The following is a 115,343-nucleotide window of genomic DNA, read 5'->3' on the forward strand; positions in this document are numbered from 1 at the left end:
ACGCTTCCCCTGATCCTTGAGGACATCGAGAATAATCGGCCCGCTGGCACAAAAGAGTTCTAGCCCCACCTTCCAAAATTGCACTTGGGGCAGCGTATGAATAGTGGCGATCGCGACCTCCAAATTGGGCACATCCAAGGCCACAATAATTTTGCTGGCAACAGCCTCTTGAGAATTAAACAAGTCTCTTGGATCTCCTCAGACGATTCACAGGGGACGGCGCACACAGCGCAACAACCACAGCGCCACAATAATACCCGTCAACTGAGCGGCAATCGTATTCACCTTCGCCTGAATCACAAAAATCTCCAACGGCTCAATCAAGACATTAGTGGCATAGACCGCCGCCCCTTGGGGAATTGACAGCACCTTGAGCAACAACATGCCCACATTCCACTCTGCGGCAGCCACCGTAAAAATCATGCCCGCAATATTTACCCAGAGACCAATATTCAAACTGCGGATCACGTGCTCCTTGGTCGGGCGTTTTTCTGGGCGATCCAAGCGTCGTCCCAGTTGCGGATAGCGATAGCAGCAGTAAATACTCACGCCCAAAAACACTAGACCAATAATCGCCAGCACTAAGCCCAGTGTGGGACTATTCATGCCATTTTGCGGACGATTGATATTGAATTGGCGACTAAAGATAACAATGATAATAATCAACAGCGAGACAAAGCCAAGGACGACCTGTGTCCAAAAGCCAATCCAGCCAAAGCGTTGCAGTTCACGGCCAAGACGGTGGAGAGGCTGGGTCGTACTTCGATGGGATGGTGGGGGGGCATTACTGGGAAGACGTTCCATGGTCGGGTGAGGAAGAGGGCTTAGGCTTGATCATAGCGAACGGTCATGAGGTGCCGCCAAGTAGGAACACCAATCGCTCCAACTGCCCGCATAGAGCTTGGTTTGATGCAGGCCAGCGATCGCCAGCCCCAAAATATCCACACAGGCCGTTACCCCCGATCCGCAATAGACAATAATTTGCTCAGCCTCAGCCAAAGGCTGCCAGTGGGCTTGCAGTTCCGCCACAGATTTCAAGCGCCCCTGTGCATCGGAGATGGCCTGCCACGGATAATTCACTGCTCCGGGAATATGACCCGCGATCGGATCAATGGGTTCAATTTCACCGCGATAGCGACGGGGTTCGCGGGCATCCACAATCACTGTCTGGGGGTCAGCTTGAGCAGCCATCACGCCAGTCCGATCCACCACCCACTGCGAATGAGGATGGGGCTGGAAATTGCCCGGTCGAGGCGAGGGAACCTCAGGGGTTGTCGGATACCCGGCTTCGACATAGGCGCGATAGCCACCATCAAGCACCGCTGCGCGATCGTGTCCCAGCCAACGTAAGAGCCACCAGCAGCGAGCGGCATAGGCAAACCGCGAATCATCGTAGGCCACCACCAAGGTGTCTGGGGTAATCCCCATTTGATTGAGCCGTGCTGCCAACTTCTCTGGATCGGGTAGGGGATGACGCCCGCCACGCTCTTGCCGAGGGCTGGAGAGATCCTGCTCTAGGTCGAGATAGTAGGCTCTTGGAATGTGCCCCTGATCATACTCCCGTTGCCCGCGGGTGATGTCCATGAGGTCAAAGCGGCAATCCACAATCACCACTGTGGGATCGGCCAAATGCTCAGCCAACCAAGACGCCGTTACGGCATAGGGGGTCATAGCGGCCGTGGGTTTAGGCGCGCCATTTCACTTTGGGCAGAATGTGATTAACATCCACCCGGTCTTTGTACTTGATGGCAAAGTTCAGCAGGGAGTCGAGGAGCGAATCCGACAGGTAGTGGGGTTGCAGTCCCAAATCCAGCAGTTTGGTGTTTTTGGCGTTGAAGTAGTGCTCTTCTTTTTCAACACGGGGGTTTTCGAGGTGCTGGATTTCCACCTTGAGGCCGAGGGCTTTACCCGCTTCTTGGACTTTGTGGGCAAGGTCACCGACACTAAATTGTTCTGTGAATTGGTTGAGGACGCGGAATTCACCCGGTGCGGCGGGGTTGTTAACGGCCAATTCGATACAACGCACGGTATCGCGAATATCCAAGAAACCGCGAGTTTGCCCGCCCTTGCCATAGACCGTCAGGGGATGACCAATGGCAGCTTGAATACAGAAGCGATTGAGGGCGGTGCCAAAGATACCGTCGTAGTCAAGGCGGTTGATCAACAGTTCGTCCATGCCCGTTTCTTCGGTGAGCACGCCATAGACTACCCCTTGGTTCAAATCGGTGGCGCGCAGTCCCCAAATGCGGCAGGCAAAGTGAATGTTGTGGCTATCGTGAACTTTACTGAGGTGATAGAAGCTACCGGGCTGCTTGGGATAGGGCAATGTATCCTTGCGACCATTGTGCTCAATGGTGATGTAGCCCTCTTCAATATCAATGTTGGGGGTGCCGTATTCACCCATCGTGCCTAGTTTGACAAGGTGGCAGTCAGGGTTGTGGGTATGGATGGCGTACAGCAGGTTGAGGGTGCCGACAACATTATTGACTTGGGTAAAGACGGCGTGCTCCCGGTCAATCATGGAGTAGGGGGCGGAGCGTTGTTCGCCAAAGTGGACGATCGCCTCGGGCTGAAACTCCAGCATGGCACGCTCAAGGAAGTGATAGTTACAAATATCGCCAATATAAAGGCCAATTTTCTTGCCAGTGAGATCCTGCCAGCGTTGCAGACGGTGCTGAATGGGGGCGATCGGTGTGAGGGTCTCGACACAGAGTTCGGCATCCCAGTGGCGCCGAATCAGGCTATCCAAAATCGCCACATCATGGCCACGATTTGAAAGGTAGAGGGCTGTCGCCCAGCCGCAATAACCATCACCGCCAATTACGAGGACTCTCATGCTAACCGTGCTGAAATCGATAATTACTCCGCCAGCCATTGAATGGCTTCCATACCACGTTACCAGTAATGGGGACATCGGTGATCCATTGGGTTAGAATTCGGGGGCGCGAGTTTGACTCTCAGAAAAGATATGTAATTTAATGGTTTGTCCCGCTAAGTCAATTTGCACAATATCGCCAGAAAGAAAATCCAAGGCTTCTAATAGGGCTTGTAATTGCGGTGTGCTGGCACCCGATTCTTGGTAGAGGCGATCGCTCAAATGGCTGAGGCGCTGCCACGTGGTATAAAGCCGAGCAATAGTGCTTTCCAGTTGGGCGGCCTGCTGCAGGAGATCGGCAACGGTTTGCAGTTGCTCAAGGCGCTGGGCTTCGATCAGGACTTGTTCCAGATCCACAGGGTGGGTCTTGAGGGCTTGAATTTGGGGAGCGGCCTCAAGATAGCGGCTGAGTTGGCGAGCCGTCGCCGTGATTTCCTTAACCGTTTCCACACTGGGATCGCTGGCCAGTTCTTGGGAGAGTTCCTGCTGCTGTTGGGGGGGGAGCTTTTCTAATTCTTTGACTAAGGGGGCAACGTAGCGGGGGGCAAGGGTGCGATCGCTGGCCTTTTGGCGCACCACTGGCGGTAGGAGATCAGAGTGCAGAGCCGTCCATTCCGCTTGGAGTTGGCGCACTTCACGGTGGGTAATGCGATCGCCCGCTGCTGCGGCTTGGGTAATCAGGGCTTGCACCTCAGGATCCGCTGCGGCGGTCTCCAAAAAGGCGCGTTTACTAAAGCGAGAAATGGCTTCGGGGGGCAGGGGACGTTCCTTGAGCAATTCATCGGCGCGATCGGCCAACTGAATCAAATCATCGGCACGGCGTTTACTAATTTCGTGTTCCTGGAGCCACTGCTGAAAGCCAATACCCCGCTCATCCCCTTGATGGCGATAGCGATCGCGCACCGCCCGTAGAATTTGCCCCCGCCAGATCTCTGTTTGTAGATCAAAGCGCTCACACACCTGCCACGCTTGGCGCACCTGTTGAAGAAATTCCTCCTCAGAGAGGGGAGTATCCGCAGCCGGAATGGGCAAAACAAAGTCAGGCGTTGGCTCCATTGGTCGGCGAAAACCACAGCTTCAGCAGTATAGCCTATCCCAAACAATAGAGATAACCATCCCGTGCGGCAATATAGGCAATATAGACCTTGCCGTCCCAAACAACAGGTGAAATTCGCTGTCATCGGGAACCCGCGTTTGGGCTTCACACCATTAGCGGAGGGTCAAACTGGCTACCAAGCCTGCATTTCCCCAGAGGAGTAAGCGGTTGATTTGGCGACGTTTCACTGACAGACTCTGTCCCAAGAATTGACCACGCTCAAAACCCTAGTAGAAGAACATTTCACCGTGTACCCCATATGTTAGAAAGGGGCGTTGAATTGCTTAGGATTGAACTATCGCGTTGACGGGAACTCTGATGACCACAGTATTGGAGCCAGCGGTCACGTACCTCACTCCGGAAGCTTACTTAGCTCAAGAAGTGGTGGCAACGGAGCGCCATGAGTATCGCCAAGGAGAACTTTACACTATGCCCGGGGGCAGCGTTAATCATAATGAGTTGGTTCGTTCCTTAACTGTTCTGTTGAGTTTGGCACTCAAGGGACAGCCCTACCGCGTCTTTGTCACAGATCAACGCCTCTGGATTCCGGAAACGCAGTCGTACTACTATCCTGATGTCATGGTGACGCCGAAGCCGGTGCCCCTAGTGGCGGGACGCAACGATGTGGTGATGCAGCCGATTTTCATTGCTGAGGTTTTATCGCCTTCGACAGCGGATCGCGATCGCGGGACAAAATTTTTCGACTATCGTCAGATTCCAACCCTGCAAGAATATCTCCTGATTAGCCAAGATCGCCCCTGTGTTGAACAATATTTGCGGCAGGCTGAATATCAATGGCTGCTCACGATTTGGCAAGATATTACGCAGGAACTACTACTGCCCTCGTTACAGACTTCCTTAAAACTCAGTGATCTCTATGCAGACGTTGAGTTAGGTGAGTCCTAAAAAGAATTCCTTAATTGTCATGGCAAATTGTCATGGCGCGGCTTGTCAGTCAATATCTGAATAGTCCCAACCCCAACTAAGTCTTGCGCAAATGTCGATGTCCCCTATCACTGCTGATGCCTCCCCCAACTTTGGTCTCATCATTGTCGAGGGAGAGGATGTGGTGCGCCTTGGCCTTTGGACAGGAATTCAGCAGCAGTTGGGGATTGAGCCGCTGGTCTTTCACGATGGCCATGGTCTGATCACCTATCTGGAAAACACGCCCCTCGATCAAGAACGCACGCCTTGGATTGTTCTCTGTGATGCCCAACTCACAGTGAATGATGCCACTACCCCTTGGCTGTGGCAGTGGTTGAAGCAGCACTATCCTGCCCTGCGGATAATTCTCACTGTCCGACCCGCTGCCCTTGAGTTAGTTTCCCTTGCCCAACAGGCGGGTGTCGAAGGCATTTACCATCGCAATACGGCGCTGAGTGATCTCTTGGCGGCAATTCTGGCCATTGCCCAAGGGGAAATCGTTCACACCGTCACGCCCCCAAAACCCCCCTTGAGTGTGCTCTTTCCCAATCCGTGGGATCGTTGGCGGTATCAGGTTCTGCAGCAGGGATTGGGGGAAATGGAAGCGTGGTTACAGGCTTTGGATCAGTACTTGGGGCGATCGCGCCTCTCTGCCCTCGAACGGCTGGTGTGTGAAGGTCGCCATCGGGAAATTCGTGCCGCCCGCTGGTTAGTCTCCCGTTTCTTGCCACAGCCAACTCAAGCCCCTCCTGCGCCAGTAGTGTCCCCCGTGCGTCCGCAGATTGAGATCATTTCCCAATTGGTGGATCGCTGCTTACAACGGATGCAGTCGGATCTCTTGAACCTAACGTCGCGGCCTTTGGAGTTAGAGGTGCTCACCCTACAACAGCGGCGGGAACTGCTCTATACCATCCTGCGGCAGTGGGATCTCCTCGTGCGCACTTTACAAGCAACACCACCCAGTATTGAATTTCTGCACCAGCGGGGTAGCTCCCTACTGCAAGACCTGTGGGAACAGAGCCTGCGGGAGTTTTTTCGTCCCTATCGTTTTGCCCTCGGCAGTGACGCCGACCTGATTGAGCAATTGCTCACAGAAAGAGAAACTGTGGCCAGCGTCTATCTGAAGCCAATCCCCTTTGTGGCGGAGATGCTGGCTCATTTACTGGTGCAACAGCCCCTCACCCTCCATCAGCAGACCTATCGCTACGGCACCGCTGCCGCCTTGGAGATCCTCGATGCCCTCCTCGATCACTGGTTGCTCACTGTCGCCAATGGCATTGTTTATCCGCTGCTGAATCGGTGTTGCTATAGTGCAGTGATTCAACAGACATTTTTTCAGCCGCAATACACCTCAACGCGGGAAATGGAACGCTTTCGCAACGCTCTCTCTTGGCATTACCGCTGGCGGCGCTGGGTCAAGGAACCCCAAGATATCTTTGAAAGTCGGCTGGTAGTGTTGCGGCTAACGGAGCGAGGAATTCAGGAACTAGCGCTGACCGTCCCCCGTCAACAGGAACTGATGCAACTCGAGGGGATTCCCTACGCTCTAACCTTGGCGCTGGAGGCGCGTGATGCTTTAGCCCCCCCAGTACGGGCAGTGGTGGCTTGGGTCGGCAAGGGAGTGGTGTATCTGCTGACGCAGGTGATTGGTCGCGGTTTGGGGCTGATTGGCCGCGGCATTTTGCAGGGAATTGGTCAATCCGTTAGCAGTGGCTGGAGTCGTTCTGAAGCCCAAAAAACCTCATCCAAACCTTGAGCCGGCCTAATTCTTAAACGACTCCTAACCTTGAGATAACCTTAAGCCAACGAACACGGTGTTAGAATCTGGCTGGTAAGTAACTATCTCTGCCCCTTGGGGGATAGTTTCTATGAGATGTGCTAAAGCCTCTGTAAGAAAGCCTGATAGCTCAGCTTGCTGGCAGATGAATAACTTTAGCGAGCATCTCAGTAGGATCAATAATTGAAGGAGAATTCTGTCTTAGGGACTCGTTCTTTAGGACAAGTTCATTGAGGAGTGAAGGAGTAAGACGTTATGTCCCGCATTTTTCCGGGGTTGGTTTTGACCTCGCCTGTTTTATTGTTGGGTGTGCTGGCAGGTGCAGCGACAGCCGCTGATACCTCTTTGACCAACTTCAGTAGCACTCAGTTTCAAACCCCTACTGCTGGTACTGAATCCCTAACCACACTGCCCACCAGCACGACACTTGTTGCCCAAAATCGCCGCAGCAACCTCTCTGTGCCCTCAGTGGCTGAACTAGAAGCGGGGCGTGTCCCTACGACATCGAGCATGGGTCAAGTGACCTCCGTTAGCCAACTCTCGGATGTGCGCCCTACAGACTGGGCCTATCAAGCCTTAGCCTCCCTTGTCGAGAAATACGGCTGTATTGCCGGTTATCCCGATGGCACCTTCCGTGGCAATCGTGCCGCTACTCGTTATGAAATGGCAGCCGCTTTGAATGCCTGCCTCGATGTAATTAGCGATCGCTTTGCCACCAAGGAAGACCTTGAAACCCTGCGCCGCCTGATGCAGGAATTTGCCAATGAACTCGCCGTCATCAAAGGCCGCGTCACCAACCTTGAAGGCCGCGTTGCCAACCTCGAAGCCACTCAATTTGCCACCCTCACTAAGCTCAACGCTACGGTTATCTTCAACGTCTCCGATATATTGACGAACGAGCGGGCACTACGTCCTGGTCTAGGTGGTGTGCAACCCCCAATTGATGACAACACTGTTGTTAACAACCGCGTTCGTCTCAACCTCGATACCAGCTTCTATGGCAAGGATCGCCTACGGTTGCGCTTGCAAGCAGCTAATATTACTAGTTATGCCGGATTGATGGGCACCAATATGGGGCGCCTTGGCTATGATGGCAATAATAATAACCAATTTGAACTGCAAAAAGCCTTCTACAGCTTTCCAGTGACCCGTCGCGGTCAAATGATCCTAGATTTTGTGGGGGGTGAGTTCAACGACAATGTCAACAATTTCAACCCCTTCCTCCAATCCAGTGATACGGGTGCCCTCTCTCGCTTTGGGCGTTACCATCCCATCTACCGTGCAGGAAGTGCTGCCAATGCTGCGGGTGTGACCTTTAAGTACGACCTCATCCAAAATAAAGAACGGGGCACCGGCGTCACCCTCAATGTGGGCTACCTTGCACCCTTTGCCAACGACCCTGATCGAGTCGCGAACAATGGCCTCAATGGCTTCTTTGATGGTGCCTATGCTGCTTTGGCTCAGGTGGATGTGCGCCCCATTAAAAACCTCGCCTTGGGGGTGACCTACACCCACTCCTATGGCCTTGATCCCTTTGGGGGAACAGGTAGCTCTGGTTTCCGCTCAGCGGCAAACCCTTTGGGGGCTCCACCACCACCTAGTGTAGCTAACAACGTGCCTAACCAAGCAGCGGATGCGGTGGGCTTCCAGTTTACCTATCGCCCGATCAAGCAGTTGAATGTTGCGGGCTGGGCAGGGTATGCCAATGTTTATGGTGTTCGACCGAATGCTTTTGTGCCATTTGGCCGCCGTGAGGCTGAAATTGTCAACTGGGCCATTACCTTTGCTTCCCCTGACCTCTGGCGGAAGGGAGATCTGCTGGGTCTTGTTTTTGGCCAGCCCCCGCAGCTCATTAGCATCACAAACGTCCCTCCTACTTTTGGCGATGGAAGTTACACGCGCTTCAACTCCTATCACTTAGAGGGCTTCTACCGCTTTGCCGTGAGTCGCAATATCTCGATTACCCCTGGGGTGATTGCCATCTTCAACCCCAACAGCAACTCAAACAACGACCCCATTGTTGTTGGCGCTGTGCGGACAACCTTTAGCTTCTAAATCCGCACTGACCTGTTTCCCCCTCCCTGTGAGGGGGATTTTTTTATGTGGGAACGATAGAATAGGGGCGAGGCGTTGTCAATGGATTTGTGGGGTGAAATACTGGGCAATTCTCGGCGTCGGTGTTGCACTATTGGGAATGCCGTCAGCACTGGGGGGCACCAGTACGCTCAAGGATGCTCCCAAGGCCTTGGTCGATGAGGCGTGGCAAATTATCTACAGAAGCTATCTGGATCGCAGTTTCAATCGTCTGGATTGGCAGGCCATTCGTCAGGAGTTGCTCTCCCAATCCTATGGCGATCGCGAGGCCGCCTATCGGGTGATTCAACAAACCCTTGTCCGCCTCAATGATCCCTATACCCGCTTTCTGCCGCCCCAAGCGTACCGTCAACTGCTCCTGCAAACCCAAGGCCAGCAGGTGGATGTGGGTCTCACCCTCGTGGAGTCGGGGGAACTCTTTCGCATTCAGGCAATCCAAGCGGGGTCAGTGGCTGCCAAGGCGAATTTGAAAGTGGGAGATGAAATTCTGGCCATTAACGGTCGGGGGAGCGATCGCCTGACCTTGGAGCGAGCCAATCTGGCGTTGCGAGGGCCAGCGGGGAGTCAGTTGCGCCTACTGGTGCGCCGTGAGGGTAAACCCCAACCCTTTAGTGTCGAACTCACCCGCGCCGGTGAAATTCCGCGTACAGTGAATTTTCAGGTTCTGAATCATCCTCGGGTGGGTTACATTCGCCTCAGTGGTTTTAATAGCCGCTCCCAACAAGAGATGCAAGCGGCGATCCAAATCCTGCAACGGGAGAAAGTTCAAGGCTTCATTCTGGATTTGCGCCACAATCCGGGGGGACTCCTAGAAGCCGGCATTGAAATTAGCCGCCAATGGCTCGATTCTGGGGTGATTGTGCGCATTCAGCAAAACCAGCGAGAAGAGACGATTCGTGCCCGCCAACGCGCCTTGAGTCAGTTGCCCCTCGTGGTCTTGGTAAATCAGGCCTCCGCCAGTGCCAGTGAAATTTTAGCCGCTGCTTTGCAGGATCAGGGGCGCGCAACCGTGGTGGGGACACCAACTTTTGGCAAGGTGCGGGTTCAAGCAGTTCATGAACTGGGGGATGGCTCTGCCCTCGTGGTAACAGTAGCTCGTTATCTGACGCCAAAGGGGCGCGATATTGCCGCAGGGGGGATCACCCCCGATGTACTGGTGACGGTCGATCCCAGTAGTGATCTGGAATTGCGGCTCAATCCCAACTTGGTGGCACGACCCACGGATCCAATGGTGGCCAAGGCCTTAGAATTATTGAGCACTAAAATCAGTAACACCCGTCATGTCCAGTGAGGCTCTTGTTGTCCCTTCTGCTCCAGCGATCGCGCCCGCGCCCCATCCCCTGCGGTTAGGCGTTTTAGCTTCTGGCAATGGCTCCAACTTTGCTGCTCTCGCCGAAGCGATCGCCCAAGGGGAATTGGCTGCCCAAATTCAAGTTCTGATCTACAACAATCCCGATGCCTTGGTGGCAGAGCGCGCCAAACAGTGGCAGATTCCCAGTGTGCTGCTCAACCATCGCCACTACCCCAGCCGTGAAAGTCTGGATGCGGCCATTGTCGAAACCCTCAAAGCCTATGGGGTCGAGTGGGTAGTGATGGCGGGCTGGATGCGGATTGTGACGCCTGTCCTCCTCAATGCCTACCCCCAGCGGGTAATTAACCTGCATCCCAGTTTGCTCCCCAGTTTTCGGGGATTGCATGCCGTTGAGCAGGCCTTGGCAGCAGGTGTGAAAATTACTGGGTGTACCGTCCATCTGGTGGAAGAGGAAGTGGATAGTGGCCCAATTTTAGTCCAAGCAGCAGTGCCCGTTCTCCCCGATGATACGCCTGCCACCCTCCACGCCCGCATTCAAGTCCAAGAACACCGCATTCTCAAGCAGGCGATCGCCGACATTGCCGCGCGGCAATCACAAGCTTCCTGCTGATCCTTGGCTAATAGAAGGATCTCTCAGGGCGAGGGTCCACCCGCTTTTCTGATTGGCTTGGGAATTGCGTCAGCATCCTTTTCTCGGTGGGGAGCATTGATTCGGATTAGGATTGGGGATGTATCCGTGAGCAATTGTTAATCCAGTCATGACGCAGGCATACACCCCTGAAGATGTTTGGCGGTTATTGGGGGAACTATTAGAGGCTCAGAAGGAAACCGAACGCCGCTTTCAAGAAACAGAGCGCCGCTTCCAAGAAACGGATCGGCGATTTCAAGAGACTGACCGACGGTTCCAAGAAACGGAACGCTTGCTGCGCGAAGAAGCGCGCCAACTCAACCAGCAACTGGGGAAACTGGGCAATCGCCTTGGGGAATTTGTGGAATGGCAGGTGCGCCCCGCCGTGCTGCGCTTATTTCAGAGTTGGGGAATTGCCGTCTCTCAACTTTACAGCGATGTCATTCTCCAAGATGGCAACGAGAGTTTAGAAATTGATCTGCTAGTCGTCAATACTGATGAAGCCGTCCTCGTCGAGGTGAAAACGAAACTGAGCCAAGGGGATGTGGATGAGCACTTAGAGCGGATCGCGAAATTTCGTCGTTTGGCACACCAGTATCGGGACACCCAGCTCTTGGGCGCCGTAGCAGGAATGATCGTACCCCCTGAAGTAGCTCGCTATGCCTATCGGCAAGGTTTGTTTGTGTTGGCGCAATCAGGAGATGGGGTGGCGATTCTCAACGATGTGCAGTTTCAGCCCCGTACATGGTAGGTGACTCTAATCGCTCTAATTCAATTCTCAAGCGTCCTAAGGATGATTCTGGAGCCAGTGTTTGAGGGTAGCAACAAAGCGATCGCACTCCTGCGGCAGCGTAAAGTAATGCACACAGGCTCGCACCGAGGCAGGATAGAGCAATTCCCGCACCAAGATATTCTCTGCCTCAAGGTCTTGCACCAATTGGCGATGCTGACCATTAGCTAACTGAAAGGCCACCAAGCCCGACGGCGGCGGCACGGGACTCAAGCAGGTCAAACCCACCATGCCCTGTAACTGTTGCCAAAGATAATGACTCAGCTCACAAATGCGCTCATATCGCGCTTGGGCAGTCCCCCATTGATCATGCACCCGCAGGGCAGTGGTTAACCCCGGTACCAAGGAAAAGGCGGTTGTGGCCACTTCAAAGCGACTGGCATCCTCCTTCCAGCCGGCGGGTTGGGCATCACGGGTTTGGTGAATGCCGCGCCAGCCAATAAAGGTGGGTTCCAATGTGGCCAAGCGATCGCGCCGAATGTACAGCCCGCCAAGACCCGCAGGGCCACAGCACCACTTGTGTCCTGTAAAGGCATAGTAGTCCACCCCCAAGGCGGGTAAATTGAGGGGCACCATACCCACACTTTGGGCACCATCCGCTAAGACTTGGATGCCGCGACGGTGGCAAAGGTCAACAATTTTCTCCAACGGCAAAAGTTTCCCGGTATTCCACAGCAAATGACTGAGGACGACCAAGCGTGTGCGGGGATGGAGTTGGGCTTCAATGGCGGCCACCTCATCGTCACACCAAGGCCAAAAGGCCACTCGATCCACCACCACCCCCAACCGCCGCGCCAATTGTTCGGTAATCGCCACTACCCCCGGATGCTCACAGTTAGAAATCAGCAGGCGATCGCCCGCTTGCCAGTTGATCCCCCAGAGAACGATATTGCAGCCAGTGGTTACAGAATCCGTGAGGGCAATGGTCTCGGCGCTCGTCCCCAAAAGCTGTGCCAGTTCTTGCCGCAGGGTTTGCAGTTGTTGGCTCAGCCACGGAAAGACGCGATTGGCAAAGGGGCCTTCCTCTTGAATGTGGCGATCGCTCTGGATGATGGCCTGCCATGTGTCTTGGTGCAGCGGCCCTTGTCCCCCATAGTTGAGGTAGATCTTATTCAGTAGGGCGGGGTAGGTGTCGTGGTAGGTGCGCAGTGTCTCTAGGTTCATCGATAGTGATTGCAGAGCGATAGATAGATGCTACCGCAAAGGATTTAAGATAAAGATCTGTAGCAAGTCCCCTTTTCATTCCCCCACTCAAGGGGCGGCACTTGCAAGCACGGCTCGGTAAATTAATCCTGTCAATTAAGTCATGACAAAGGCATACACTCCTGACGATGTTTGGCGATTACTAGGGGAGCTGTTAGAAGCTCAAAAGGAAACCGAACGCCATTTCCAAGAAACAGAGCGCCGCTTCCAAGAAACAGAGCGCCGCTTTCAAGAAACAGAGCGCCGCTTTCAAGAAACAGAGCGCCGCTTCCAAGAAACGGATCGGCGATTTCAAGAGACAGATCGGCGATTTCAGGAGACGGATCGGCGATTTCAAGAGACGGATCGGCGATTTCAAGAAACGGATCGGCGATTTCAAGAAACGGAACGCTTGTTGCGGGAAGAAGCGCGCCAACTCAATCAGCAACTGGGGAAACTGGGCAATCGCCTTGGGGAATTTGTGGAATGGCAGGTGCGCCCCGCCGTGCTGCGCCTATTTCAGAGTCGCGGCATTGCCGTCTCTCAGCTTTACAGCGATGTCATTCTCCAAGATGGCAATGAGAGTTTAGAAATTGATCTGCTAGTCGTCAATACCAATCAAGCGGTTCTCGTCGAGGTGAAAACCAAACTGAGCCAAGGGGATGTGGATGAGCATTTAGAGCGGATCGCGAAATTTCGTCGTTTGGCACACCAGTATCGAGACACCCAGCTCTTGGGAGCGGTAGCAGGGATGATCGTGCCCCCTGAGGTGGCTCGCTATGCCTATCGGCAAGGGTTATTTGTGTTGGCGCAGTCGGGAGATGGGGTAGCGATTCTCAACGATGCGCAGTTTCAGCCCCGCACATGGTAGCCCGTGCCCAAGAATTTGAGCAGACAACTTTTCAGCCTCCGTTATAGCTGCGGATCAGCGGGTGCCAGTGTTGCTTTTGCGGCTTGAGAACGGGCATCGAGCCATTGTTGCAAAATGAGGGCAGCAGCAATTTGATCCACTAAGTCCTTGTGGTGACGGGGCGATCGCCGCCGTTGTTTGAGGATTTCCTCCGCTTGAAAGGAGGTTAGCCGCTCATCCATATATTCCACGGGCAAGTTCAAGGCCGCGCCAATTTTTTCCGCTAGATGTTGCACTTGCCGGGCTTGGGAACCCAGTTGACCATCGAGGGTGTAGGGCAAGCCCACAATTAACTTCTCCACCCCTCGCTCTTGGCAAATCTGGCGAAGCTGCGCCACATCACTGGCAAAATTGCGCCGCTGGATGGTTGTAATGCCTGTGGCCAACTGCCCCAAGCGATCGCACCCTGCCACACCAATGCGCTTGCGCCCCAGATCCAAACCTAGAACGGAAATCATCCTTGAGTGAATAAGAACAGTTCTCCTACAATTGAATCCATTCCCGATTTTTTCTTGCCCTCCAACGATCATACCCCGCTGTACCCACCCATGACTGACGCGACCCCCGACTACAAAGACACCGTCAACCTGCCCCAAACCACCTTTGAAATGCGGGCAAATGCAGCCACACGGGAACCCCAATTACAGGCCTTTTGGGCACAGCATCAAATTTATGAAACGCTGCAGCAAACCAATCCGGGTGAGGTCTTTATTCTCCACGATGGCCCCCCCTACGCCAATGGCGCTCTCCACATTGGCCATGCCCTGAATAAAATCCTCAAGGACATCATCAATAAGTACCAACTGCTGCGGGGACGTAAGGTACACTACCGCCCCGGTTGGGATTGCCATGGCCTGCCCATTGAACTCAAGGTACTGCAAAACCTGAAACCCGAACAGCGTGCGCAGCTAACCCCCCTGACCCTCCGCCAACAGGCCAAGGCCTTTGCCCTCAAAACCGTGGCCGAGCAAAAGCAGAGTTTTCAACGCTATGGGGTTTGGGGCGACTGGGAGCACCCCTATTTGACCCTCACTCCCGACTATGAAGCGGCACAAATCGGTGTCTTTGGCGAAATGGTGCTGCGGGGCTACATCTATCGCGGTCTCAAGCCCGTCCACTGGAGTCCTAGTTCTAAAACCGCCCTCGCCGAAGCCGAACTAGAATATCCCGAAGGCCACACCTCCCGCAGTCTCTATGCCGCCTTTGAAGTGATCGAACTGCCGCAAGGGCTAGCCAAATCGTGGTACAAAGCCCTCGGCCAATTAGGCGTTGCCATTTGGACGACAACCCCTTGGACCATTCCGGCCAACTTGGCGGTGAGTGTCAATCCGGATCTCACCTATGCCCTTGTTGAAGTCAAACCCAGTGCCCGCTACAAATATTTGATTGTGGCCAAGGATCTGGTGGAGCGCCTTAGCCAAACCCTTGCTTGTACCCTCAAGGTGGTGGCCACCGCCAAAGGGGCTGACTTGGAAAATGGGCGCTATCGACATCCCCTCTTTGAGCGCGAGAGCAAAATTGTCATTGGCGGCGATTATGTCACGACTGAATCGGGGACGGGTCTGGTTCACACGGCCCCTGGCCATGGCTTAGAGGACTATGCGGTGGGTCAGCGCTATGGCTTGCCAATCCTGTCGCCCGTGGATGAAAATGGCTGCTTTACAGCAGAAGCGGGACAATTTGCCGGTCTCAATGTCCTCAAGGAAGGGAATGAGGCGGTGATTGCGGCACTGCAAGCGTGTGGCGCCCTCCTCAAGGAAGAACCCTATGTCCACAAGTACCCCTACGACTGGCGCACGAAAAAACCAACCATCTTCCGCGCCACGGAGCAGTGGTTTGCTTCCGTTGAAGGCTTTCGCGATGCCGCCCTCAGGGCGATCGCCGAGGTGAAGTGGATTCCTGCCCAAGGGGAAAACCGCATTACGGCAATGGTGGCGGAGCGTTCCGATTGGTGTATTTCGCGGCAGCGCAGTTGGGGCGTGCCCATTCCCGTCTTTTATGACAAAGCCACGGGGGAACCCCTGCTGACGGCAGAAACCATTGCCCATGTGCAAGCCATTATTCGCGATCGCGGGTCTGATGCTTGGTGGCAACTCTCCGTTGCGGAATTGCTGCCTGAATCCCTACGAGATCAAGCCGATCGCTACGAAAAGGGCACCGATACGATGGATGTCTGGTTTGATTCTGGCTCTTCCTGGGCGGCGGTTCTCGGCGATCAACAGGCGGATCTCTACCTCGAAGGCTCTGACCAACACCGCGGCTGGTTTCAATCCTCATTGTTAACACGGGTTGCCGTTAAAGGCCAAGCCCCCTACAAAGCAGTCCTCACCCACGGCTTTGTCCTCGATGAGCAGGGACGGAAAATGAGCAAGTCCCTCGGCAATGTCACGGATCCCCGCGAAGTGATTGAGGGGGGCAAAAACCAAAAGCAAGACCCTGCCTATGGTGCCGATGTATTGCGCCTGTGGGTGTCCTCCGTGGACTATGCCAATGATGTCCCCATTGGTAAAAATATCCTCAAGCAGTTGGCGGATGTCTATCGCAAGATTCGCAATACGGCTCGCTTTCTTTTGGGGAATCTTCACGACTTTGACCCCGATCAAGATGCCATTCCCTATGCCCAACTGCCCGCCTTGGATCGCTATATGCTACATCGGCTGCATGAAGTCTTCAGCGAAGTAACGGCGGCCTTTGATAGCTTTCAGTTCTATCGCTTTTTCCAAACGATTCAAAATCTTTGTGTTGTTGATCTGTCGAACTTTTATCTCGATATTGCCAAGGATCGGTTGTACATCAGTGCTGCCGCGAGCGATCGCCGGCGCAGTTGTCAAACGGTTCTGGCCGTTGCCGTTCAAAACCTCGCCCGTGCTATTGCCCCAGTGCTTCCCCATTTAGCCGAAGATATTTGGCAGCATTTGCCCTTCAAAACCCCCTATCTTTCGGTTTTTCAAAGCGGCTGGGTACAGCTTCCTGCCCAGTGGCAGGATCAGGAGCTAGCCAGTGAGTGGCAACGCCTGCGGCAACTACGCCTAGAGGTGAATAAGGTGCTCGAACAGGCCCGTGCCGAAAAGCTCATTGGCTCCTCTTTGGAAGCCAAAGTGTGGCTCTATGTTGCCGATCCACAGTGGCGCGATCGCCTTCAGGACATGAATCCCAGCGATGCCCTCAGTGGCAATGGGGTGGATGAACTGCGCTATCTCTTTTTGGTTTCCCAAGTGGCGATCATGGCACAACCCCATGCCGTTGACGTGCCCTATGTCCTAGAAGAGGAAGGGCTGTGGATTGGCGTCGATCATGCCAAGGGTGAGAAATGCGTCCGCTGCTGGAATTATGCTGAAAGTGTGGGACAATCGGCCTTGCATCCCCAGTTGTGCGATCGCTGTCAAGCCGCCTTAGAAGGGATGTTTTAGATCATTGAGCGAAAGCATGCTAGAGATTGATCGTATCTACCAAGCTGATGCTTTTACCCTCTTGCCCCAGATTGAAAGTGCGAGCATTGATCTCATTATTTGCGACGGCCCCTACGGTGTAACCACCAATCCATGGGATCGCATCTCTAACATCCAAGAGTTTAACCTCAAACTCATCACTATCTTTGCTGAAAAATTGAAAGAGGGAGGAGCACTCTACCTTTTTGGTAAACCTGATTGTATTGACTTTATTGACTACCGTCCATTTCTTAACTTACAGGCAAAAATTGTCTGGTATCAGCCCAGTCGCCTAGCTCAAGGACGGATCAACTACACAAATAACTATGATCTTATTTGTTACTTTATTAAGGGCCAGCGTCCCAAAACCTTTAACTTAGATGCTATTCGGGTACCACAGCTAGTAGAGCTAGAGCACCGTCGTCGTTGTGAGCGGGTACCATCAGTGATTAATGGTAAGTATGGCAAAACTAAATTCAATGAAGAAGGTAAAAACCCAGGAGATGTCTGGGGAGATATTAAACAGCTCACGTATAAATCAAAAGAACTAGTAGCTCGCGAAGCACTCAATACCATTCAAAAGCCAGAGCAGCTGATTGAACGCTTAGTCAAGGCAAGCTCTAATAAGGGTGACTTAGTGCTTGATCCATTTGCCGGTGTCGGTACAGCCCCTGTAGTTTGTAAACGCTTGGGAAGGCATTTCATTGCTATTGAGCAAGATCAAAAGTTTGTCCAAGCAGCAAACGAGAGATTACGTGAGGCAGAGTATGAAATCGCGGGGAGGCTTTTTGATTGGTGAAACAGCAAGTTTATCGTCAAATTGTTGATCTGATCCGTCAAGCGTCTCAACTTGCTCAAACAATTGGTATTCGCAACCTACTGCAGCCGGGGTTAGTTAAGGAAATGATTATTGCTGACCTGCTAGGTCACGAACTATAGCCATTTCGAAAGGAGATGAGATATTTTCAAGAGGGATAGGCTATACTCAAAGCGTCATGAATGTTACTCAAGAATATGAGCTATAGCTTGGACTGACGAGAGCGGGTTGTCTCCTACATCAAGCAAGGTGGCAAAATCAGTGAAGCCACTCAAATTTTTCAGGTGAGCCGCGCCACTATCCATCGCTGGCTGAAGCGAGAGGACTTAGCCCCCACAGTTGTCCCCCGTCGTCCTTGGAAGCTGGATTGGGCGGCCTTAGCAGCCGATGTTGCTGCCCATCCCGATGACCGTTTAATCGACCGTGCCCAGCGATTTGGCGTCCAAACTGTGATCTGCGGGGCGCGAACCTAATGGATGCCAATTTGTTTAAGGCGAATTTAGCAGGTGCCAATTTGGAGGGCGCTTATCTGGCGGGTGCGAATCTCTTTGGCGCCAATTTGGAAAGGGCAAACTTGAACCGTGCCAGTCTCTATCTAGCGATTTTGGTCAATGCCAATTTGGCAGGGGCACAACTGGTGGGAACACGCCTCACCCTTAGCAACCTTGTCAATGCCAACCTTAGCGGTGCCAATTTGGAGAATGCGGTCATGAAGGGGGCAAACATGATTGATGTGAATTTGACGGCTGCAAACCTGAAGGGGGCAGATCTCGATCGCGCAAATTTGAGTGGGGCTAATTTAAGCCAAACGATCTTCGATCGCCCCCCAGCCCCTAGGAAGTAACCTGTGCCTGTTTCAATGCTGCCGCAAGTCGCGGTTGATCCCAGCCCCGTTGGTGGAGAATTTGCCACGTGGCCATTAAATCGGGACCGTGGACAGCACCCGTGAGGGCAGCGCGCAGCGATCGCATCGTTGCTCCCTTTTTCACCCCTGCGGCTTTGCTGGCCTGTTGAATCAGGTGTTGTCCCATCTCCACCGTCAGCTTTGGCTCTGTCGGCAAGTGTGCTAGTAGGTACGCCAAAATCGTCGCACTCTGGGGTTGACTCAGTTGAGCCATTGCTTCAGCATCAAGGGTGATGGTGGGTACAAAGAAAACTGCCCCTTGATCAATGGCCTCCTTGAGGGTGTTGAGACCCGGTTGAAGGAGTTGGGCAAGGTCAAGCAACCAAGGGCGATCGCCCCCCTCATCAAAGGCATAGCCTGCCCCCTGCCATAAGGGAATCAGTTCCGCCAAAAGTTCTGCTGGCTCTAGTTGCTGAATGTACTGACGATTGAGCCAATTGAGCTTATCCCAATCAAAGCGGGCACCTGCCTTGTTAATTCGTTCAAAACTAAAGTGCTTCGCCGCCAGATCAAGGGTAAAGAGTTCCCCTATCCCTTCAGGGGGCGACCAACCCAAGAGTGTCATGTAGTTGGCCAAGGCGGGGGCTAAATACCCCATGGCTCGGAAGTCAGAAATGGAGGTCACCCCATCTCGTTTCGAGAGTTTTTGCCCCGCTGAGTTGAGAATCAAGGGAGTATGGGCAAAGTTGGGGGGAGTGGCGCCAAGGGCTTCATAGAGCAAAATTTGTTTGGGTGTGTTGCCAATGTGGTCTTCACCGCGAATGACATCGGTAATGCCCATGGCAATGTCATCGACGACCACCACCAAGTTGTAGAGGGGGTAGCCAATTTCGCCGCGGGGGGCAGCTCGCGCAATCACCATATCGCCCCCCAGATCAGCCCCCTGCCAACTCACTCGACCGCGCACCAGATCCTGCCATTCAATCTGGCGATCGTCCTCAATTTTGAAGCGAATGACGGGGGTGCGTCCTGCGGCATCAAAGGCGGCTTGCTCCTCTGGGGTCAAATGGCGGTGACGGTTGTCGTAGCGCGGGGCTTGTCCCTTGGCTTTTTGTGCGGCTCGCAGGGCATCGAGTTCTTCGGGGGTGCAGTAGCAGTAGTAGGCAAGTCCCTTGTCCAAGAGGGTTTGAATCGCTTGGCGGTACAGATCAAGGCGATCGCTCTGGAAATAGGGGCCTTCATCCCACGTCAGCCCCAGCCATTGCAAGCCCTCAAGGATATTCTCGGTATATTCAGGTCGAGACCGCTCGCGATCGGTATCCTCAATCCGCAGAATGAATTTCCCTCCCCGATGGCGGGCGTAAAGCCAGTTGAACACAGCGGTACGGGCAGTCCCAATGTGCAGATTTCCTGTCGGACTCGGTGCTAAACGAACACGAACTGTCACTGCTGACCTCGAATACAAAAATTGCCCTTTCGATCCTACCCCATTGGCTGAAAAGCTTCTAGGCAAGGGTATAGGGACGATTCAGCCGCTCCAACTGCTGCACCATCAGGCTGAGGAACAGTCCCACATCGGTGACCACGCCCACGGATTCCACAGAACCCCGATCCGCTAGTTTAGTGACGACCGCTGGGTTAATATCCACACAGACGAGCTTCACCCCGGCGGGGGTCATATTGCCGACACCAATGGAGTGCAGCATTGACGAGAGCATCAAAATCATGTTTGCGCCCTGAATCAGGCGGGCATACTCCCGCTGCGCCTCAATTAAATCCATGAGGGTATCGGGCAGTGGGCCATCATCACGGATTGACCCCGCTAGGACAAAGGGCACATTATTCTTCACACACTCATACATCACGCCACTGGTGAGGATGCCCTGAGCCACGGCGTTGGCAATGCTGCCACAGCGACGAATGGTATTGATCACTTTCAGGTGGTGACGGTGACCGCCCCGCACAGGAACGCCCCGCTGCATATCCACCCCCAAGGAGGTGCCCATGATGGCTTGCTCCATATCGTGCACCGCGATCGCGTTACCGCCGAGGAGTCCTTGGACATAGCCTTCACGGATCAGCTTGGCTAAATGCTCACCACCGCCGGTGTGGATAACCACTGGGCCGGCCACCACAATCACTTTGCCCCCCTGATCGCGGATGCGCCGCAGTTCCCAAGCAATTTGTTCCACCACCAGTTCGACGCGGCGTTCACTGGAGACCCCTGATCCCATGAAGGTGAACTCTTGGGTGCTGCGCTGGCTTTCCGTTTTCCGAATCGTGCGGATGCCTTCGACGCCCACGACCACGCGATCGCCCACCTCTAAATCCCGCAGAATGCGACACTCCGCCACCGTGCCTTCCGGGGTTGAGCGCACCACAATCGCCCCATCCATGCGTTGGTTTTGAACCCGAACCCACTCGCCGGCAACTCGTACCTCTGTGGGATAAATCGTGGTTACATAGAAGTCATCCGGGGCAACCCCCGCTTGGGTGACGGTTTCGAGGGTCGCATCACACACCTCTGAGGGCGGTAAAATCGCACCGAGGGTGATCAACTGCGCCATGATCGCATCCATGACCTCGGCATCGGGCGCCATGACCCGAATATCCGCTTGGGAGGGACTTTGCCGTTGTTCGCCAAGATTAAATTGCAGGACTTGGAAACTGCCGCCACTTTCCACAATTGTGTCTAGGACACGGTTCACAAGGCCAGAGTCGAGGAGGTGTCCCTCCAGATGAATGACCCGACTGGGAATTGTCGCCGTGGCATGGAGTTCTTGGCGCACGGGTTCGGTCACCCGCAAGGTCAAGCATTTAGCTGCACCCCCCGCTTTGAGAAATTCTGTCAGGGGCGTTTCCACCACCTCAAAGCCCACTTGGGCAAGGGCAGACTTCAATTCTTGGCTGGCACAGTTGAGAATCACCGTGCGATCGATATTGACGGCATTGCAAGCAAAGTTGACTGCATCAGCCTCTTTAACGGCAATTCGTTTATCCGCTGGTACCCGCAGTTCAATCAGGCGGTTGGAGTAGGCATCAAAGGCGGGAGGATAGTAAAGTAAGTAGCCATCCGTGAGCGGACAAAAACATGTGTCAAGGTGGTAGAAACGCTCATCCATGAGCCGCAGGGAGAGGACTTCAATATCCAGCCACTTCGCCAAATAGGCATGGGAATCCAATTCTGAACGGAAGCCATACCCTGCCCACAGCCAGCGACCCTCACGATCCAAGAGGGCATCTCCGGCTCCCTCAAAGGGCAGTTGCTTCGGTAGCTCAAAAACTTGATACCCCTGAGATTCAAACCACGCTTTGAAATAGGGTTCTTCCCCTTGACGTTCTGGATGATAAAAGCGACTGAGCACCACGCGATCGCCGAGCACCAAGCCCGCATTCGCCGTAAACACCATATCCGGCCAGCCCGGCTGCGGCTCAATCAGGTCAACCGTGGCTCGAGCATGGATAATTTCGTAGAGTTTTTGCCACTGCTCCTGTGCCCGATCGCGGGAGGACTTGTGGATATTTCCCTCCATCCAAGGATTGATCACATAGTCCACCTCATAATGGGTGGGAGGGCACATGAGGAATCGCAGGGTTGAACTCATAGGGGTTGTTTAGAAATCGTTGCAATTTGTGAAAATAGTTAGGTGTGGGCTACACGGCACCCATGACAAACTTTTATTCTATAGGCAGTGGGGATCTTGACGATTGGTTTTGTCATCAAACCTTGACATTACACCCATTGTCCTGTGTCTTTAAGCGCAACTCCATTTGCAAAGAGCAGGGGAAATCTGCGCTAAAATTATAATTTGTGCGATCGCGCACAGCCAACTGACACCATTTGCGAAGGGGAATGACCTTGACTGACGTGACTGACATCATTTCCATGACGACTGAACCCCGTGCCAATAGCCAACTCCTCGCCACGATTGAGGTTTCGGGGGCACACTCTCAACAGGTCTATAACCAAGTGGTCAATGATCTCCTTCGCCATACACAGGTACCCGGATTTCGCAAGGGCAAAGCCCCCCGGCAGCTTGTCTTGCAGCAAATTGGCAAAGAGCGGCTGCGCTATGTGGCCATAGAAAAACTGATTGAGGATACCGTCAAAGCCGCCGTCGAAAAGAACAACATCCCCTATCTAGGCAACCTCGAACTCCAAGGGGATATTACAGAGCTACTGAACCAATTTCAGCCGGGCGACAACTTTTCTTTCAGCGTCACGTTTGATGTCGAACCAGAAGTGACAGTCACAGCCTATAAAGGGCTAACCATTGAGTACAATCCCGTCACCTACAATCCCGAAACTGTCGAGAAGCTCTTGCAGCGGCACCAACGGGAGCACGCCACCCTCATTCCTGTCGAAGACCGACCCGCTCAGTGGGGCGATGATGTCACCCTAAAACTGGTGACCAAAGATGAAAATGGCGAGGTGGTGAAGGAACTCTCAGCAGATGAACTGCCCCTGTCCCTCGATGAAGAGCAACCCTTTTTGATTAAAGAAATTCCTGCTGCTGTTGTCGGCATGAGTGTCGGTGAAGCCAAAACGGTGACGGTGTCTGTTGCCGAGGAAGTCAAGGAAGGGAAAGCAGACATCCCCAAACAATTGACTGCTGAGATTGAACTTTTAGGGATTAAAGCACCGGAACTGCCCCCCCTAGACGATGCCTTTGCCGCTGAGCACAGTGAATTCAGTACGATGGCAGAATTGCGGGCCTATCTAGAACAAAACCATCAGGAGCGAGCTGAAAATCAAGACAAGAAAGCGAAAGAAGCTGCCCTCATTGATACCCTCATTGCCCAAAATCCAGTTGAATTGCCAAAAACCCTGATCCGCAAAGAGGCAGATGTGAAGGTGCGGACGACGCTGATGCAAATTCAGTCCCAAGGCGTTGATCTCAACAAGATCATGACCGAGGAACTCTACGAAAAAATGCGTCAAGAGGCAGAGCCGGGGGCAGCGAAGGAGGTACACTCCCGTTTATTGTTGAGGGCGATCGCTCGTCAAGAGGGCATTGAACCTAGTCCCGACGCAGTGGAGGAACGGCTGAACCGCTACAAAGAGGTGTTGGGCAACCAAACAGCCAAGGATCTAGAACGACTCCGCGAATTTGCCCACGATGAAGTGCAGCAGGAGGAAGCCCTCAACTGGCTCCTAGAGCAAAATACATTTCAGCCAGTGCAGTCCGACACAGCCACTGAGCAGCCCACAGCGACTGCTGAAGCGCCCAAAGATACCCAGACGGAGGCCGTTGCTGAAAAGCCATCTAAGCCGCAAAAACGCTCTGGGAAAAAAGCAAGTTCTGCCCCAGCCCAAGAATAGTTCGGCATAATGAAAGTGATGATCCCTACGGGGACAAACCGCTAGTTACAATTAATTACAAACGAACCGTCATTCTAGGCAACTATGCTGCAATCGCGTTACGACCATCCCCTCAGTGCCATTCTGCGCTCTCCAGCGCTCAACCTGCCGCCTACCCATGCCAATATTGTGCCGATGGTGGTTGAGCAGTCGGGGCGGGGTGAACGAGCCTTTGATATCTACTCGCGACTCCTGCGGGAGCGGATCATCTTCCTAGGGGGGGGTGCGGGCGATCGCCGCGGCATTGATGATGCGGTTGCTGACTCCATCGTGGCACAGCTTCTATTCCTTGATGCCGAGGATCCGGAAAAAGACATTTACCTGTACATCAACTCACCGGGTGGCTCGGTTACAGCCGGCATGGCCATCTACGACACCATGAAGCACATTCGCCCCGATGTGTGTACCCTCTGCTTTGGCTTGGCGGCGAGTATGGGTGCCTTCTTACTGTCTGGCGGTACCCCCGGCAAACGGATGGCGCTGCCCCATGCGCGGATCATGATTCACCAGCCCCTCGGAGGTGCCCAGGGTCAGGCAGTGGATATTGAAATCCAAGCGCGGGAAATTCTTTACCACAAGCGCAAGCTCAATGAACTCTTGTCACAGCACACGGGGCAACCCATCGAGCGCATTGAAGCTGATACGGAGCGGGATTTCTTTATGTCCGCTGAAGAGGCCAAGGCCTACGGTCTGATTGATCAGGTGGTGACGCGGCAGACCCTCCCTAGCCACTAAGTACACCCTACGTGCAACCCTAGAGGTTCCCTATGGCCAAATATGATACCCACCTCAAGTGCTCCTTTTGTGGTAAGTCACAGGAACAGGTGCGTAAACTCATCGCCGGCCCTGGGGTCTATATCTGTGATGAATGCGTAGAACTGTGTAATGAAATCCTCGATGAGGAATTGGCCACCGTTCCCAATGCGGCGGCTCCCCGTCGAGAGGCTACACCGTCGCGATCGCCCCGCAGCACACCCCGCAGTCGGCCCCTCAGCCAAGTGCCCAAGCCTCGGCAAATCAAGGAATTTCTTGATAAGCACGTGGTCGGCCAGCATGAAGCTAAGAAAATCCTCTCAGTTGCGGTCTATAACCACTACAAGCGCCTGAGTCTTTTGGATGGTGATCAGCGGGGCGATGACAACGTCGAACTGCAAAAGTCCAATATTCTCCTGATTGGCCCGACGGGTTCTGGCAAGACCCTCTTAGCTCAGACATTGGCGAAGCTCCTCGATGTTCCCTTTGCCGTTGCCGATGCCACTACCCTCACGGAAGCCGGCTATGTGGGGGAAGATGTGGAAAATATCCTGCTGCGCTTGCTGCAAACCGCCAATATGGATGTGGAGGAAGCACAACGGGGGATTATCTATATTGACGAGATTGATAAGATTGCCCGCAAAAGTGAAAATCCCTCAATTACCCGTGATGTGTCCGGGGAAGGGGTACAGCAGGCGCTGCTGAAGATGCTAGAGGGGACGATCGCCAATGTGCCGCCGCAGGGGGGGCGCAAGCATCCCTACCAAGACTGCATTCAAATTGACACGACGAATATCCTCTTTATCTGTGGGGGCGCCTTTGTTGGTTTAGAGAAAACCATTGAGCAGCGGGTGGGCAAGAAGGCAATGGGCTTTGTCCGCGATGGCGAACCCCTCCCCAAGGAAAAACGCTCTGCGGATATTCTCAAGCAACTGGAACCCCACGATCTGGTGAAGTACGGCATGATTCCAGAGTTCATTGGCCGTATTCCCGTGGTGGCCGTGCTAGAGCCGTTGGATGTGGCCGCCTTGGCAGAAATTCTTACCCAACCTCAAAACGCGCTCCTGAAGCAGTACCAAAAACTCATGCGCATGGACAGTGTGGAGTTGCGCTTTGAACCGGCGGCGGTAGAGGCGATCGCCCAAGAGGCCTACCGTCGTAAAACCGGTGCCCGTGCCCTGCGCGCCATTGTTGAAGAGATTATGCTGGACGTGATGTACGAACTGCCTTCCCGCAAAGACCTGCGCGAATGTACCATCACGCCCGAAATGGTGGAAAAACGCTCCACGGCTGAACTACTCCTGCATCCTTCTTCGCTGCCTACGCTTTCTGCTTAGAAGAAGACGTGGCTATCGGGCATCAAGCTCAACTCAAGGGGAACCGCATGGGGATCCGTTTCTAGGGTAGCGCGAATCAGACGGGCAACGGTGGCCGGTCGCAGCAGTTTCTGGCGATCGATTTTGAGGCTGACGGCATCCCAAAAGGGCGTATCCACACCGCCAAAGTAGAATAGACTAAAGCGAATACCATAGCGCTTGAGTTCTTCGGCCATACACTTGCTGAAGCCCACGACTCCAAATTTCGCAGCACAGTAGGCTGACCCCATCGCCATTGAATGTTTACCGAGGATACCGACAACGGTGCAGATGTGTCCCTGTTGTTGCTCTTTCATGAGTTCGGCAGCCTGTTGGCTGGTGTAAAAGCAACCCTTAAGGTTGAGATCCAACATCTGATCCAGTTCAGCCGCAGTAATTTTTTGATAGGGCTTGAGGAGGCCAGCCCCCGCCGCGTTGATCAATACATCGAGTCGTCCCTGCTCACTGCGGATGGCTTGCATTAATTTGCTCACTTGCGCCGGCTGGGTGATGTCACAGGGCTGAATTTGTGCGGTGACTGAGGAGGGAAGCTGCTCTACCAAAGCTTGCAGGCGATCGCTCGAGCGAGCCGCTAAGACCAACTTGGCACCCGTTTCTTGGAGTTGCTCAACAACGGCTTGACCAATGCCACCTGTGGCACCCACCACTAACACCACACGATCTGCTAAGACACTCATTTTGTTACATTTCTTTACGTTCATCCTTTTATCCTAGCGTTTCTTGAATTGCCCAGAACCTACCCATCGCTTGGGCAATCAAATTTAGAAAGACGAGCCTTTGTTCTGCGTATTAGGATTGAGCTGTTAAGCGTCTTGCCTAGGTGTGACGGAGTTGGGATGAATGACGCAGCAACCACAACCCCCCTTTACCCTTTGGTCTCGTCAGTGGGGATGGAGAATGATTGCCTTGGTGGTGCTCGGTGGAACGCGGGCGTGGTGGTTTGTGCACTATGAATTGGCTCCTGAAATTGCCCAACAACTACAACAGCGTCTCAATCGGCCAGTGGAAATTGGCGACGTTGAGCACGTCGGGCTGAATGTTGTTCGTTTTGGCTCCTCAGCGGTTCCCAGCTACACGTCAGAAGATGGCACTCCCGAGTTGGACAACGCGCTAATCAATGGCATTGAAGTCGCCTTTAATCCATGGCAGCTTCTGACAGGTCAAAAACTAGATCTCGATGTGACTCTCCACCAACCCCAACTCACGGTGGTTCAGGATGCCCAAGGGCGGTGGTGGCGCACAGAAGTTCAGCTGCCAGAGGAGGAGCCGAGCTTTTTTCAACTGAATCAAATCAAGGTGAAGGTGCGGGATGGCTCTGTGCTGGTTCAACCCTTTCGGCGTCCTGCCTACCTGCTGTACCAAATTCATGGCGGATTGACCCTGACGCCCGATCGCCAGAATTTTGCCCTCGAAGGTCAAGCGGAAGGACAACTGGCCGGGGGTGGCCAATGGCGATTGCAGGGGGACTGGAACCAACCCCAAGAATCAGGACAACTGGATTTGCGCTTCAGTAAGATTCCCCTTGGGCTCGGGAATGAGATTCTGCCAGAGACCATTCGTGTCCAAGGCGGCCAATTGGAGGGGCAATTACGGGTTCGTCTGCCTTTACCAGAAACCCCCGAAGTCACGGGTCAAATTTGGTTGCGGGATGGTACTTTACGCACGGCCTTTGTGCCCCAAGACATCAAGGGATTACAAGCCCATGTGCAATTGCAGGGCAATCAGGCAAAGCTGCACTATTTGCGCGGGGCGATCGCCAATGTCCGCTGGCAGGCTCAAGGCACCGTCGGTCTCCGAAGCGGCTGGAACATTGAAGCGCAAGTGCCGAGGTTTGATCTCGCCCCTACCTTAACGGCCTTGCAGATTACGCCACCGGTTCCCCTGCGGGGTCAAGTGGAAGTTCCCACCCTTCGCGTGCAGGGGGATCTGGAGAATCCCCAAGTCAGGGGTGAACTGCGCAGCCAAACGCCGCTCCAAGTGGATCAATTGCAACTGCAACAGGTACGGCTGCCGTTTATGGCGTCCCTTGAGCAAGGGGTTAGGCTGATGGAGGTTCGCGCCCAGTTGGTGGATGGCGGTGAGGTACAGGCAACGGTTGGGGTAGAACCCACGGGCGAGTTTCGTGGCCAAGCACAAGTGCAGCAGGTGAATCTGCAGGCGATCGCCCGCCGCTACGATGTGGCTCCGCCCGTGTCCCTAGGGGAGGGGTTTGCACAACTGGACTTTGCTGGCAATCTGCGTACCCCAGAGGCTTGGCAGGCCAATGCCGCCTTTCAACTACCGACGGCTCAGTATCCACTGCGGGGCACCGCCCGTCTGACGCAAACTCAACTGCTCGTTCCGGAGTTTCAAATGCAGTTTTTAGGGGGGCGTCTGCGGGGTCAAGTGCAAGCCGCCGCCGGTCAGTGGCAGTTGCAGGCTCAGGCTGAGAATATTCCCCTACGGCAGTTGAATCAAGAGTTACAAGGTCGTCTCAGTGGCCAGGCGATCGCCCAAGGACGGGTGGATCAACTAACGCTACCAGCAATTCGAGCTAGTGCCAATCTGCAAGTGGATCAAACCCCCACGGGTGATCCGCTGATTGCAGTTGTGAACTGGGATGGTCAGCAATTGCAAGTGCAAGAAGCCACTCTCGGTGCGATCCGCGCCCAGGGCACTATTGGTGTTGATTTAGCGGCCTTACAACCCACTGACATTCAATTGGGCATCCAAGCCAGAAATCTCCCCCTGAGTACCTTAAGCACTTTCTTGGAACCGAATTTCCCCGTTCCCCTCACCCTTGCCGGTACCACGTCCTTTCAAGGCCAACTCACAGGCCGCCTCGATAGGCTCCAGTTTCAGGGGGCACTGCTCACCCAAGGATTGGCGGTGAATGATTTGCGCTTTGCCCCTCAACTCACGGGCACGGTTACCTTGAGCCAACAACAGGGGGCAGCCCTCAATGTACAGGGGGGGGGCGATCGCTTGGCGTTTCGTTTGGATGCTGATGGCTTACCCCGCTCACTGCTGGTTCAACGGCAACAGGCGCAACTGATCGGCCAGCGCCAAGGGGAGAGCTTTGATCTGCGTCTGCAGCAGTTTCCTGTGGAATCCCTGCGGTTACGGCTCCCGGAACTCCCCGAAAAAGCCATTCTCGCAGGAGTGGCCTCAGGCAATCTCCAGTTGCAAAATTGGACGAGGGGGCAGGGTAGTTTTACCGTAGAGCGACCGGGGTTAGGGGCATGGCGGGGCGATCGCCTGCAAGCGCAATTCCGTCTGACTCGCGATCGCCTGACGATTCAATCTGGCCTTTTTACAAAAGGGGAAAGTCGCTATCAATTCACTGCCGATCTCCAGCCTCAACAATTGGGGGCGCAGTTGACGATTGCCCAAGGCAATTTAGCGGATTTAACGGGACTCGCCATCGTTCTCGGGATTGGCCAACCCACCGCTCGGGGGACTGCCGCAGATTTGGGCACACCCACCGCAGGGGAAGGTCTGCAAGTCTCACTGCTCACACAAATTCGCCGCCTTGCCGAAATTGAGATGCTACAAGCCCAAGCGGCTTTGGTGCGGCGGCCGGAGCTGCTGCCCCCCTTGGAGCAACTTCAGGGGACTTTTAATGGCCAAATCAATCTGAGTCAAACCCCGCAGTCGGGTCTGGTGGCCAGCTTTGATCTTAAGGGCGCCAATTGGCAGTGGGGAAATTACGCAGTTGATCAGTTTCTGAGTCGCGGTCGCTTTGCCCAAAATCAACTGGTGCTGACAACCCTCAATCTGCTTGTGAATGGTGGGCAATTAAACGTCAATGGCATTCTTGGCGGTAACCAGCAAAATGCCCAACTGCGGCTAGAGCAATTCCCTGTGAGTCTTGTGGCAAGTCTTTTGCCGCCGGGGGTGGATGTGGAAGGTAAGGTGAATGCCCAAGCGGTGTTGACTGGCTCATGGCAGCAGCCCATTCTCGCCGGTGAGGCGACCCTTGCGGAGGGTCGGTTGAATCAACGTCCCTTGGAGGCAGCGAATGCCACATTCCGCTACGCCCAAAATCGTCTTGCCCTTCAGGCGATCGCCCGCTTGGATACGCCAGAACCGCTCATGGTGACAGGTTCGGTTCCCTTGATCTATCCCCTTGACCCGCGACCCGTGGTGGATCCACAGTTAGCCCTAGATGTGAGTGTCAAGGATGAGGGATTGTCGTTGATCAACCTCTTTACCGATCAGGTGCAATGGCAACAAGGAAGGGGAGTTTTCCAAGCCCAACTGCGGGGAACGTGGGCGGAGCCGATGGTGAATGGCGTCCTGAGTGTGGATGATGCGGTGATTAAAACTCCCGCCTTTGAGGAACCGGTGACTAATCTCAGTGCGCGGGTGCGCTTCGATCGCGATCGCCTGCGGGTGGATGGCATTCAAGGTCTCTTTAGCCAAGGGCAAATTACCATGGCAGGGGTGTTACCAATTCAGACTCCCTTAGCCTCAGATGATCCCGATACTGCCACACCCCTCACCGCGTCCTTGCGACGCTTGCAAGTGAATGCCGGCAATATCTATCGCGGCACCGTAGATGGCACCCTCGTGATTACGGATACGCTCCTGAGTCCTGATTTGGGGGGCAGTGTCCAACTCAGCCAAGGGCGTTTGGATTTAGGCGCCATCAATGGTTTGGTCAATGGCAATGGGTTAGCCACTCCTGCTGACAGTCCCTTTGAACCCCTAGCTTTTGATAACTTGGTAATTAATATCTCAGATGCCTTGCGGGTGACGCGATCGCCCGTTCTCAACCTAACGGCCACTGGCAGTTTAACCCTCAATGGGGGTCTCAATAGTCTCCAGCCTGACGGCAAAATTCGCCTCACAGGCGGGCAACTGAATCTGTTCACCACCCTCTTTTTGCTCCAGCGGCGAGCGGATAACTATGTGCTCTTTACTCCCGCCAATGGCTTAGATCCCGAACTCAACCTCACCCTTGCTGCCACTGCCACTGAAGTTTATACCCCCGGCACCGTGACGCGACTCTCCGATGCGGGTTCCCTCACAGCCACCAGTCTGGGAACATTGAACACCATTCGGATCACTGCCCGCATCAATGGTCGTGCCAGTCAATTGCAAACCAATTTGCCTGCGGTGCTTGAGCTATCCAGTACCCCTTCGCGCAGCACGACCGAACTCCTTGCCTTGATGGGCGGTGGTTCAATTGCGGATCTCAACCAAGTGGGGGGAGAAGCGGCGGTGGCCAGTCTTGCCGGATCAGCTCTTTTCAATAACCTACAGGCATTGATTGATCAGGCCACGGGTAACCGCACTTCCTTTCGGATGTTTCCAGCCGTCGTGCCCCCCGATCGCCAGGCCCAAAGCCAAGCCCCAACCCTTGCCCTAGGGGCTGAACTGGGTTTTCAAGTGAACAGTTTTACCTCGGTTTCCCTCTTGCAGTTGCTCACCGCTCCCAATGATCCGACGCGGTTTAACCTTGGGTTTCAGGTGACAGAGCAGATTCGCCTTGGCGGACAGGTGAGCACCAGTGGTCAGGGCACAGGCTTTATTGAATTCCGTTACCGTTTTTAAGGTCGTCTAAGATCAATGTACTGCCAGCAACGCTCAAGCTTGGAAAGTAGCAATTGCGGCAGTTGCAGTAGCCTCGGTATCAATCTTGATGAAAAATTCCGCTAGAGCCTTATCTCAACGATTCTCGACCGCATGGCAGCGGTTAAGTCTGCGTTGGAAATTTACCTTGGCCTTGGCTCTTGTGGCGCTCTTTCCAGCCGTGATTATTACCGAAGCCCTGATTCAGGTCAGTAATCATAACTTCGATCGTCAACTTGAGCAGCAACTGCGCTCTAGTTTGCAGGATTTGCAGTGGGAAATTGATAACTTGGCCTATGAGTCTCGCATTCAAGCCCTCTTGATTGCCAATGGGATGTATGTGCAGCACGTGGGTCAACCCCTCACCCGTATGATGAATCCCTCCACTATCCGCGATCTGCTTGAGGAGGTGGATCCCACTGAGCGTCCCATGAATCTGATGCTGGTGAGCGATGCTAGTGGTCAGGTACTCGCCCAGCAAACAATGGTCTTGGCTAAAACGGGAGAGGCACTCCTCGACTTGACCCCCGAAACCCATTCCTACTATCGTCTCAGCTCACATCAAGCCAGCAGTATTGCTCACTTACCGATGTTTCAAGTGGCTCGCGATCGCCAGCAGATGATTAGCGGTCTGGTGCTCCTCAGTCGTGAGCAGTTACAAGAACTGGGCTTAGCCCAGCAGGCCAAGATCACATTGCGTCCTCAACCCATTGCAACTCTACCCGCCAAGCAACGGCCAGCCCCTGTCGGTACCTACCCCATTGCGGACGGCAATATTGGCTTACTGGCCTTTGCCGCAAAGCCTCTCTATGAAAACAACCAATTTCAGGGGCTAATTCTGACGGGCATTTTACTCAACAATATGCCGGATCTTGTGGATGCCACCACAGAATGGTCCACGGTAGATACGGTGGCAACAATTTTTGCCCAAGATTTGCGGATTGCCACCAATGTACCTTACACCGATGGTCAGACTCGCGCCCTTGGTACCCGCGTTGCTCGCGAAGTGGCCACTCAAGTGCTCAATCAGGGCAAAACGTTTTTCGGCACAACTGACATTTTGGGTTCTCCCTATGTAACGATCTACAGTCCATTGCAGGACTTTCGCCAGCAGCTCGATTTGCCGCATCCACCGCCCATTGGTATCGCCTTTGTGGGGAAGTCCCAAGCGTGGATTCATACCATGACCACCCAGAAACGGTTGGTGGCCTTTGCCATTACCCTTGGTGCCCTGTTGTTGGCCAGTGTTTGGGCCTATCTCACGGCCAATGCCATTGTCAAACCCATTCAATCCTTGGCGACTTCGACCCGCCGCGTGCAGGCAGGCGATTTGACGACACTGGTACAGGTGCACTCCCTTGATGAGGTGGGGGAACTGGCCAATGCCTTTAATGCCATGATGCGCCAGTTGCGGATCTCTTTTGAGGAGTTAGCCCAGAAAAACCACTCCCTTGAGCAGATTCGTGATGAACTGCTTGAGGCCAATGAACAGTTTGAGGCGGTACTCAATGCGGTACCGGGTACGATCTCGTGGATTAATGCCGAGGGGATCTATAAGGGGGTGAATCGCAAGTTGGCAGAAACCTTGAATTTGCCACCAGAGGCGTTTATTGGTCGTCCCTTGGGCTTTTTGCGTGAGGATAGAGAGTTGGCAGCCTTTATGCAGGAGTTTGTGGATTCTCCCGATCAATTTGCCTCACGCGTGATCTCCGTTAAGCGCAATGGTCAAACCGCATTTTACCTCGTGGCTTTGCAAAAATACATGCAGGGTACCCATACGGTTGCCGTCGGTATTGATATTAGCGATCGCATTCGCGCCGAGGAAGCACTGCGCATTGCTGAGGAAAACTACCGCAGTATTTTTGAGAATGCCCTTGAGGGGATTTTTCAGGCGTCAACAGAAAATCGGTTTATTCGGGTCAATGCCGCCATGGCCAGAATTTTTGGCTTTGACTCTCCTGAAGAAATGGTGCAGAGCGTCACCAGTATTCGCGACCAAATCTATGTGGAAGCCAGCACCCGTGATGAGATTCTGAATCATTTTGCAACTGGAGGAACAACGGGACATTTTGAATTCAAGGCCTATCGGCGCGATCGCCAGATCATCTGGGTCGAATTGGATATGCGGGCGGTCTGGGATGCCGAGGGCAAGGTTCTCTACTATGAAGGATTGGTGCAGGACATTACTGAGCGCAAACAGCGTGAGCAAGCGATGCAGCAGCAAATCGAAGAGCTAAGGGTGGAAATTGATCACGAAAAACGGCGGCAGCAGGTGGCAGAAATTACCGAAACGGAGTACTTTCAGCAATTACGCCGTGAGGCGAACTATTTGCGTCAGCGTCGCCAGCGCTAAGGCTAAACCATGACCGATATCCAAGCCCTGTTTGAGCGCATTGCCCCCCTCTACGATCGCCTCAATGATCAACTCAGCTTTGGCCTTCACCATGTCTGGAAACAGATGGCCGTGGACTGGCTCGAACTGCCTGCAGGGGCAACGGCTTTAGATCTCTGCTGTGGCACGGGCGATTTGACTCGTATGCTGGCGCGGCGGGTGGGGCGGCAGGGGCGGGTGGTGGGGTTAGACTTTGCGGCGGCACCCTTGGCGATCGCCCGTCAACGCAGTTGCCATTACCCGCAAATTGAATGGCTTCAGGGGGATGCTTTGGCTGTGCCCTTTGCAGATCAAACCTTTCAAGGAATCACCATGGGCTATGGGCTGCGCAATGTCGTGGATATTCGCCAAGCTCTCAGGGAAATGTTTCGGCTGCTGATTCCCGCTGGGCGAGTCGCCATTCTTGACTTTAGCCATCCCCAAACCCCCGCACTCCAGCAATTTCAGCAATGGTACTTGCAACAGTGGGTGGTGCCCACCGCCCGTCAGTATGGCTTGGCCGCAGAGTATGACTATTTGTGGCCGAGTATTCAGGCTTTCCCCAGCCCAGCCACCCTCTGTGATCTAATTCAAAACGTCGGTTTTCAGCACGTGAAACACTATCCCCTCTTGGGCGGGCTAATGGCGATTACTGTTGCGCAAAAGTAATCTATGTTACAAAATGTAGGTTTTAGCCCCGTGGGAATCTTCTAAGCTAGAGATAGAGCCTTTTTCTATTTTTTGATGAACAGTTGAGGAGTCAGGAGTGAGATTCGCTTTTAGGAATAGGAATGGGTTTGGGCAGTCTTGAGCAGGACTCCATGACTGTGAAAAAGGCGGTAGGCAAATTGGAGGGCAGGGCGTTATGTACAAGAAAATTCTCGTTGCCGTTGACGACAGTGAACTGGGAGAACAGGTCTTTCAAACGGCGCTGGATTTGGCACAGCACTACCAAGCCCGCATGATGCTGATTCATGTCCTTTCACCCACCAATGAATCCTATCCTGACCCCATCTTTACCACCCCCTTCGCTTCCGGGGTCTATGTGGGACTCCATGAGGAAGTGATGCGTACCTATGCCGAGCAGTGGGAAAACTTTGAGCAAAAAGGTTTGGATATGCTGCGCAATCTCACCCAAATTGCCACTGAAAAGGGCGTACCCACAGAATTTACCCAAGCCTTAGGGGATGCGGGTCGGGCCATTTGTGATCTGGCCAAAGATTGGGAAAGTGATTTGATTGTGCTGGGGCGGCGGGGTCTCAAGGGCTTGAGCGAGTTCTTCCTTGGCAGTGTCAGCAACTATGTGCTCCACAATGCCCCCTGTTCTGTGCTCACCGTTCAGCGCCGCCGTGATTGAGACGCCCGTTCGCATTAAGTTTCTTGTGCAACCTACCCGCCCCGATTGGGTGGTGCAGGCGATCGCTCACTTGGATACGATTTTGCTCGATCACTCCCACTGTGAGCGCAAAGCGGCTGGCGTAGCTATCAATCTCATGTTTCGCTATCCTTCCCACAAGCGATTGGTAGATGCCCTCACCGATATTGCCCAAGAGGAACTCGATCACTTCCGTCAAGTCAATCAGCAACTGGAACGCCGCCACATTGCCCTTGCCCCCCTCAGTGCACCCCCCTACGCCTCTCGCTTGAATGCCGCTGTCCGCCCGCAGGAACCCGATCGCTTTCTCGATACCCTATTGGTTTGCGCGTTGATTGAAGCTCGCAGCCATGAGCGGTTGCAACTGTTGGCTCAGCATTGCCCAGATCGGGAGTTAGCAGAATTTTTTGCCAGCCTTGTGACCTCTGAGGCACGCCACTATGGCACCTATTGGTACTTGGCCTATGAGTCCTTTGGTCAAGAGGTGCTAGCAGAGCGATTGCAGCAGTTGGCTGTCCTTGAGAGTGAGATTCTCAGCACGCCCTACCCCTTGCCTCGTATGCACAGTTAGCCTTAGATAGTGGGTGGCGTTGCCTCTTGCGCAGTGGTGGGCTGACCGACCGTAAGGCGCACCGTTTGACCAAATTGTTCTAAAACCACTGCGGGTGTGGTGTCATAGGCATCAATGGCGCGCACAAGCACATTGCCAGCGATCGTATCCCCCACCTGCACCGTACGGGTGACATTCTCTTTGGGCGAGCGAATAATTGCCTGTAGGCGACCATTTACGGCAGCCACACCAAAAACCTTCACCGCTTGGGCATCCACTGGAGGCGGCAGGGGTGATGGGGTGGGTGGAATGGCGGCAGCGGGAGTACCTGTTCCATTAGCCGGCGCTTGAGGGGAACCGTTACCCGCATTACCCGTAGCGGCGGGCGCACCGTTTGGCGTTTCACCCTTGGAACCCTCGTTCCTGTTGGGGGGAAGCAGCGGGGCGAAGGGATTCGCACGACCGACATTTGTCAGTCCCTCAACATAGGTTTTAGGGTTGGTAGGAGGAATTAATGCCGCAACCGCAGATGCGGTGACACTGGGGGGTTCGGGTTCAAGGTCTGGGGCAGCTGCTGCCGGTGGCGCCACCGCTTGATTGGGTTGATTGGTAGGGTCTATTTCAACTTCAGTGACGATAAAGCCACAGCCGCTCATGCCTGAGGCCAGCAACCCAATGGCAATGGTGATGATCGTGGCGCGCTGTTTCAACATTTGGTGTCTCACCTTTGGCTGATGATATTGGTGGTGCAGACGAACTCTATTGTTGCCTACTATAAAATGTACCGTTGGTCTGCAGTGGCTATGCATAGGCACTTGCCAAAGTGGTCTGGGTGGTGGAGAGTTGCTGTGGGGGCGATCGCTCGGTACACTGAAAAACAATTGTAACGTTATTTACGGAATGAATCGGTCATGAGTGCTAAGCCCGTCGTGATTGCTCCCTCCATTCTCTCTGCGGACTTCAGTCGTTTGGGTGAAGAAATCCAAGCGGTGGATCGGGCGGGAGCCGACTGGATCCATGTCGACGTCATGGATGGTCGTTTTGTTCCCAATATCACGATTGGGCCATTGGTTGTTGAGGCAATTCGCCCCTTGACCCAAAAGCCCCTCGATGTGCACTTAATGATCGTTGAGCCAGAAAAATACGTGGCGGATTTTGCCAAAGCGGGGGCGGATATTATCTCTGTCCATGCGGAACACAACGCCTCGCCTCACCTGCATCGCACCCTCTGTCAAATTCGGGAACTGGGTAAACAGGCGGGGGTAGTGCTCAACCCCTCTAGCCCTCTTGAACTCATTGAGTACGTCCTTGATGTCTGTGATCTCGTGCTGATTATGAGTGTCAACCCTGGCTTTGGCGGCCAGAAATTTATTCCAGCGGTTTTGCCAAAAATTCGGCGGCTACGGCAGCTGTGCGAAGAGCGCGGTTTAGACCCATGGATCGAAGTGGATGGCGGTCTCAAGGCGGAAAATACGTGGCAAGTTCTCGAAGCCGGTGCCAATGCCATTGTGGCTGGTTCAGCGGTCTTCAAGGCACCGGATTACGCAGCAGCGATCGCGGGCATCCGCCATAGCAAACGTCCTAGTCCTGAGTTGGTGACGGCCTAGGCACTGGCTGCCGACGGAGTTTGAAATCGCTGCCACGAAAAGGCTTTCAGGTGGCGATCGCCCGTCCGATGCAAAATCAAGTTGGCCATCAGCTTCGCTGTAATCGGGGCAAGTAAAATGCCATTACGGTAATGCCCCGTGGCCAAGTAAAGATTCGCCGCTGGCCCTTCCCCCAAAATCGGTAAATCATCGGGGGTGGCTGGACGATAGCCCCACCACGTATCAATCACCTCGTAACTGGCCAACTCTGGAATAACGGCGGTGGCACGATTCAGCAGTGCTTGCAGGCCAGCAACCGTAGTTCCCTCTTGGAAACCCACATCCTCACTGGTGGCACCCACCACCACTTTGCCAGAGCGACGCGGCACGAGATAGAGTTGATCGCCAAAGATCACATGGTTCAGTAGGGGTTGCCCCGGCGGTTTTAGGGCTAACATTTGCCCCTTGCGGGGGGTGACGGGTAGGGGAAGTAGGCTTTGTGCCCATGCGCCTGTGGCCAGAATGTAAATCCCCGCAGACCAACGCCCGCGATCGCTCTCCAAGGCTGTAATTTCCCCTTGGGGGGTTTGCTGAAACCGCTGGACACTAATGCCCTCAATCACTTCGATTCCTAGAATGCGAGCGGCACTCACCAAGACCTTAGCCAAGTTGCGCGTATTCACCTGCCCATCTTGGGGAAACCACCAAGCCCCTAGCACACTCTCCGCAAAGCCCGGTTGATAGTTCCCAAGTTCAGATGCATCGAGCCAGCGGCTGTCGGGTTCCATAGGGTGGGCGCGATCGCGCTGCCGCTCATCGGTCACGGGTGCCAAAATACCACAGAGCCAGTAGCCCGCATCCATGCCCGTCAGTTGCTCAAGCTTATCAATCCAACTGGGATAGAGATTGCGGCTCGCCGTACACAAATTCCACATGGCGCCTGCGGGCAAGCCTTCTGCTTGGGGGGCTAACATTCCCGCTGCGGCATGGAGCGCTGCTTCCCGAAACTGGCGGCTGAGAACGGTGGGTCGTGCCCCCCGCAATGCCAATTCGATGGCGATCGCCAGCCCCATGGTGCCGCCACCAATAATCAAAATGTCCCGCTGTTCATCCCCAAGGATCATTCTTGACGCTTCAATCCCAATTTACACATTTCTTTATCTTGGCATCTGCCACCCCTTAAGGGTAGCCCAAACCACCCACTTGAGGGGGAACGGCGCCTTGTTTTCCGCTCCTGAAGTCAACTCGTTATAATAAGGGCGATCGCGGTGGATTTGCTGCCGCTGTGTGGTAACTGTCCATGATCTCATCCGGCTCTCACTACCCGATCTTTGGTCCTGAAATTCGTTGTCCCCACTGTCGGCAAGTCATTCCCGCCCTGACCCTCACCGATACGTACCTGTGCCCGCGCCACGGTCCTTTTGAAGCTGATGCCAAAACGGGGGAATTAATGCACCTACAATCCGGCCGCATTTGGCGCCTCTGGGACGGCGAATGGTATCGCCAGCATACCCACCCCGACGGGATTCGCTTTGAAATTCACGATGCCCTCGATCGCCTCTACACCCAAGGCTACCGCGCCACCAAAGTCATTATTGCCGAACGCTATCGGGATCTCTTTTGTGCCTACCTCGAACGCAGCACCCCTTGGCGAGGCTCCACGGATCCCCAAATGCTGCGCCTCTTTGGTTTGCCCGTTGAGTTTAGCCCCCCCGCTAGCCAAGAGGAGCGCTGGGATGTGATTAACTTTGATCTCGAAAAAGAACCCGGCGCCCCCATTCGCCCCCCCTATTTTCGGATGTTTGACTAGTGATGCTCACCCTCGCCGACTGTGGCGAACTGGAATTGATTGAGCGCCTGCGCCCCTATTGCCACAGGGAATTGATTGGCGATGATGCCGCGGTTCTGTCGCTACCCCTTGGGGAGCAACTGATTGTCAGTACCGATGTCCTAGTGGAGGGGGTGCACTTTAGTTTAGGCATGGGCGATACCCCTGTGACCATGACGCCAGTGGATGTGGGCTGGCGATCGCTGGCCGCCAATTTATCCGACCTTGCAGCCATGGGGGCATTGCCCTTGGGGTTAACGGTGGGTCTCGCGGCACCGCGCAACTGTCCTGTGGCAACAATTGAGGAGATTTATCAAGGCATGGCCGCCTGTTGTCAGGCCTATGGCACCAGCATTATCGGTGGTGATACCTGTCGCTCTAGCGTTCTCAGTCTCAGCATCACCGTCTTGGGCAGTGCGCCGCCAGAACGGATTATTTATCGCGATCGCGCCCGGGTGGGGGATGTCATTGTCGTGACGGGGGTTCATGGTGCCTCCCGCGCTGGTCTCGAGTGCCTTTTGTATCCGCAGTGGGCCAGTACTGTGTCCGCAGAACTACGGCAAGCGTGGATCCAAGCCCATCAACGCCCTCAACCTCGATTGGATATTGTGCAATGGCTGCGCCAACAGGTGCCCCCGCCGCGTCTGGCTGGCATGGATAGTAGTGATGGCCTCGCGGCAGCTGTCTTGCAACTCTGTCAAGCCAGTGGGGTGGGTGCGATTCTTTGGGCAGAACAAATTCCGATGGTGGGCTATAGCGATCGCCCGCAGGCCTTGAACTGGGCACTCTATGGCGGTGAAGATTTTGAACTGGTGTTGTGCCTTGCCCCAGACTTGGCTCAAGAACTTTGTAGGGCAGCGGGTGAGCAAGCCGCCATTGTTGGGGAAATGATTCCTGAAAAGAGAGTGCAACTCAAGCTCAATGGTGAATTATTGCCCCTGCAGCCCGATCAACTTTTTCAGCACTTTTAGGCGATCGGTTGAGTGGGCGGATTAGTTGCCTGAAGCAGGCATGGGTGTTGAGGTCGGGCACCGCCGTCAAGGAATATTACAAAAATTCATAAAGCTTAGGGGCGATCGCCGATAAATCCCCATAAATTTATACATTTCTTAAAAAAATACCGAGCTACCCCCGAATCGTTCTAATCTAAGTTAGCGCGTTAACTAAAAGTAAAGGGAGCCTCTTAGTAACCATGGTTGTCAAAGCAAGTGGTGGAAGCTCGGTTGCCCGCCCGCAACTTTATCAAACAGTCCCCGTTTCAACGATTATTCAAGCCGAACAGCAGGATCGCTTCCTGAATCGGGGTGAGCTGGATGAACTCGCTGTTTATCTGCACTCTGGGGCAAAACGCCTTGAAATTGCCACCACCCTCACCCGCAACGCCGACATCATTGTTTCCCGTGCTGCCAACCGCATCTTTGTCGGTGGTTCCCCCATGGCCTTCCTCTCCCGTCCCCAAACTGCAGAAGCCCCCCAATTCACCACTGGGGCAAGGGGCGAAGCCATTGACATGAAAGAAGCCATGAAGTTGGGAACCGCAACCTATGTGGACACCCGTGGTGGATTCCTAGAGGGCTTGCGCTCCGTCTTTAGTGCCTCTGGTGGTGGTGCACCCGTGGGCTTCAAGCCGATCAACATTGCCCGCTATGGCCCTGCCCGCATGGAAAAATCCCTGCGCGACTTGGATTGGTTCCTGCGCTATACCACCTATGCCATTGTGGCTGGCGATCCCAACATTCTGGCGGTGAATACGCGCGGCTTGCGGGAAATTATTGAGGCTGCTTGCTCCACTGATGCCACCATTGCTGCCCTACAGGAAATGCGGCGGGCGGCTCTTAGCTACTTTGAAAAAGACGCCGAAGCCAAGGGCATTGTGGAAACCTACTTTGAAGTTCTGATCAACGAATTTATTGCCCCTGCCCCCTCCGATAAAGTGCGGCAGCGCAACTCCACGGATCTTCAAGGTCTGCAACTACCCCAGATTTACTTCAATGCCGCCGAACGCCGTCCCAAATTTGTGATGAAGCCGGGGCTATCCGCTGCCGAGAAAAACGAAGTGGTCAAAGCCGCCTATCGGCAAATCTTTGAACGCGACATCTCCCGTGCCTACGGCTTGGGCATCTCTGACCTAGAATCCAAGGTGAAAAATGGCTCCATCTCCATGAAGGAGTTCATCCGCCAACTGGCCAAATCGCCCCTCTATCGCAAAAACTTCTACGAACCCTATATCAACAGCCGTGCCCTAGAATTGGCCTTCCGCCATATTTTGGGTCGTGGGCCTTCGAGCCGTGAGGAAGTGCAAACCTACTTTGCCATTATTTCCAAAGGGGGTCTTCCAGCCTTAGTGGATGCCCTTGTGGATTCCAAGGAATACAGCGACTACTTTGGTGAAGAGACGGTGCCCTATCTGCGGGGTCTGGGTCAAGAGGCTCAAGAGTGCCGCAACTGGGGTGCCCAACAGGATCTCTTCAAGTACAGTGCTCCCTTCCGTAAAGTCCCGCAATTCATCACCACCTTTGCCGCTCAGGATCAGCCGCTGCCGGATCAACACCCCTACGGTGCGGGCAACGATCCCTTGGAAATTCAGTTTGGCGCCATCTTCCCGAAAGAGAAGAAAAATCCCAATGCTCGCCCCCAACCCTTCAACAAAGACACCCGCCGCATTCTCATTACGCGCGGGCCAGGGATCAACAATCAGGTGAGCAATCCCGCAGCGCGTGGGGTCGCCCCCGGCAGCCTAGGGCCAAAAGTCTTCAAACTGGATCAGCTTCCCAGCATCAATGCCCGCATTGGCAAACGCTCGATCGCGACGGGCGGCGACAGCGTCAAATTTGCTGAAAGTTCGACCCAGCGGGTGATTCGTGCCGCTTATCTGCAAGTCTTTGGCCGCGATGTCTATGAAGGGCAGCGCCAAAAAGTGGCCGAGATCAAACTGGAAAATGGTGAAATCTCTGTGCGTGAATTTGTGCGGATTTTGGCCAAGTCAAACCTCTTCCGCAGCCTCTACTGGACACCGCTGTACGTCACGAAGGCGATTGAATATATTCACCGTCGCCTCTTGGGTCGTCCCACCTATGGTCGCCAAGAGATGAATACCTACTTCGACATTGCCTCGAAGAAAGGTCTCTATGGCTTAGTGGATGCGATCATTGACAGCCAAGAGTACAGCGAAGCCTTTGGCGAAGATACGGTTCCCTACGAGCGCTACATTACGCCCCAAGGTCTGGCTCTGCGATCGCTCCGCACTGGCACGATTGGTGAAACTGGCGTACCCCCTGAAAAAGAAGAAACACCTCGCTTTGTCGAACTGGGGGCGGTGACCGAACTGCGAACCGAGCCAGCAATTCAGTTCCGTGCCAATCAAGGGGTGAGCAAGCGCCGCGACCAAACCAAGGTCTTTAAGCTCACAGATCTCAATGACAAGCAAAATCTGCAACTAGTGATTCAGGCGGCCTATCGTCAGGTCTTTGAGCGGGATGTGGCGCCCTACATTGTCCGCGATGAATTTACTGCCCTTGAATCGAAGCTCAGCAACGGCGAGATTACCCTCAAGGAGTTTATCGAGGGCTTGGGTTGCTCGGAACTCTATCAGAAGGAGTTCTACACCCCCTACCCCAACACCAAGGTGATCGAACTGGGCACCAAGCACTTCTTAGGTCGAGCGCCCCTTGATCAAGCGGAAATTCGCCGCTACAACCAAATTCTGGCCACCCAAGGCTTAAAGGCCTTTGTCCAAGCCCTCGTCAGTAGTGCTGAATACGCTGAAGCCTTTGGTGAGGATACGGTGCCCTATCGTCGCTTCCCCACCCTGCCGGCGGCCAACTTCCCCAACACTGAGAAATTGCACAATCAACTCACGAAGCAAAGTGATGCGATTGTCGTGCCCAGCTTTGCACCCGTGAAACCTCGCCTCGATAACACGAAGCTGCCGCTCCTCAGTCGGGCGATCGCCGAACAAGAGGCCGAAGCGCGTCAAGCGGATCCCAGCAAACCCCGCTTTATCGAATTGGGACGCTCCTTCCGCAATGGCGATGGTCAATCGGTGGAAGTGGGGGTCGGTACCACCCGTCGCCGTCCTGCTCGCATTTTCCGCATGACCGTGGGTGCACCTAGTGCTGAAGTGGAACTGGTGATCAATGCCATCTACTGCCAAGTGATGGATGTCTTCAGCGGCCAAGTGCCCAGCCAGTTCCGGCGCCCTGATCTCGAGAGCCGCCTGCGCAACGGTGAAATTACGGTTCGCGAGTTTGTGCGTACCTTGGCCAGCTCGGAGATCTATCGCAACCGCTTCTACACCCCCTATCCCAACACCAAGGTGATTGAATTCCTCTTCCGTCACCTCCTCGGTCGCGCCCCGGCCACCCAAGCGGAAATTCGCCAATACAACAAAATCTTGGCGGATCAAGGCCTCAAGGCTGCTGTCGAAACGATGGTGAATAGCCCTGAGTACAGCCGCTACTTTGGCGAAGATGTCGTGCCCTACAAACGCTTCCCCACCCTGCCAGCGGGCAACTACATTGGCAGTGTCAAGGCCGAGGCCGACTTGGTGAAGCAGTCTTGGTCAAGCCTCTCGCCCTCGTTGGTGGGGATTCAGCCAAGCCACCGCGACTAGGGAACGCTGCCACTAACCACTGGTGAATCAATACACTAGCGGATGCTCTTGCAGGGGTGTCCGCTTTTTTTCTCGACAAGACCACATTAAAATATCTTAAAGATTCTCAATTCTGAAAAATCGGCAAAATCCTGTCCTAGTGAGGGCTGGGAGTCTTTCTATAGCCAGTAAAAAAATGATAGAGTACAAAAAATTCACATTTTAATTTCTTATCCATTACTGTTCTCATTGAGTAGGAGTGTCCGTTACTTTGGAGAGCCACAAAGAAAAGATACTCGTTGTTGATGATGAAGCGAGTATTCGCCGCATTTTAGAAACTCGGCTGTCAATGATTGGCTATACCGTCGTCACTGCTGCCGATGGCGAGGAAGCCCTGACCACATTTCGGCAGGAGCAGCCAGATTTAGTAGTGCTTGACGTGATGATGCCCAAACTCGATGGCTATGGCGTCTGTCAAGAACTGCGCAAAGAATCCGATGTCCCCATCATTATGCTCACTGCCCTTGGCGATGTCGCCGATCGCATTACAGGGCTGGAACTGGGCGCCGATGATTATGTGGTCAAGCCCTTTTCCCCCAAGGAGTTGGAAGCCCGCATTCGCTCGGTGCTGCGACGCATTGAGAAAACTAGCACCTCTGGTATCCCTAGCTCTGGGGTGATTCAGGTGGGCAATATTCGCATTGATACCAACAAGCGCCAAGTCTATAAGGGGGATGAGCGCATTCGCCTCACGGGTATGGAATTTATGCTCTTGGAATTGCTGGTGGGACGCTCGGGGGAACCCTTCTCACGGGGAGAAATTCTCGAGCAGGTGTGGGGCTACACGCCAGAACGCCATGTGGATACGCGGGTGGTGGATGTCCACATTTCCCGCTTGCGGGCTAAGCTAGAGGAAGACCCCAGTAATCCAGAATTAATTTTGACAGCACGGGGAACAGGCTATCTCTTTCAGCGGATTACTGAACCGGGAGAAGCAAGCAACAAAAATTCTTAACTGGCTTGAGGGTGGGCCATGCTTCAAAAACGCTGGCGCTGGTCAGAAGCTGTGGGTCTAGGTCTGACGGTTGTGGCCTTGAGCATTATTGCCTTTATGCAGCAGGATGCCCTGCGTCAGTTACAGGCTCAAACGGGAGAACAATTCACTGATGCTGAATATGAGCGCCAGAATGCCCAGACCATTACACAGATGCGGCTTTTGGCAAATCTCCCTTCCTTTGGTTTTGACAATTTAGTTGCCGATTGGGCGTTTTTGCAATTTTTGCAGTTTTTTGGTGATTCCGCTGCCCGCCAAGTCACGGGTTACGACGATGCACCTGCTTTCTTTGCGGTGATTATCGCTAAAGACCCCCGCTTTGCCCCAACCTATCCCTATCTTTCAACGGCAATTACGGTGTATGCAGGACAGCCGCAAACCTCTGTGGCCTTGATGGATCGGGGTCTGGCAGCGATGGATCCTGCCTATCAACCGACAGCTTACTTGGCATGGGTATTTCGGGCGATGGATGAATTGCTCTTTTTGGGCAAGGGGCAAGCGGCAGCAGAGTCCTACGATCGCGCGGCGGCTTGGGCAGAAATGAATCCAGATCCACAAGTCCGCGCCGCAGCAGAGTATTATCGCTCGTTGGCACAAACCCTACGGCGGGATCCCGATAGTCGGATGGCACAGATCAATGCCTGGATTTGGGCACTGGTGAATGCGGTCAGCGATCGCTCGCGACAAACGGCCATCGAGAATATTGAACGTCTAGGAGGTAAGGTCTCACGGCTGCCTGACGGCACTTGGCAAATCCGCCATCCTGAAGATCTGCGGTAACGCCTGTGGAACGCACGATTGCCGAAATCAATGAAAAGATTACAGCAGGCAAAGCCACCGTTTGGACATTGGCAGAACTCAAAGCCCGCCTTGAAAGCTTGAGCATTGCGGAAGCAACGCGCCAAGTGGATGTGATCACGACGGGCACGTTTGAACCCATGGAATCGTCTGGGGCGATGATTAACTTGGGGCCGACGGATCCACCGATTAAACTGCGGCAGTGTTGGCTCGATGGCATTCCTGCCTACAGTGGTTTTGGCGCCGTCGATCTGTACTTGGGGGCAGCCCAATCGCTGGATCCCAATTCCGAAGCGGGCGAAGCCGACAGTCTGCGGGAGCGCGGGGGGGGCCATGTCATTGCCGATTTGATTGCGGGTAAAGCCATTCCCCTACGGGCAGTGGGCTATGTCACGGATTGTTATCCCCGCGCCAGTTTAGAAACGGTGATTAGCAAAGAGACGATCAATCAGTTCTATCTCTATAACCCCCGCAATCTTTATCAAAATTTTATTGTCGGTGTCAATGGGGGCGATCGCCCGCTCTATACCTACCTTGGTCCGCTGCAACCGCAACTGGGGAATGCTGTCTATGCCTGTGGCGGTGCCCTTTCACCTCTATTGAATGATCCCTACTTGCGACTGGTGGGGATTGGCACGCGCATTTTTCTCGGCGGTGGCATTGGTTATGTGGCGTGGGAAGGCACTCAACACTTCCCCTTGCAAAAACGGTTGGCCAACGACACCCCCATTGGTCCAGCAGCCACCCTTGCCCTGATTGGTGATGCCAAGCAAATGGATCCCTTTTGGGTGCGCGGTTGCTATTTCAAACATTACGGTGCCTCCCTGATGTTGGGAGTGGGCGTGCCCCTGCCCGTCTTAGATCAAGACGTTATTGCCCGCTGTGCCATTCGTGATGAAGACGTGGTTGCCCCAATTATTGACTTTTCAATTCCCCGCCGCGTGCGTCCCACCTTTGGCATGGTCAACTATGCTCAACTCAAGTCAGGCAAAATCAAAATTGAAGGCAAAACTGTGCGCACTGCTCCCCTGACGAGTCTTTACTTTAGTCAGCGCATTGCCGAAGTCCTCAAAGACTGGATCCACAGTGGTCGTTTTACCCTCACAGAACCCGTTGCCCCCCTGCCGCGCGATCGCGTCTTTTTGCCACAGCAACCTTGGATGCCCGCTGCCAGCGATGATTAATGACATTAATGACTTTTGGCGGGTAGCAACCCTCCTTTCGCTATAATGGCCAATAGTTCAACCACCTTAGCCTTGGCAATTCTCCAGTCCCCGACCGAGTGATTCAGGCCACTGCTGAACACTTGCCGATGGGTGTTTAATAAAAATATAGGGTTCTGGATTCCAGCGATCGCGGACAGACGAAAAGTTGCATCCTTCACTCACTTAATTTCGTCATGCGTATTATTACGGTTGTTGTATGTTCTAGTTGTGTGTCAGTCTCAGCGTTAGGGTAGAGGTCAAGGGCTGTGCAGTATCTTGCCGAGGTGATTAAAAAAACGGGTTTCATGGGGACGAAATCCGAGTTGAAGTTGTTGATGCGTGAGCAGTCGGGCTACTGGCACCCTGTCCCCCAAAACGAAGAAACGATTCCCTTTGACAACAGTCGTGACTACGGCAATGGTGTGTTGGTCTTTGTTGAAATGGCCGCCAACCGCCAGATTCAAAACGTGGATGAAGCAACGCGCCGTCTCACCGGTATCTTGCACGGCTTCACACGGATGCGTGAGCGCTTCCAAAGTCAAGAGGAAGAAATTGAGGGCTGGAAGCAATCCCTCTCCTATCAAGCAGAAGCTCTGAACCAACGGGAACAGGAATTTGAGCAGCGCAGAGAAGAACTCCAAGAACTAGAGGCGCAACTGGCCGGCGCTGAAGAGCAGCTAGCACAACTCAACAAATTGCGAGAAGAATTGACCGCCGAGGAACAGCGGATTCAAGCAGAGCGCCAAGCCCTTGAAAATTTACGCCACCAAGTGCACCAAGAGCAGCAGCGCTGGGAACAACTTAAATCAAGCCACAGCGTTGGCCTATCCCCAGAGCAAATTCGCCAAGTGGACTCGATTTTGCGGCAGTTGGCAGAGACCCTCAACAGTGGTGGGCGTCCTCAAATCGCGGAATGTTTTCAAATTTTAGACCAGCAGCAGGCCTTGCTGAGTCAATACTGGCAGCAACTGGAGCAACTGGAGCAGGAGCTGAGTCAACGGCAAGCTGCCCTAGAGGAACAACTGCAAGCCTTCCATGCAAAGGAGGAGACGTGGCGCACCGCCCAAGAACAATTTTGGCAAGACAGTCGGGCGATCGCCCTGCAGGAGGAACTCTGCCGCTACAAACAGTCCGTGCTTGAAAAAGAACGTCACCTCCTTGCCCAACAGGAGGAAATGATCCAGCAAATGCGCCAAGCCATGGTCAGTGATCTCACAGAGGCCGTGGATGTGAATGCCCTGATGAAAATGCCCATGGAGGAACTCGAAAAAGAAGTCGCCAACCGCGGTAATGACCTCAAACGTGCCTCTGCCTTTGTCAACGATCAAGAAGAAGAGCTAAAAATGGCTCTGGAGTCCTTAGCAGAACTGGAGCAAAAAGTCAAAGACGCCAGTGATTTCGATCGCCTGCAACTGGCAGGAGAACTGGAGGACGAACGCCAGCGCTGTAATCTGCTCAATCAGGCGCTTGAAGGACAGCGGCAAAATATCCGTGAAAAAGAAGCGATCTACAAAATCCACAAACAAGTGCTAGAGGCGCGCAAAGATCCCGCCTCCCAACAGGGCATTAGCCTCATTCCCATCCTCAGTGAACTGGAGCGCCAGTTTCAAGAGTACAGTGTGGCTGTCAATCAACTCGCGGAAGAATTGCAGCAGGCCTATACTGATCTCGAAAGTCTGCGCCACGACCTTGAAGAGCGCCGCAAACTGCAACAGCAGCAAAAAGATCAACTCAGTCAAGAAGAACAGGCACTGATTGAAGAGCAACGGTTACTCGCTGCCAAGCGCGGCCAAGCGAATCTACTGCGGGAGATTTTACAGCCCGTTCAAGATCGCCTCAATCACCTGCGCCAAGGCCTAGAGGGACTAAACCAAAATATCCTCAATGGCCGTCCCAGTGCTCTCATTTCTGAATTGCAGCAGGTCGTCATGAATCTAGGGCAGGGGGCTTAGTCGCTAATTGCGCTGCCGCATCGCGTCTCGGACTTTGGTTTCTCCTGCGCGGTTATTTTGCTCACGGTACAGTTTCAAAGCCACTTGATAGGCACTGCGAGCCTCCTGCCGCCGCCCTTGCGCTGCCAAGGCTTTGCCCAAGCGATAAAATCCCTCGGGATCTCTAGGGTTGATCTGCGTAGCTTGACGATAAATTGCCGCCGCTTCAAGGGGGTTGTTCTGCTGCATTAACAACTCGCCAAAGCTAAAGTAGGTGGCTAGCCGTTCGCGTTGCAAAGTGATTAGGCGGCGATAGGTTTGAATGGCTCGCTCGGGTTGATTCGCCGCAACGGCCAGTTCAGCCACCTGTTGTAGCAGATCCGCATCCCGCTGACCCAAGTTAGCGGCGCGATCAATCGCTTGCCAGCCATTGCTAGGATCGCCGGCGGCCAGAAGTGCCATCCCCAAGTTGAGTTGAATCGAGGCATTGCCGGGGGCAAGGCTTGCCGCCTGTTGCAGACTACTGAGGGCTTCAGGAATATTGCGTTGTTGGAGCAGCAAAACGCCTAATCCCTTTTGAGCCGCCCAATTGCGGGGGTCAAGACTGAGGGCGGAGCGGTAGGCCTGTATAGCGCCTTGGGGATCCCCCATGCGGGCGAGAATCACCGCCAGTCCTTCGTAGGATTGGGCATTACGGTTATTCAGGCGAATGGCTTGGCGGTAGGCGGCAGCAGCCCCGTGGTTTTCCCCCATCATCCCCAGACTGTAGCCGAGGGCATAGTAAAAATCAGCGTTTTGTTGATCCAGCTCAATAGCGCGTTGGTAGGCACGGGCGGCTTCGGCAAATTGTCCCTGCTGGGCATAGATGTAGCCAATGGCAGAATGCACGCGGGGATTACGGCTCTCGCTCTGGAGCAGTTGCTGATAAATGGCCAAGGCTTGGGCATAGTTTCCTGCTTCCACTAGCCGTCGCCCTTCTTGCATCAGCGTGCTGACTTGGCTATTGGCGTGTACTGGCGATGCCATCCAAAGGCCAAGACTGGCAATACTAGCCCACAAAAGGGAATTGAAGCGCATCGTGAGTGAGTCCTCCTCGCAAACATTAACCCCAACTTAACGGTTGTTTACAGCTCTCTTAAGAGATACTGCAAATTCCGCCAAGGGCGATCGCCAAGGGTTAAGAGATCTAGTTAAGGCAAACTAAGGCTCTATTCTGGACAATTTTGACCCGAATGGCAAATCAAAAGGTAGGTGTGCGATGGCGAGACGATGCAACATTGCCCTTGTGGGCAGCTACAACAGTGGCAAAACAACCCTTGCAGAAAGCATTTTGCGCCTTACCCACGCCACGAGCAGTAAGGCCAGTAGTCTTCTAGATACCAGCCCTGAGGCTCGCGATCGCCAAATGGGGGTAGAACTGAATGTCGTTCATACCCAGTATGGAGACTTGGAGCTGACGCTTCTCGACTGTCCCGGCTCGGTGGAATTGCTGCAAGAAACCCTCAATGCCCTCGTGGGGGTGGATATGGCGATCGTTGTCTGTGAACCCCTGAGCGATCGCGCCTTTACCCTAACCCCCCTGTTCAAATTCCTCGATGACTGGCAGATTCCCCATATTCTTTTTGTCAACAAGATGGAGCGCGCCCATGACCCCTACATGGAGATCCTCGCGGCCTATCGCCAAGTTTCCAGTCGCCCCTTGGTACCCCACCAGTACCCCATTTGGCAGGGGGATGATCTCTTGGGCTACATTGACTTGGTGACGGAGCAGGCCTATCACTATCATGCGGGGGCAGCGGCGGATTTAGTTCCCTTTCCTTCGGAATTACAAGCCGTTGAACAGGCGGCGCGGGCGGAGCTACTGGAGGCTCTAGCCAACTATGATGACCACCTTTTGGAAGAACTCCTTGAGGATATTGCGCCGCCAGAAAGTGAAATCATGGCGGATCTGCGCTGGGAGTTGGGAGCCGATTTAATTGTGCCCGTCTTTTTTGGCAGTGCGCAAACGGACTACGGTGTGCGCCCCCTATTGGCAGCCCTTGATCGCGAAGCACCCGATGCCACAGAAACTGCTGCCCATCGCCAGATCAATGGTGAAGAACCCCTCGCCCAAGTGCTGAAGACCTTCTATCTACCCCAAGGAGGCGGCAAGCTCTCCCTCGTTCGGGTCTGGCAGGGTACCTTGACCGATGGTATGAGCTTGAATGGGGTGCGCGTGGGGGGTATCTACCGTGCCCAAGGTACACAACTGGAATCCTTGGGACAAGCCACAGCGGGGGACATCGTTCTCTTGGCGCGGCTAGAGGGCATTCGTACGGGTGAGACCCTCAGTATCAATGGTCAGGCGGTGCCTTTGCCCTGTGCCCCCCAACTAGAACCCGTCTATGCCTTGGCCATTACCCCCAGTAAACGCAGTGATGAGGTGAAGCTCACCAGCGCGCTGCAAAAACTCCTTGAGGAAGATCCGGCGCTGCGCTGGGAACAGCATGGCGATACCCATGAAATTATTCTCTGGGGACAGGGTGACATTCACTTGCAGATTGCCCTTGATCGCCTGCGCCGCAAATATAACCTACCGATGCAAACCCATCTCCCCCAAGTCCCCTACAAGGAAACCATTCGCCGCAGCACGAAAAACAGTCATGGCCGCTATAAACATCAAACCGGTGGCCACGGCCAGTTTGGCGATGTCTACCTCGATATTGCTCCCCTAGAACGCGGCAGCGGCTTTCAATTTAGTGAAACCATTGTCGGCGGCGTTGTGCCCAAGCAATATATCCCCGGTGTCGAGCAAGGGGTGCGGGAATTTCTCAACCAAGGACCGTTGGGATTTCCGATCGTGGATGTGGCGGTGACCCTCACCAATGGCTCCTATCACTCCGTGGATAGCTCTGAGCAGGCCTTTCGCCAAGCGGCTCGCCTCGCCATGCAAGCGGGAATTCCCCAGTGTGAACCGCAACTCCTAGAACCCATCATGGCAGTCCAAGTGTGGATGCCCCAAGCTTTTACGGCTAAGGTGATGCAGGCGTTGACGGGGCGGCGCGGTCAGGTTTTGGGCTACAGCAATAAGGAGGGTTGGCCCGGCTGGGAACAGATTGAGGCTTATTTACCCCAAGCAGAAATGCATGACTTTGTGGTGGAGTTGCGATCGCTGACAATGGGCACAGGTGGCTTCCATTGGCAATTTGACCATCTTCAAGAAGTACCGGAGAAACTGGCCGCGACGATTGTCCAGCGCCACAAAAAAGCCTAGGCTACCAGTTGAGCCGCCTTGGCCTGCAATTCCTGAAGTCGTGTGGCCATAATCTGCTGAATCTGCGCCTCCTGCTGGCGATCGCTCGCATCCAGATCATCAGCCACGGTGCCGGGAGCCGCTTGGAATTTCTTGAGTTGACGGTCAAAGAAACTATTGGGAAAGCGGCGGTACTCAACGGTCTGCTGCTGGAGTTGGGCAGTGTGGCAAAACTGGTGCAGCCAATGGGCATAGGCCACATCCTCAGCCCCATAGCGAAATTGGCGAAACACCTCCTCTTCGGGAAAGCCGCCAATAAACTCATGGACTTCGCGGCGCACGGCGAGATTGAGCACCAGCGTTTGCTCGAGGCTTTTGTGCCAGTAGGGATGCAGGCGATCGCGACAATAGACCCCCGTGCGTACCGCCCCAAAATACGCTGGGGCATAGGGTGCGGGTAAAGGCTGATTCAACACCGATAGGGCTAAAAACAGATGCTCAGGGCGGTAGAGATCATCGGCATCACAGAAAAAAATCACCTCCCCTTTGGCCAAGCGCACCCCCATGTTCCGCGCTGCCGCAATCCCAATATTCGTCGGCAAGCCCACCAATTGTAGGGGCACGGCATTCGGCCATCCTGCCGTCGCCACATCACAGGTGTGATCCGTTGAACCATCGCTAATCAGGATGAATTCCCCCGCAGTGGCGTAGGGGAAGTGCTGTTGGAGGTAGCGGCAACTGGCGGCAATGCTCTCAAGGGTTTCCCGAAAGACCGTTTCTCCCCGTTGGGTCACCACATTGTAGGCGGGCATCACAATCGAGAAGGAACGTAGGCCAGCAAGTTCCACAGCAAGTCCCTCAGTCACTCGCCCTCATTTTCTCCCTAGGAGCGGCTGCGATGCAAAAATTTCCCGAGGGGTTGACAAACGCTCAGGGCATTCGCTACATTAACTAATGCTGAGTCTTGCCCCCATCGTCTAGAGGCCTAGGACACCTCCCTTTCACGGAGGCGACGGGGATTCGAATTCCCCTGGGGGTATCCTCTATTGGCAACCTCAATGTGAACGGTCGATATTTGATTCGCCGCTCCCCTGCCAAAGTGCCACAATACGGAAAGTAGTGCAGGAGACAAAGGATGGACTGGGCAACGCGGGTGATGCGGGTCACGCCGTCGGTAACGCTGGCGATTGATGCCAAAGCCAAGGCAATGCGCGCAGCGGGAGAGGATATCTGTAGCTTTAGTGCGGGCGAACCCGACTTTGACACCCCTGCCCACATTCGTGAGGCGGCAAAAGCAGCGCTCGATCAAGGCAAAACCCGCTATGGTTCGGCGGCAGGGGAACCGGCCTTGCGGCAGGCGATCGCCACCAAGCTCAACAACGACAACCACCTGCCCTATCGCGCCGAAAATATCCTAGTGACCAATGGCGGCAAGCAAGCCCTCTTTAACCTGATGCTAGCCCTAATCAATCCCGGCGATGAGGTGATTATTCCTGCCCCCTACTGGGTGAGCTATCCAGAAATGGTGCACTTGGCCAGTGGCACGCCGGTGATTGTGACAACCACTGCGGAAACCGGCTATCGGATTACCCCTGCCCAGCTAGAGGATGCCATTACCCCCAAAACACGGCTCTTTGTCCTCAACTCCCCCAGCAACCCCACGGGCATGGTCTATACCCCCGAGGAAATTCGCGAACTAGCGGCAGTCATTGTGCGGCATCAACTGTGGGTGATCTCCGATGAGATTTACGAGAAGATTCTCTACGATGGGGCTGAACACCTGAGCATCGGTGCTGTCAGTGAGGCGGCCTTTGAGCGAACCATTGTCTGTAGTGGCTTTGCCAAGGCCTATGCGATGACCGGTTGGCGTGTGGGCTATCTGGCAGGGGCAACCGATGTCATTAAAGTCGCCACGAAAATTCAGAGCCACAGCACCTCAAATGTCTGTACCTTTGCCCAATACGGTGCCCTTGCGGCTCTAGAGGGAAGTCAAGCCTGTGTGGCCGAAATGGTGGCCGCCTTCCGCGATCGCCGTGCCTGTATCTATGAACGCATTTCTGAAATTCCTCGCCTGCGCTGTCTCAAACCCCAAGGCGCCTTTTATCTCTTTGTGGATATTAGCGAAACGGGTTTAAGTTCCGTAGAGTTTTGCGATCGTCTGCTGGAGGAAGAAAGAGTGGCCACGATTCCCGGTAAAGCCTTTGGCATGGATGATCACATTCGCCTCTCCTACGCCACAGATTTGGCCACCATTGAAAAAGGCCTGACGCGACTGGCAAAATTTGTCGAGCGGCTCTAAATCCACAACTGCGCCATCGGTAGGAGAAACCCCGGCATCACCTCACTACAATCAACCACCTCAGGGGAGTCCAAAACCACCACTTCCGCTTGGGGACGATAGAGTGCCACTTGACGGTCTTGGGAATTGATCAGCAGCCCCAAGCGCACCCCCAGTCGCCGATACTCCTGCATTTTGGCGCGTAAGCGGTCAATCGCATCCGAGGGCGATCGCAACTCAGCAACGAAATCCGGCACGATGGGGATAAAGCCCGTCAGATCAACGCCCTCTAGGCGGAGGCTAGCAATCCAAGAGACATTTGGGGAGAGTTTGCCGCCCCCCAAAGCTGTAAAGTCATAGCCCGTTGAGGAATCAAAGGCACGCCCCAGTTGCGTTTGCCGGTTCCAAAGCCCCACTCCACAATCAGCTCAAAATTTTGGGCACCTGTTTGCTCCCCCGTTGGCGGCATGACAATCAATTCTCCAGCCTGGGTCAATTCTAGGCGCAGATCAGGATTATCGCGGCAGAGCTGATCAAACTGCTCTGGGGTCACCTGCACCGTTGCATTGCGGACATTGAGCAGCAGCGGCGAGCTGTCCACGGCTGTCGTAGAAGTCATAACAGTTGGTTCAAGCCGAATAACTTGATCCTAGCGAAGGCGACTTAGAGATGGTCTTTGACGTATTTCCACGCTAGTTTGGCTGCACCGACGATGCCCGCGTGATTGCCAAGGGTGGCTCGCAAACAGTGGAGGTTATTGCGGGAGGTGGGCAGCACCCGCTCTTCCAATTCAGCAATCATCGAGGGAAAAAAGAGGTCACTGGCGGCACTAATCCCCCCACCAATAATCACCGCTTCGGGGGTGAGGACATACACAAGGCTCGCAATGCCAGCGGCTAATTCACGGCCATAGCTTTGCCAGAGGGCGATCGCTTCAGGGTCACCATTGTTGGCTCGCTCTGCCATCTCATGGGGTTCACAGCCCCAGCGCCGCCGCAGGGCTTGGGCAGAAACATGTTGCTCAAGGGAACCGCGATTGCCACTGTTGCAGGGAGGCCCTGTGTAGTCGAGGGTAATCAGCCCCAACTCGCCAGCGGCGCCATCCCGACCGACAAAGAGATCGCCATTGAGGATGATCGCACCGCCGACCCCCGTCCCCAAGGTCAGCAAAATTAGATCCTTAAACTGACTCCCTGCCCCTAGCCATGCTTCTCCGAGGCCGGCACAGTTGGCATCGTTACCAATCACGGTGGGCTTGCCCGTCAACTGTTCGAGGCTGTCGCTAATGGGCACTTCGTACCAGTCAAGGTTAATCGCACGGCGGGCAATACGACCAGTGGCATCCACAGGCCCCGGTATCCCCATCCCGATCGCCAGCGCCCGATCCTCCCCATCCAGTTCTTTAATCCCCTGCACAATGGCTTTAATCACCCGTTCTGGAAAGGGGGGCTGAGGGGTCGGCAACGTCAGGGCATTGAGGCAATCTCCCTTGGGACTAAAGCGCCCCATTTTGATGGCAGTGCCACCAAGATCAACACCAATCACGTAGGGTTCACTCACAGAGATTTTGTGGGTCTCAATTGCAGGCGATCGCGGGCATCGTCGCCCAGTTGAATCGTCACATCCGATGCTAACACACCTGTACTCTCCACCCGCACTTCACCAAATCCCAGCAATAGCTGCACCCGCCGCGCTGCCGCCAAATCCCCCTGCTGAGCAATGATCCGTGTCATCGGGAGCGGTTGGGGCAATGGCTCTGCCAGCAAAGGATCAGGGTAACCGGCGGTTTGCAGTTGCTGACTCAGACGCATGACCAATGATTCTGGCAGGGTGGTATTTTGAATCGCAATGCGCACCTGGGCAGGGGGGGTCAAACCCGTCTCGCGCGGATCAGCCGTGGGAGTATCGCGGAAATAGTGATCCGTCAGCCAAGCAATCCGTTGGTAATCGGGCAACCAATAGCTCACTTCCACTTCATCGGTGCTGCCATTAAAGTTCCCCGGCAACATCAGAAACTCCACCCGCGATCGCGGCAAGCTAGTGAGGAATTGCCCCAAGCTCATCAGTTCCTCAACCGTTAAATTGGTATCCAAGTTTTCGCGAATAATACTGAGAAGCTGGGGGGTACGGGCAAGGGTTTCGGGGCGAGCCGTTTGCTCCATTAGTGTCCGCAAAAACATCTGTTGTCGCTGCACGCGGCCAATATCGCCAAGGGCATCGTAGCGAAAGCGCAGAAATTGTAGGGCTTGGTTGCCATTCAGGTGTTGTCGTCCGGGCTGCAAATCAATGTAGAGGCGCTGACTGTCATCCCGATAGCGCATGGCTGTGGGTACATCCACTGTCACCCCCCCAAGGGCATCAATGAGTTTCTCAATGCCTTGAACGTTAATGCGCAAATAGCGATCGATGGGCACATCCCCCAGCAAATCACTCACGGTTTCCGCCGCCAGTGCGGGTCCACCGAGGGCATTGGCTTCGTTAATTTTGGCGTCGCCTCGGCCGGGGATAAAGGTCAGCGTATCGCGGGGAATTGACAACACCACTAACCGTTGCTGCACTGGGTCAAAACGCACGAGTAGCAGTGAGTCCGATAGCCCTTCAACGGAATTCACTAGGGCATGGTAGGTAAGGTTGGGGTCAGGCGGTTCATCTAAGTCGGAGGTTAAAACCTTGGAGCCAATGAGCAGTAAATTCAAGGGTTGATGGAGCCTTGCCCCTGTCCAGCGATCGCCCCGTTGAAACACCTGCCACTCCCGACTGCTGAGCGATCGCTGCATAAGCGGTGTACTCTGACTCAATAGCCCCCAGAGTGCCCCCAAGCTGCCGGAGATTAAGGCAACCCCTAGCCACAACACCAGTCGCCAAAATAAAACCCCTTCTTCAGGCGGAGCGGGTCGTCGTCGGTGTTGCCATCGAATAAACACTATTGCCTCGGCACACTAAAATTCCCTTAAGCCTACCATATAGCCCTTTTCTCCTATGACGTACATGAAGCGTCTTCGATACGGAGTTTCACCCTTTGGAGCCGGTGTCATCCCTGTAAAAAGAACTGTCAACAAGGTGGCAGGATACAATACTCAGATACCCAACCTATACGCAACCGATTGCGGCCAAAATGCAATTTATTGACCTTGCCGAAATTCATGTCAAAGCTGGAAAGGGGGGCGACGGCATTATTGCCTTTCGCCGTGAAAAATACGTGCCTGCGGGAGGCCCCTCAGGGGGGAATGGTGGCAATGGTGGGTCAGTCATTCTCAAAGCGGTACCCCATTTACAAACGCTGCTGGACTTTCGCTATGCCCATGTCTTCAAAGCGGACAATGGCCAACGGGGCGGGCCGCATAACCGTACGGGTGCCTGTGGTGCAGATTTAGTGATTGAAGTGCCCTGTGGCACCATGGTTTGGGATGCCGAAACCGAGGAATTGCTGGGAGACCTCACCACCCCCGGTCAAACGCTGCTGGTGGCTAAGGGGGGCAAAGGGGGTTTAGGGAATAAGCACTTCCTGAGTAATCATCAACGGGCACCAGACTATGCCCTACCGGGGCTAGAGGGGGAAGAACGGCATCTCCGGCTAGAACTCAAACTACTGGCGGAAGTGGGCATTATTGGCCTGCCCAATGCCGGTAAATCCACCCTAATTTCGGTGTTGTCGGCAGCGCGACCGAAAATTGCCGATTATCCCTTTACAACCTTGGTGCCCAATTTAGGTGTGGTGCGCCAACCCAATGGTGATGGAACCGTGTTTGCTGATATTCCCGGTCTCATTGCCGGTGCCCATGCGGGGTTGGGGTTGGGGCATGAGTTTCTCCGCCATATTGAGCGTACCCGTCTGCTGCTGCACTTGATTGATGCCACGGCTGAGGATGTGGTGGCTGCTTACCAAACCATTCGCGATGAGCTAGTGGCTTATGGTCACGGCTTGGCCGATCGCCCGCAAATTATTGCCCTCAACAAAATTGATGCCCTAGAACCTTCCCAAATTGCTGCAGTTCAAGACACCCTTACTGCCTATGCCGGTCAACGGGTTTTTGCCATCTCTGCGGTGGCGCGTCGGGGGTTAGAGCCTCTCTTAGATGCCATTTGGCAGGAACTGGGGGTGAGCGTTTCCCATCAGTATTCTTGATTGTGACGGGTGCTGTTGAGGAACCACCGAGGAAAAAAATGAACACCAGAAGATGCCTTGTCCGGGGCGCGATCGCCCTTGGAAGTAGTCTGATTCTTGGTCTGTGTTCGCCAACTCTAGCCCAGCCATCCCCCCAGCAATTTCAGGAACTCGCCAATCAAATTGATCAACTGCGGGAACAAGGTAATATGCAGGCTGCTATTCCCCTAGCAGAGCGCTTTGTGACCTTAGTGGAAAATACACTGGACAGCAACCATCCCCTTTTGGCAGCCAGTCTCAACGAATTGGCAAAGCTCCATGTTGAGCAGGGAAATTATGCAGCAGCACTCCCCCTCTATCAGCGGGCATTGGCCATCTATGAACGTACTGGAGGTTCCGAACAACTAGAAGTAGGCGTAACATTGAATAATTTGGCCAATCTCTACCGTGCCCAAGGGAACTATGATGCTGCGTTGCCAGTGTTTCAGCGGGCATTGGCGATCGCCACCCAAAACCTAGGGTCAAATCATCCCGAAGTGGCGGTGACGCTGAATAATATGGGTGTCGTCTACACCCAGCAAAAAAACTATGCCCAAGCCCATCGGCACTATCAGCAAGCCTTAACAATTTTTGAGCGCACCTTAGGCAAAAAGAATGCCTATGTGGCAACTGTTCTCAATAACCTAGCCGACCTCTATCGCGCCCAAAAAAAATACGCTGCTGCCTTGCCGCTGTACCAACGTGCCCTGCAAATTCGTGAACAAACCTTGAGTGCAGGCCATCCTGACATCGCTAACAGCTTGAATAATTTGGCAACCCTCTACTTCGATCAGGGCAACCATGGGGCAGCGCTTTCCCTCTATCAACGGGCGCTGGCGATCGCCCAATCCCGCCTTGGGGAAAGCCATCCCCATACCGCTGCTGCGCTAGGAAACCTTGCTGCGGTCTATTGGCAACAGGGAGATTTGAGGCAAGCCCTTGCCCTACTGAACAATGTTCAAGAAATCGAAGAAAAGAACCTCACTCAAAATCTGGTCGTTGGTGCTGAGGATTACAAGCGTAGGTATCTGGCTACCTTTCAAGACACGACGAATGCCATTCTCACGCTGCACCTGCAGAACCTGCCCCAAGATCCTGAGGCCACCGCCTTGGCTCTGACAACACTCTTGCGCCGCAAAGGGCGATTACTGGATTTTCTCAGCCAGAACCAAGCACGACTGCGACGGCAACTAGCGGCGCCAGATCAAGCGAAGCTCCAGCAACTCACCACATTGCGCACAACCATCGCTAAACTCGTTTTTGCTTCAGCAAAGCCAGCAGCTTTCTCCCAAGTGCAGCAGCTTCAAGCCCAGGCCAATCAACTGGAAGCCGAACTGAGTCTGCGCAGTGCTAGCTTTCGCGAACTCACTCAACCCGTAACCATCGCTGCGGTTCAACGAGCGATTCCGGCTAATGCTGCTTTGATTGAGTTTATTCGCTATCGCCCCTACGACTTGGGCAAACAGAGGTTTGGTGAGCCGCGCTATGGCGTCTATGTATTGCGTGCCACGGGTCAGCCCCTAGGGAGAGATCTTGGCACCGCTGCTGAAATTGATACCCAAGTACGCCAGACTCGCTTACGTTTGGCTGACCCTCGCTTACCCAAGGGTGAAGTTCAACGGGCAGCTCAAGTTCTTGCCGAGCGGGTGATGACGCCGATTCGTCCGTGGATTGGCAATGTGACTCATTTGCTCATTGCCCCGGATGGGGAGTTGAATACTATTCCCTTTCAGGCACTTGTGGATGCCCAAGGGCGCTATTTAGTGGAGTCTTACATGATCACATTGCTGACCTCTGGGCGCGAACTCTTGCGCCTTCAATCCCAATCTGTAACTGTTCATACTCCTTTGATTATTGCTGACCCTAGTTTCGATCGCTCCTTCGGCAATGCCCCTTCAGCAACGGTGCGCTCTCTTGATTTGCGGAGTTTGACTTTTGCTCCCCTACCGGGGACGACTGAGGAAGCGCAAGCACTGAGGGTGCTCCTTCCCCAAGCTCAGGTATTACTCCAAGCAGCAGCCACAGAAGCAGCGGTTAAGGCAGCAAATTCCCCTAAAGTTCTCCACTTGGCCACTCACGGCTTTTTTTTAGCTAATTCAGAAAACAAGGGCATCCTTGACAACCCCCTCTTGCGATCCGGGTTGGCCTTAGCGGGATTTAACCAACGCCAGAGTGGTTCAGATGTGGATGATGGTGTCCTTACTGCTTTGGAAGTGACCGGCATGAACCTCAGCGGCACAGAATTAGTGGTGTTATCGGCCTGTGATACGGGACGGGGGGAGGTGGTCAACGGTGAAGGGGTCTATGGTCTGCGCCGTGCCTTTACCATAGCCGGGGCGCGATCGCAGGTGAGTACCCTATGGAAAGTGGATGATCAAGTAACCCGCGATATGATGGTGGCCTTTTACCAAAATCTGCACCGAGGCATGGGGCGCACAGAAGCCCTGCGGCAAGTCCAGCTTCAGCGACTCAAGGATGAATCCCCCTACTATTGGGCGGCGTTTGTTTCCAGTGGTGATTGGTCTCCCTTAGCATTGCCCCGATGACGATGGTTCGTGCCATTCAATACCGTCTTGCACTGTGGTATGTGGGGGTAACGGCACTCCTGCTCCTCATCTTTGCCACGGGGTTCTTTTTCTATGTGCGGGGAACCCTGATCGAGCGCATTGATGACACCCTCAGCCACGTTGTTGAGGTGGTGAGTCGTTCCCTGATTATTGACACGGCCACGGCGGAAGCCATTGATTGGCAAACCAGTTTAGGCAGTAGTCCCCTTGCGGCACTGGAGGAGGATCACATTGACCTAGAGGGGTTTACTCCGGATCAGCAGTTGGCTTGGAGCACGTTTTCAGAACCCCTTGATCTGCCCTTGCATCTGAATCGGACAGCAGAAACGGTGCAGGTGGGGGAGGATCGCTGGCTACGGCAGATGACGGTGGCCTTAGTGGTGGGCGATCGCCTACTGGGCTATTTGCGGGTCAGCCATCCTTGGTTCGAGGTGACCCAACCGAGTCAAGCCCTACTCTGGGATCTCTTGGTTGGTATGACCATCACGCTGACACTGGTGAGTATTAGTGGCTGGTTTTTGTCACGGCTGGCGATCGCCCCCCTGCAGCAGTCCTATGCTTATTTGAAGCAATTTACCGCTGATGCTTCCCATGAATTGCGCAACCCCGTGGCCCTCATTCAAACCAATGTCCAGGTTGCCTTAGCCACTGCGGATCCGGAAACCCAACGCCAACAACTCCTAGTCATTGAACGCCTTAGTCGCCGCCTCAGTCGCTTAGTGGATGATTTGCTCTTTCTAACTCGTCAAGATAGCGGCATGATTCCCCTGCAGGCCCAGCCCTGTCACCTTGATGCCCTGCTTTTGGGGGTGATTGAGGAGCAAACGCCCTTGATTGAGCAAAAACACCTCCAACTGGCGTTGGAGCTTGCGGATCCCCAGACCTCAGAGACAGAGGCCTATCGTCTGTGGGGCAACCCCGATCACCTGAGTCGCTTGTTAACAAATATCCTCAGTAATGCCGTGCAATATACCCCTGCGGGGGGTCAGATTCAAGTGAGGTTGGATCAGCAGGGCAAATTCTACCGCTTGGTGATTGCCGATAATGGACCGGGGATTCCCGCCAGTGAACTGCCCCGCCTGTTTGATCGCTTTTATCGCCTTCAGGGCACAAAGTCCGAAGGGACGGGTTTAGGGCTGGCGATCGCCCAATCCATTGTCAAAGCCCACCGCGGTCAGATTCAGGTGACTAGCGAAGTCGGTCAAGGCACCTGCTTTACGATTCTGCTGCCAGCGGAAATAAAAGAGATCTAGATCACTGGTACGATCATCGCCAGAGTTATCCCCAAATCCGCCAGTTTTATTAGGATTGCCACCACTGTGGAAAAGAAATCGCGTTCGCTTGCCCATGTTGCCACCATTGTTGCCGTTGCAACGCTGTTGAGTAAAGTCGCGGGACTGGTTCGCCAGCAGGCGATCGCCGCCGAATTTGGTGTTGGCGCCGCAGTGGATGCCTACAGTTATGCCTATGTGATTCCGGGGTTTCTCTTTGTGCTCTTGGGGGGGATCAATGGCCCGTTCCACAGTTCGATCATCAGTGTGGTTCTCAAGCAACCGCCCGAAAAAGCCGCGCCCCTCGTGGAAACCATTACCACCGTTGTGGGTGCCCTATTACTGGTGCTGACCGCCATTTTGATGGTGCTGGCTGACCCCTTAATTCAACTCATTGCCCCCGGTGCCAGTCCAGAGATTCAAGCCTTAGCCGCAGAGCAGTTTCGGATTATGGCACCCTTGGCCGTGCTCTCGGGTTTGATTGGCATTGGCTTTGGTACCCTCAATGCTGCCGATCAGTACTGGTTGCCCTCGATGAGTCCCTTGCTGTCTAGTTTGGCAGTGATTATTGGCATTTGGTTCTTTGCCGATCAATTTGGCCCAGCAGTGCTCGCTTGGGGAACCCTAGCGGGAGGGGTGCTGCAATGGCTTGTACAAATTCCTGCCCAATGGCAAGCCGGCATGGGTACATTGCGATTACGTTTTGATCTCAATCGTCCTGAGGTGCGGGAGTTAATTCAACTCATGGGGCCTGCTACCCTATCCTCGGGAATGCTCTTGATCAGCGTCTATATCAGTCTCTTCTTTGCCTCCCAGTTGCCTGTGGGGGCTGCGTCGGCCTTGAGTTACTCCCAACTGCTCTTTCTAACGCCCTTAGGGATTCTCTCCAATGTGATCCTTGTGCCCTATATGCCCATTTTTTCAAAGTTGGCACAACCAGAACATTGGCCGGATCTCAAGGAACGCATTCGCCAGAGTTTGGTACTCACTGCCTTGAGTATGATGCCCCTCGGTGGCATGATGGCAGCTTTGGCATTGCCGGCAGTGCGGGTGGTCTATGAGCGGCGTGCCTTTGATTTTCAGGCCTCCCAACTGGTGGCGGCGCTACTATTGGTTTATGCCATTGGTATGTTTTTCTACCTTGCCCGCGATGTTATTGTGCGGGTCTTTTATGCCCTAGAGGATGGCCGCACACCCCTCTACATCACCCTCTGGGGATTGGGATTTAATGCCCTGTTTTGCTTTTTCTTTACCCAAGCCTTTGGCGCTGTTGGGTTGGCAATGGCCACGGTTGGAGTGAATACCGTATCGTTTATTGCCCTGACTTGGATTTTGCACCGTCGTTTGGGGGGGCTACCTTGGGGGGAGCTAATTGTGCCCTTGGTGGGAATTGCCCTAGCCAGTGTGCTCAGTGGTGGGGCAGGTTGGGGTGCCCTCAAAGGACTGGAATTGCTCTGGGGGCGGGAAGGCTTGGGGGTGCAACTGTTGCAGTTGGCGATCGCTGGCAGTGTCAGCCTGATTGTTTTTGCAGCGGCTATCTCGCCCCTAAATCTACCGGAGCTAGAGTTTTTCCTGAGCAAAGTACGGCGGTTTTTGCCCAAGCGATACCAGTCATAGATTGCATAGTATGCTAGTAGATCGGCCAATAACGAGCCGCGTTTTTCCCCTCTCCGTTGCCTCTTATCCCATCTGCCTCTGCCGTGGAGTACACCATGAAAGTTGTTTGTTCACAATCAGTTCTCAGTAGTAAGCTCGCCCCCCTGAGTCGCGTTGCGCCGAGCAATCCGTCGCACCCGATTTTGGCGAATATTCTCCTGCAAGCTGAAGGTGGCCGCCTCGGACTCTCCGTCTTTGATCTCAGTTTGGGGATGCAAATCTGGCTGGATGCAGAGGTGAAGGTGCCGGGGGCAATTACTGTTTCTGCCAAGCTCTTTAGTGAGATGGTGGCGCGAATGCCCAATCGCGATATTGAGATTACGGCGGAAGATACGCGGGTGATCCTCGACTATGGCAGCGGTTTCTTTGAGATTCAGGGGATGAGTGCCGAGGAATTTCCTGCTCTGCCCACGTTAGAGGATGTGACACCTGTAACCTTGACTGCAGAGGCATTGCGGCGGGGACTTCAGGGGAGTTTGTTTGCGGCGAGCACCGATGAAACCAAGCAAATTCTCACCGGGTTGCATGTGACGTTTGAGATCGATCGCCTTGAGTTTGCAGCAACCGATGGTCATCGCCTCGCCGTTACGCTGACTGAACAGCCTGTGCCGGAAGCCCTCTCGCCGATTACAATTCCGGCAAAATCCCTCAAGGATCTAGAGCGGCTGATGGCAAAACAAGACGGGGATGTAGCGCTGCGCTGTGACCCGACTCAAGTGGTGTTTGATATTGGCAACGATGCTCGCATTACCAGCCGTCTGTTGGAGGGGCAGTATCCCAATTACCGCCAACTCATTCCCAAAACCTTTGCGCGCCAAGTCACGGTGGAGCGATCGACCCTAGCAGATGCCCTAGAACGGGTGGCAATTCTTGCGGCTCAAAAGAATAACGTCGTCAAAATCAACATTGATGCCGAGGCTCAAGAACTCAAACTCTCGGCTGAGGCGCCGCAATTGGGCAGTGGCGAAGAGAATGTACCGGCTCAGATTTCTGGGGAGTCGATGGAGGTGGCCTTCAATGTCAAATATCTTCTCGAAGGACTGAAGGTGATGAATAGTTCAGAGGTGCAACTGCAACTCAACGGCGAAACTCAGCCTGCGATCCTCCTCCCCCTTGGGGAAGCCCAGATGAAATACTTGGTGATGCCGATTCAAATTCGCAGTTAGCGCAGGAAATTGCTGGTGAGCCAAAAGGTGACGAAAACGCCAATGCCCACCAGTTGATCCACATTGAGGAAGACCCCCGGCAGACCAAGCTGGTAAATGCCCACGGCGATCACTGCGCCCAATATCAAGGCAAGGAGGGTGATCAAAAAGGCACGGCCAAGGCGTTGTTCCTTGCGTTGCAGCCACACGAGGTTAAAGCCAACCCCCAGTGACAGCACCAATGCCAAGGTATCGGGATTGGCCTGAGACAGCCCGATCGCCATCAGAACGGCATAGACCGTTGAGGTAATGGCAATGCCCCGCAGGTTGGGGGTGTCTAACTGTTGCTGCCACCACTGAAGGGCGGGATGATTCGCAATGCGATTGGGCTTAGCTGGCGCCGGTTCATTGAGTTGCTCAGCATAGCGAATGCGCTCAGGCACTTTGATTTTGCCCTCTTGGCGTTGCCGCAGCCGATCCATCAAAATGGCATCGTAGGCTGCTTCAATTTCGGTACGCTGCCGTTCATCCCCCGGATGAGCCGCTAATAGCGCATCCCGTGCTTCCTTGATTTGCTCGAAAGAAGCGTCTTCCGGCACTTGCAGCTTTTCGTAGGGGTTGTCACTCATGGCAAATTGATCTTTGTTCATTGGCCATTCTTACGGGCGGTATCAACAGCGGACTGAAGGCTACCCTACAGCTTAACGATGCCGCACCTTTCCAAGGAGCTAATTTTGCTCGTTCAGAGAGATGGCAGAGAAAAACGCTGTAGCACAATCGCCTTCCCTCAAATTCTAACCACTTCCTAGGGAAAACGAGAGAAAGTAGCGCTCAAAGGGATACAACCGCCTAAATTGTAACAAATCATTTACTTTCGAGATTTTTAATAATTCTTTACAACGATGCGGGCGATCGCCCCCTAGGAGAAACGTTTCTTTTTTCAAATGTTTTTTGGCGCGATCGCTGGGCAGGTCAATTTTAGCCTTGGGTGCAATCGGTCAGGGAATGACTTGGCGGGGGGAGTTTTTGTATTTTTGTTTAATTTAACTAAAAAACTAACAGCAAAAAAATTAAAGATAACTTCTCAAAGAACCGCCAGTTTCCTGAGAGACTTCCAAAACTTGAAAAAGCGTTTGCTCATCCTCAAATCAGCTGAAATTTTATTACAAAAAGATTATTTTTCTAACCACTGCCGCTTCTAGCGATCGCTGGCCGAGAATAGCAGTTAGGTCATCGTGTCGCTCCATTACTTAGGAGGCAAGGTCAACGTGAAACTCGCAGTGTACGGTAAAGGCGGAATTGGCAAATCCACCACCAGTTGCAACATCTCAGTGGCGCTGGCGCGGCGGGGCAAGAAAGTCCTGCAAATTGGCTGTGACCCCAAACACGACAGCACATTTACCCTGACAGGCTTTCTGATTCCCACCATCATTGACACGCTCCAAGCCAAGGACTACCACTACGAGGATGTCTGGCCAGAGGATGTGATCTACAAAGGCTATGGCGGTGTGGATTGCGTCGAAGCGGGTGGCCCCCCGGCTGGGGCAGGTTGTGGTGGCTATGTCGTCGGTGAAACGGTCAAGCTCCTCAAGGAACTCAATGCCTTCGATGAATACGATGTCATTCTCTTTGACGTTCTGGGGGATGTGGTCTGTGGTGGCTTTGCGGCCCCCCTTAACTATGCCGATTATTGCCTGATTGTCACCGATAATGGTTTTGATGCCCTCTTTGCGGCGAATCGCATTGCCGCCTCCGTCCGTGAAAAAGCGCGCACGCACCCCCTGCGCCTCGCGGGTCTCATTGGTAATCGCACCAGTAAGCGGGATCTCATTGAAAAATATGTGGAAGCCGTGCCCATGCCCATCCTTGAGGTGCTGCCGTTGATTGAGGATATTCGCGTGTCACGGGTCAAGGGCAAAACCCTCTTTGAGATGGCCGAAAGCGATCCCAGTCTCAACTATGTCTGTGACTACTACTTGAACATTGCCGATCAAATTTTGGCGCGGCCTGAGGGGGTGGTGCCCAAGGATGCCCCCGATCGCGACCTTTTTGCCCTGCTCTCCGACTTCTACTTGAATCCCCAAGGGTCAGAACGGTCACTCGCAGCGGTCTAAAACTCCCCTAGAATACTCCACGGATCCCCTTCGCTGGAGTGAGTATGAACCCTGAGCAATTACGGCAAAGCGCACGCAGTAAGTGGCTGGCCTACTACCAAGAAAACCGCCATTGGATTGTCCGCTTGGCGATTTGGAGTACCTATCGCGGTCAACGGCGCCCCTCCTCAAGTTTTATTTTGGGGGTGCTGACGGCTTTGGAACCGCGCTTACTGGATGCTCTACCCGTCATTGTCGAACTCAGCAACGATCCCGATCGCATTATTTCTGCCTTGGGCTTGAACTTCAACCCCGACGAAGAACTGACCAACGGCGATAACCCTGCTCAACTGCTCCCCGAACCTCGCTTACTACCCCCTAAGCCCTTTGTCAGTAATCGGGCTGAAGAACACGGTGAGGAGGCTGCTCAAAGTCATCAAACCTAGTTCCAATCGTTTCTAAATTTGGAGGCTCTCCCTATGACTGCGACTGCTCCCAATGCCCTCAACTTTGAGTGTGAAACGGGCAATTACCACACCTTTTGTCCCATCAGCTGTGTGGCTTGGCTGTACCAAAAAATTGAAGACAGTTTCTTTTTGGTCATTGGCACCAAGACCTGTGGCTACTTTTTGCAGAATGCGATGGGGGTGATGATTTTTGCCGAACCCCGCTATGCCATGGCGGAGCTAGAAGAGGGAGATATTTCGGCGCAACTCAATGATTATGAAGAGCTAAAGCGCCTCTGCCTCCAAATCAAGCGCGATCGCAACCCCAGTGTCATTGTCTGGATTGGTACCTGCACCACGGAAATTATCAAAATGGACTTGGAGGGACTGGCGCCCAAGCTCGAAGCCGAAATTGGCATTCCCATTGTTGTGGCTCGCGCCAATGGTCTCGACTACGCCTTTACCCAAGGGGAAGACACGGTGCTAGCAGCCATGGCCGCCCGTTGTCCCACGCCCACAGCGGTGAGCGATCCAGAGGAACGCAACCCCATCCAGCGCCTTCTCAACTTTGGCAAGAAAAAAGAGGATCTCCAAGCTGAATCCCACCAGTACCACGACCACCCACCCCTTATTCTCTTTGGCTCTCTGCCCGATCCCGTGGTGACCCAACTCACCTTGGAATTAAAAAAACAGGGCATCAAGGTGTCAGGATGGCTGCCTGCCAAACGCTATACCGAATTGCCAGTGATTGATGAGGGCTACTACGTTGCTGGTGTGAATCCCTTCCTCAGTCGTACCGCCACTACCTTGATTCGCCGCCGCAAATGTCAACTCATTACGGCTCCCTTTCCCATTGGCCCTGATGGTAGCCGCGCGTGGATCGAACAGATTTGTACCACTTTTGGGATTCAGCCCCAAGGCCTAGCGGAGCGCGAAGCCGAAACTTGGGAAAAACTGAGCGACTACCTTGAATTGGTGCGAGGCAAATCGGTCTTTTTCATGGGGGATAATCTCCTAGAGATCTCCCTAGCGCGGTTTTTGATTCGCTGTGGTATGCGGGTACTAGAAATTGGCATCCCCTACATGGATAAACGTTACCAAGCAGCCGAGCTAGAACTCTTGACGAAGACTTGTGCCGAAATGGGGCATCCCCTCCCCACCATTGTTGAAAAACCCGATAACTACAATCAACTTCAGCGGATTAAGGCGCTCCAGCCCGACCTTGTGATTACGGGTATGGCTCATGCCAATCCCCTCGAAGCCCGTGGCATCAGCACCAAGTGGTCTGTGGAATTCACCTTTGCCCAAATTCACGGCTTTGGCAATGCCCGTGACATTCTAGAACTCGTTACCCGTCCGCTGCGGCGCAATCAAGCCCTTGCAGGGTTAGGTTGGCAAAAAATGGTGACCCACTAAAAAATGAACCCCCTCTGAACAGACTCGGAGGGGGCAATCCCTACTTAGAGGCCTTAGCGTCGCCGTGGGGGTTGGAGAATCTGGTTTTGCAGGTTAGGCGGCATACTCCCCGGTGTTGGCGAGTACTGATAGCCGAACCCCGCATTCTGGGTATCATCAACAATCTTCGGCGTCACCATCACCACCAGTTCATTGCGTTGACGCTGGTTGCTCTCGCGGCGGAACAACCGCCCCAACAGGGGAATGTCTCCTAGGATTGGAATCTTAGTCACCAACGAGCGATCTTGATCTTGGATGATGCCCGCCAGCATCAAGGTTTGGCCATCCCGCAAGCGAATCCGCCCCGACTCCATCCGCCGTTGCGAGATCAGTGTCCCTGTGGAACCCGGCGCCCCTGGGAAAATCACAGCATAGGTACCGCTGGGAGCACTTACCTCTGGAGACAATTGCAGCGTTATAAAACCATTATCGTCAATTTGCTCTACGGTGACATTAAAAATCACCCCCACAGGTCGCAGGATTGGGCGAATCTGTTGAGTCGCGATCGCCCCGCCGCCGCCAGTGGCTTGTTGATTAGCAGTGGATTCAATGCCAGAGAAAATTTCTTGGGTCAAATTGACTTGCGCAGCACTCCCCTCCTGAATGACAAGGGTGGGGTTGGTTAGAATTGTGGCATTGCCAGTTTCAATAGAAAGTCGAAGCTGCGCAAAAAAGTCGCTCAGTAGATTCCCCACGGGTGTACTGACTGGTGCGCCAGTGAGGGGGGCAGGGGTCAAACCACCCACGTTAGGCGTGGTGCCACGAATCACCGTTAAACCATTTGGATCTAAAATGGCTCCCCACAGGCTGCTGCCAAAATTAGTAATTAAGTCTGCATTGGCTGTGCGTCCTCGTAGCAGGTTCACATCAATAAACTTGACATTGACCATTACCTGCCGCTTACGGATGTCAAATTGCTGAATCAATTGCGTAGCAATTTCTACCTTGCGGGGGGTGCCAATCAATGTAATAGTGTTGGTGCGGGGGTCACCCACCACCTCTAGCCCCCGCAGGAGTGAGCTTCGACAAATTTGCCCAACAACGCCGCTCGCTGCTTCTGGTACTTGCAGCTGCTCACAGCCGGTTGGCGCCTGAGATGGACCAGTATCTGGCAAGTTTGCGCCATAAACTTCCAAAAGCTGCACTGCCCCTAGTTGCAGGTCACCCTCACGGGTACTGGTTGTACGGTTGAGAGCGGTTTGGGCGGTTGTCTGAGCTTGCCCACTTGTGGTACCGCCAGAGCCAATGGTGCCCCCCGTTTGAGCCAGAGAGCTAATTTGCCGTGTCGTTGAACCCGCCCCAAAGACGCGCATCTGATTGAGGCGGATGGTGCGGACAATGCGGTTTTGGGCATCGGGGGGTAAGGCTTGACCCACAAAGATAGTGCGGCCTTGGCGATTGGCTTTGAGGTTAGTGACCCGCAGCACATAGTTGAATACGTCTTGAACGGATTCATTCTCGATATCGAGGGAGATGGTGACGCCGCCCCCTTCCCCATTGCCTTCCGGAAAGACAACGTTCATATTGGCGGCACGAGCCAGCAAAGAAAGCACTTCCCGTACTGGAGCCTCCCGCAGCAGTAGGCGGGGAATCCGTTCATTGGTGCCCAGTTGAATCACGTCGGGGTCAGCATTGACTGGGCTAATCAGTATATCGCCAACAGGCGGTGGCACTGGGCGCGGTAGAAAAGGCGGCACCGCACTAGGGCCGGGGGGCATGGCCATGGGTTGACCACTGGGGGCAACCTGAGGGCCCGCGGGGCTTTGAGCCGTAATGAAGTTAATTTGCAGGCCATCGCGTCCTTCGCGGATGACTTCACCAATGGGAGCAGCACTAATGCCATTCACGGTGACGCGGATGGTTTTGGCGTCCAGTTGCACCACCTCGACGGAGGAGATACCGGGGGCGGGGTTGTCTTGGCGGAAGGCACCCCCTTGGGGCAGGCGCAGTTGGCTATTGGGAATATCTGCGATGGAGGCATTGCCGCGATTGACGGTGAAAACTGCTGGCCGTAGATTCCCCTGCACGTTGAAGAGGAGTTGAATGCCGTTGGGCGCTGTTACCAGACGAACTCCCGTGATTTCCGTTGCTGTGGCCCAAGTGGGGGTTTGACTGGCAGCAACAAGGGCGGTTGTGGCCACCCCTAAGCCGAGACGATGTAAAAGCTGACTCACGATGCTTGACTCCTCACGAATGCCACCAAATGTATGAAAAGAGAATGCAACTCACTCCCAAGACACTCTACGCTGCTTTTTAGCTTGCCATGCGCTATTGCTGCTGTTGTTGTTGCGGTTGTCCTTGCTGCTCACCTCCTTGGGGTGGGGGGGCCAAAGCGGCAATTTCCTCAGGGGTTAGGGGTACATAGGCCATGAGCTTAAATGTGGTAATCACTTCGCCGGGCTTATCAGCAATCAGTTCCATCGTTAGGTTGTTAATCACGAGGAAGTTCTGCTGCTGATCAATTTTTTGCATGATTTGCAAAATGCTGGGAAATGACCCTTGAATCGTAACGTTGGTTACCTGTTGTTTTAGTTTGGCATTTAATTCGGGGCCAAGGGAGCCATCTTGGACAATTCCTGAAGCTGCACTATCGGGTTCAAATGTGGTCAGTTGGGCACCGCTGGTCAAGATCAGGCGGTTAATGTCAAGGAGGAGGGTGTCTAGGGCTTCCTGTGTCGCAAAGAGCGATCGCACGTCACGATTTTGCTGCTTGGCACGCTCTAGCCCCGCTACCACATCATTAAGTTGCTTCAGGATCACTTCCCGCTGGGAGAGGTCATTTTCCTGCTGGGCAATTTCCTCCTGTAACTTGGCCGCTTCCTCCAGTTTGGGGGCAATGAGAAGACTCCCCAAGTAAACCGCTGCTCCCAAACCTACCAAGGCAATAAGGACACCACTGACGACGGGTGTCAGGGTAATGCCAAAGACCGTCGGATAATTGGGTGCGGGTTCCTCAATCGGCGGGCCGCCAAAATCGCCAGTTAGGGTCATTCCTGTACCACTCCTTTTTCTTTGAGAAATTGAATGCGCGCCACCAGTCCTTCAACGCCATTGGCCGCGAGTTCTTCAAGGAGTTCCGATGCCGGCACGCTGGCGATCGCCGTCTTGATATTGAAGGAAACCCTTGCGGTTGTCTCTTCCTCACCCTGTTGATTTGCCCGTTCCGCCTTCACCAACTGAGTGGCCTTGCCATCAAAAAAGGGAGAGCGATTTTGCAAGAGCAAAAGAAAGTCACTGACTGCATCAAAGGAGACGGCTGTGCCTTCAATCGTTAGCTCTTGGCCTGTTTGTCCGCCTTGGGTAATCCGTCGAATTTGTACTTCCCCTGGCGTTTGAGTTGCCATATTGCGTATCACCGCCGACCAAGGTTTGACCTGATTAAACACCGTGGCTAGGGCTTTGGTTTCTGCGGCAATCTGTTCCTGCTCTTTTTTAATTTCATCCATGCGTTGCAGGTCTGGAGAAATGGCTGCGAGGCGATCCTGAATGCTTTTTTGTTTAATCGTCAGTTGTTGCAGCCAGAGGTTGGCACCCACCGAGCCGAGGAGAGCTAGCCCCACAAAGAAGAGGGCAGCGACACCACCGATAATAATCGGCACATTACTCATTCCTGCCGCTGCGGTTGTGGTAGCAGCCATGCCCCCCACTTCGGGACGTTCTTTAAGGAGGTTAATCTCAATTGAGTACATCGGGGATGCTCCTAAGCGCCACGCAGACCAAGACCAATCACCGTGCCGAGGGCAGGGCGTTTTTCGAGGGGAATCTCTTCCGGGGTTTGCAGTCCCAGCAAACTAATGGGGTCAACCAAAGTGGTGGCATAGTTGAGCCGCTGACTAAAAAACTCATCCACTTGACCAATACTGGCACCGGGACCGGCAAGCAGCAACTGCGAGACCTCTAGACTTTCCCCTTGGTTGAGGTAAAAGTCAATGGAGCGGCGGATTTCGTCTGCTAGATCGGAGAGCACTCGCAAAATAGCGGCACCACTGGGGTTGAGTGCTCCGGTCACATCCATCGGCTCTAGGGGAACGGTCAGATTCTCAATCAGGTCAACGCCCATCGAAGGCGGCAAGTTCATGGCGCGGCTAATGGCTTCTTGCATCCGTTCTTTGCCAATGGGCACTTTGCGGTTGAACTGGGGAATGCCATCTTTGACGATGCTAATTTCTGTGCCCTCGTCGCCTATATCAATAATCGCTGCTGCTTCGCCCACAAACTGCTGTAGTGAATCCCGCAGGGTACGCATGAGGGCAAAATTGGTCACTTCAAGGGCGGTGAGTTGTAAACCGGCTTGGGTAAAGGCATTGATATAGGCATCGGTCACTTCGCGGGGCGTGCCCACGAGCAAAATTTCTACCCGCTCAATGCCATCTTCATCAAGGGAGGTTCCCAGTTTTTGATAGTCAACATCGGCCTCTTCACGGGGAAAGGGCAGGTAGAGGGGCGCTTCCTGCATGAGAACCACTTCCCGCAATTCATAGTCGGGTAATTCCGCAGGCAGGCGAATCAGGCGAATCACGGCTTCATTCATGGGAATGGCACTGATCACCTCTTTTTGTTTGATGCGCTTATCCTCAATCCCTTGACGGATGGCATCGGCGACGGCGGTGGTGTCAATGATGCGGCCTTCTTCAATGGCGCCTTCACTCAAGGGCACTGAGGCCATAGCGGTCATTTTCAGACCCTGCTTTTGCCGCTGAAGCTGTACGATATTGACCCGCTCTGGGGTGAGTTCAATCCCCAAGCCCTGCTTTGGTTTTGCAAATAGATTTCCCAGCACAATATCACCCACCAGTGAACGGTCAAGTTTGCATTAGCGAGATGGTGTGAAGAGTGAATTTCAGAACGAGGCCACACCCTAACCTGACAGGGTTATGGAAACACCTGTGTTGCTAAGGCGATCATAACCAATGTGCATCGGCTCTTTCCAATGCATTGGTATGGTTTGCAAAGTGGCTTTATGCAAAACTTGAGCGATCGCTCTTGGGGAAAGTCACCAGCGATCGCCAAATGATGATATTAGTTTTTCTTGATTAAAATCAATTAGGGCTGAACAATCACTCGTGTGCCCACCTCAATTTTTTCAAAGAGGGCGCGAATATCATCGTTGCGCATCCGCACACAGCCATGGGAAACGGCTTGGCCAATCAAAGATTCATTCGTTGTGCCGTGGAAGCCAGCATAGTTGTTATTTCCCATGGGGGCAAAGACAATCAGGCGATCGCCCAAAGGGTTGCGACCCCCCGGCGGAACCAAAACCCCCGTAAAGGGATTACGCCATTGGGGATTGACGACTTTGTGCAGCACTCTGAAATTACCTTGGGGCGTTTCCCAGCCCGGCTTGCCCACGGCCACGGGATAGCTGGCTAATACTTGATCACCTTCATAGAGAAAGACGCGGCGCTCCCGCAAGCGCAAGACAATTTTGCGTTCCAAAGCGGGTAGAAACGGAGTTGCCTCACCAACGGGGGGAAGTGCCAAGGGCGCTAAGGTGGTCGGCAAGTACGGCTCTGACTCAGAAGCACGGCTCACCTTCAATTCTTCAGCACCCACAGCAGCCATAGGCAGGATAGCGATCGCCCCCAGTGCTAAACCCAAGGTTTTTCCTCTGACCCAGCCCAACATGAGAACAACTCCGATCTCTCTCAGGATGTTTAGAACAGAATTTGTGTTGGCGGTGCCGGCGCTGGTGCTGCGGGGGGAATGGCAGCCGGACGCGGAGCCGGTGCTGAGCCACCCACTTGAGGCACTCGAATGGGGGTTACCGCGACATACTCAGGGGCAGGCACGATGGCGGCACAGATGATTTTGGCGGTGGGCACACTGGCCTTTGGATCCAAAATCACTGCCACATCCAGACCTTCAACAATTTCCTTGCGGAAGGGGCGCTGACGGTGCTTGCGATCAAACACCACCACAATCTCTTCACCCCAAGGTTGCCGCAGGGTGACATTATCTCCATCAATGTTGGTGACAACGCCCCGCACAGCCTTCACCTGCTTGGCTTCGGCGGGAGAAAGTAAAACAGGGGTACAGGTTGCCATTGCGGCCAAGGCAACAAGAGCGGTACGACGCAGATTCAACACAGTTCAACTCCTGATGTTTTTTTGTCTTTGGACGATTTAAAGATTGAATACTGAAAACTGAATACTGAGGAGTGAATAATTACCCGCATTCTACGTACGCCAACCTTGGGGCGTCAAGGCTAGAGCATAAATCTTGATGTTTTCTTATGTTTTCTTCAGCAAATTCAGCTTACAGAAGCTGTATGCAGGCGCGAGCGATCGCCCAATCCTCTTGGGTCTGAACCACGAGAACCCGTACGGGAGCAGTCGACAGCGCAATGTCGCGATCGCCTTTACCCTCTTCGTTAGCTGCGCTATCTAACTCAATTCCCAACCAACCTAGCCCTCGGCAGACATCGCGGCGCACACCGGCGGCATTTTCACCAATTCCTGCTGTGAATACCAACGCATCCAGACCACCAAGAGCCGGCAGAAGGCTCGCAGTGCCCCGTTGCAGGGAGTAGATAAAACAGTCATAGGCTAACTGCGCTTGGGTATTTCCCTGATCAATCGCTGCCAAGATCTGGCGTAAATCGTTACTCACCCCAGAGATCCCCAACAGTCCCGATTGCTGATTTACCAAGCGATCGAGTTCTTCAACTGTCTTGCCCCGCCGCAGCAGATAGAGCAAAATCCCCGGATCAATGTCGCCACAGCGCGTCCCCATCATCACTCCCGCCGTGGGGGTAAAGCCCATTGTGGTCTCAACGGAAACGCCGCCCTTGACCGCCGTCAGGGAACAGCCATTGCCGAGGTGACAGGTAATTAGGCGCAAGGCTGCTAAGGGACGCTGCAATAGGGTGGCCGCCCGTTCACTGACGTATTGATGGCTAATGCCGTGGAAGCCATAGCGTTGAATTCCCGCGCTGGTCAATTCATAGGGAATAGGGTAGGTGCGCGCCACTGCCGGCAATTGCCCATGGAAAGCGGTGTCAAACACAGCAACTTGGGGTGTTTGGGGACAAATGTCGGCCATTAATTCCATTCCCAGTAAGTTGGCTGGATTATGGAGCGGCGCATATTCACTAAATTCGGTAATTGCTGCTTTCACCTGCGCATCCACGCGCACCGCTGCTTGGTAATGGCTACCCCCATGAACCACGCGATGACCAATGATCGTAATCTCTGCAAGGCTTTCTAGGAGCGTTGTCGAGCCAGTGGTGAGGGTGTCTAGGAGCGTTTTGAGCCAGTCCCGTAGGCCTGCAATTCCCCCCTCTGGATGGGTTAGGCTGGCTTCGTAGCGCTGGTCGGCAGTTGTGATCTTGAGCCGCGCCACCGTTGGGTCTTGTCCCCAATCGAGCAGGCCTTGCCAAAGGGGAGCGGGGGGTGTGGCAGCCATTGCCGCCATTTCAGGTGCTAACCGATACAAACAGGCTTTGAGGCTACTAGAGCCAGCATTTAACACCAGCACCGTGATCATGGCAGGCCTGCAAAAGCATCGCCTCTATCCTAGCCAAGCGCCCGTGGCAACCGATGCAGCGCAGAACACCTTGAGGCGAAAAAGAGAGCCCTAGAATTGGGACAAGCATTGGGGAAGTCAGCGTGTTTTGGCAAAAGCTTAAATGGCGGCGACACGGTGTGTATCTGCTGTTGTTTCTACTGGGGCTATTAATTGCCGCCGTGGTGCTCACTCAATTGCGATCGCACCCAATTCTCCGCCCTGCCCTAGACCCGCTGCCTCAACATCCGCAAATCGCGGTACACATGAATCACTCCCAAGCCCACAGTTATCAAGAACCCTATCGCCCCTATACCCGTGAAGGGGAAGACCTTGAGGCAATCATGATTGAGCAGATTGCCAAGGCACAAAAGACGATTGATGTGGCGGTGCAGGAGTTTCGCCTACCCAATCTGGCCAAGGCCCTAGTAGCACGGCAGCAGGCGGGAGTGCGGGTACGAGTGGTGATGGAAAATACCTACACTGCGCCTTGGGCAACCTACAGCCCTGCGCAAGTGAGCGCCATGGATCCGAGAATGCGGGAGCGCTACAACGACTGGAAAGCCCTCGTGGATACCAATGGCGATGGCCAACTCAGTGCAGCGGAACTCAGCGATCGCGATGTGCAGACGATTCTCAACGAGGCCAAGATTCCTTGGATTGATGACACTGCCGATGGCTCTAAAGGCAGTATGCTCATGCACCACAAGTTTATCGTTATTGATAATCGCCAAGTCATTGCCACTAGTGCCAACTTTACCCTCAGTGATGTCCATGGCGACTTGGGACGACCCGATACCCGTGGCAATGCCAACTCCCTCTTGGTGATTGATAGCCCCGCGGTGGCACGCCTATTTACTGAGGAATTCAACATTATGTGGGGGGATGGTCCCGGTGGTCAGCCCAACAGTCGCTTTGGGGTCAAAAAGCCAGTGCGTCCCCCTCAACGGGTGGCTGTGGGCGATGCCATGGTCACGGTGCGCTTTTCGCCAACCCCGCGATCGCAACCCTGGGCGGCCTCTACCAACGGCCTCATTGGTCAAACTCTGAATCGCAGTCGCCAAAAAATTGATATGGCGCTCTTTGTTTTCTCCGATCAGGAGTTGTCCTACGTGCTTGAGGAACGCCATAACCAAGGGGTTAGCATTCGTGCCCTCATTGACTCAGGATTTATCTACCGTGACTTTAGCGAAGCCCTCGATATGATGGGGGTAGCGATGGCCAATACTGCCCAAGCCCGTCAAGGCAACTGTTACTACGAAGCCGGCAACCGCCCGTGGCAAAACCCCATTCAAACGGTGGGCACCCCCCTCCTACCAGAAGGCGATAAGCTGCACCACAAGTATGGCGTGGTTGACGATCGCACGCTGATTGTGGGTTCCCACAACTGGTCCGAGGCGGCCAACCGCGGTAATGATGAATTCTTGCTGGTCATCGAGCATCCTACGGTTGCAGCTCACTACGAACGGGAGTTTGAGCGGCTCTATAGCAATAGTCGTTTGGGGCTGCCGCAGCATATTCGCGATCGCATTCAGCAGCAGTTGACCGCCTGTGGTGGTAAGATTGCCACCCGACCTGCCCCCTCTTCAGGAAATCGTGCCAGCACGCCGACTACACGGGTGAACTTGAACACGGCCACCGCAGAGGAACTGCAAACCCTACCGGGCGTCGGCCCCAAACTGGCGGCTGAAATTATCCGTGCTCGCGAGCAAAAGCCCTTTCAATCCTTGGCCGATCTAGATGCTGTCCCCGGTGTCGGGCCGAAGCTCCTCGAACGCTTGCGCGATCGCGTGACGTGGTAACGCCCTAGTCAGTCACACTTAATAAACCTAATAAGTTACAAGGGTGGTAATCGGCACATCGGGCAACTTTTGTCGTCCCCCCAAGTCCGTCAGCTCGACGATAAAGGCAAAGCCATGGAGTTCAGCTTGCGCTTTTTGGATCAGACCCGCCGCTGCTGCCGCTGTGCCTCCAGTGGCAATCAAGTCATCAACAATGAGTACCCGCCGACCTGGCTCTACAGCATCTTGGTGCATCTCGAGGCGATCGCGCCCATACTCTAGTTCATACTCCACCGCATAGACGGGAGCACAAAGTTTACCCGGTTTGCGTAAAGGAATGAAGCCTGCTCCCAGTCGATAGGCCAAGGGGGCACCAAAAATAAAGCCCCGCGACTCGATACCAGCCACATAGTCAATGCCCTCGTTGGCGTGTTTTTCCACCAATTGGTCAATGACGTAGCGCAGCCCCGCCTGATTTTGCAGCAGTGTTGTTAAATCCCGAAACAAAATGCCCGGCTTAGGGAAGTCTGGGACATCACGAATCAGGGATTTGAGATCCATAGGTAGTGTGTTTCCAATCAGTTCAGAAGCATCCTATCTTAGATCTTGTCTAACGCCAAAAGTAGTGGGCAATAAAGATAAGCGCCAATCCCCAGAGGGCAGGATGCACTTCCCTCCCTTTGCCTGCCGCCCATTTCACGATTGGATAGCTAATAAATCCCACTGCTAGCCCCTCACTGATGGAGTAGCTCAAGGGCATCACCAACACCACTAAAAAAGCAGGAATTGCTTCCGTGAGATCAGACCAAGGAATGTCTGGGAGCGATCGCGCCATAAAGACACCGACAAGCACTAGCGCTGGTGCCGTGGCAAAACTGGGAATCGCGGTTGTGATCGGCAAAAAAAACAGTGAGAGCAAAAACAATCCGCCAACCATTAAAGCCGTCAGTCCTGTCCGGCCGCCCACGGCAATTCCGGCTGCCGATTCAATATAGGTGGTCACGGTGGAAGTGCCAAAGAGGGCGCCAACAATTGTCCCCACCGCATCTGCCATAAAGGCTCCCAAAGCGCGGGGGAAATGTCCCTGCTGATTGAGAAACCCCGCCTGTACCCCCACCGCAGAGAGCGTGCCTACGGTGTCAAACATATCGGTAAAAAGCAGTACCAAGGTGACCAAGAAAAAAGACCCCAACTGCCGCGGTTGCAATTGTCCAAAACCCGCCAAGGCTTGACCAAAGAGATGGGACGGCCATTGCGGCCATTGGATCAAACCTGTCGGCCAAGGGGCAGCCCCCACTAGCCATGCAGCTAAGGCGGTGATCATCACCCCCCAAAAAATCGCCCCCCGCACCCCCTTAGCACAAAGAAAGGCTGTCAAAAGAATCCCAAGGGCAGCGAGGATGGGTGGCCATGTCTGAAAGGTGGTGAGTTTTGTTTTCGTGGCGGCATCAGCGATGATAATTCCCGCATTGCTAAGGCCAATGTAGGCGATAAATAGCCCCACCCCGGCAGCGATCGCCACCTTCAAGGACATGGGAATCATATTTACAATCAGCGATCGCACCCCCGTCAAGGTGAGCAGCACAAAAACAATGCCCTCTAGGAGGACAGCACTCAACGCCAATGGCCAAGGCAGCCCCATTTGCCCCACCACCGCAAAAGCAAAAAAGGCATTGATGCCCATGCCGGGGGCCAACGCAATCGGGTAATTTGCCCAAGTCCCCATCAGCATGCTACCCACTGCCGCAGACACGGCGGTTGCAATCACCAACTCCGCCTGCAAATCTTGTGGTTGCTCGCGAAAAATGGCATTGGAAAGAATTTGTGCATTGACGGGCAAGATGTAGGCCATCGTTAGAAATGTTGTCAGTGCCGCCAGTGCCTCGGTAGGGAGTGAGGTGTGTGCTTGCTGCAAATTACACCAATCCCTAAAGCGTGAGTACCCATGTCTCCTCAAGAGGTTGCTCCTTTGTGCGAGAGTTATTCAAGTTTATTTACGCTTTTATTTACGCTGAAGCCCAGTATGAGTGAATTTGATAAGGCTTGGACTTGTCCCTAACAGAGAGATTCGCCACTGCATATACTGGAGTACTCTTGAAATGGAGCCTTTTGGGAAAAGGTATAATAGGGAGCAGGACATGGATGTGAGCGAGATTACATCACCTCTCTCAAGTTTGCGGTTAAATTATATCAACTGTGTATAAAAGCCAAAAATTGAGGGCGTATTCAACTCAGCATCAGCAGCAACGAAGTTCTCGTAGTCAAGATATATTGATAGAGCAAAGGTTGGGGCAATAGAGGACAGGCCAATGATGAAAAAACTGGTGCGCTCACTGAAACGTCGCTATCCCCGTCCGGGGTATCGGCGGCGGCAGCGGGGGTTTACTCTGCCTTTGGTCTTGGGCATGGGACTGATCATGATCGTGGTTGCCCTAACCCTGCTCTCGCGATCGCAACTGGATGTGACCACTGCCAGCCTGCAAAAACAAACCCAGCAGGCCTTTGCGGTGGCTGAAGGTGGTATGGCTCGTACCCTTGGCTTACTCAATGGCAACTACCAGATTCTGCTGCGCCGCACCTATAACCCCGCTAACAATACGAACTTTAATCCTGCCCGCCCCTACCTGATCAGTCGCGCAGCGGATGCAACAAAAGTGGGTCAGCCCAATACCACGGGTTTGAATGTTCCTGCTGTAAATGAATGGACAGCGGCGAGCCTTGATTCTGATGCGCCCCCCTGCTTTACCCTCGATAACCTAAATACGATTGTCCTCAACGGCACAATTGGCACCCCTGTGCAGGGCAATTACCGTATTCTCTCCTATCTCTATGATGCGCCAACGCAAACAGGACACCTGTTGATCGAAGGTCGCTTGCCCAATAACTCGCCGGCGAATGCCTTCATCTTGCAAAAGATGGTGATTACGGATCGCAGCGTGCCCTCCAACTTCCCTGGCCTGCTGGCACAAAGCATTAACCTCGGCAACAATGATGTCTTTGGCACCGTCAACGGCAATGTGATCTGCACCAATCCTGCCAACTGTGTGGTTCCCCAAGCCCAGTGCCAAAATGGCCAGCCGACCCAACAGGGACTGCGCAGTGCCATCGGAGCGCTCAATAACGCGATTATTGAGGGGACGATCGCCATCAACAAGATTAACCTACCGCCTTTTCCTATAGCACCTGATGCGGTGGGTGGTTCCGTGCTAGGGAGTGTTCCCCTGACTACGCTACCCAGTTGGTTGCCATCCAGTCAAATTACCGACTTTCAGCAAGCCCTGCAAGCGGCAGGCGGCTACAGTCAAGGTGCCTACGCCAACTTTCCGATTCCAGGACAAGGCCGAAATCCTCCCCAAGACTCACAGGACATTACAGGTAGAACAACTGACCAAAACTTTCCCCGTCCGGGCGATCGCCCCTACGTTGACCCTGACCCCAACATTCCCTTCTTTATCCCTGATCCCCTACGCCCCGGGGAGCGAATTGTCAACCCAGAGAAAGTCTATTACGCCTATCGCATTCGCAACATTAACCTCAGTGGTAACGAGAGGGTGACATTTAATACGACGAACTATGCCATTCGCCTCTACCTCAGTCGCAACATCTCCCTCAGTGGTAATGCAGGGATTGACAACACCTGTAGCCCCAATAGTTCCACCTGCGGTACCGACGCTAATATGGGACTTCCCAGTGGTGTCGGCACGCCCGATCGCCTACGCATCTATGGCAATCCCCCAGACCCAACCAATGCGATACCTGACCAAGAATTCACCCTTAGCGGTGGCTCCACAGTAGGAAGTGTCTTTGTTTATGCGCCTGATGCGAAGGTAGGCATCAATGGCGGCAGTCGCGAGCCAGATATCTTCGGTGCAGTTTGGGCAAAAACGTGGAATGGTTCTAGCTCCAACAATGCTGAAATCAGGGTGCCCGATCGCCTACCGGAAGCCTTGGGAGGCAACTATGCCAATGCTTCAATTGTTGTGGCACGCACCACCGAAGCGAGCAACTGGAACCGCCTAGCCCAGTACTAAATTCGGAGGTAATGTTGATGACTCGTAGTAAGTTCTATTTCCACTGGCTGGTGCAGCAACGTTCCCAAGGCTTTACCCTTGCGGAGGTCTTGGCTTCCATTCTGGTGATTAGCCTCTTTACCCTAGCGGCGATGCAGGCCATTGTTGTCGCTGCCTTTTTCCAAGCGGATGCCCGTAAATTTGCCGAGGCCAGTCACTGGATTCAAGATGATCTGGAAAATATCAAAATTGTTGCCTACGATCTCTGCCAAACCAAGTTTGCCCAACGCAAGCTGGCAGCACCCGCCCAAGGCAATGACACCACCTTAACACTGGCACTCATTCAATCGGGTGAAAGTGACTACGATCAAGCCATGCCCCCAGAGTATCGCACCGGGGGTGCCTGTCCAGTAACTTCACCCACGGATGGGTTTCGAGTGGGCGATCGCGTTCTCATTGGTTCGGACTCGGGCACACGCCGTATTGTCTCTATGTCAGACAACACGATTACCTTGGACTCGCCAGTAGGGGGCTATCGGGGGGCGGGTACTCGTGTCTATGCCCGCTGTCGGATTCAAGCCGATGAAACCAATGGCATTGATGGTGGCTTTGGTGCCTACCTGCAAACCTTGATTCCGCCGATGAACAGCAGCAATAATAGTCGCCCCATTGTCAATGACACGTTTACGATGACGCGCACACCCACCACCCGTGCTGAGGCACCTTTCCAAACCCTAGAACTGGCCTATTCTGTGCGCAATAGTAACAACCGCGTCGTTGCTCAACTATCAACCGAGGTAGTGCCCAATGCGTTTTTCCGCTGTCCGTGAGCAGGGCATGACCCTGATTGAAATCCTGATTGTCCTGACGGTGGCAGCGATTTTAGCGGTGGCTGTCACGCCGAGCTTTCTCTATTGGCTAGAAACGCAGCGGGTCAACCAAGCTCTTGAAAGCTTAGAGGGGGCACTACGGGAAGCGCAGCGGGAGGCAATGCGACGCAACCAAGCCTGTCGAGTGACGATTAACACAGGCACCAATCCCACTATCGCGGGAGATCCACCCCAATGTCTGCCCAATGGCTCCCGCCAACTGGAAAATGTAACCCTGCGTCGAGGAACAGGGACGGCCTCCGTGCGATTTGGCTTTCAGGGGCGCACCAGTAGTACAGGCACTATTGTCATTGCTTCTACCAATAATCCCACCCTTCAGCGCTGTTTGGTGGTGTCCTTGGGATTGGGGATTATGCGCACGGGCAGTTACCTTGCAACGGATACCACGGGTATGACTGCCAACAACTGTCAAGCACGCAACTAGAGGGGCACAGATATGCAGGGTTGGCGCAGAAGCGATCGCGGCTTTACATTGACGGAGTTACTGGTGGCGGCTGCCGTTGGCAGTATTGTTGTGGCCATGAGTGGTTGGGCAATGGTGGCTATCCTGCAAAACAATCGTCGTGTTGAAGAGCAGGCAATTACCCGCATGAACCTGAGCCGCGCCCTCGACTTTATCTCCGATGATATTCGCTCAGCCATTCGCATCTCAACCACGGCACCCCCAGATTGGGTCATTCCCAGTGGTGGCTACCAGTTGGTGATGTTTATAGAAAAACCAGCGGATAACCTAGAGGAACAGAACGACGGCACCCTCGCCAGTACGACCCGTGTGGCCTATTACACCCGTCCCAAGACGAGCAATGTGGTGTGGCGAGGCCCGATGATTCTCTATCGCCAAAAAATTGGTGACTCTACCCCCAATGCGTTGATTGATGGCATTGCCAACACGAGTCCCAACTGCACCAATAACTTGCCGGGCGCTGTTGACAGTGGCACCAACAAAGGAGGGTTTCGCGTCTTCGTTCAGCACAATCGCAATGTCAAGCTCTGCATTGCTGGTTTGGTGGAGTCAACGGGTACGGTTTACCAAGCAGAAACCCTTGCCGCCGTGCGATCCGGATCTGCGACCCCCACTCCCTAGCGGCAGCAGCATTCCTTGAGAGGTACTTTTGGGAACACTGATAGCTTCTCCTCTTCACTCGGATAGAATAGGCTCAAAACGGTGAAAGTTCCTAGGGAACGGGATGACCTCCCCTTTACTTTACGTACCCCCTGTTTGACAAAAGGGTCATCGTTTTTCTATTGCTGCTGTTATAGGGATGCAACCATGATTTGGCTTTTTTATAGTCTGATGACTATTCTTGGCATTGGTCTGCATTTGTGGCGACAGCCTCACCAGCGTACACGGGCAGGGATCATCCATGTCAGCTTGCTGTACCTACTGGTTATTTTTGTGGGAATTGGGGGGGTGATGAGTGCGTTGGTGCATACGTTTGATGCTGCAGCGACGGCTCGCAAAATTGGCTGGTTACCGGGGAGTCCTTTCCAATTTGAGGTCGCAATGGCGAATCTGGCCTTTGGGATTCTTGGCCTGCTCTGCATTTGGCAACGAGGATTGTTCTGGTCAGCAACAGGGATTGGTTTCTCGGTCTATGTGTTGGGATGTGCCTATGGCCACTACCAACAGATGTTGCTGGGAAATTTTGCCCCCTACAATGCTGGCTGGGGGATTTGGCTTTACGATGTTGGCGTACCGTCGTTGATCTTGACATTGCTGTGGGGTCGCAGTCGCTGGAATGTGTCCCACCCTCATAGGAATGTGAGTAAATCCTAACACCAATCGCCCTCAGAGCTGGTGACCTAGTGATTTTCAACTTAACAGAACAGGCGCGATCTCAAGGGGGAGTGTAGGATAGGGAAGGCGTGATTGAAATCCTTTGGCTGCGTTGTCCCTATGCCTCGTCGTACCGATATTTCAAAAATTCTCATTATTGGTTCGGGTCCGATTGTCATTGGTCAAGCCTGTGAATTTGACTATTCGGGAACCCAAGCCTGTAAGGCGTTGCGCGAGGAAGGGTACGAGGTGATCCTGATTAACTCCAACCCCGCCACCATCATGACGGATCCCGAGACCGCCGATCGCACGTACATTGAACCCCTCACCCCGGAAATGGTGGAAAAAGTCATTGCCGCCGAACGCCCCGATGCCCTACTGCCGACCATGGGCGGACAAACGGCGCTGAACTTGGCGGTGGCTCTGTCAAAATCGGGAGTGCTGGATCGCTATGGCGTGGAGTTGATTGGTGCCAAATTACCCGCCATTGAAATGGCCGAGGATCGCAAGCTCTTTAAGGAGGCAATGCAGCGCATTGGGGTGGGGGTGTGTCCGTCGGGCTTGGCCAATACCCTCGAAGAGGCGCGGGCGATCGCCCAAGAGATTGGGGTTTATCCCCTGATTATTCGACCGGCCTTTACCTTGGGGGGCAGCGGTGGTGGCATTGCCTATAACCAAGAGGAATTTGAAGAGCTTGCTGCTGCTGGTCTGGAGGCTAGCCCGGTCTCGCAGATTCTCATTGAGCAGTCCCTGATTGGCTGGAAAGAATATGAGCTAGAAGTCATGCGGGATATGGCCGATAACGTGGTCATTATCTGCTCCATTGAGAACGTGGATCCCATGGGTATCCATACCGGGGACTCCATCACTGTCGCACCAGCGCAAACCCTGACGGATAAAGAGTATCAGCGGCTGCGGGATGCTGCCATCAAAATCATTCGGGAAATTGGCGTAGAAACGGGCGGATCAAACATTCAGTTTGCCGTTAACCCCGAAACAGGGGAAGTGATCGTGATTGAAATGAATCCCCGTGTCTCGCGCTCCTCAGCACTCGCTTCTAAGGCAACTGGCTTTCCCATTGCCAAAATGGCGGCGAAATTGGCTGTGGGCTACACGCTGCCGGAAATCCCCAACGACATTACCAAGAAAACCCCCGCTAGCTTTGAACCCACGATTGACTACGTGGTCACCAAGATTCCCCGCTTTGCCTTTGAGAAGTTTCCCGGCTCGCAGCCGGTGCTGACCACCCAAATGAAGTCCGTTGGTGAAGCCATGGCCATTGGCCGCACATTCCAAGAGTCCCTGCAAAAAGCCCTGCGATCGCTGGAAACCGGACGCGCCGGCTGGGGGTGCGATCGCCCCGAAAAACTCCCCAGCCTTGAACAACTGCGGGGGAAACTGCGCACACCCAATCCCGATCGCATCTTTGCCATTCGCCACGCCTTCCTCTTGGGGATGACCGTTGAAGAGGTTTATGAACTAACCGCCATTGATCCGTGGTTCCTGCGGCAGATGCAGGGACTGCTAGAAACGGAAAAATTCCTCAAGCGCAGCAAACTAGAGCAACTCACCGCTGATGATCTCTGGCGGGTCAAGCAGCAGGGCTTTAGTGATGCCCAAATTGCCTACGCCACCAAAACCACCGATGATCAGGTGCGGGCCTATCGCCAATCCCTCGGTGTTGTTCCCGTCTATAAAACCGTGGACACCTGTGCCGCCGAGTTTGAGGCCTACACCCCCTACTACTACTCCGCCTATGAGCGGCCGGTGGAGCAAATTAACCCCGATACCGGCGATGTTGAATTACTGCCCCCGCAATCGGAAGTGCTGCCCCCCCGCAAGCCGCGGGTAATGATTCTTGGCTCAGGGCCAAACCGCATTGGTCAAGGGATTGAATTTGATTACTGCTGCTGCCATGCTTCCTACGCGCTGCGGGCGGATGACTATGAAACAATCATGGTCAACTCCAATCCTGAAACGGTTTCCACGGATTACGACACCAGCGATCGCCTCTACTTTGAACCCCTGACGAAGGAAGATGTCCTCAACATTATTGAGGTGGAGCGCCCCGTCGGCATTATTATTCAGTTTGGCGGTCAAACGCCGCTGAAACTCGCCTTACCCCTCCAGCAGTACCTCGAAACCCATGGCGATCGCCTCGGAACGCAAATCTGGGGCACCTCGCCCGACTGCATTGATATTGCCGAAGACCGCGAACGCTTCGAGAAAATCTTGCGGGAGCTGAATATCCCCCAACCCCCCAATGGCACCGCTCGCAGTTACGCCGAAGCCCTGAGTATTGCCCAGCGCATTAGCTACCCCGTAGTGGTGCGCCCCAGTTATGTGCTCGGCGGTCGCGCCATGGAAATCGTCTATTCCGATGCCGAACTGGAACGCTATATGAACGAAGCCGTGCAGGTGGAGCCAGAGCGACCAATTCTCATTGATAAGTATCTGGAAAACGCCATTGAAGTGGATGTGGATGCCATTGCTGATGCCAGCGGTACCGTGGTGATTGGTGGGATTATGGAACACATCGAACAAGCCGGGATTCACTCTGGGGATTCTGCCTGTAGCTTGCCCACCCAATCCCTTTCTCCTACTGTGTTGGCGACCATTCGCAGGTGGAGTATTGCCCTCGCCAAGGCTCTCAAAGTGGTGGGGCTGATGAACCTACAACTGGCAGTACAAGGGGAGCAGGTCTATATTTTGGAGGCCAACCCGCGGGCATCCCGTACGGTGCCCTTTGTCTCCAAGGCGATCGGCATTCCCCTTGCTAAAATGGCTGCCCGCCTGATGTCAGGCAAAACGCTTGCAGAACTCAATTTCCTCGATGAGAAGATTCCCAACCATGTCGCTGTTAAGGAAGCGGTTCTGCCCTTTGAAAAATTTGCCGGTACGGATACGGTACTGGGGCCAGAGATGCGCTCTACGGGTGAAGTGATGGGGATTGACATGACCTTTGGTGCTGCCTATGCCAAGTCTCAACTGGCGGCCAATCAAAGGTTACCTTTGAAAGGAACCGTTTTTGTATCGATGAGCGATCGCGACAAGGCAGCGATTGTGCCCGTGGTGCAGGAGTTGCAGTCCCTCGGCTTTCGGATTATTGCCACCGAAGGAACCCGCAATGCTCTGCTTGAGGCGGGTCTGAGTAATATTGAACTCATCCTCAAGCTCCATGAAGGGCGTCCCCATGTCCTCGATGCGATTAAAAATGAGCAGATTCACCTGATTCTGAATACGCCCTCGGGTCAGGAAGCCCGTACCGATGCCCAATTGATTCGTCGCACCGCCCTTGCCTACAAGATTCCAATTGTGACGACGATCGCCGGTGCCAAGGCAACGGCTGCCGCCATTAAAACCCTGCAAACCTCAACCCTCGGGGTACGGGCACTTCAGGACTACCATCGGGCAGAATGCTAAACATTGGTTTTGGCAACTACGTCTCACCGCAGCGACTGCTGGCGATCGTCAGCCCCGACTCTGCCCCCATCAAGCGCCTAATTCTCGAAGCACGGCAGCATCATCACCTCATTGATGCCACCCACGGACGGCGGACTCGTGCCGTACTGGTCTTGGATGGGGAGATTGTCGTTCTCTCGGCGCTGCATCCTGAAACGTTGGTGGCGCGACTCAACCCACCCCCCTAGACGCCTCTAAAACATCAAAAAATAATCGTCACCCGCAGTGAGTCGGTGTAGAGGCCGGGGGCAACCCACTGCTGGGCAGGAATGCGACCGTAGATCATCAGTGTATTGAGGACATTGTTGCCGGGAATAAACGGCCCCCGTTGCTGTGTGCCCCCTGTGCCATCGCCCCAAATGATACTGCGATTAGCATCAAGATAGAGGTTATAGTTCAGGCGATCGCTCCCACTGCTCATTTGTCGCGGTGTAAAACTATTGCTGCCCCCTTGGCTTAGTTGAACCGTTACGGGGCGGTTATTAAAGCTACCAGCCCCACCCCCCACACAGACAAATTGGACTTGACCAGTGATATCCAGAGGAATGGGCGAAAAAGGATCATAGCTCCCAAAGTTTAACCCGGTCACACTTTGAAACTGACAACCCGTCCCCTGAGCCTGTGCGGCTGCCCAATACCCAAGGCAACTGAGGCCAGTGATGCATCCTATCGTGGCGAGTCGGGCAACGAACATGAGACTTCCCCTACATCAGTAAAGAGATCGTCACTGGGTGGCAGTGTCAGTTGGAACGTACAGCGCAGTTGCTCGTAGGTCACTTCAGCAGTGTAGGTTCCTGCTTCTAGGGTATCAAAGTAAAATTCTCCCCTTGGCGAGAGGGGCGATAGGATTGTTTCCTTGTTGCGTTCTAGGGTGAGTTGTCCCAAATTGGGAATGATTCGCTCACTGCCCCGCAAAATCACCACTCGTCCGACATAGTTGCGACTGGGGCGGACATCAAAGCGGGCGATCGCTCCCCCACGAAAAGGCGGTGCAATCAGTAGCTCGGTGCGGCCAATGGCAAAATCAATGGGAATATCCTGATCCTCGATCCGCAAGGCATTGCCGTAGTAGGGCAGCAAGTCTGGAATCAAAATTTTACCGCGACGATTCGTGCGACCAATTTCCTGATTGCTTAAGTAGGTGCGCACACCCCCCACATTGGGCACATCCACCAAAACAAAACTTCCCTGCACCGGTCGCGTGGCAAAAACTTCACCGCCAATTGTGACGAATCCCCCTTCCACCACCACTTGCGCCTGTCCTGTATCCCCTGCCTGCGCGTAGCCAATTTGGTAGCGGCTCCAAGGGGCATTGTAAGAAAATGTGCCACTGACAAAGACCCGCTCATTGGCCTGAAGCACCTGTCCCTGATAGCCATAGCCGACGCCCACCGGGAGCGATCGCGAGACGTTGAGGAAAGGAACCCCCTGATTTCCCTGTTGCAGCCAGCCAGTGTTAAGTGTCACTGCATTGTTCAGAAAGTAGTTAAACGTAACACTGATTTGGTTCACTGGCTGATCACTGCCAGAAAGGAAGCGCGAACCTTGCAGGTATAGACTGAGATTGCGGCGGAGTTGCACTTGAGCGAGAATCGTTGCCTGTTGCCGCACCACTTGATCGCGGGGATTGGTAAAAAAGTACTGACCACTGATTGTTACCCGCGACCCCAGATTCAGAGTGGCATTGGCAAAGCCCTCTAACTGCGGGCGATCGTCCCCCAAACCCAAGCCAGTATTGACATAGTTGCCACTGAGGAGGCGCACCCCACCACCAAAGGCCAGCCGCCGCCCCGGATAGTTGTAGCCAACAGCAACCCCACTCCCCAATTTTCCCTCAGTGGTACTCACCGCCGCCGCCACATCCAGCGTGCCAATGGGAATCGCCGTACTCAGGTTCAAGCCCGCATTCAAAAGATCGCCATTGCCTTCCAGACGTGCCCCTAGGGTCAAGTTATTCAAAATGCCCTGCCGATAGGCCGCCAAAAATTGCACCTGATCTCCGTAGCTGAAATTCTCCGTGCCAAAATTTTCCCGCTCGGCACCGGCAGCCACAATAAACTCCGATAGTCCAGGGCGCAATAACGTAAACGACTGGACAAAATTACGGCTAAAGACCTGTTGATTGCCCTCAGCATCCTTTATCACAATTCGCAAGCGATTAAAGCCCCCAAAGGCGGGCAAATTTTTGAGAATAAACGGCCCCGGCGGTAACGTCACCTGCCGAATCAGCAAGTTATTCAGGTAAATTTCTGCGCTGCTGGGGGTGGTTACCTCACCCCGAAAGTCAAAGGCGGGTTGGCGAATCAGGTAAGGGCTAAGGCCAAAGTTGCGTTCCCAAACAATGCCCCCCCAAAGGCCACCCCCGCCCAACAGGTCACTGCTGATAAACGCATCCCCTAGGGTCAAAGTTGTGAGATGGCGCCGATGATCCAATCTAAAAGCGGTGAGTCCCCGTTGCAGGTTGCCATCGGCAGTCAACCCCAGCGTTGAGGTGAGGGCATTGCCACCAAAGCTAATCGCCACTTCACTGGCAGCCGTCAGTTGTTCAAAGTTATTCCAAAAAACACCATAGTTCAGGTAGGCACTTAAGGGTTGGCTATAGCGAATCCCCGGCGGTTCATTACTCGGTTTAAAGTCAATGACCGTTTGTGGCAGTTGGGCTGCTCCCACCTGTAACCGTAGCACTAAGTTGGCATCATCCCGCTGGAATGTCATCTGCGTTGCCAACGACTGCAAGGAGACGTGCTCAATGCCTTGGATGATTTCGCGGCGACCGCCAATCTCCCTCAGACCGGCATTCACTAGATCCTGCAAAGGGATGAGCACATCATCGCCACGCACCAAAACAATCACATCCCCCTTGGTAACGCGATTCACCTCAAGGGTATAAATGGCAGAGACTTCTGCTTGGGCAGAGACTGGAGCAGCCATCAGGAGGCTACTAAACGCAAACGCCGTTGGGAGTAGAAATTTCAGTTGTAAGGGAGGGGTTGGTGCCCACAGACTGTAATTTGACTTGGCGCACTTGGGCACAGTTGGTTTGTGGTAGAGGAATATTCCTAAAGGGGCGATCGCGATCGGCCAAAACATACACAGAATCTAGCGTCCGCTCGAAAACAACCGTCCCCCGCTCATTCAGCCCCTGTACGGTTATGCCAAGGGTTTGAATGTGAACATTACCACGATTGCGGAGTACAAAACTTAATTTGCCCCCTTCAACCCGACCATTCAAAATTTCGCCTTGGCGCTGGATATTGGCAGGTTGGACAAAAACGGGCAGGCTAAAGGTCTTGATAATGCGAATGGCAGCCCCTTGGGTTTCTGGCACATTGGCTGGGGGCAATTCTGTCACTAGGAGGCGATAGGTTTGCTCTTTAGTGGTTGCCGGTTGCCGTACCCCAACCCGTAAAGTCCGCTGTTCTCCTGGCGGTACCGACAGCAAGACAGGGAAAGCCACGACATTGCCATCGCTTTCCGTTAGCTCCTCTTGGCCATCGGCGGTTTGCTGCCAGCGGCGGACACTAATCTCAAAGTTAATCGGCACCTGCCCCGTATTGGTCAGGGTCAACAATGCCGTTCGCTGACGCGGTGAGAGAAACACCTGCACCGCATTCAGATAAAACTCCGAGGATTGTGCTCCCACCCTTGAAGCCATGCCAAGGGCAATGACTGTGGCCAGCAGGGCAAACCGCCACCCCAATAGAAAGCGCACGCTAGAACGAGACAGTGACTTGAACCGTATCAATATAGGCACCGGGTTTTAGCTGATCTAGAGTACCGGACGGTAAGTTATCTGCTGCGAGAATCCGACCGTAGATGGGGAAGTTTGCAGGAGATGCATTGGGTGCTGTGTACTCGACAGCATTACTGAGATCACAGCCCCAAACTTCACTTCTCGCAGCATCTTTGTATAATCCATAGGGAAGACGAGCATCCGCATTGGCCATCTGGCGCAGAGGAGCAGTACAAGAAGAGCTCGATGAAGCGTTGCTTCCTTCGTCCAGCTTAATAGTCGCTTGAGTCTTAGGTAAGCACTTGACACTCACTTCACCTTGGGCATCCAAGGGCGTTGTTGCGTGGGCACCCAATGGATGATAGGTACCAAAGTTGATATTTTGAGTACCCGTAATTTTGCAGGCTGGGTTGACGTTTGCTTGAATTTGGATATTTGTGGTTTGGGGCGAAGTTTGGGCTTTGGCAGCCTGTGCCATTAACAGAGGCAGTACGCCCCCCACCGCAGTAAGAAATAGACCGAGAAAAATCCGTTTGAGCAGGAATGAGAAAGTCATCGTCAAACCCCCTTATGAGAACAGCAAAAAGTTTAGACCCCAATTTTTGATGTTACTCTAATACTGAATGTAGCAAACCTTTAGGGATAACTCGCGGTGAGCTTGCAACACATACTAGCAGTAACAATACTACAGCATCCCCCCCTTGCCTACCGTGATTTCACGGAGGTTTTATCTTTCCTTTAGAAAGAAACAATAATCTGAACCGTATCGATATAAGTACCCGGTGTCAGTTGATTCAGAGTCCCTAAAAGTGCAAGAGCTTGACCCGATGGGATGCGACCGTACACGATAATGTCTTTGACGCTAGCATTGGTCGCACTGTAGTCCACATCATTCAGGAAGTTACAGCCCCAAATGTCAAGAGGGGAGTAAGAACTATCCCGATACAAAAAATAAGGAAGGCGAGCGGAGCCAGAAGCCATACGCCGCAGCGGTACAAGACAACTGGACAAAGCAGCAGGATAACTCCCCTGATTCAGCCGAATGGTTGCTTGGGTGCCCGGTAAGCATTGCACACTCACCTGACCTTGGGCATCTAGCGCTTGGGTGTAGTGGGTACCGAGGGGATCATAGGTGCCAAAGTTAATATCCTGAACACCCTTAATCACACAGGCTGCCTTCACCGTCGCCTGAACGTTGATGTTACTGGTTTGAGGTGAAGTTTGAGCATGGGCGCGCTGAGCCGTTAGGAGTGGCAATAGACCACTGGCAGCAGTCAAAAATAAACTTATTGGGTAGAGCTTTAGCCTCAGAAAACAGGGGTGATGCATAAGACTCTTCTCCCAACAGTTCATCAGTATTTTAATTGCTAGAGTGAACCCTACAAATTGCTAATTATGAATTTGGAGAGCACTCAGTCATGACTTGTAGGCCAAGCTTACGCAAGCCTAATGTGAAGGTGTGCGGCGAATTCACAATTGCAGCCGTTAGAGGGACACTGTCAATCTTACACCACTTACAGGACTTATGAACAGAGAATTTTAACTACGCAACAAAAGTTAATCTAAAGATTGGCACCCCCAAGCGTCAGGATCATCGTTGATGGGATGCGATCGCCATCGAAGGCAGTCTCAAAAATATTTTTGTAATGTTGATTGACCCCATTTTACTTGAGTGTATGCTAGTGCCTAGGAAAATTTTGTAGCCCTTTGATTTGGAGTGATTGCTGTGTTGCCAGACTTGCCAAGTTTTGATGCTTTGCTTCAGAGTTTGCGTAATATTGACACCCTAACCGAGTGGGAAATGGCGGTTCTGGGCATTATTGTCATCGTGGTTGGCATTTCTCTAGGGAACTGGGTCTGGCCAAGGATTTTGCAGGGGCTATTTATTCTTCTGTATCTTGGTGTAACTGCTATTCCCCTATTTTTGGTGGCGAACGGTATTCTACACGAGTGGCAAGATGTGGTCTTTAGCTGCTTAGTTATCGGCTTTTTGGGGTCAATCCCGTTACTCCCCTTTTTTGCTATTTCCAGTATTCAGCGAAAAATAGATGGCCTCAAGCAACAGGTGAACACACCACCTGCATCAGCTCCTATTAATTTCGAAAGGGAGTGAGATATTTTCAAGAGGGATAGGCTATACTCAAAGCGTCATGAATCTTACTCAAGAACATGAGCTATAGCTTGGACTGACGAGAGCGGGTTGTCTCCTATATCCAGCAAGGTGGCAAAATCAGTGAAGCGACTCAAATCTTTCAGGTGAGCCGCGCCACCATCCATCGCTGGCTGAAGCGAGAGGACTTAGCCCCCACAGTTGTCCCCCGTCGTCCTTGGAAACTGGATTGGGCGGCCTTAGCAGCGGATGTTGCTGCCCATCCCGATGACCGTTTAATCGACCGTGCCCAGCGATTTGGCGTCCAAGTTTCCACCATTAGTTATGCCCTCGCCCAGATGGGCATCACCCGAAAAAAAACAGATACGTTACCAAGAAGGGTGTGAAGAAGAGCGACAAGCGTATCAACAGCAGCTCAACACATGGGTAGAGAGCCATGGGGAGGAAACGGTGGTGTCTATCGATGAGAGGGGGTATGCAGGGTCAAACAGTTCGATTGATGAGGTGATTCGCAAGTATTGTGCTGGATAATGTCTCATTCTTTATTGGAATAGCTATATGTTTTGAGCCTCAAGGGCAATCCACGGCACCTGTATTCTACTCAGTCTTGACGGTGGGGTAGAGCGGTTGGCACAGGTGGTGCGTTGCCATGCCATTGTCTGAGTATGCGTTTGCCCTGTGGGCAAAGACACAGGGCTTCAAAACTACGGTAATCTTATAGAGAAACTAGAGTATTGCTGGCAGTGCTATGGGCATCACTATTGAAAACGTTTCTAAGTCCTTTGGCTCCTTTCAAGCGGTCAAGCAGGTGGATTTGGATATTGCCAGTGGCTCTTTGGTGGCGCTGTTGGGGCCTTCAGGTTCTGGCAAATCAACCTTACTGCGGCTGATTGCGGGTTTAGAGATGCCCGACACTGGCCGGATTTTGCTCACGGGCAAGGACGCCACCTATCAAAGTGTCCAAGAGCGTAATATTGGCTTCGTCTTTCAGCACTATGCCCTTTTTAAGCACATGACTGTGCGCCAAAATATCGCCTTTGGCCTAGAGCTGCGCAAGGTGCCCCGTGCCAAGATCAAAGCTCGGGTTGAGGAGTTGCTCGAGTTGGTGCAGTTGGCTGGCTTGGGCGATCGCTACCCCTCTCAGCTCTCTGGCGGACAACGCCAGCGGGTGGCTCTTGCCCGTGCCCTTGCCGTAGAACCCAAGGTGCTATTGCTGGATGAACCCTTTGGTGCCCTCGATGCCAAGGTACGTAAGGAACTGCGAGCATGGCTACGCCACCTCCACGATGATGTCCATGTGACAACGGTCTTCGTGACCCATGACCAAGAGGAAGCCATGGAAGTGGCCGATCAAATCGTGGTCATGAACAAAGGTCAAGTGGAGCAGGTGGGTACCCCCGCGGAAATTTACGACCATCCCGCTAGCCCCTTTGTGATGAGCTTTATTGGCCCTGTGAACGTCGTGCGCTCCCGTGTTTTTCAGCCCACCGAAGACACAGCCCCCCACTGCGATATTTTTCTGCGCCCGCGCGACATCATTATTGAGACAAGTCCCAATGGTAACACCGTCCCAGCTCGCATTCACCGCATCATTCACTTGGGTTGGGAAATTCAGGTGGAACTGCGCCTAGACGATGGGCAGGAATTGATGGCACACCTATCGCGAGAGCGATTTGACGAGCTGCGCCTTGAACCCCAACAGCAGGTCTTTATTAAGCCACGGGAGGCAAAGTCCTTTCCCCTGTATTACAGCATTTAGGCACGAAAAAAAATCAGTCCATCCCTTGAACAAACCAAGCCAAACTTGCTATGCTAACAAAGCAACGCAATGGGGTGTCGCCAAGCGGTAAGGCAGCGGGTTTTGGTCCCGCCATTCGGGGGTTCGAATCCTCCCGCCCCAGTTAGGTTTTAGACAGCAATGTCACAAATATTACCCTCATTACTGGCCTTAGATTTTGATGGCGTCCTCTGCAATGGCCTGCGGGAATATTTTCAAACCAGTTGGCAGGTGTATCAGCAGGTGTGGCCTGAGCAGCCCCTTGCGCTTTCCCTAGAGGAACTAGAAAGGCAATTTGGTCAATTGCGCCCTGTGATTACGGTGGGTTGGGAAATGCCACTCCTGTTGCGAGCAATTGTTGAAGGCACCTCTACTCAAGAGATTCTCCAAAACTGGCCAAAGGTGCGCGATCGCCTACTTGCTACCTACCATCTCACTGCCACCGATTTGGGAGAACGAGTGGACGGCCTGCGCGATCGCTGGATTGCAACGGACTGGCAAAGCTGGCTAGCACTCCATGACTTTTATGACGGTGTCATAGCCGCTTTACAACGCTGGCAAGCCCAAGGTCAACCCCTCGCCATTGTCACCACCAAGGAGCAGCGCTTTGTTACCTATTTGCTGGAGCAAGCGGGCATTTCCTTTCCCCCAGAGGCGATCTATGGCAAAGAGCAACGGCAGCCAAAGCCTGTGATTCTTGAGGCGCTGCAGTCAACCTATGGCGCTCCCCTGTGGTTTGTTGAGGATCGCCTTGGGGCACTGTTACAGGTTGCGGCTACACCGGCGCTAGGGGAAACCGAACTCTTCTTGGCGACATGGGGCTATACCACTGCTGGCGATCGCGCCCAAGCCGAGGCACAACCGCGCATCCATCTCCTCAGCCGAGAACAATTTTGTGAATTTCCCCACTGGCTTTGCCCCTAACCCCTTGTCTTTCAAGGTGGTTTTCTCTATACTGGAAAAGCTGCGAAACAGCGTGGGTCGCTAGCTCAGCGGTAGAGCACTCGGCTTTTAACCGATTGGTCTTGGGTTCGAATCCCAGGCGACCCATTTGAGTTAACTATCCAGTAGGCGGCGGAGTTCTGCCATATCGTCATCAATAGATTTACTTTGAGAGGATGCACTGGGGCGTGGCGCGTCCTGCACTTCGGGGGTAGAGACGTTGATATTAATATTTAACTGACTGCTGCCACTGGAGGTCTGGGGGAGTGTCCCCGCAGAGGGGGCATCGGGCAATAAGCCCATTTGCCGCTTCATTTCTAGCAGTTCAAATTCCACATCTTGTTTGTTGGCGCTGCTTTGGAGCGCTTGGAATTTACTTTCGAGAGTATCGCCACTCAGTTCAGCGATCGCTTGGGAGCGGGCTTCCATTTGCAGGACTTTATCTTCCATACGCTCAAATGCCGCCATCGCATTGGAGGTACCCACCTTGCTGACCGCTTGATGAATCTGCTCAGAGGCTTTGGCTGCCCGGACACGCGCTTTGAGCATTTCCTTCTTCGTTTTCGCCTCAGAAATTTTGCTTTCAAGGGCGGTCAAGTTGTCCTTAAGGGTTTTTACTTGGACTGCCATTTGATCCACTTGGGCTTTAAGGGCGGCAGCGGTATCTGCAGCAGTTTTCTTACGGTTCAAGGCTTCCAACGCGAGGGCTTCATCTCCTCTACTGAGGGCAAGACGTGCCCGCTCTTCCCACTGTTGGGAATCCTTAAGATTTTGGGCGTACTGCTGCTCTAGTCGTTTCTGAGCAGCAATGGCTTGAGCAACGGCTTGGCGCAACTTCACCAAGTCCTCGTTCATGTCAATAATTGTTTGCTCAAGGATTTTTTCTGGATCTTCAGCAGCACTGACAATGGCATTGAGATTAGAGCGAATCACCATGCCGACACGATCAAGTAAACCCATGCTTTGCCTCGTCAATAACTCGCTGACTCTACTCTAGCGCATGGCTTTTATTTACATGCCCATGATGCAGTAACCGGCGTCCACATAAAGAATTTGACCAGTGATGCCACTGGCTAGATCGCTGGCAAGAAAGGCTGCTGTGTTGCCCACCTCTGTTTGGGTCACCGTGCGCCGCAACGGAGCTGTGGCTTCCACATGGTGAATCATGTCGAGAATGCCCCCCACTGCTGAGGAAGCCAAGGTGCGAATTGGACCAGCGGAGATACCATTGACACGGATCTTCTGAGGCCCCAATTCTGCCGCGAGGTAGCGCACATTCATTTCTAGGGCTGCCTTGGCAATCCCCATGACATTGTAGTTCGGCACAACCCGTACACCCCCCAAATAAGTCAGGGTAATGATTGACCCGCCGTTGGTCATCAATGGTTTAGCGGCACGGCTGAGAGAGATCAGGGAGTAGGCACTGATGTCGAGAGCGAGATTAAAGCCTTCAAGGGAGACGGCGGAAAAGTCACCACTGAGATCTTCTTTTTGGGCAAAGGCCAAGCAATGAATCAAAATATCTAAGCCACCCCATGTGGATTGAATCGCCGCAAAGGTCTCGTCAATTTGTTGAGGTTGCTGCACATCTAGCGGCAGGAGCAACTTGGGGGCAAGGGGGGCTGTCAGTTCCTCGACCTTTTGCTTCAGCTTTCCCCGCTCGTCGGGAAGATACGTCACTGCCAGTTCAGCACCTGCTGCATGGAGCTGTTGGGCAATCCCCCAAGCAATGGAGCGATTATTGGCAATGCCGGTCACAAGGGCGCGTTTTCCCGATAGGTCTAGGAGCATAGGTACAGCCAGTGTGAAGGATCTAACCCTCTGATCGTACCAGAGGGGCTGCTGCCTTTAGCGCCAGCGTAGGACTTGGGTTTTCAAGGGGTTGACAAATTCCCGTCCCTCTTGGGTGGCTTTCTCGTACTCCCGCTTAAGCTGGTAATACCATTTAGCTTGGTAATCGGCCTCCTTGATAAGCGTCAACGGTGGCTTGTACTTTAGGCCTTCGCTTTGCTTGGCCACAATGCGCAAATCTTGGTTGAGAAATTCCCGCGCTAAGGGAGCCAGTAAGGGTTTCAGGGGGGCGAGCCATGGAAAGGTCCAGTAGTAGGTGGCGGTGAGTTCAGTCTCCTGATCGTTAATGGGGGTAAGGGTAATCAGAAAGCAAAAGGTGTGGCGATCGCTATAGTTGGTTTCGATGCGAATCCCCGGCAGCCGATAGATAATTTCCACCTCCGGGTGGCCGCCCAGAATATGGTGTGCCCACGACTTGCGCAGGAGGGGATGCCGCCGCATGGTAAAGCCATAGGGCGACGGATCAAAGGTTTTTGCCTTCTCAAAGAGCTTGCCCCGCTTACGCCACCACCACGCCCCATGGACAAAGGGCGCATGGGAGGGATCCATAAAGTTAATAAACACCTGATCCAGATGTCCCGGAAAGATGAATTTTTGCACCGCTTGGGGTTGGGTCTCGGCGCTAAATCCGGGCACAAGGGGAACCTCTAGAGTGGGTTCACTAACATTGCGCTCATTAGCCGGCAAAAAAATCCAAAGATTGCCCTGCACCTCGCGTACGGGATAACTCAACACACCAAAGTGCTTGAGATCCACATCACTATCACTGGTGAGGGAGGGAATCAGGGTACAGTGGCCGTGGGCATTGAAGCGCCAGCCGTGGTAGGGGCACTCCACCTCTTCCCCATCAAAGTGACCATAGTGCAGGGGAACGCCACGGTGAGGGCAGAGATTGCGCAGCGCAAAGGGCTTGCCTGAAGTGGTACGGCAGAAGAGAATAGGTTCCCCTAAAAGCACCTTGGCTTGGCAGCGACCCGGCTTGAGGTCAGCAGCTGGCAGGCCATAGTACCAGATATTGCGCAAGAAACTACCCGCATGGAGGGAGAATGAAGTGCTGCTGGAGTTCATAACCAGACTTTACCAGATGCTCGGCAGTTATTTTCTACGTTACGCCGAAGCAGCCGTCAAGTCAGTCACATACCGCAGCAAGATCCCCTTCTGGCCAATAATGAACCCTTGATCAGGACTAAAGAAGAGAATTTTATAAAAGTTGGAGGGGACTTTTTTCACATCCACATCCTGCTGCCACGTTTGGCCACCATCTTGGCTACAGAGCAGCACGCCGGCACCCCCTGCTAGCCATACTTCATTGGGTGTGCGATAGGCCAGATCAAGGAAGCCAACACTATTGCGACGCAGGGGACTCAGCAGTTCTCCCCAGTTTTCGGAATTGTCTGGATCAGAGAAGGCAATTTTACCGCCATTGACAATCATCCAGAGCCGACCATCCGGAGTAAAGCCCATATTGTGGACACGGCGCGAGGTCGTGCGGTTGTGGGGTTGCCAAGCGGTTTGTCCCGGCTGCCACGTGGAATAAAAGCTCCCCCGCGAGGAGACAGCCACATACTCACCAGAGGGCGAACGGTTGAGGTTGCGCATGACCCCAATGGCTTCTTGGACTAATGCTTGCCAGTTTTTGCCGCTGTCTTTGGTACGGTAAATGGCGCCTACATCGGTCATCATTTCCGCAGCGCCGCTGCCAAGGGCTTTCACGAAGCGAGGCGCACCCGGTAGTTTAGGATCGAGGGGAATTTGGTTCCAAGATTGGCCGCCATCGGTCGTGTGCAGCATAATGGGTGGCTCACCGACAATCCAACCCTCGTTCCCTTGGAAGCTAACGCTGTTGAAGCGATAGTCGGGATTATCTAACACCAGCGTACGGGGTTCCCACGTTTGGCCACCGTCGCGAGTTTCCATTAGTGTGGCATTGGCACCCACCAACCAACCGTGATTACGGTCAATAAAGCTCATATCGAGAATGGTTGAAGTGGTTGGTAGTTGGATGGCTTCCCAAGGGTTGTAGTCCAAGGCGGGGATGGCAAGGGCAGAGGTACTCAGGCTCACCCAGATACAAACGGTCACCAGTAGCCAATGCAGGAACTTGATTCCTTTCATTTTTTGCCAATAACTGTCAATTTGTTTAGCGAACATTATAGAAACTCAGTAGAAAAAGAACGGCAAGGGCAAGACCACCAAAAATGAGGATATTTTTTTGGCCGGGGGTGAGGCGATTCACACCCAAGCCGTAGTTCAGATTTTCCTTGAAGCCTGAGGGGGATCCCACAGGTCCAATGTTGCTAAATTGCTTTTTCGGAGCACTGCACACTGGACACCGCCAGTTCACGGGGAGATCAGCAAAGGCTGTCCCCGGCGGAATCGAGCGATTCTCGTCTCCCTTTGAGGGTTCATAGATGTAGCCGCAGGCACGGCACTCAAACCGATCTAAGGGCGCAACATCAGGGGTTTCGGCGGTCATACCTCAGAAATTTTTAAGATTTGCGACATACATCTTAATACTACGGGATTTAGGGGCGTTTCTTGTGATGAGGACAGGGGAGTTTTCAGGACAATACTGCGAAACTCTAAGACATGTAACGAAAGATCAGACCTTGGTAACATAAATATAAAGAAAAGATTAGGAAAGCCAGCCCTGCCAAGAAGTGATGCCATGATCAGGGTATTCAATTGAGGTCAGCCCATATAGACCTTAACCTTAAATCTCCTTTAATATTCCGTAGAATGCTGGCTTCCATATCACCAAGGGGGGCTGGCATTTTACTTTTGGGGATAAAATAGAGGCTTGCGCTTTCTATGGGTCGCCTGTGACTCCCACATTGTGTTGGCACTATCCACCGCTCCAAGCAGGAATTCTCTGTCGGCGCTATCAGCGATTTTTTGCGGAGATTGAGTTGACCTCTGGCGATCGCATCACAGCCCACTGCCCGAATACAGGGCCGATGACAGGAATCTGCCAAGTGGGTGCCCCCGTTCAAGTCTCCTACCATGCAGATCCCAAGCGCAAGCTGGCCTATACGTGGGAAATGATTTTCGTTGATGGCACGTGGGTGGGGGTAAATACGAGTTTGCCCAATCGGGTGATTGCTTCGGCATTGGCGGCAGGCATCCTACCGGAACTAGCTGGGTATGGCACTCAGCAGCGAGAGGTGGCCTATGGTCAAGAGCGCAGCCGCATTGACTTTTACTTGGCGGATCATCCCCAACAGCCCCCTGCCTATGTTGAGGTGAAAAATACCACTTGGGCGCAAGGGGGGTTAGCCCTGTTTCCTGATACGGTGACCATGCGAGGTCAAAAGCATCTGCGGGAACTGCAATGGCTACGGCAAACCCAACCTGACACTCGTGTGTGTATGGTCTACTTTATTAATCGCGGTGATTGCGATCGCTTTGCGCCGGGAGACAGTGCCGATCCCACCTATGGACAACTCTTACGCGCCGCCTACAACCAAGGGGTGGAAATTTTGCCCTATCGTTTTGCCATTGAGCCAACGGGCATTCAGTTTTTGGGAACGGCCAAGCTGGTACTCTAGGACACTTGACTGAGTTCAATCAGATTGCCATCGGGATCTGCGACAAAGATTGCGGCTCGTCCTGAGGCACTGCGCTGCAAGGGAATTTGGGCTGCCACTAGGCGTTGTTCGAGACTGGCTAAATCAGTTATGCCAAGGGCAAAGTGGGGGTTACGTCCCCACCGCTGATCTTGACAGCGATCGACCACCTGCTCTGCTGGGATGAGATGAATTTGCACCGTACCGATTTGATACCAGCGGCCGGGGAATTTCAGGGGGCGATCGACGGGGGTAAGACCTAGCAACCCTTCATAGAAGGCCGCAGCTCGCTGCAAATCCGTGACGTTAATAGCAACGTGGAGAAAGACCATCAGGAATTGGCGGGTTGCGTCACCCCTAGGCGGATTTCTGAGCAAAAGGAGGCCATGCTAAAGCCACCGAAGCGCTTGAGAATACTGGTGCGCAGGCGTAAATTGGGACTGGCAAACCAGAGTCGCTCCTCAGAGTACATGGTTTCGTATTCGGTAATCAGTGTCAGAGCACCATCACTGCCCATACTAAAGCGACCGGCCACAGGAGCTTTTTCGGCATAGCCCATTTCCCGCAGGAGCTTGCCTTCCATCCGTGACCCCTGATCCATGATCGGCACCAATACCGTCGAGCCTTCGTGCTTTTCGGTATCCCATTCCATCGTGCCGTCCCAACTGACCCGTGCACCGCACACTGCCCAAGCCGGATCCATGTCATATTGCTGACACAGGGCAATGACCGCAGGATCATCCACAGACAGTAATTCAATGGTTAACTGAGACTTGCCTGACTCAGTTTGCTTAAAGGCCAAGTGATGACTGGTACGTTGGGAAAACCAGCGGCCAGCACTTTGGGCAAAAAAGTCGCGGATGTCCATACCTGCGCACACTATGTAATGGGGACAAGATCAGTATTTTTGAGTCTTTTTTTAGGGTACACCGTCTCTTCGATTCCTTCCAAACGATCGCGCCGAGGAAAGATGCAGTCAAAGATTAACAATGTAACAATATGTAAACGAGTTTAAGATTTAAGATAGAAGTAGGTCGCCCTCATCAATCTCTATGCTGCACTCAAATTTACCTGAACCTCAACTGCTTAAGGTCTTGCTGGAGCCGCTACTCGAAGATTTTCAGTACTGGTTCACGCGATCGCGATCGCTCTTGCAGACAGAAGTGATTCCCTTCTTGAACGTGGCGGAACAGCAGGCACTCCTTGAACGGGTGGAGACGGCTCTCAACGATGTGATTGCTACCCAAAGCCTCTTTCGGGCAACGGACGGCCAAGTGGGGGTTGATACACAGGTACTGATGCAGTGGCATACGCTCTTGATGGAGTGCTGGCAGGTTGCCCACCACTATCGCTTATCCAAATCTTGTGACGCTTAAACCATTCTCGGCGCTTGGCTTGGAGGTGCTCTCTTCATGTTGCAGTTGATCTATATTGTTGCCTTTACGGTCTTGGCACTACTGGCCATGGCTAATCTGATTCGCAGTTTGTTGACCCTCGGCATTGAATCACAACGCCAATTTTCACCGCCACGGGTGACCCATCCCGAACTGTTAGATAGCGATGGCCATGTGATTGATGAGCCCCTGTTGGTGATGCGCTCTCTCAGTGTGGAGGATGCCCGTGCCCAACTGGATGCGATCTACCGCGAATCCCCCAGCTACGGTGACGACGCCCGTGGAGAAACCCAAGCCTAAATTCTTAGGCTCCTATGGGCAGTTCCTGAGTCGCTGGTTTCAGGTGGATGCAACGGCGCTGGCGGAGGTCTTGGCTAGGGCACGGCAGGAGTTACCGGCGACGGAGGTCTTGCTGATTGGCAAACCTCAATCGGGGAAAAGTTCGATTGTGCGGGCAATGACGGGTGCCGATGCCAGTATTGTCGGGGCGGGGTTTCGTCCCCATACGCGGCAAACACAGCGCTATGACTATCCCACAGCTGAACTGCCACTGCTCACCTTCACGGATACAGTGGGCTTGGGGGAAACGCCAGCGCAAACGGCTGAGGTGGTGGCGGAATTGGATCACCTGTTGCAGCAAAGTCAACGGGCACGAGTGATTATTTTGACGGTCAAGGTAACGGATTTTGCGGGCGATCGCCTGCACCAAGTGGCAAAGGCACTGAAGAAGGCTCATCCAGAGATTCCCTTTATTTTGGCCATTACCTGTCTGCACGAGCTGTATCCTCCCCAGCAAGAAAACCATCCCCCCTACCCGCCAGACACTCCTGAGGTTAACTTGGCGATCGCCGGCCTGAAGGAACGCTTTGCTGACATTAGCGATCGCGTCATTCCCCTTGACTTTACGTTGGAAGAAGACGGCTACACCCCTGTTTTTTATGGCTTTGAGGCCCTTGCTACAACCCTAGAGGCAGTGCTGCCCAAAGCAGAAGCCCAACTGCTCCGCGAGCTGATCGCCCAATCCCATCTCAGTGATCAACTAGCTCCCCTCTATCGTCAGGTGGGGCGGCGCTACATTGCCCCCTTTGCAGTGATGGCGGGAACCTTGGCGGCAGTGCCTTTGCCCTTTGCCACGATGCCAGTCCTTGTGGGGGTGCAGGTGGTGATGGTGGTGCTGCTGGGGCAATTGTACGGTCAGACCCTTTCGCCTTCCCAAGCCGCGGGCATCTTAACCACAATTGGTGGCGGATTTGTGGCGCGGTTGGTGGGGCAACAGTTGATTAAATTTATTCCAGGTTTGGGATCGGTGCTCTCTGCCTCTTGGGCGGCGGCCTATACTTGGGCCTTGGGGGAAGCCGCCTGTGTCTATTTTGGCGACGTGATGGGGGGCAAAACTCCCGATCCGCAGCGCATTCAGCAGGTACTCCAAGAAACATTGGCAACCGCACATTTACGCTTGCGCCAAAGCGAGTCCTAAATCAAGCCATCGTTTTGAGGGGCATTGGCCTTCAGGGAGCCATCGGCCTGCCAGCGCACTTCCCGGGCTTCTCCGACCACAAAATAGGGAATTTGTTTCTGCTTCAGGTAGGTGGCGATCGCCGGATCAAGGGCATTGCGACTGAGAATGACACTGCGTGGCTTGACAATCTCAAAGAGGCGTGGCGTCAATTTTCGCCCCCACCACCAGAGAACCTGCGGTGGCTCCACGGGCGTCACGGCCAGCCAATCGGTTTGCGCGGCATCGCGACTGGGATCACTGACAAAGAGCCACTGACTGTTGCTCATCTCCAAGGTCAAGATAGCCGGATCCGCCCGCAGAACAGTAATTTTCACCTGACCCAGTTGAACGGGTTGCCGCAGGGGAAGCGATTGATGGGGCACCTTGAGGGTGGCCAACATTTCCCGGTAGGCAGGATCACTCTTGGCCGTTGGCACATCCGTAAACTGGCGAATTGGGGTGATCCGATGAATGTCGCGCCAGCCCTGTTGTTGACGGTACTGGCGATCGCTGGCCACCGCCCAATCAATGCGGTTAATGCCCTCTTGAGCCAAGAAAGCCGTTAGCCCTTGGGAATCCCCCCCATTGATCACCACTGTCCCCGCTGGTTGCTGAATCACCAGTGTCGGCACCTGTGTATTGGCGAGAACCGTAGCTTGAAACAGCGTGTTTTGGCGCAGAATAAAGGGCACGAGAACCAGAGTGACACCAAAGGTAAACAGCAAAAACCAGCGGCGCCGCCAGCGAGGACTCAGCCACACAAGGACAATCAGGCCATAGAGAACAACAACTTGCAGCCAACCTAAGCTGCCAAGGGCGATCGTTGCCCCCGGCCACTGGCCGATGGTTTGAATCAGCCACAGGAGGAAGGCCGTGGGATAGTAGAGGAGCCAAGCAAGCGCCGATCCCACAGGCGGAACGAGAAGGCCGACCATTGCACTGATGAAGCCGCCAACCGTCAAGAGAACCAGGGGCAGATGGGCAACGACATTAGCCAGCAGACCATACACCGGAAAAATACCGAAGATTGCCAAAGAGAGGGGCAGTACCCAAAGGGTGGCCGCGAGGGGCACCGCGACAAGGTTGCGCAGGGGTGTTGGCAACCAATCGAGGCGATCGCTAATCGGTTGAGCACTGACAATGAGACCCAATGTGGCCAGAAAACTTAACTGAAAGCCAATGTCCTCAATCCACAGGGGATTGTAGATCAGCATGGCAGTGGCGATCGCCAGCAGGATCACGAGGGGTTGCCCCTTTTGACCATTCACCAAAGCCACTAACCCCGCCAAGCCCATTAACACAGCGCGAATTGCTGAGGGGGCAAACCCACTCAAACAGGCAAAGAGCACCAAGACCCCAGCCCCCAAACCATAGCGCCACTGCTGCGGCAGGAAACGCGCCACCGCCAAGACAACTGCCAACAAAATCGCCGTATGAAACCCCGAGGTCGCCAGAGCATGGGATAGCCCCACGCGCCGAAAGCTGTCGCGCACCTCAAAGGGAATGGCCACCGCGCGGTTTCCCAGCACCATTGCCGAGACCACAGCACCATAGCGATCGCCCAACCCTTGGGCATGGACTTGGATAATTCGCTGCCGCAGTGCCCACAACCCCCAGGGTGATCCCTGATCCAAAATGATGACCTTGTTGCCTGCTAAGCCGGCAAAGGTGTGCTGCAATTGAAGCTGTCGCCGAAAGTTAAAGGCACGAAAAAACTCACTGCCCCCCCCACGAGGTAGATAGAGCCGCCCCGAAATCTGGATCCGTTGGCTGGGATGTAGCTTTGCCCCTGCCGCTGCTGGCAGTGTCACATAGAGGCGGCCACTGGCTCTCCCTTGCAGCACCCCACTTTGGGCCGGTACTGGACTGAGATTTTGATAACGCTCCACCCCTAGGAAAAAGCGTCGTCGCCCAGCGCGATTAGGCAGTGGTGTGGTTTCAACACGCCCCTCGACGAGCACCGTTGACGGTAGGTTCAACCCCTCAAGACGCGGCACTAAACCGCTAATGTCATTCACCCCCGGCTGGGGGGTGCGCAGCCACACATAGGCCATTGCCAAAAGGGCAACGAGGGTCGCGATCGCAAAACTTTGACTCGAAGGCAGGCGCAGCCAAACCTTACCGCCCCAGCGCCGCCCGCTGTAAAGCATCCCGCCTAGAGCCAAGACCCCCAGCCAGCCCCACTGAAAGAAACTGAAAACACACCCCGTAATAAAGGCGATCGCCCAGAGAATCGCATCCGCCTTAGTCATCTTGCTGAACATAGCCCTGTTGGGGTTGGCATCCAGTGGCGCTGTTTAGGAGAAAACTGAGAGAGTGCACTGCCCTCAAAGGGAGAGTTTTAGAACCAGTTTTCAGGTGACTATGTCGTGCCGACACTAAGGGGCACCCGCGTCTTTTTTTCGACCTCAATGGTCACCTTTTCAGGGCGGCAGCGCATCACCGTCACTTCCAAGCCCTCTGCTCCTTCAGCCCTCAGGTCGTCAATGTAGCCCTGCTTCTCCCTTTCCGCTTCAGCTTGGGTCAAAAAAGGGCCAAAGTAGTAGGTGCAGGGGGGTGTTTTCGTGTCTATCTTGACCCACCATGCCAGACCCATGCCATTGACGAGATCGGCGAGCCAGTTTGTAAAACCTGTATTATTATCGCTAAACATTGACGGTATTCCTCCGAAACTTGCCAAATTGCCCCAACCAATCAATTCAGTACATCTGTTGGTTTGCTCTCTATTTGTGTATAACTGATCCCCCCCTAAATGTGTATGGCGAAAATTCCAAACCATCAATTGTCATATTTATTTACATCAAGAGTCCCCACGAGGACAAGAGCACTCATTCAAGCCTGACGCTGAAGGTAAACGCAGTGGCGCTGGGCATGGCTCAAGGGGGTGGTAAAGGCCTGAATCTCTAGGAGTTGACTGCGGTATCGCGGCAGCAGGGTTCCTAGGGTTTGGGCATCCTCTTTGCTCCACTGACCCCGGTACAGGACTAAAATGCCCCCCAACCGTAATAGGGGCAAACCGTAGGCACAACAACGACGAAGGTCTCCCACGGCTCGCATGAGCGCCAAATCATAGCGGCGGCCATGGGTTTCCGCCCGTCCCCATTCAGGGTGAATGTTCGCTAAATCAACTGTTTGCGGTAGGGATTGCAAAAACTTGACTTTCTTTTGGGTCGCTTCAAGGAGGATCACTGACCAATCGGGGCGGGCGATCGCCACCGGTACCCCCGGAAAACCACCGCCACTGCCAATATCAATGACCTGTTGAATCTTAGTTCCCCAAGGTGTTCCCCCAGTAGGCTGAAGCCATGGCAAAATCCCCCGCAACGAATCCCAGAGGTGCTTCTCCCAGAAATCAGGGACTGCCGTAATCCGCGTCAAGTTGATCCCTTGGTTGGCTGCGAGGATTGCCCCATAGAAGCGTTGGAACTGTTCCTGCTGTTGGGGTGTGGGTTGCCACTGGAGGGTCTCCTGCCAAGGGAATGGCTCAAGCAATAACGGACTAGGACTCGCCATCACCACCACTGGGTAACTCTTTCTTTGCTGTTAGCACCTCCCACGCCGCTTTGAGTCGCTCCTCAAAATCCTTGACATGGCTAGAGACGGTATCAGCATTCGACTTCAGCTCTGCGATCGCCGTTTCAAGGGCTTTTTGTACATCTGCTGGTAGGGCTTTGATTTGAGCGGCGGCAAACCGTTGCAGAGCAGCAAGGAGAGCTTTTGCCGCTTCGGTGACCTCTTCTGGACTGACGGCTTCTGTTTCAGGTTCGGGAGTCGGGGACTCTGGTGGCGAAACTTGTTCTTCGGACATAGGGCAATGCTCCCAAGTGAGTACTCAACAACCTTAGCAATTATTTTGTGCGCCCCAGAAAAGGGCTGTACCCCTACCTTAGCAGATGCCCTTTTAGAGTGCCCTAACCCCCTAAAGATTAAAGTGAAACCCCGCCCCATTGGGCAGGGAAGATGCAAGGCGTTAGAAGCTAAATGTCGTTCGCACAACCCCCAGAAGCAGCGGCGCGTTGTTACTGTTGCTGTTGGAATTGACCACGGCAATGAGGCCAGGTGTAATTGAAATATTCCGCGAGATCGGAATACGGTACAACCCCTCGATGTGGTAGGAGTTAAAGGTTGCGCCGGGGGCACCCGGCACATTACGAACGCTAATGGTTTGTGGGGGTTGGCCGACAATTAAACCCAGAACATCGCCCTTGCGCCAGATGTCCGGTACAGCAAAGGTGGCGGCCCAGTTTAAGACTTCTGCTTCTCGCCGTGGGCCTGTGAATCCTTGTACCTGATAGACATTGGAGTAGCCGACCCAGCCTGCAATGTTGAATTTTTGAATGGGGCGGTAGGTAAACTGAAAGCCAAAGTTATCGGCTGCTGCATTGGCGTTATTGCCGATGGGGTTGGCAGCAGAGCCGACAAACCCACTGCTTCCTGTGCCGCCGGCAACACTAGTACCAAAGGAGCGCACATAGGTAAATCCCATGGCGAGGTTCTTCGCAGGTCGCCAGTCGAGTTGGGCCAAGGCGGCATAGGCACCGTCGAAGAGACCATTAGTATTTGGTGTATTTCGATTTGGATTAGCTGCGTTCGGTGCCTGATAGCTCAGATTTAGGGTTAGGCCAGTGCCCCGCTCTTTATTTTCAAGGAGGGTATAGCGCAGTGTTAAGCCAGCCCCGCCACCGAAGCGATAGAGGGGGTTAAAGCGACCAAACCGGCTAATGGCTCCCGTTTCACCGGACTGCAAGAGGGGGTTAAAGGTGAAGACATTCTTATCGAAGTTTCCTGCTGATGCATCAAAGGCAAGGAACAGGCGTTTGGTCAGAGGGGTGCGGTAGTAGAGGTCGTCGATTCGGAATTGCCCATCGGTGTTGGTGTCGTAGCCAAGACGCGCCATATTTGTGTTTGTAAGATTAGCACCGTCGTATCTGGGCATATTGGCCGCCTGAATGCGCACCCGCAGGACATCCTTGCCATAGAAGCTGGTGTCAAAGTTCAGCCGAGCGCGGTAGGTAGCAACGGGATTGTCTTCGATGGTGGGACCACGACCGGGAGCGGCAACGGCTCGGGTGCCCGTGAGGACATCGGACACATTGAAGATGACTGAAGCGCGTAGTTTAGTAGTGGTGGCAAATCGAGTCGCTTCAAGGTTAGCAACGCGGCCTTCCAGATTCGTCACCCGTCCCTTGATCACGGCTAATTCGCTACTAAACTCCTCCGCCAGCCGCTGAAGGGTGGCCAGATCTTCCTTGCTGGCAAAGCGATCGCTAATTACATCGAGGCAGGCATTCAAAGCGGCTGCCATTTCATAACGAGTAGCGGCACGATTGCCACGGAAGGTGCCATCGGGATAACCGGCAATACAGCCATATTTCTCCACCAGTGAGGCCAAGGCTTGATAGGCCCAGTCCGTGGGGCGCACATCCGAGAGTTGATTCACTGAGGTTACTTGCGGCATTGTCCGCTGCATTCCCAAAGACGGCGCGGGGGCAGGGAGTCGGGGAGCTTGAGCCTCTAAGTCCGCCACTGCTGGCACTTGTGCCACTTGCAAGGGTGATTTTACTGAATGAGTCACTTGTTGCAAGTCATCATCAAGAAATCTAGAGGCACTCACATCACTCGTATGGGGTGTGTCTTGCAACTGATTCGCAGCTAATGCCGCTGACATTCCCCAAGCAGGAGCCAAAGCTAGCCCCAGCCAGACCGCGATCGATCTCGCCATTATTCACTCCTCAATCATGATCAAAGTATCTGCAAGCCTCGATTTATAGGATATTCAAGGGCAATCGGGCGATCGCCCCCAGCACTTCTGAACAGGCAACTCTCACCTGCCCCCTAGGAAAAGTTAGGAGTAGATTCGCAATACGTTCATTGAGGCTGAACAGAGAAAAGCAGTTTCTTTGCTTTCTTTAGCTTGAACTATTTGCAAATAAAAGTCAACTACTTCTTGCAAATTTCTCTAAATCAGTCCCAACGCTGCCACAAGCAAATCTTGATATGCTTTTTAGCAATTCCCTTGATCACTGCTGTCATGTCCTACTCCCTCCGTGTTGCTGATCTGCCCGTCGGCGATCGCCCCCGTGAAAAGCTACTCAGCCAAGGTGCCCGCTATCTCAGTTCCGCAGAACTGTTGGCGATTTTACTGGGGACTGGTCAAGGGGCGGGCAAACTCTCAGCCGTGGGCTTAGGACAATTTATCCTCAAACAGTTGGGGGAGCGCAGTGGTAACAGTACCGATGCCGTGAGCCTTTTACGCGACATTACCCCAGAGGAATTGATGGCCATCCCTGGTGTTGGCCCCGCCAAAGCCACGACCATTCTGGCGGCTGTGGAGTTAGGGAAGCGGGTCTTTCAGTCGCGACCGGGGGAGCAAACGATCATTGACAATCCTGCCCTTGCCGCTGCTGTCCTTAGTACTGATCTCATGTGGCAACCGACGGAACGCTTTGCCGTTCTCTTGTTGGATGTGCGCCATCGCCTATTGGGGTCTCATGTGATTACGGTGGGAACCGCCACAGAAACCCTTGTCCATCCCCGCGAAGTTTTCCGTGAAGCAGTGCGTCGCAATGCGAGCCGCCTGATCATTGCCCACAACCATCCCTCAGGAAGTTTAGTCCCCAGTCAAGCGGATCTGGATTTGACAAAACAAATTCTGCAAGCGGGACAAATTATGGGCATTCCGGTGCTTGACCACTTAATTCTCGGCAATGGCGATTACCAAAGTCTGCGGGAAACAACCTCCCTATGGCAAGAGGTTCCCCAAGGGGATGGAGCTGCCTAAGGATGTTCCCAAGCTCCTCGATTTCGGGAGGCAGTGGCAGCCGTTATTCCTCGTCGTCAGGTTCGTTTTCCAGTAATGCCTTGGCTTCCAGTAACTGCTCTTTGTGGGCTTCACTAACAATTGGGTAGTGCAGGTTCAAACTCGCCAACTTTTGATAAATGAAGTGAGCCACCATGAGGCGGGCAAACCACTTGCGATTGGCGGGAATAATGTGCCACGGTGCCCATTCGGTACTGGTGTGGCGAAAGACATCGGCATAGGCGTCTCGATAGTCATCCCAGTGGGCGCGATCGCGCACGTCATCAATGGAAAATTTCCAGTTTTTTTCCGGGCGACTAATGCGCTCCAAAAAGCGTTTTTTCTGCTCTGCTTTGGAGATATTCAGGAAAAACTTGAGGATGAGAATACCATTGCGGGTTAAGTAACGTTCGTAGTGATTAATGTCCTCAAAGCGCTCTTTCCAGATGTGCTTGGTCTTGGTTTCGGGGGGAAGTTGTTGACGGTTCAGCAACTCTGGGTGCACCCGCACCACAAGAACTTCTTCGTAATAGGAGCGATTAAAAATACCAATACAGCCTCGCTCTGGCAATGCGCGGTTGGCGCGCCACAAAAAGTCATGATCCAACTCCTCGGCACTCGGTGCCTTAAAGCTATACACCTGACAGCCTTGGGGGTTAATGCCACTCATGACGTGTTTGATCGTGCTGTCTTTGCCCGCTGCATCCATCGCTTGGAAAATAATCAGCAGCGCATAGATATTCTGGGCATAGAGAACATCTTGGTAAGCGGCTAGCTTCTTAATGCCAGCGGCAAGGAGTTCTTGGGCTTCGACTTTGCTTTTGAGGCCAGCGGTATCCGCAGGATCATAGTCCTGCCAGTGAAATTTCCCCCCCACGGGAACAATGTAGCGATCGGGGTTAATTTGGTCGAGAAAATCTTGGGGAATCATGATCAGGAGGGGTTGCAGCAGAACTGTATCCTAGCCTACATTCTCTCATTGCAGAAAAATCGAAATATCCCCCTTTCGCGGCTATCTTTAACAAATTGTATAAGTCACAGGCAAAACAGAATTCTCTTTGTATGCTGTATCAGTAGGCGAGCGATCGCCCGCCATCGAATCATTTTCTGTCGTTTGCGTTTTGGACAGCCACCGTGGCTCCGATTAAACCTCACAAACTGGATCTCGATGCAAGTTACCCCTGTCCCTGTCGTCGCCAAGGGGAGTTGATGCCGATCGCCCTCACGGAAGCTTTTGGCTGTCGGCGCTGTCAGCAAATTTTTGTCGTCCGTCCCGATGGCTATTCGATTGAGCAGTTGGCCACCACCTATCCCTACAAACGCGCATGGTATTGGACAGGATTGCAGTGGAATCAGTTGCAGCGGGGCTTCTCAGAAAGCTATTGGTATTTTGCGATTGGCCTGAGCTTCTTTTTATTGATGCCTATTCTCCTCTGGCTGCCCTTACTTCTACAATTGTCCTTAAAACCTGAAGGGCTGCTATGGATTATTGCCTCCCTGCTAATTGCACTGATGCCCGCATTTTTAGTGTGGATTGCCCTCTCTCGTCGTTGAGCCACGTTCCGCTATGTTGCCCGAGCCGTTGAGGGGGGCGCGGGTCGCCAGTACATACCTCAGTCAAGCCAGCTATGCCCTGCGTCAGGAAGCTTTAGGGCAATTAATCACTGAGTTAGAAGCAGCAGAACCCCTCCTGTTGGAGCAAAATACCCTTGACCTTGAATCCAGTCGCGATTTAGCAGTGTCCCAGATTGTTCTTGGCTGGCTGCGGCTGACCCATGAGCGCCTCCACCGCATTCGGCAGTGGTTAGAGCACCTTTACCACGCGCCAGATCCGTGGCAGCAGCCGTTGCCAACGCGACCCGAGCGGTTTCAGTACGCCGTTCCCTTGGGGGTGGTGGCCTTGGTCTATGAAGGGCTACCCACTTTGAGTCTGATGTTGGCCGGCATGGCCCTCAAAACGGGAAATGCCCTTGTGCTCTGGAGTGGTGAAAGTAGCCGCTATACTGCTGGGGCGATCGCCAGTCTCATCGAGGCCGCCCTCAGTAAAACCAGTCTGCCCAAAGCCACCATTCAAACCCTCTCCCTGAGTCCAACCAGTTGGCTTGCGGATCCCGTCGCTGTTGATCTCGCCCTTGTCTATGGCCGCTCCCGCTTTGTGGCCGAGCAACGCGCTGCTGCTCGCTGTCCCTTGGTCTCTCTTTCCCTTGGGAATACCTATCTGGTTTGGGATGGTTCGGTGTCGCCAGAGAGTGTCCTCAACTGTATTCAGCACAGCCACCAAGCCAATCCCGATCGCGCCCTTGCCATTGAAAAGGTCATTGTGCTCGGTAATGTCAATCCCTCCCATCTGGCATTTGTGATCAATGAACTCACCCAAGCGGGCTACAAGCAGGGGGTGGATGAGCACTTACACCGCAACTATCCTGAAATTCCCCTCGTGGACGCCAGTGAGTGGCCACTCCCCTATCTGGATCGACGCTTGGCGTGGCACTACGAAGAGGATCTCACCGCCGCAGTGCATTGGATTCACCAGTATGGCAGCGCCGCCAGTGGGATTATTGCCAGCAGCTACGAAGACTGCCGTGCCTTTTATCAGCAGGTGCAAACTCCCCTGGTTTTTGTCAATCGTCCCCCCCAACTAGAGCGCTTGGATGCCTTGGCCATTGGTGCTGCTGCAAGGGGTTGCCAGCGGGGACTCTTTGGCCTTGGGCAATTACTCAGCACCAAGCAGGTCTATCTGTAGGGAAATTTTAGCTGGAACTGACAGGGACAGGCGTGAGCCAATCGCCACTGCCATTGGTTTCCACTTCCGTGAGCCAGCGTTGATAATCGGCGACAAGGTGTTGACTGAGGCGTTGTTTAATCGTTAACAGAACGCTCTTGAGTAAGCCATTGCCGGTGGCTTCGAGAATCGGGCGCGGTGTGAGATCCAAAGGCGGCGGAATATCCA

At 53.8% G+C, this 115,343-nt stretch carries 105 protein-coding genes and 3 tRNA genes (2 of these 108 cut by a window edge); 61 read left to right on the forward strand and 47 right to left on the reverse strand.

The window, feature by feature from the left end:
• The 5 genes from pyrF to RHH27_RS10815 form a co-directional block, all read right to left on the reverse strand.
• Positions 1-183 carry the beginning of an orotidine-5'-phosphate decarboxylase gene (gene pyrF / locus RHH27_RS10795; RefSeq protein WP_302678266.1) on the reverse strand. It extends 522 nt beyond the left edge of the window, so 183 of the gene's 705 nt are visible here — the first part of the coding sequence; the start codon lies at positions 181-183; its stop codon lies off the left edge, out of view.
• A gap of 24 nt (positions 184-207) precedes the next feature.
• Positions 208-804, reverse strand: coding sequence for a DUF3611 family protein (locus tag RHH27_RS10800; protein WP_302678267.1), 597 nt, complete (start codon positions 802-804; stop codon positions 208-210).
• 30 nt (positions 805-834) lie between these two features.
• Entirely contained in the window at positions 835-1,671 is an 837-nt protein-coding gene (locus tag RHH27_RS10805) for a sulfurtransferase (protein WP_302678268.1), read from the reverse strand.
• Between the two features lie 13 nt (positions 1,672-1,684).
• Positions 1,685-2,836 carry an NAD-dependent epimerase/dehydratase family protein gene (locus RHH27_RS10810; RefSeq protein WP_181494710.1) on the reverse strand — a complete coding sequence of 384 codons (1,152 nt, stop codon included), beginning with the start codon at positions 2,834-2,836 and terminating at the stop codon, positions 1,685-1,687.
• A 93-nt stretch (positions 2,837-2,929) separates the two neighbouring features.
• A complete protein-coding gene (locus RHH27_RS10815; protein ID WP_302678269.1) occupies positions 2,930-3,931 on the reverse strand; it encodes a hypothetical protein in 1,002 nt (333 codons plus the stop codon).
• Between the two features lie 358 nt (positions 3,932-4,289).
• On the opposite strand from RHH27_RS10815, the gene RHH27_RS10820 reads away from it, so the two are divergent.
• From RHH27_RS10820 to RHH27_RS10845, 6 genes are all read left to right on the forward strand, one after another.
• Entirely contained in the window at positions 4,290-4,877 is a 588-nt protein-coding gene (locus RHH27_RS10820; RefSeq protein ID WP_286627127.1) for a Uma2 family endonuclease, read from the forward strand.
• A 91-nt stretch (positions 4,878-4,968) separates the two neighbouring features.
• Entirely contained in the window at positions 4,969-6,651 is a 1,683-nt protein-coding gene (locus tag RHH27_RS10825) for a DUF3685 domain-containing protein (protein WP_302678270.1), read from the forward strand.
• Positions 6,652-6,927: 276 nt separating this feature from the next.
• The gene (locus tag RHH27_RS10830; RefSeq protein WP_302678271.1) at positions 6,928-8,727 is read left to right on the forward strand and encodes an iron uptake porin; all 1,800 of its coding nucleotides are present in this window, start codon (positions 6,928-6,930) and stop codon (positions 8,725-8,727) included.
• Between the two features lie 94 nt (positions 8,728-8,821).
• The gene (locus RHH27_RS10835; RefSeq protein ID WP_302678272.1) at positions 8,822-10,057 is read left to right on the forward strand and encodes a S41 family peptidase; all 1,236 of its coding nucleotides are present in this window, start codon (positions 8,822-8,824) and stop codon (positions 10,055-10,057) included.
• Positions 10,047-10,688 (forward strand): phosphoribosylglycinamide formyltransferase, encoded by a 642-nt coding sequence (gene purN / locus RHH27_RS10840; protein WP_302678273.1) that lies wholly within the window; start codon positions 10,047-10,049, stop codon positions 10,686-10,688. The genes RHH27_RS10835 and purN overlap by 11 nt, the downstream gene beginning before the upstream one ends.
• A gap of 148 nt (positions 10,689-10,836) precedes the next feature.
• On the forward strand, positions 10,837-11,457 hold the full coding sequence (locus RHH27_RS10845) for a hypothetical protein (protein WP_206200137.1): 621 nt from the start codon (positions 10,837-10,839) through the stop codon (positions 11,455-11,457).
• Between the two features lie 36 nt (positions 11,458-11,493).
• Here RHH27_RS10845 and RHH27_RS10850 read toward each other — a convergent pair whose 3' ends face one another.
• Positions 11,494-12,660 (reverse strand): aminotransferase class V-fold PLP-dependent enzyme, encoded by a 1,167-nt coding sequence (locus RHH27_RS10850; RefSeq protein WP_302678274.1) that lies wholly within the window; start codon positions 12,658-12,660, stop codon positions 11,494-11,496.
• Positions 12,661-12,802: 142 nt separating this feature from the next.
• Here RHH27_RS10850 and RHH27_RS10855 point away from each other — a divergent pair, with 142 nt between their 5' ends.
• Positions 12,803-13,549, forward strand: a complete 747-nt coding sequence (locus RHH27_RS10855) for a hypothetical protein (protein WP_206200139.1) — start codon at positions 12,803-12,805, stop codon at positions 13,547-13,549.
• Between the two features lie 41 nt (positions 13,550-13,590).
• Here RHH27_RS10855 and ruvX read toward each other — a convergent pair whose 3' ends face one another.
• Positions 13,591-14,046 carry a Holliday junction resolvase RuvX gene (gene ruvX, locus RHH27_RS10860; protein WP_149819291.1) on the reverse strand — a complete coding sequence of 152 codons (456 nt, stop codon included), beginning with the start codon at positions 14,044-14,046 and terminating at the stop codon, positions 13,591-13,593.
• Positions 14,047-14,136: 90 nt separating this feature from the next.
• Between ruvX and ileS the strand changes: the two genes are divergently transcribed.
• The 5 genes from ileS (at position 14,137) to RHH27_RS10885 (ending at position 18,677) form a co-directional block, all read left to right on the forward strand.
• Positions 14,137-16,998, forward strand: a complete 2,862-nt coding sequence (gene ileS, locus RHH27_RS10865) for an isoleucine--tRNA ligase (protein ID WP_302678275.1) — start codon at positions 14,137-14,139, stop codon at positions 16,996-16,998.
• 16 nt (positions 16,999-17,014) lie between these two features.
• Positions 17,015-17,815, forward strand: coding sequence for a site-specific DNA-methyltransferase (locus tag RHH27_RS10870; protein WP_206200141.1), 801 nt, complete (start codon positions 17,015-17,017; stop codon positions 17,813-17,815).
• Positions 17,812-17,955 carry a hypothetical protein gene (locus RHH27_RS10875; protein ID WP_206200142.1) on the forward strand — a complete coding sequence of 48 codons (144 nt, stop codon included), beginning with the start codon at positions 17,812-17,814 and terminating at the stop codon, positions 17,953-17,955. Before RHH27_RS10870 ends, RHH27_RS10875 begins: the two co-directional genes overlap by 4 nt.
• Positions 17,956-18,090: 135 nt before the next feature.
• Positions 18,091-18,306 carry an IS630 transposase-related protein gene (locus tag RHH27_RS10880; protein WP_399373389.1) on the forward strand — a complete coding sequence of 72 codons (216 nt, stop codon included), beginning with the start codon at positions 18,091-18,093 and terminating at the stop codon, positions 18,304-18,306.
• Positions 18,306-18,677 carry a pentapeptide repeat-containing protein gene (locus RHH27_RS10885; protein WP_302678276.1) on the forward strand — a complete coding sequence of 124 codons (372 nt, stop codon included), beginning with the start codon at positions 18,306-18,308 and terminating at the stop codon, positions 18,675-18,677. The genes RHH27_RS10880 and RHH27_RS10885 overlap by 1 nt, the downstream gene beginning before the upstream one ends.
• Here RHH27_RS10885 and gltX read toward each other — a convergent pair.
• Positions 18,667-20,124 carry a glutamate--tRNA ligase gene (gene gltX, locus RHH27_RS10890; protein WP_206200143.1) on the reverse strand — a complete coding sequence of 486 codons (1,458 nt, stop codon included), beginning with the start codon at positions 20,122-20,124 and terminating at the stop codon, positions 18,667-18,669. The genes RHH27_RS10885 and gltX overlap by 11 nt on opposite strands.
• 58 nt (positions 20,125-20,182) lie before the next feature.
• Positions 20,183-22,282 carry a TIGR00300 family protein gene (locus RHH27_RS10895; protein WP_206200144.1) on the reverse strand — a complete coding sequence of 700 codons (2,100 nt, stop codon included), beginning with the start codon at positions 22,280-22,282 and terminating at the stop codon, positions 20,183-20,185.
• Positions 22,283-22,545: 263 nt separating this feature from the next.
• Between RHH27_RS10895 and tig the strand changes: the two genes are divergently transcribed.
• From tig to clpX, 3 genes are all read left to right on the forward strand, one after another.
• Positions 22,546-24,000 carry a trigger factor gene (tig, locus tag RHH27_RS10900; RefSeq protein ID WP_302679165.1) on the forward strand — a complete coding sequence of 485 codons (1,455 nt, stop codon included), beginning with the start codon at positions 22,546-22,548 and terminating at the stop codon, positions 23,998-24,000.
• An 84-nt stretch (positions 24,001-24,084) separates the two neighbouring features.
• A complete protein-coding gene (gene clpP / locus RHH27_RS10905) occupies positions 24,085-24,774 on the forward strand; it encodes an ATP-dependent Clp endopeptidase proteolytic subunit ClpP (RefSeq protein WP_149819305.1) in 690 nt (229 codons plus the stop codon).
• Between the two features lie 32 nt (positions 24,775-24,806).
• Positions 24,807-26,129 (forward strand): ATP-dependent protease ATP-binding subunit ClpX, encoded by a 1,323-nt coding sequence (gene clpX, locus RHH27_RS10910; RefSeq protein WP_302677609.1) that lies wholly within the window; start codon positions 24,807-24,809, stop codon positions 26,127-26,129.
• On the opposite strand, the gene RHH27_RS10915 is transcribed toward clpX, so the two are convergent.
• The gene (locus RHH27_RS10915; protein ID WP_206200146.1) at positions 26,126-26,845 is read right to left on the reverse strand and encodes an SDR family oxidoreductase; all 720 of its coding nucleotides are present in this window, start codon (positions 26,843-26,845) and stop codon (positions 26,126-26,128) included. The genes clpX and RHH27_RS10915 overlap by 4 nt on opposite strands.
• A 163-nt stretch (positions 26,846-27,008) precedes the next feature.
• Here RHH27_RS10915 and RHH27_RS10920 point away from each other — a divergent pair, with 163 nt between their 5' ends.
• The 5 genes from RHH27_RS10920 (at position 27,009) to RHH27_RS10940 (ending at position 36,041) form a co-directional block, all read left to right on the forward strand.
• Positions 27,009-31,706, forward strand: coding sequence for a translocation/assembly module TamB domain-containing protein (locus tag RHH27_RS10920; protein ID WP_302678277.1), 4,698 nt, complete (start codon positions 27,009-27,011; stop codon positions 31,704-31,706).
• Positions 31,707-31,794: 88 nt separating this feature from the next.
• Positions 31,795-34,077, forward strand: a complete 2,283-nt coding sequence (locus RHH27_RS10925) for a cache domain-containing protein (protein ID WP_302678278.1) — start codon at positions 31,795-31,797, stop codon at positions 34,075-34,077.
• Positions 34,078-34,086: 9 nt separating this feature from the next.
• Positions 34,087-34,764 (forward strand): bifunctional demethylmenaquinone methyltransferase/2-methoxy-6-polyprenyl-1,4-benzoquinol methylase UbiE, encoded by a 678-nt coding sequence (gene ubiE / locus RHH27_RS10930; RefSeq protein ID WP_302678279.1) that lies wholly within the window; start codon positions 34,087-34,089, stop codon positions 34,762-34,764.
• A gap of 196 nt (positions 34,765-34,960) precedes the next feature.
• On the forward strand, positions 34,961-35,452 hold the full coding sequence (locus RHH27_RS10935; RefSeq protein WP_206200150.1) for a universal stress protein: 492 nt from the start codon (positions 34,961-34,963) through the stop codon (positions 35,450-35,452).
• On the forward strand, positions 35,409-36,041 hold the full coding sequence (locus tag RHH27_RS10940) for a tRNA-(ms[2]io[6]A)-hydroxylase (protein ID WP_302678280.1): 633 nt from the start codon (positions 35,409-35,411) through the stop codon (positions 36,039-36,041). The genes RHH27_RS10935 and RHH27_RS10940 overlap by 44 nt, the downstream gene beginning before the upstream one ends.
• Positions 36,042-36,043: 2 nt before the next feature.
• Here the strand turns inward: RHH27_RS10940 and RHH27_RS10945 are convergent, their stop codons facing one another.
• A complete protein-coding gene (locus RHH27_RS10945) occupies positions 36,044-36,733 on the reverse strand; it encodes a hypothetical protein (RefSeq protein WP_302678281.1) in 690 nt (229 codons plus the stop codon).
• Between the two features lie 198 nt (positions 36,734-36,931).
• On the opposite strand from RHH27_RS10945, the gene rpe reads away from it, so the two are divergent.
• Positions 36,932-37,627, forward strand: a complete 696-nt coding sequence (gene rpe / locus RHH27_RS10950) for a ribulose-phosphate 3-epimerase (RefSeq protein ID WP_302677601.1) — start codon at positions 36,932-36,934, stop codon at positions 37,625-37,627.
• Here rpe and thiO read toward each other — a convergent pair.
• Positions 37,624-38,730: a glycine oxidase ThiO gene (thiO, locus tag RHH27_RS10955; RefSeq protein ID WP_206200154.1), complete on the reverse strand. Its 1,107-nt coding sequence runs from the start codon at positions 38,728-38,730 to the stop codon at positions 37,624-37,626. The two genes, rpe and thiO, sit on opposite strands and share 4 nt — an antisense overlap.
• 176 nt (positions 38,731-38,906) lie before the next feature.
• Between thiO and RHH27_RS10960 the strand changes: the two genes are divergently transcribed.
• The 7 genes from RHH27_RS10960 to hmpF all read left to right on the forward strand — a co-directional run bounded on the left by RHH27_RS10960 (position 38,907) and on the right by hmpF (position 49,034).
• Positions 38,907-39,416, forward strand: a complete 510-nt coding sequence (locus RHH27_RS10960) for a TIGR02652 family protein (RefSeq protein ID WP_302678282.1) — start codon at positions 38,907-38,909, stop codon at positions 39,414-39,416.
• 2 nt (positions 39,417-39,418) lie between these two features.
• Entirely contained in the window at positions 39,419-40,405 is a 987-nt protein-coding gene (thiL, locus tag RHH27_RS10965; protein ID WP_310742776.1) for a thiamine-phosphate kinase, read from the forward strand.
• Between the two features lie 221 nt (positions 40,406-40,626).
• Positions 40,627-44,046 (forward strand): phycobilisome rod-core linker polypeptide, encoded by a 3,420-nt coding sequence (locus RHH27_RS10970; RefSeq protein ID WP_302678284.1) that lies wholly within the window; start codon positions 40,627-40,629, stop codon positions 44,044-44,046.
• A gap of 250 nt (positions 44,047-44,296) precedes the next feature.
• Positions 44,297-45,040 (forward strand): response regulator transcription factor RpaB, encoded by a 744-nt coding sequence (gene rpaB / locus RHH27_RS10975; protein WP_149821735.1) that lies wholly within the window; start codon positions 44,297-44,299, stop codon positions 45,038-45,040.
• Between the two features lie 18 nt (positions 45,041-45,058).
• Positions 45,059-45,859: a hypothetical protein gene (locus RHH27_RS10980; protein ID WP_302678285.1), complete on the forward strand. Its 801-nt coding sequence runs from the start codon at positions 45,059-45,061 to the stop codon at positions 45,857-45,859.
• Positions 45,860-45,864: 5 nt separating this feature from the next.
• A complete protein-coding gene (locus RHH27_RS10985; protein WP_302678286.1) occupies positions 45,865-47,061 on the forward strand; it encodes a homocysteine biosynthesis protein in 1,197 nt (398 codons plus the stop codon).
• Positions 47,062-47,348: 287 nt separating this feature from the next.
• Positions 47,349-49,034 carry a pilus motility taxis protein HmpF gene (gene hmpF / locus RHH27_RS10990; protein WP_206200159.1) on the forward strand — a complete coding sequence of 562 codons (1,686 nt, stop codon included), beginning with the start codon at positions 47,349-47,351 and terminating at the stop codon, positions 49,032-49,034.
• Between the two features lie 3 nt (positions 49,035-49,037).
• Here hmpF and RHH27_RS10995 read toward each other — a convergent pair whose 3' ends face one another.
• Positions 49,038-50,090 carry a tetratricopeptide repeat protein gene (locus RHH27_RS10995; RefSeq protein WP_310438527.1) on the reverse strand — a complete coding sequence of 351 codons (1,053 nt, stop codon included), beginning with the start codon at positions 50,088-50,090 and terminating at the stop codon, positions 49,038-49,040.
• A 181-nt stretch (positions 50,091-50,271) separates the two neighbouring features.
• Between RHH27_RS10995 and RHH27_RS11000 the strand changes: the two genes are divergently transcribed.
• Entirely contained in the window at positions 50,272-52,266 is a 1,995-nt protein-coding gene (locus tag RHH27_RS11000; RefSeq protein WP_286625052.1) for an elongation factor G, read from the forward strand.
• Here the strand turns inward: RHH27_RS11000 and RHH27_RS11005 are convergent.
• The gene (locus RHH27_RS11005; protein WP_302678288.1) at positions 52,263-53,111 is read right to left on the reverse strand and encodes a glycosyltransferase family A protein; all 849 of its coding nucleotides are present in this window, start codon (positions 53,109-53,111) and stop codon (positions 52,263-52,265) included. The two genes, RHH27_RS11000 and RHH27_RS11005, sit on opposite strands and share 4 nt — an antisense overlap.
• A gap of 100 nt (positions 53,112-53,211) precedes the next feature.
• On the opposite strand from RHH27_RS11005, the gene RHH27_RS11010 reads away from it, so the two are divergent.
• Positions 53,212-53,284, forward strand: a tRNA-Glu gene (locus RHH27_RS11010).
• A 96-nt stretch (positions 53,285-53,380) separates the two neighbouring features.
• Positions 53,381-54,544: a pyridoxal phosphate-dependent aminotransferase gene (locus tag RHH27_RS11015; RefSeq protein ID WP_302678289.1), complete on the forward strand. Its 1,164-nt coding sequence runs from the start codon at positions 53,381-53,383 to the stop codon at positions 54,542-54,544.
• Here RHH27_RS11015 and RHH27_RS11020 read toward each other — a convergent pair.
• From RHH27_RS11020 to RHH27_RS11035, 4 genes are read right to left on the reverse strand one after another with little or no spacing between them, the layout of a single operon-like run.
• Positions 54,541-54,912: a Uma2 family endonuclease gene (locus RHH27_RS11020; protein WP_302679166.1), complete on the reverse strand. Its 372-nt coding sequence runs from the start codon at positions 54,910-54,912 to the stop codon at positions 54,541-54,543. The two genes, RHH27_RS11015 and RHH27_RS11020, sit on opposite strands and share 4 nt — an antisense overlap.
• Positions 54,813-55,142, reverse strand: a complete 330-nt coding sequence (locus RHH27_RS11025; RefSeq protein ID WP_302678290.1) for a Uma2 family endonuclease — start codon at positions 55,140-55,142, stop codon at positions 54,813-54,815. Before RHH27_RS11025 ends, RHH27_RS11020 begins: the two co-directional genes overlap by 100 nt.
• A gap of 44 nt (positions 55,143-55,186) precedes the next feature.
• On the reverse strand, positions 55,187-56,083 hold the full coding sequence (locus tag RHH27_RS11030; RefSeq protein WP_302678291.1) for an ROK family protein: 897 nt from the start codon (positions 56,081-56,083) through the stop codon (positions 55,187-55,189).
• The gene (locus RHH27_RS11035) at positions 56,080-57,447 is read right to left on the reverse strand and encodes an LCP family protein (protein WP_302678292.1); all 1,368 of its coding nucleotides are present in this window, start codon (positions 57,445-57,447) and stop codon (positions 56,080-56,082) included. The genes RHH27_RS11030 and RHH27_RS11035 overlap by 4 nt, the downstream gene beginning before the upstream one ends.
• A gap of 191 nt (positions 57,448-57,638) precedes the next feature.
• On the opposite strand from RHH27_RS11035, the gene obgE reads away from it, so the two are divergent.
• The 5 genes from obgE (at position 57,639) to dnaN (ending at position 65,327) form a co-directional block, all read left to right on the forward strand.
• Positions 57,639-58,649, forward strand: coding sequence for a GTPase ObgE (gene obgE / locus RHH27_RS11040; RefSeq protein ID WP_302678293.1), 1,011 nt, complete (start codon positions 57,639-57,641; stop codon positions 58,647-58,649).
• A gap of 38 nt (positions 58,650-58,687) precedes the next feature.
• Positions 58,688-61,213 carry a CHAT domain-containing protein gene (locus RHH27_RS11045; RefSeq protein WP_302678294.1) on the forward strand — a complete coding sequence of 842 codons (2,526 nt, stop codon included), beginning with the start codon at positions 58,688-58,690 and terminating at the stop codon, positions 61,211-61,213.
• Between the two features lie 2 nt (positions 61,214-61,215).
• Positions 61,216-62,487: a cell wall metabolism sensor histidine kinase WalK gene (locus tag RHH27_RS11050; RefSeq protein ID WP_225901719.1), complete on the forward strand. Its 1,272-nt coding sequence runs from the start codon at positions 61,216-61,218 to the stop codon at positions 62,485-62,487.
• Between the two features lie 66 nt (positions 62,488-62,553).
• Positions 62,554-64,122 (forward strand): murein biosynthesis integral membrane protein MurJ, encoded by a 1,569-nt coding sequence (murJ, locus tag RHH27_RS11055; RefSeq protein ID WP_206200170.1) that lies wholly within the window; start codon positions 62,554-62,556, stop codon positions 64,120-64,122.
• A gap of 95 nt (positions 64,123-64,217) precedes the next feature.
• Positions 64,218-65,327, forward strand: coding sequence for a DNA polymerase III subunit beta (dnaN, locus tag RHH27_RS11060; RefSeq protein ID WP_302678295.1), 1,110 nt, complete (start codon positions 64,218-64,220; stop codon positions 65,325-65,327).
• Here the strand turns inward: dnaN and RHH27_RS11065 are convergent.
• Positions 65,324-65,956 (reverse strand): CPP1-like family protein, encoded by a 633-nt coding sequence (locus RHH27_RS11065; RefSeq protein WP_149819363.1) that lies wholly within the window; start codon positions 65,954-65,956, stop codon positions 65,324-65,326. The genes dnaN and RHH27_RS11065 overlap by 4 nt on opposite strands.
• A gap of 294 nt (positions 65,957-66,250) precedes the next feature.
• Here RHH27_RS11065 and RHH27_RS11070 point away from each other — a divergent pair, with 294 nt between their 5' ends.
• The 4 genes from RHH27_RS11070 (at position 66,251) to RHH27_RS11085 (ending at position 69,261) form a co-directional block, all read left to right on the forward strand.
• Complete coding sequence (locus RHH27_RS11070) at positions 66,251-66,508, forward strand: hypothetical protein (protein ID WP_302678296.1); 258 nt, start codon at positions 66,251-66,253, stop codon at positions 66,506-66,508.
• A gap of 66 nt (positions 66,509-66,574) precedes the next feature.
• Positions 66,575-67,420, forward strand: coding sequence for a ferredoxin:protochlorophyllide reductase (ATP-dependent) iron-sulfur ATP-binding protein (bchL, locus tag RHH27_RS11075; protein WP_149819367.1), 846 nt, complete (start codon positions 66,575-66,577; stop codon positions 67,418-67,420).
• 44 nt (positions 67,421-67,464) lie between these two features.
• Entirely contained in the window at positions 67,465-67,845 is a 381-nt protein-coding gene (locus RHH27_RS11080) for a DUF5331 domain-containing protein (RefSeq protein ID WP_206200172.1), read from the forward strand.
• A 33-nt stretch (positions 67,846-67,878) separates the two neighbouring features.
• The gene (locus RHH27_RS11085) at positions 67,879-69,261 is read left to right on the forward strand and encodes a ferredoxin:protochlorophyllide reductase (ATP-dependent) subunit N (RefSeq protein ID WP_302678297.1); all 1,383 of its coding nucleotides are present in this window, start codon (positions 67,879-67,881) and stop codon (positions 69,259-69,261) included.
• Positions 69,262-69,314: 53 nt separating this feature from the next.
• On the opposite strand, the gene RHH27_RS11090 is transcribed toward RHH27_RS11085, so the two are convergent.
• The 7 genes from RHH27_RS11090 to RHH27_RS11120 form a co-directional block, all read right to left on the reverse strand.
• On the reverse strand, positions 69,315-71,474 hold the full coding sequence (locus RHH27_RS11090; RefSeq protein WP_302678298.1) for an AMIN domain-containing protein: 2,160 nt from the start codon (positions 71,472-71,474) through the stop codon (positions 69,315-69,317).
• Between the two features lie 94 nt (positions 71,475-71,568).
• The gene (locus tag RHH27_RS11095) at positions 71,569-72,291 is read right to left on the reverse strand and encodes a type 4a pilus biogenesis protein PilO (protein ID WP_302678299.1); all 723 of its coding nucleotides are present in this window, start codon (positions 72,289-72,291) and stop codon (positions 71,569-71,571) included.
• The gene (locus RHH27_RS11100) at positions 72,288-72,989 is read right to left on the reverse strand and encodes a PilN domain-containing protein (protein ID WP_302678300.1); all 702 of its coding nucleotides are present in this window, start codon (positions 72,987-72,989) and stop codon (positions 72,288-72,290) included. The genes RHH27_RS11095 and RHH27_RS11100 overlap by 4 nt, the downstream gene beginning before the upstream one ends.
• Positions 72,990-73,000: 11 nt before the next feature.
• Positions 73,001-74,080 carry a type IV pilus biogenesis protein PilM gene (pilM, locus tag RHH27_RS11105; RefSeq protein WP_225901572.1) on the reverse strand — a complete coding sequence of 360 codons (1,080 nt, stop codon included), beginning with the start codon at positions 74,078-74,080 and terminating at the stop codon, positions 73,001-73,003.
• 263 nt (positions 74,081-74,343) lie between these two features.
• A complete protein-coding gene (locus tag RHH27_RS11110; protein ID WP_206200178.1) occupies positions 74,344-74,925 on the reverse strand; it encodes a L,D-transpeptidase in 582 nt (193 codons plus the stop codon).
• A gap of 29 nt (positions 74,926-74,954) precedes the next feature.
• On the reverse strand, positions 74,955-75,386 hold the full coding sequence (locus RHH27_RS11115; protein ID WP_302678301.1) for a hypothetical protein: 432 nt from the start codon (positions 75,384-75,386) through the stop codon (positions 74,955-74,957).
• 169 nt (positions 75,387-75,555) lie between these two features.
• Positions 75,556-76,785 carry an acetate/propionate family kinase gene (locus RHH27_RS11120; RefSeq protein WP_302678302.1) on the reverse strand — a complete coding sequence of 410 codons (1,230 nt, stop codon included), beginning with the start codon at positions 76,783-76,785 and terminating at the stop codon, positions 75,556-75,558.
• 122 nt (positions 76,786-76,907) lie between these two features.
• Here RHH27_RS11120 and RHH27_RS11125 point away from each other — a divergent pair, with 122 nt between their 5' ends.
• Positions 76,908-78,605, forward strand: coding sequence for a phospholipase D-like domain-containing protein (locus RHH27_RS11125; RefSeq protein WP_302678303.1), 1,698 nt, complete (start codon positions 76,908-76,910; stop codon positions 78,603-78,605).
• Positions 78,606-78,632: 27 nt separating this feature from the next.
• Here RHH27_RS11125 and RHH27_RS11130 read toward each other — a convergent pair whose 3' ends face one another.
• Together RHH27_RS11130 and RHH27_RS11135 are read right to left on the reverse strand one after the other, a co-directional pair.
• The gene (locus tag RHH27_RS11130; RefSeq protein ID WP_206200182.1) at positions 78,633-79,145 is read right to left on the reverse strand and encodes an adenine phosphoribosyltransferase; all 513 of its coding nucleotides are present in this window, start codon (positions 79,143-79,145) and stop codon (positions 78,633-78,635) included.
• Between the two features lie 49 nt (positions 79,146-79,194).
• Positions 79,195-80,499, reverse strand: a complete 1,305-nt coding sequence (locus RHH27_RS11135; protein WP_206200183.1) for an NCS2 family permease — start codon at positions 80,497-80,499, stop codon at positions 79,195-79,197.
• Between the two features lie 394 nt (positions 80,500-80,893).
• Between RHH27_RS11135 and RHH27_RS11140 the strand changes: the two genes are divergently transcribed.
• From RHH27_RS11140 to RHH27_RS11170, 7 genes are all read left to right on the forward strand, one after another.
• Positions 80,894-82,615 carry a hypothetical protein gene (locus RHH27_RS11140; protein ID WP_302678304.1) on the forward strand — a complete coding sequence of 574 codons (1,722 nt, stop codon included), beginning with the start codon at positions 80,894-80,896 and terminating at the stop codon, positions 82,613-82,615.
• Between the two features lie 17 nt (positions 82,616-82,632).
• The gene (locus RHH27_RS11145) at positions 82,633-83,424 is read left to right on the forward strand and encodes a prepilin-type N-terminal cleavage/methylation domain-containing protein (protein WP_302678305.1); all 792 of its coding nucleotides are present in this window, start codon (positions 82,633-82,635) and stop codon (positions 83,422-83,424) included.
• On the forward strand, positions 83,402-83,908 hold the full coding sequence (locus tag RHH27_RS11150) for a GspH/FimT family pseudopilin (RefSeq protein WP_302678306.1): 507 nt from the start codon (positions 83,402-83,404) through the stop codon (positions 83,906-83,908). The genes RHH27_RS11145 and RHH27_RS11150 overlap by 23 nt, the downstream gene beginning before the upstream one ends.
• A 12-nt stretch (positions 83,909-83,920) precedes the next feature.
• On the forward strand, positions 83,921-84,568 hold the full coding sequence (locus RHH27_RS11155; RefSeq protein WP_206200187.1) for a type II secretion system protein J: 648 nt from the start codon (positions 83,921-83,923) through the stop codon (positions 84,566-84,568).
• Between the two features lie 186 nt (positions 84,569-84,754).
• Positions 84,755-85,261 carry a DUF6790 family protein gene (locus tag RHH27_RS11160; protein WP_149819398.1) on the forward strand — a complete coding sequence of 169 codons (507 nt, stop codon included), beginning with the start codon at positions 84,755-84,757 and terminating at the stop codon, positions 85,259-85,261.
• Between the two features lie 120 nt (positions 85,262-85,381).
• Positions 85,382-88,684, forward strand: coding sequence for a carbamoyl-phosphate synthase large subunit (gene carB / locus RHH27_RS11165; protein WP_302678307.1), 3,303 nt, complete (start codon positions 85,382-85,384; stop codon positions 88,682-88,684).
• The gene (locus tag RHH27_RS11170) at positions 88,678-88,911 is read left to right on the forward strand and encodes a DUF370 domain-containing protein (RefSeq protein WP_149819402.1); all 234 of its coding nucleotides are present in this window, start codon (positions 88,678-88,680) and stop codon (positions 88,909-88,911) included. The genes carB and RHH27_RS11170 overlap by 7 nt, the downstream gene beginning before the upstream one ends.
• 14 nt (positions 88,912-88,925) lie before the next feature.
• Here the strand turns inward: RHH27_RS11170 and RHH27_RS11175 are convergent, their stop codons facing one another.
• The 5 genes from RHH27_RS11175 to RHH27_RS11195 all read right to left on the reverse strand — a co-directional run bounded on the left by RHH27_RS11175 (position 88,926) and on the right by RHH27_RS11195 (position 93,734).
• Entirely contained in the window at positions 88,926-89,417 is a 492-nt protein-coding gene (locus tag RHH27_RS11175; protein ID WP_302678308.1) for a spore coat U domain-containing protein, read from the reverse strand.
• Complete coding sequence (locus tag RHH27_RS11180) at positions 89,390-91,654, reverse strand: fimbria/pilus outer membrane usher protein (protein WP_302678309.1); 2,265 nt, start codon at positions 91,652-91,654, stop codon at positions 89,390-89,392. Before RHH27_RS11180 ends, RHH27_RS11175 begins: the two co-directional genes overlap by 28 nt.
• 10 nt (positions 91,655-91,664) lie before the next feature.
• The gene (locus RHH27_RS11185) at positions 91,665-92,435 is read right to left on the reverse strand and encodes a molecular chaperone (RefSeq protein WP_302678310.1); all 771 of its coding nucleotides are present in this window, start codon (positions 92,433-92,435) and stop codon (positions 91,665-91,667) included.
• A gap of 1 nt (position 92,436) precedes the next feature.
• Entirely contained in the window at positions 92,437-93,012 is a 576-nt protein-coding gene (locus tag RHH27_RS11190) for a spore coat U domain-containing protein (RefSeq protein ID WP_302678311.1), read from the reverse strand.
• Positions 93,013-93,194: 182 nt separating this feature from the next.
• The gene (locus RHH27_RS11195) at positions 93,195-93,734 is read right to left on the reverse strand and encodes a spore coat U domain-containing protein (protein WP_206200193.1); all 540 of its coding nucleotides are present in this window, start codon (positions 93,732-93,734) and stop codon (positions 93,195-93,197) included.
• A gap of 448 nt (positions 93,735-94,182) precedes the next feature.
• On the opposite strand from RHH27_RS11195, the gene RHH27_RS11200 reads away from it, so the two are divergent.
• From RHH27_RS11200 to RHH27_RS11225, 6 genes are all read left to right on the forward strand, one after another.
• Positions 94,183-94,569: a hypothetical protein gene (locus tag RHH27_RS11200; RefSeq protein WP_302678312.1), complete on the forward strand. Its 387-nt coding sequence runs from the start codon at positions 94,183-94,185 to the stop codon at positions 94,567-94,569.
• A 116-nt stretch (positions 94,570-94,685) separates the two neighbouring features.
• Positions 94,686-94,952: an IS630 transposase-related protein gene (locus tag RHH27_RS11205; RefSeq protein WP_399373393.1), complete on the forward strand. Its 267-nt coding sequence runs from the start codon at positions 94,686-94,688 to the stop codon at positions 94,950-94,952.
• A gap of 362 nt (positions 94,953-95,314) precedes the next feature.
• Positions 95,315-96,325, forward strand: a complete 1,011-nt coding sequence (locus RHH27_RS11210; RefSeq protein WP_206200194.1) for a sulfate/molybdate ABC transporter ATP-binding protein — start codon at positions 95,315-95,317, stop codon at positions 96,323-96,325.
• 70 nt (positions 96,326-96,395) lie between these two features.
• Positions 96,396-96,467: transfer RNA gene (locus RHH27_RS11215), tRNA-Gln, on the forward strand.
• Between the two features lie 17 nt (positions 96,468-96,484).
• On the forward strand, positions 96,485-97,267 hold the full coding sequence (locus RHH27_RS11220; protein ID WP_302678313.1) for an HAD family hydrolase: 783 nt from the start codon (positions 96,485-96,487) through the stop codon (positions 97,265-97,267).
• 54 nt (positions 97,268-97,321) lie between these two features.
• Positions 97,322-97,393: transfer RNA gene (locus RHH27_RS11225), tRNA-Lys, on the forward strand.
• 6 nt (positions 97,394-97,399) lie between these two features.
• On the opposite strand, the gene RHH27_RS11230 is transcribed toward RHH27_RS11225, so the two are convergent.
• From RHH27_RS11230 to RHH27_RS11250, 5 genes are read right to left on the reverse strand one after another with little or no spacing between them, the layout of a single operon-like run.
• A complete protein-coding gene (locus RHH27_RS11230) occupies positions 97,400-98,245 on the reverse strand; it encodes a PspA/IM30 family protein (RefSeq protein WP_206200196.1) in 846 nt (281 codons plus the stop codon).
• 51 nt (positions 98,246-98,296) lie between these two features.
• The gene (gene fabI / locus RHH27_RS11235; RefSeq protein WP_206200197.1) at positions 98,297-99,076 is read right to left on the reverse strand and encodes an enoyl-ACP reductase FabI; all 780 of its coding nucleotides are present in this window, start codon (positions 99,074-99,076) and stop codon (positions 98,297-98,299) included.
• A gap of 57 nt (positions 99,077-99,133) precedes the next feature.
• Positions 99,134-100,204: an aromatic ring-hydroxylating dioxygenase subunit alpha gene (locus RHH27_RS11240; RefSeq protein WP_206200198.1), complete on the reverse strand. Its 1,071-nt coding sequence runs from the start codon at positions 100,202-100,204 to the stop codon at positions 99,134-99,136.
• A 39-nt stretch (positions 100,205-100,243) separates the two neighbouring features.
• Complete coding sequence (locus tag RHH27_RS11245; protein ID WP_255521456.1) at positions 100,244-101,251, reverse strand: photosynthesis system II assembly factor Ycf48; 1,008 nt, start codon at positions 101,249-101,251, stop codon at positions 100,244-100,246.
• 25 nt (positions 101,252-101,276) lie between these two features.
• Positions 101,277-101,612, reverse strand: a complete 336-nt coding sequence (locus RHH27_RS11250) for a rubredoxin (protein ID WP_149819429.1) — start codon at positions 101,610-101,612, stop codon at positions 101,277-101,279.
• Positions 101,613-101,958: 346 nt separating this feature from the next.
• Between RHH27_RS11250 and sfsA the strand changes: the two genes are divergently transcribed.
• Entirely contained in the window at positions 101,959-102,684 is a 726-nt protein-coding gene (gene sfsA / locus RHH27_RS11255) for a DNA/RNA nuclease SfsA (RefSeq protein WP_206200200.1), read from the forward strand.
• On the opposite strand, the gene RHH27_RS11260 is transcribed toward sfsA, so the two are convergent.
• A complete protein-coding gene (locus RHH27_RS11260; RefSeq protein WP_206200201.1) occupies positions 102,681-103,034 on the reverse strand; it encodes a VOC family protein in 354 nt (117 codons plus the stop codon). The two genes, sfsA and RHH27_RS11260, sit on opposite strands and share 4 nt — an antisense overlap.
• Positions 103,034-103,570 carry a phycobiliprotein lyase gene (locus RHH27_RS11265; protein ID WP_206200202.1) on the reverse strand — a complete coding sequence of 179 codons (537 nt, stop codon included), beginning with the start codon at positions 103,568-103,570 and terminating at the stop codon, positions 103,034-103,036. Before RHH27_RS11265 ends, RHH27_RS11260 begins: the two co-directional genes overlap by 1 nt.
• 184 nt (positions 103,571-103,754) lie before the next feature.
• Here RHH27_RS11265 and RHH27_RS11270 point away from each other — a divergent pair, with 184 nt between their 5' ends.
• From RHH27_RS11270 to RHH27_RS11280, 3 genes are read left to right on the forward strand one after another with little or no spacing between them, the layout of a single operon-like run.
• Positions 103,755-104,078 carry a DUF2605 domain-containing protein gene (locus tag RHH27_RS11270; RefSeq protein WP_286625093.1) on the forward strand — a complete coding sequence of 108 codons (324 nt, stop codon included), beginning with the start codon at positions 103,755-103,757 and terminating at the stop codon, positions 104,076-104,078.
• 36 nt (positions 104,079-104,114) lie between these two features.
• Positions 104,115-104,396 carry a DUF2973 domain-containing protein gene (locus RHH27_RS11275; RefSeq protein WP_149819439.1) on the forward strand — a complete coding sequence of 94 codons (282 nt, stop codon included), beginning with the start codon at positions 104,115-104,117 and terminating at the stop codon, positions 104,394-104,396.
• Positions 104,365-105,573, forward strand: a complete 1,209-nt coding sequence (locus tag RHH27_RS11280) for a GTPase family protein (protein ID WP_225901573.1) — start codon at positions 104,365-104,367, stop codon at positions 105,571-105,573. Before RHH27_RS11275 ends, RHH27_RS11280 begins: the two co-directional genes overlap by 32 nt.
• On the opposite strand, the gene RHH27_RS11285 is transcribed toward RHH27_RS11280, so the two are convergent.
• The 5 genes from RHH27_RS11285 to RHH27_RS11305 all read right to left on the reverse strand — a co-directional run bounded on the left by RHH27_RS11285 (position 105,570) and on the right by RHH27_RS11305 (position 111,316).
• The gene (locus RHH27_RS11285) at positions 105,570-107,846 is read right to left on the reverse strand and encodes a ComEC/Rec2 family competence protein (protein ID WP_302678314.1); all 2,277 of its coding nucleotides are present in this window, start codon (positions 107,844-107,846) and stop codon (positions 105,570-105,572) included. The two genes, RHH27_RS11280 and RHH27_RS11285, sit on opposite strands and share 4 nt — an antisense overlap.
• A 110-nt stretch (positions 107,847-107,956) precedes the next feature.
• Entirely contained in the window at positions 107,957-108,247 is a 291-nt protein-coding gene (locus RHH27_RS11290) for a DUF1816 domain-containing protein (protein ID WP_302678315.1), read from the reverse strand.
• Between the two features lie 179 nt (positions 108,248-108,426).
• Positions 108,427-109,107 carry a 16S rRNA (guanine(527)-N(7))-methyltransferase RsmG gene (gene rsmG / locus RHH27_RS11295; protein ID WP_302678316.1) on the reverse strand — a complete coding sequence of 227 codons (681 nt, stop codon included), beginning with the start codon at positions 109,105-109,107 and terminating at the stop codon, positions 108,427-108,429.
• Positions 109,094-109,402, reverse strand: coding sequence for a hypothetical protein (locus RHH27_RS11300; protein WP_206200207.1), 309 nt, complete (start codon positions 109,400-109,402; stop codon positions 109,094-109,096). Before RHH27_RS11300 ends, rsmG begins: the two co-directional genes overlap by 14 nt.
• Before the next feature lie 162 nt (positions 109,403-109,564).
• Positions 109,565-111,316, reverse strand: coding sequence for an iron uptake porin (locus tag RHH27_RS11305; RefSeq protein ID WP_302678317.1), 1,752 nt, complete (start codon positions 111,314-111,316; stop codon positions 109,565-109,567).
• A gap of 309 nt (positions 111,317-111,625) precedes the next feature.
• Between RHH27_RS11305 and radC the strand changes: the two genes are divergently transcribed.
• The gene (radC, locus tag RHH27_RS11310; protein WP_206200208.1) at positions 111,626-112,375 is read left to right on the forward strand and encodes a DNA repair protein RadC; all 750 of its coding nucleotides are present in this window, start codon (positions 111,626-111,628) and stop codon (positions 112,373-112,375) included.
• A gap of 43 nt (positions 112,376-112,418) precedes the next feature.
• Here radC and RHH27_RS11315 read toward each other — a convergent pair whose 3' ends face one another.
• Positions 112,419-113,324, reverse strand: coding sequence for a polyphosphate kinase 2 family protein (locus RHH27_RS11315; protein WP_206200209.1), 906 nt, complete (start codon positions 113,322-113,324; stop codon positions 112,419-112,421).
• Positions 113,325-113,527: 203 nt separating this feature from the next.
• On the opposite strand from RHH27_RS11315, the gene RHH27_RS11320 reads away from it, so the two are divergent.
• Entirely contained in the window at positions 113,528-113,947 is a 420-nt protein-coding gene (locus RHH27_RS11320; protein WP_286625107.1) for a hypothetical protein, read from the forward strand.
• Positions 113,948-113,960: 13 nt separating this feature from the next.
• A complete protein-coding gene (locus RHH27_RS11325) occupies positions 113,961-115,136 on the forward strand; it encodes a hypothetical protein (RefSeq protein WP_302678318.1) in 1,176 nt (391 codons plus the stop codon).
• A 7-nt stretch (positions 115,137-115,143) separates the two neighbouring features.
• On the opposite strand, the gene RHH27_RS11330 is transcribed toward RHH27_RS11325, so the two are convergent.
• Positions 115,144-115,343: the 3' portion of a DUF1997 domain-containing protein gene (locus tag RHH27_RS11330; RefSeq protein WP_206200212.1), read on the reverse strand. Its footprint extends 382 nt past the window's final position; 200 of the gene's 582 nt are visible here — the last part of the coding sequence; its start codon lies beyond the right edge, outside the window; it ends in the stop codon at positions 115,144-115,146.

The sequence above is a fragment of the Thermosynechococcus sp. PP555 genome (assembly GCF_031583225.1).
Taxonomy (GTDB): Bacteria; Cyanobacteriota; Cyanobacteriia; order Thermosynechococcales; family Thermosynechococcaceae; genus Thermosynechococcus.

Excerpts from the sequence above, each read along its gene's own strand:
- RHH27_RS10850 (WP_302678274.1), bottom strand. The coding sequence starts at position 12,660 with ATGAACCTAGAGACACTGCGCACCTACCACGACACCTACCCCGCCCTA.
- RHH27_RS11315 (WP_206200209.1), bottom strand. The coding sequence starts at position 113,324 with ATGATTCCCCAAGATTTTCTCGACCAAATTAACCCCGATCGCTACATT.
- ileS (WP_302678275.1), top strand. The coding sequence starts at position 14,137 with ATGACTGACGCGACCCCCGACTACAAAGACACCGTCAACCTGCCCCAA.
- purN (WP_302678273.1), top strand. The coding sequence starts at position 10,047 with ATGTCCAGTGAGGCTCTTGTTGTCCCTTCTGCTCCAGCGATCGCGCCC.
- RHH27_RS10915 (WP_206200146.1), bottom strand. The coding sequence starts at position 26,845 with ATGAGTGTCTTAGCAGATCGTGTGGTGTTAGTGGTGGGTGCCACAGGT.
- RHH27_RS11275 (WP_149819439.1), top strand. The coding sequence starts at position 104,115 with ATGTTGCAGTTGATCTATATTGTTGCCTTTACGGTCTTGGCACTACTG.
- ruvX (WP_149819291.1), bottom strand. The coding sequence starts at position 14,046 with ATGATTTCCGTTCTAGGTTTGGATCTGGGGCGCAAGCGCATTGGTGTG.
- RHH27_RS10805 (WP_302678268.1), bottom strand. The coding sequence starts at position 1,671 with ATGACCCCCTATGCCGTAACGGCGTCTTGGTTGGCTGAGCATTTGGCC.
- RHH27_RS11160 (WP_149819398.1), top strand. The coding sequence starts at position 84,755 with ATGATTTGGCTTTTTTATAGTCTGATGACTATTCTTGGCATTGGTCTG.
- RHH27_RS11095 (WP_302678299.1), bottom strand. The coding sequence starts at position 72,291 with ATGACCCTAACTGGCGATTTTGGCGGCCCGCCGATTGAGGAACCCGCA.
- RHH27_RS11290 (WP_302678315.1), bottom strand. The coding sequence starts at position 108,247 with ATGTTTAGCGATAATAATACAGGTTTTACAAACTGGCTCGCCGATCTC.
- RHH27_RS11260 (WP_206200201.1), bottom strand. The coding sequence starts at position 103,034 with ATGGTCTTTCTCCACGTTGCTATTAACGTCACGGATTTGCAGCGAGCT.
- RHH27_RS11305 (WP_302678317.1), bottom strand. The coding sequence starts at position 111,316 with ATGGCGAGATCGATCGCGGTCTGGCTGGGGCTAGCTTTGGCTCCTGCT.
- RHH27_RS11145 (WP_302678305.1), top strand. The coding sequence starts at position 82,633 with ATGACTCGTAGTAAGTTCTATTTCCACTGGCTGGTGCAGCAACGTTCC.
- RHH27_RS11245 (WP_255521456.1), bottom strand. The coding sequence starts at position 101,251 with ATGAAAGGAATCAAGTTCCTGCATTGGCTACTGGTGACCGTTTGTATC.
- RHH27_RS10925 (WP_302678278.1), top strand. The coding sequence starts at position 31,795 with ATGAAAAATTCCGCTAGAGCCTTATCTCAACGATTCTCGACCGCATGG.
- RHH27_RS10940 (WP_302678280.1), top strand. The coding sequence starts at position 35,409 with ATGCCCCCTGTTCTGTGCTCACCGTTCAGCGCCGCCGTGATTGAGACG.
- RHH27_RS11045 (WP_302678294.1), top strand. The coding sequence starts at position 58,688 with ATGAACACCAGAAGATGCCTTGTCCGGGGCGCGATCGCCCTTGGAAGT.
- RHH27_RS10845 (WP_206200137.1), top strand. The coding sequence starts at position 10,837 with ATGACGCAGGCATACACCCCTGAAGATGTTTGGCGGTTATTGGGGGAA.
- RHH27_RS11050 (WP_225901719.1), top strand. The coding sequence starts at position 61,216 with ATGGTTCGTGCCATTCAATACCGTCTTGCACTGTGGTATGTGGGGGTA.
- RHH27_RS10800 (WP_302678267.1), bottom strand. The coding sequence starts at position 804 with ATGGAACGTCTTCCCAGTAATGCCCCCCCACCATCCCATCGAAGTACG.
- RHH27_RS11025 (WP_302678290.1), bottom strand. The coding sequence starts at position 55,142 with ATGACTTCTACGACAGCCGTGGACAGCTCGCCGCTGCTGCTCAATGTC.
- RHH27_RS10895 (WP_206200144.1), bottom strand. The coding sequence starts at position 22,282 with ATGAGTTCAACCCTGCGATTCCTCATGTGCCCTCCCACCCATTATGAG.
- RHH27_RS10920 (WP_302678277.1), top strand. The coding sequence starts at position 27,009 with ATGACGCAGCAACCACAACCCCCCTTTACCCTTTGGTCTCGTCAGTGG.
- RHH27_RS11070 (WP_302678296.1), top strand. The coding sequence starts at position 66,251 with ATGTTTTTTGGCGCGATCGCTGGGCAGGTCAATTTTAGCCTTGGGTGC.
- RHH27_RS11270 (WP_286625093.1), top strand. The coding sequence starts at position 103,755 with ATGCTGCACTCAAATTTACCTGAACCTCAACTGCTTAAGGTCTTGCTG.
- RHH27_RS11240 (WP_206200198.1), bottom strand. The coding sequence starts at position 100,204 with ATGAACTCCAGCAGCACTTCATTCTCCCTCCATGCGGGTAGTTTCTTG.
- radC (WP_206200208.1), top strand. The coding sequence starts at position 111,626 with ATGTCCTACTCCCTCCGTGTTGCTGATCTGCCCGTCGGCGATCGCCCC.
- RHH27_RS11000 (WP_286625052.1), top strand. The coding sequence starts at position 50,272 with ATGGCGAGACGATGCAACATTGCCCTTGTGGGCAGCTACAACAGTGGC.
- fabI (WP_206200197.1), bottom strand. The coding sequence starts at position 99,076 with ATGCTCCTAGACCTATCGGGAAAACGCGCCCTTGTGACCGGCATTGCC.
- carB (WP_302678307.1), top strand. The coding sequence starts at position 85,382 with ATGCCTCGTCGTACCGATATTTCAAAAATTCTCATTATTGGTTCGGGT.
- RHH27_RS10980 (WP_302678285.1), top strand. The coding sequence starts at position 45,059 with ATGCTTCAAAAACGCTGGCGCTGGTCAGAAGCTGTGGGTCTAGGTCTG.
- RHH27_RS11325 (WP_302678318.1), top strand. The coding sequence starts at position 113,961 with ATGTTGCCCGAGCCGTTGAGGGGGGCGCGGGTCGCCAGTACATACCTC.
- dnaN (WP_302678295.1), top strand. The coding sequence starts at position 64,218 with ATGAAAGTTGTTTGTTCACAATCAGTTCTCAGTAGTAAGCTCGCCCCC.
- RHH27_RS11085 (WP_302678297.1), top strand. The coding sequence starts at position 67,879 with ATGACTGCGACTGCTCCCAATGCCCTCAACTTTGAGTGTGAAACGGGC.
- RHH27_RS10825 (WP_302678270.1), top strand. The coding sequence starts at position 4,969 with ATGTCGATGTCCCCTATCACTGCTGATGCCTCCCCCAACTTTGGTCTC.
- RHH27_RS10870 (WP_206200141.1), top strand. The coding sequence starts at position 17,015 with ATGCTAGAGATTGATCGTATCTACCAAGCTGATGCTTTTACCCTCTTG.
- RHH27_RS11155 (WP_206200187.1), top strand. The coding sequence starts at position 83,921 with ATGCAGGGTTGGCGCAGAAGCGATCGCGGCTTTACATTGACGGAGTTA.
- RHH27_RS10885 (WP_302678276.1), top strand. The coding sequence starts at position 18,306 with ATGGATGCCAATTTGTTTAAGGCGAATTTAGCAGGTGCCAATTTGGAG.
- RHH27_RS10945 (WP_302678281.1), bottom strand. The coding sequence starts at position 36,733 with ATGTTGAAACAGCGCGCCACGATCATCACCATTGCCATTGGGTTGCTG.
- RHH27_RS11300 (WP_206200207.1), bottom strand. The coding sequence starts at position 109,402 with ATGTCCGAAGAACAAGTTTCGCCACCAGAGTCCCCGACTCCCGAACCT.
- RHH27_RS10855 (WP_206200139.1), top strand. The coding sequence starts at position 12,803 with ATGACAAAGGCATACACTCCTGACGATGTTTGGCGATTACTAGGGGAG.
- RHH27_RS11120 (WP_302678302.1), bottom strand. The coding sequence starts at position 76,785 with ATGATCACGGTGCTGGTGTTAAATGCTGGCTCTAGTAGCCTCAAAGCC.
- RHH27_RS10810 (WP_181494710.1), bottom strand. The coding sequence starts at position 2,836 with ATGAGAGTCCTCGTAATTGGCGGTGATGGTTATTGCGGCTGGGCGACA.
- RHH27_RS11100 (WP_302678300.1), bottom strand. The coding sequence starts at position 72,989 with ATGTACTCAATTGAGATTAACCTCCTTAAAGAACGTCCCGAAGTGGGG.
- thiO (WP_206200154.1), bottom strand. The coding sequence starts at position 38,730 with ATGATCCTTGGGGATGAACAGCGGGACATTTTGATTATTGGTGGCGGC.
- RHH27_RS10820 (WP_286627127.1), top strand. The coding sequence starts at position 4,290 with ATGACCACAGTATTGGAGCCAGCGGTCACGTACCTCACTCCGGAAGCT.
- RHH27_RS11015 (WP_302678289.1), top strand. The coding sequence starts at position 53,381 with ATGGACTGGGCAACGCGGGTGATGCGGGTCACGCCGTCGGTAACGCTG.
- RHH27_RS10970 (WP_302678284.1), top strand. The coding sequence starts at position 40,627 with ATGGTTGTCAAAGCAAGTGGTGGAAGCTCGGTTGCCCGCCCGCAACTT.
- ubiE (WP_302678279.1), top strand. The coding sequence starts at position 34,087 with ATGACCGATATCCAAGCCCTGTTTGAGCGCATTGCCCCCCTCTACGAT.
- RHH27_RS11080 (WP_206200172.1), top strand. The coding sequence starts at position 67,465 with ATGAACCCTGAGCAATTACGGCAAAGCGCACGCAGTAAGTGGCTGGCC.
- RHH27_RS11065 (WP_149819363.1), bottom strand. The coding sequence starts at position 65,956 with ATGAACAAAGATCAATTTGCCATGAGTGACAACCCCTACGAAAAGCTG.
- clpX (WP_302677609.1), top strand. The coding sequence starts at position 24,807 with ATGGCCAAATATGATACCCACCTCAAGTGCTCCTTTTGTGGTAAGTCA.
- RHH27_RS10935 (WP_206200150.1), top strand. The coding sequence starts at position 34,961 with ATGTACAAGAAAATTCTCGTTGCCGTTGACGACAGTGAACTGGGAGAA.
- rpe (WP_302677601.1), top strand. The coding sequence starts at position 36,932 with ATGAGTGCTAAGCCCGTCGTGATTGCTCCCTCCATTCTCTCTGCGGAC.
- rsmG (WP_302678316.1), bottom strand. The coding sequence starts at position 109,107 with ATGGCGAGTCCTAGTCCGTTATTGCTTGAGCCATTCCCTTGGCAGGAG.
- RHH27_RS10830 (WP_302678271.1), top strand. The coding sequence starts at position 6,928 with ATGTCCCGCATTTTTCCGGGGTTGGTTTTGACCTCGCCTGTTTTATTG.
- RHH27_RS11140 (WP_302678304.1), top strand. The coding sequence starts at position 80,894 with ATGATGAAAAAACTGGTGCGCTCACTGAAACGTCGCTATCCCCGTCCG.
- RHH27_RS10960 (WP_302678282.1), top strand. The coding sequence starts at position 38,907 with ATGATCTCATCCGGCTCTCACTACCCGATCTTTGGTCCTGAAATTCGT.
- RHH27_RS11190 (WP_302678311.1), bottom strand. The coding sequence starts at position 93,012 with ATGACTTTCTCATTCCTGCTCAAACGGATTTTTCTCGGTCTATTTCTT.
- clpP (WP_149819305.1), top strand. The coding sequence starts at position 24,085 with ATGCTGCAATCGCGTTACGACCATCCCCTCAGTGCCATTCTGCGCTCT.
- RHH27_RS11285 (WP_302678314.1), bottom strand. The coding sequence starts at position 107,846 with ATGACTAAGGCGGATGCGATTCTCTGGGCGATCGCCTTTATTACGGGG.
- obgE (WP_302678293.1), top strand. The coding sequence starts at position 57,639 with ATGCAATTTATTGACCTTGCCGAAATTCATGTCAAAGCTGGAAAGGGG.
- RHH27_RS11110 (WP_206200178.1), bottom strand. The coding sequence starts at position 74,925 with ATGTTGGGCTGGGTCAGAGGAAAAACCTTGGGTTTAGCACTGGGGGCG.
- RHH27_RS11250 (WP_149819429.1), bottom strand. The coding sequence starts at position 101,612 with ATGACCGCCGAAACCCCTGATGTTGCGCCCTTAGATCGGTTTGAGTGC.
- RHH27_RS11220 (WP_302678313.1), top strand. The coding sequence starts at position 96,485 with ATGTCACAAATATTACCCTCATTACTGGCCTTAGATTTTGATGGCGTC.
- RHH27_RS11130 (WP_206200182.1), bottom strand. The coding sequence starts at position 79,145 with ATGGATCTCAAATCCCTGATTCGTGATGTCCCAGACTTCCCTAAGCCG.
- RHH27_RS11230 (WP_206200196.1), bottom strand. The coding sequence starts at position 98,245 with ATGGGTTTACTTGATCGTGTCGGCATGGTGATTCGCTCTAATCTCAAT.
- RHH27_RS11180 (WP_302678309.1), bottom strand. The coding sequence starts at position 91,654 with ATGGCTGCTCCAGTCTCTGCCCAAGCAGAAGTCTCTGCCATTTATACC.
- RHH27_RS11265 (WP_206200202.1), bottom strand. The coding sequence starts at position 103,570 with ATGGACATCCGCGACTTTTTTGCCCAAAGTGCTGGCCGCTGGTTTTCC.
- RHH27_RS11175 (WP_302678308.1), bottom strand. The coding sequence starts at position 89,417 with ATGTTCGTTGCCCGACTCGCCACGATAGGATGCATCACTGGCCTCAGT.
- thiL (WP_310742776.1), top strand. The coding sequence starts at position 39,419 with ATGCTCACCCTCGCCGACTGTGGCGAACTGGAATTGATTGAGCGCCTG.
- RHH27_RS11210 (WP_206200194.1), top strand. The coding sequence starts at position 95,315 with ATGGGCATCACTATTGAAAACGTTTCTAAGTCCTTTGGCTCCTTTCAA.
- RHH27_RS10815 (WP_302678269.1), bottom strand. The coding sequence starts at position 3,931 with ATGGAGCCAACGCCTGACTTTGTTTTGCCCATTCCGGCTGCGGATACT.
- RHH27_RS10995 (WP_310438527.1), bottom strand. The coding sequence starts at position 50,090 with ATGCGCTTCAATTCCCTTTTGTGGGCTAGTATTGCCAGTCTTGGCCTT.
- RHH27_RS11150 (WP_302678306.1), top strand. The coding sequence starts at position 83,402 with ATGCGTTTTTCCGCTGTCCGTGAGCAGGGCATGACCCTGATTGAAATC.
- RHH27_RS11170 (WP_149819402.1), top strand. The coding sequence starts at position 88,678 with ATGCTAAACATTGGTTTTGGCAACTACGTCTCACCGCAGCGACTGCTG.